This is a genomic window from Allosphingosinicella sp., from assembly GCF_046295735.1.
In the GTDB taxonomy this organism is placed as follows: Bacteria; Pseudomonadota; Alphaproteobacteria; order Sphingomonadales; family Sphingomonadaceae; genus Allosphingosinicella.
The window spans coordinates 63,840-173,882 of the sequence record NZ_JBKBMQ010000005.1; the positions used below are offsets into that span (position 1 = coordinate 63,840).

At 69.9% G+C, this 110,043-nt stretch carries 105 protein-coding genes, 4 tRNA genes and 1 pseudogene (2 of these 110 running past the window's edge); 50 read left to right on the forward strand and 60 right to left on the reverse strand.

Annotation, left to right across the window (positions count from 1 at the left end):
- The 5 genes from pyrH to ACK4K7_RS06110 all read right to left on the reverse strand — a co-directional run.
- Positions 1–649: the 5' portion of a UMP kinase gene (pyrH, locus tag ACK4K7_RS06090; protein ID WP_431864594.1), read on the reverse strand. Its footprint begins 92 nt before the window's first position; the window shows 649 of its 741 coding nt (coding positions 1–649); it begins with the start codon at positions 647–649; its stop codon lies off the left edge, out of view.
- A 167-nt stretch (positions 650–816) separates the two neighbouring features.
- Positions 817–1,761 (reverse strand): translation elongation factor Ts, encoded by a 945-nt coding sequence (gene tsf, locus ACK4K7_RS06095; protein ID WP_431864375.1) that lies wholly within the window; start codon positions 1,759–1,761, stop codon positions 817–819.
- Between the two features lie 119 nt (positions 1,762–1,880).
- Positions 1,881–2,654 (reverse strand): 30S ribosomal protein S2, encoded by a 774-nt coding sequence (gene rpsB, locus ACK4K7_RS06100; protein WP_431864377.1) that lies wholly within the window; start codon positions 2,652–2,654, stop codon positions 1,881–1,883.
- Between the two features lie 439 nt (positions 2,655–3,093).
- Entirely contained in the window at positions 3,094–3,921 is an 828-nt protein-coding gene (locus ACK4K7_RS06105; protein ID WP_431864379.1) for a CDP-alcohol phosphatidyltransferase family protein, read from the reverse strand.
- On the reverse strand, positions 3,918–4,655 hold the full coding sequence (locus ACK4K7_RS06110; protein ID WP_431864381.1) for a phosphatidylserine decarboxylase: 738 nt from the start codon (positions 4,653–4,655) through the stop codon (positions 3,918–3,920). The genes ACK4K7_RS06105 and ACK4K7_RS06110 overlap by 4 nt, the downstream gene beginning before the upstream one ends.
- A 125-nt stretch (positions 4,656–4,780) precedes the next feature.
- Here ACK4K7_RS06110 and ACK4K7_RS06115 point away from each other — a divergent pair, with 125 nt between their 5' ends.
- From ACK4K7_RS06115 to ACK4K7_RS06125, 3 genes are all read left to right on the forward strand, one after another.
- Positions 4,781–6,001 carry an NADP-dependent isocitrate dehydrogenase gene (locus ACK4K7_RS06115; protein ID WP_431864383.1) on the forward strand — a complete coding sequence of 407 codons (1,221 nt, stop codon included), beginning with the start codon at positions 4,781–4,783 and terminating at the stop codon, positions 5,999–6,001.
- The gene (locus ACK4K7_RS06120) at positions 5,998–7,608 is read left to right on the forward strand and encodes a GNAT family N-acetyltransferase (protein ID WP_431864384.1); all 1,611 of its coding nucleotides are present in this window, start codon (positions 5,998–6,000) and stop codon (positions 7,606–7,608) included. The genes ACK4K7_RS06115 and ACK4K7_RS06120 overlap by 4 nt, the downstream gene beginning before the upstream one ends.
- Before the next feature lie 61 nt (positions 7,609–7,669).
- A complete protein-coding gene (locus ACK4K7_RS06125; protein ID WP_431864386.1) occupies positions 7,670–9,457 on the forward strand; it encodes a cation:proton antiporter in 1,788 nt (595 codons plus the stop codon).
- A 164-nt stretch (positions 9,458–9,621) separates the two neighbouring features.
- On the opposite strand, the gene ACK4K7_RS06130 is transcribed toward ACK4K7_RS06125, so the two are convergent.
- The 7 genes and pseudogenes from ACK4K7_RS06130 to ACK4K7_RS06160 form a co-directional block, all read right to left on the reverse strand.
- Positions 9,622–10,587: a CPBP family glutamic-type intramembrane protease gene (locus tag ACK4K7_RS06130; protein ID WP_431864596.1), complete on the reverse strand. Its 966-nt coding sequence runs from the start codon at positions 10,585–10,587 to the stop codon at positions 9,622–9,624.
- Positions 10,588–11,391: pseudogene (locus ACK4K7_RS06135) on the reverse strand (DUF2235 domain-containing protein); the annotation flags it as partial.
- Positions 11,392–11,512: 121 nt separating this feature from the next.
- On the reverse strand, positions 11,513–14,179 hold the full coding sequence (gene alaS, locus ACK4K7_RS06140; protein WP_431864388.1) for an alanine--tRNA ligase: 2,667 nt from the start codon (positions 14,177–14,179) through the stop codon (positions 11,513–11,515).
- Between the two features lie 58 nt (positions 14,180–14,237).
- Positions 14,238–15,197, reverse strand: a complete 960-nt coding sequence (locus ACK4K7_RS06145) for a glycosyltransferase family 2 protein (RefSeq protein WP_431864598.1) — start codon at positions 15,195–15,197, stop codon at positions 14,238–14,240.
- A gap of 60 nt (positions 15,198–15,257) precedes the next feature.
- Entirely contained in the window at positions 15,258–16,811 is a 1,554-nt protein-coding gene (gene tig / locus ACK4K7_RS06150; RefSeq protein ID WP_431864390.1) for a trigger factor, read from the reverse strand.
- A gap of 65 nt (positions 16,812–16,876) precedes the next feature.
- Positions 16,877–16,961: transfer RNA gene (locus tag ACK4K7_RS06155), tRNA-Leu, on the reverse strand.
- Positions 16,962–17,047: 86 nt separating this feature from the next.
- Complete coding sequence (locus ACK4K7_RS06160) at positions 17,048–17,305, reverse strand: hypothetical protein (RefSeq protein WP_431864392.1); 258 nt, start codon at positions 17,303–17,305, stop codon at positions 17,048–17,050.
- 193 nt (positions 17,306–17,498) lie between these two features.
- On the opposite strand from ACK4K7_RS06160, the gene ACK4K7_RS06165 reads away from it, so the two are divergent.
- Positions 17,499–19,145: a M28 family metallopeptidase gene (locus ACK4K7_RS06165; RefSeq protein ID WP_431864394.1), complete on the forward strand. Its 1,647-nt coding sequence runs from the start codon at positions 17,499–17,501 to the stop codon at positions 19,143–19,145.
- Positions 19,146–19,332: 187 nt separating this feature from the next.
- On the opposite strand, the gene ACK4K7_RS06170 is transcribed toward ACK4K7_RS06165, so the two are convergent.
- The 6 genes from ACK4K7_RS06170 to ACK4K7_RS06195 all read right to left on the reverse strand — a co-directional run bounded on the left by ACK4K7_RS06170 (position 19,333) and on the right by ACK4K7_RS06195 (position 24,435).
- A complete protein-coding gene (locus tag ACK4K7_RS06170; RefSeq protein WP_431864396.1) occupies positions 19,333–20,508 on the reverse strand; it encodes a PQQ-dependent sugar dehydrogenase in 1,176 nt (391 codons plus the stop codon).
- A gap of 81 nt (positions 20,509–20,589) precedes the next feature.
- Entirely contained in the window at positions 20,590–21,783 is a 1,194-nt protein-coding gene (locus tag ACK4K7_RS06175; RefSeq protein WP_431864398.1) for a glycosyltransferase family 4 protein, read from the reverse strand.
- Between the two features lie 85 nt (positions 21,784–21,868).
- Positions 21,869–22,879 carry a nucleotidyltransferase domain-containing protein gene (locus tag ACK4K7_RS06180; protein WP_431864399.1) on the reverse strand — a complete coding sequence of 337 codons (1,011 nt, stop codon included), beginning with the start codon at positions 22,877–22,879 and terminating at the stop codon, positions 21,869–21,871.
- On the reverse strand, positions 22,876–23,739 hold the full coding sequence (locus tag ACK4K7_RS06185; RefSeq protein WP_431864401.1) for an HprK-related kinase A: 864 nt from the start codon (positions 23,737–23,739) through the stop codon (positions 22,876–22,878). Before ACK4K7_RS06185 ends, ACK4K7_RS06180 begins: the two co-directional genes overlap by 4 nt.
- Positions 23,736–24,017: an HPr-rel-A system PqqD family peptide chaperone gene (locus ACK4K7_RS06190; RefSeq protein WP_431864403.1), complete on the reverse strand. Its 282-nt coding sequence runs from the start codon at positions 24,015–24,017 to the stop codon at positions 23,736–23,738. The genes ACK4K7_RS06185 and ACK4K7_RS06190 overlap by 4 nt, the downstream gene beginning before the upstream one ends.
- 16 nt (positions 24,018–24,033) lie before the next feature.
- Positions 24,034–24,435, reverse strand: a complete 402-nt coding sequence (locus tag ACK4K7_RS06195) for a hypothetical protein (RefSeq protein WP_431864404.1) — start codon at positions 24,433–24,435, stop codon at positions 24,034–24,036.
- Between the two features lie 96 nt (positions 24,436–24,531).
- Between ACK4K7_RS06195 and ACK4K7_RS06200 the strand changes: the two genes are divergently transcribed.
- The 10 genes from ACK4K7_RS06200 (at position 24,532) to ACK4K7_RS06245 (ending at position 34,642) form a co-directional block, all read left to right on the forward strand.
- Positions 24,532–25,833, forward strand: coding sequence for an ATP-binding protein (locus tag ACK4K7_RS06200; protein WP_431864406.1), 1,302 nt, complete (start codon positions 24,532–24,534; stop codon positions 25,831–25,833).
- A 37-nt stretch (positions 25,834–25,870) separates the two neighbouring features.
- Positions 25,871–26,944 (forward strand): substrate-binding domain-containing protein, encoded by a 1,074-nt coding sequence (locus ACK4K7_RS06205; protein WP_431864408.1) that lies wholly within the window; start codon positions 25,871–25,873, stop codon positions 26,942–26,944.
- Positions 26,945–27,028: 84 nt separating this feature from the next.
- Complete coding sequence (pstC, locus tag ACK4K7_RS06210; protein WP_431864409.1) at positions 27,029–28,417, forward strand: phosphate ABC transporter permease subunit PstC; 1,389 nt, start codon at positions 27,029–27,031, stop codon at positions 28,415–28,417.
- Positions 28,410–29,678, forward strand: a complete 1,269-nt coding sequence (gene pstA, locus ACK4K7_RS06215; RefSeq protein ID WP_431864410.1) for a phosphate ABC transporter permease PstA — start codon at positions 28,410–28,412, stop codon at positions 29,676–29,678. Before pstC ends, pstA begins: the two co-directional genes overlap by 8 nt.
- 6 nt (positions 29,679–29,684) lie before the next feature.
- The gene (gene pstB / locus ACK4K7_RS06220) at positions 29,685–30,491 is read left to right on the forward strand and encodes a phosphate ABC transporter ATP-binding protein PstB (RefSeq protein ID WP_431864411.1); all 807 of its coding nucleotides are present in this window, start codon (positions 29,685–29,687) and stop codon (positions 30,489–30,491) included.
- 11 nt (positions 30,492–30,502) lie between these two features.
- Positions 30,503–31,213 (forward strand): phosphate signaling complex protein PhoU, encoded by a 711-nt coding sequence (phoU, locus tag ACK4K7_RS06225; protein WP_431864413.1) that lies wholly within the window; start codon positions 30,503–30,505, stop codon positions 31,211–31,213.
- Positions 31,206–31,904, forward strand: coding sequence for a phosphate regulon transcriptional regulator PhoB (phoB, locus tag ACK4K7_RS06230; protein WP_431864414.1), 699 nt, complete (start codon positions 31,206–31,208; stop codon positions 31,902–31,904). The genes phoU and phoB overlap by 8 nt, the downstream gene beginning before the upstream one ends.
- A 300-nt stretch (positions 31,905–32,204) precedes the next feature.
- Complete coding sequence (locus ACK4K7_RS06235) at positions 32,205–32,501, forward strand: hypothetical protein (protein WP_431864416.1); 297 nt, start codon at positions 32,205–32,207, stop codon at positions 32,499–32,501.
- Positions 32,502–32,598: 97 nt separating this feature from the next.
- Positions 32,599–33,498 (forward strand): SDR family NAD(P)-dependent oxidoreductase, encoded by a 900-nt coding sequence (locus ACK4K7_RS06240; protein WP_431864418.1) that lies wholly within the window; start codon positions 32,599–32,601, stop codon positions 33,496–33,498.
- A gap of 58 nt (positions 33,499–33,556) precedes the next feature.
- Positions 33,557–34,642, forward strand: a complete 1,086-nt coding sequence (locus ACK4K7_RS06245; protein ID WP_431864420.1) for a hypothetical protein — start codon at positions 33,557–33,559, stop codon at positions 34,640–34,642.
- A gap of 4 nt (positions 34,643–34,646) precedes the next feature.
- Here ACK4K7_RS06245 and ACK4K7_RS06250 read toward each other — a convergent pair whose 3' ends face one another.
- The 4 genes from ACK4K7_RS06250 to ACK4K7_RS06265 all read right to left on the reverse strand — a co-directional run bounded on the left by ACK4K7_RS06250 (position 34,647) and on the right by ACK4K7_RS06265 (position 37,124).
- Positions 34,647–34,988, reverse strand: a complete 342-nt coding sequence (locus ACK4K7_RS06250; protein WP_431864422.1) for a DUF2794 domain-containing protein — start codon at positions 34,986–34,988, stop codon at positions 34,647–34,649.
- Complete coding sequence (gene epsC, locus ACK4K7_RS06255) at positions 34,988–35,683, reverse strand: serine O-acetyltransferase EpsC (RefSeq protein ID WP_431864423.1); 696 nt, start codon at positions 35,681–35,683, stop codon at positions 34,988–34,990. Before epsC ends, ACK4K7_RS06250 begins: the two co-directional genes overlap by 1 nt.
- A 136-nt stretch (positions 35,684–35,819) precedes the next feature.
- Positions 35,820–36,338 carry a carboxymuconolactone decarboxylase family protein gene (locus ACK4K7_RS06260; RefSeq protein WP_431864600.1) on the reverse strand — a complete coding sequence of 173 codons (519 nt, stop codon included), beginning with the start codon at positions 36,336–36,338 and terminating at the stop codon, positions 35,820–35,822.
- A 243-nt stretch (positions 36,339–36,581) separates the two neighbouring features.
- On the reverse strand, positions 36,582–37,124 hold the full coding sequence (locus ACK4K7_RS06265) for a peroxiredoxin (RefSeq protein ID WP_431864425.1): 543 nt from the start codon (positions 37,122–37,124) through the stop codon (positions 36,582–36,584).
- 111 nt (positions 37,125–37,235) lie between these two features.
- Between ACK4K7_RS06265 and ACK4K7_RS06270 the strand changes: the two genes are divergently transcribed.
- Positions 37,236–38,129, forward strand: a complete 894-nt coding sequence (locus ACK4K7_RS06270; protein ID WP_431864427.1) for a hydrogen peroxide-inducible genes activator — start codon at positions 37,236–37,238, stop codon at positions 38,127–38,129.
- Here the strand turns inward: ACK4K7_RS06270 and ACK4K7_RS06275 are convergent.
- The gene (locus tag ACK4K7_RS06275; protein WP_431864428.1) at positions 38,056–39,276 is read right to left on the reverse strand and encodes an acyltransferase family protein; all 1,221 of its coding nucleotides are present in this window, start codon (positions 39,274–39,276) and stop codon (positions 38,056–38,058) included. The two genes, ACK4K7_RS06270 and ACK4K7_RS06275, sit on opposite strands and share 74 nt — an antisense overlap.
- 110 nt (positions 39,277–39,386) lie before the next feature.
- On the opposite strand from ACK4K7_RS06275, the gene ACK4K7_RS06280 reads away from it, so the two are divergent.
- Positions 39,387–40,220: a LytTR family DNA-binding domain-containing protein gene (locus ACK4K7_RS06280; protein ID WP_431864430.1), complete on the forward strand. Its 834-nt coding sequence runs from the start codon at positions 39,387–39,389 to the stop codon at positions 40,218–40,220.
- 8 nt (positions 40,221–40,228) lie between these two features.
- On the opposite strand, the gene ACK4K7_RS06285 is transcribed toward ACK4K7_RS06280, so the two are convergent.
- The 3 genes from ACK4K7_RS06285 to pgsA are packed head-to-tail and all read right to left on the reverse strand — an operon-like array spanning position 40,229 to position 41,439.
- Positions 40,229–40,630: a molybdenum cofactor biosynthesis protein MoaE gene (locus ACK4K7_RS06285; protein ID WP_431864432.1), complete on the reverse strand. Its 402-nt coding sequence runs from the start codon at positions 40,628–40,630 to the stop codon at positions 40,229–40,231.
- Positions 40,627–40,881 (reverse strand): MoaD/ThiS family protein, encoded by a 255-nt coding sequence (locus ACK4K7_RS06290; protein WP_431864434.1) that lies wholly within the window; start codon positions 40,879–40,881, stop codon positions 40,627–40,629. Before ACK4K7_RS06290 ends, ACK4K7_RS06285 begins: the two co-directional genes overlap by 4 nt.
- Positions 40,882–40,887: 6 nt before the next feature.
- Positions 40,888–41,439 carry a CDP-diacylglycerol--glycerol-3-phosphate 3-phosphatidyltransferase gene (pgsA, locus tag ACK4K7_RS06295; RefSeq protein ID WP_431864436.1) on the reverse strand — a complete coding sequence of 184 codons (552 nt, stop codon included), beginning with the start codon at positions 41,437–41,439 and terminating at the stop codon, positions 40,888–40,890.
- Positions 41,440–41,576: 137 nt separating this feature from the next.
- On the opposite strand from pgsA, the gene ACK4K7_RS06300 reads away from it, so the two are divergent.
- Together ACK4K7_RS06300 and ACK4K7_RS06305 are read left to right on the forward strand one after the other, a co-directional pair.
- Positions 41,577–43,136, forward strand: coding sequence for a leucyl aminopeptidase (locus tag ACK4K7_RS06300; protein WP_431864438.1), 1,560 nt, complete (start codon positions 41,577–41,579; stop codon positions 43,134–43,136).
- Positions 43,137–43,163: 27 nt separating this feature from the next.
- On the forward strand, positions 43,164–44,441 hold the full coding sequence (locus ACK4K7_RS06305) for an MFS transporter (RefSeq protein WP_431864440.1): 1,278 nt from the start codon (positions 43,164–43,166) through the stop codon (positions 44,439–44,441).
- Between the two features lies 1 nt (position 44,442).
- Here ACK4K7_RS06305 and ACK4K7_RS06310 read toward each other — a convergent pair whose 3' ends face one another.
- From ACK4K7_RS06310 to ACK4K7_RS06325, 4 genes are read right to left on the reverse strand one after another with little or no spacing between them, the layout of a single operon-like run.
- Complete coding sequence (locus ACK4K7_RS06310) at positions 44,443–45,357, reverse strand: tyrosine-type recombinase/integrase (RefSeq protein ID WP_431864442.1); 915 nt, start codon at positions 45,355–45,357, stop codon at positions 44,443–44,445.
- Positions 45,342–46,004, reverse strand: a complete 663-nt coding sequence (locus tag ACK4K7_RS06315; protein WP_431864602.1) for a DUF484 family protein — start codon at positions 46,002–46,004, stop codon at positions 45,342–45,344. Before ACK4K7_RS06315 ends, ACK4K7_RS06310 begins: the two co-directional genes overlap by 16 nt.
- Positions 45,974–46,627 carry a fructose-6-phosphate aldolase gene (gene fsa, locus ACK4K7_RS06320; RefSeq protein WP_431864444.1) on the reverse strand — a complete coding sequence of 218 codons (654 nt, stop codon included), beginning with the start codon at positions 46,625–46,627 and terminating at the stop codon, positions 45,974–45,976. Before fsa ends, ACK4K7_RS06315 begins: the two co-directional genes overlap by 31 nt.
- A gap of 44 nt (positions 46,628–46,671) precedes the next feature.
- A complete protein-coding gene (locus ACK4K7_RS06325) occupies positions 46,672–47,349 on the reverse strand; it encodes a DUF4197 domain-containing protein (protein WP_431864446.1) in 678 nt (225 codons plus the stop codon).
- A 120-nt stretch (positions 47,350–47,469) separates the two neighbouring features.
- On the opposite strand from ACK4K7_RS06325, the gene ACK4K7_RS06330 reads away from it, so the two are divergent.
- Together ACK4K7_RS06330 and ACK4K7_RS06335 are read left to right on the forward strand one after the other, a co-directional pair.
- A complete protein-coding gene (locus ACK4K7_RS06330; protein ID WP_431864448.1) occupies positions 47,470–49,635 on the forward strand; it encodes a primosomal protein N' in 2,166 nt (721 codons plus the stop codon).
- A gap of 51 nt (positions 49,636–49,686) precedes the next feature.
- Positions 49,687–51,189 (forward strand): S1C family serine protease, encoded by a 1,503-nt coding sequence (locus tag ACK4K7_RS06335; RefSeq protein WP_431864450.1) that lies wholly within the window; start codon positions 49,687–49,689, stop codon positions 51,187–51,189.
- 7 nt (positions 51,190–51,196) lie between these two features.
- Here the strand turns inward: ACK4K7_RS06335 and ACK4K7_RS06340 are convergent, their stop codons facing one another.
- The 8 genes from ACK4K7_RS06340 to ACK4K7_RS06375 all read right to left on the reverse strand — a co-directional run bounded on the left by ACK4K7_RS06340 (position 51,197) and on the right by ACK4K7_RS06375 (position 59,948).
- A complete protein-coding gene (locus ACK4K7_RS06340; protein ID WP_431864452.1) occupies positions 51,197–52,093 on the reverse strand; it encodes a DUF3137 domain-containing protein in 897 nt (298 codons plus the stop codon).
- 58 nt (positions 52,094–52,151) lie between these two features.
- Positions 52,152–53,501: a sensor histidine kinase gene (locus tag ACK4K7_RS06345; RefSeq protein ID WP_431864454.1), complete on the reverse strand. Its 1,350-nt coding sequence runs from the start codon at positions 53,499–53,501 to the stop codon at positions 52,152–52,154.
- Entirely contained in the window at positions 53,498–54,604 is a 1,107-nt protein-coding gene (locus tag ACK4K7_RS06350) for a DUF2336 domain-containing protein (RefSeq protein WP_431864456.1), read from the reverse strand. Before ACK4K7_RS06350 ends, ACK4K7_RS06345 begins: the two co-directional genes overlap by 4 nt.
- A gap of 34 nt (positions 54,605–54,638) precedes the next feature.
- The gene (locus ACK4K7_RS06355; RefSeq protein ID WP_431864458.1) at positions 54,639–55,847 is read right to left on the reverse strand and encodes a hypothetical protein; all 1,209 of its coding nucleotides are present in this window, start codon (positions 55,845–55,847) and stop codon (positions 54,639–54,641) included.
- A 92-nt stretch (positions 55,848–55,939) separates the two neighbouring features.
- Positions 55,940–56,587, reverse strand: a complete 648-nt coding sequence (locus tag ACK4K7_RS06360; protein WP_431864459.1) for a glutathione S-transferase family protein — start codon at positions 56,585–56,587, stop codon at positions 55,940–55,942.
- 94 nt (positions 56,588–56,681) lie between these two features.
- On the reverse strand, positions 56,682–57,869 hold the full coding sequence (locus ACK4K7_RS06365; protein ID WP_431864460.1) for a tetratricopeptide repeat protein: 1,188 nt from the start codon (positions 57,867–57,869) through the stop codon (positions 56,682–56,684).
- Between the two features lie 75 nt (positions 57,870–57,944).
- Complete coding sequence (locus ACK4K7_RS06370) at positions 57,945–59,309, reverse strand: DUF418 domain-containing protein (RefSeq protein ID WP_431864462.1); 1,365 nt, start codon at positions 59,307–59,309, stop codon at positions 57,945–57,947.
- Positions 59,310–59,429: 120 nt separating this feature from the next.
- Positions 59,430–59,948 (reverse strand): DUF6456 domain-containing protein, encoded by a 519-nt coding sequence (locus ACK4K7_RS06375; RefSeq protein WP_431864463.1) that lies wholly within the window; start codon positions 59,946–59,948, stop codon positions 59,430–59,432.
- Between the two features lie 87 nt (positions 59,949–60,035).
- Here ACK4K7_RS06375 and ACK4K7_RS06380 point away from each other — a divergent pair, with 87 nt between their 5' ends.
- The gene (locus ACK4K7_RS06380; protein ID WP_431864465.1) at positions 60,036–60,599 is read left to right on the forward strand and encodes a helix-turn-helix domain-containing protein; all 564 of its coding nucleotides are present in this window, start codon (positions 60,036–60,038) and stop codon (positions 60,597–60,599) included.
- Between the two features lie 271 nt (positions 60,600–60,870).
- A complete protein-coding gene (locus ACK4K7_RS06385) occupies positions 60,871–64,500 on the forward strand; it encodes a calcium-binding protein (protein ID WP_431864467.1) in 3,630 nt (1,209 codons plus the stop codon).
- Positions 64,501–64,771: 271 nt separating this feature from the next.
- Here the strand turns inward: ACK4K7_RS06385 and ACK4K7_RS06390 are convergent, their stop codons facing one another.
- Together ACK4K7_RS06390 and ACK4K7_RS06395 are read right to left on the reverse strand one after the other, a co-directional pair.
- Positions 64,772–65,233, reverse strand: coding sequence for a hypothetical protein (locus tag ACK4K7_RS06390; protein WP_431864468.1), 462 nt, complete (start codon positions 65,231–65,233; stop codon positions 64,772–64,774).
- Positions 65,234–65,469: 236 nt separating this feature from the next.
- Positions 65,470–66,108 (reverse strand): class I SAM-dependent methyltransferase, encoded by a 639-nt coding sequence (locus ACK4K7_RS06395; protein WP_431864470.1) that lies wholly within the window; start codon positions 66,106–66,108, stop codon positions 65,470–65,472.
- Between the two features lie 102 nt (positions 66,109–66,210).
- On the opposite strand from ACK4K7_RS06395, the gene ACK4K7_RS06400 reads away from it, so the two are divergent.
- The 3 genes from ACK4K7_RS06400 (at position 66,211) to ACK4K7_RS06410 (ending at position 66,805) form a co-directional block, all read left to right on the forward strand.
- A complete protein-coding gene (locus ACK4K7_RS06400) occupies positions 66,211–66,426 on the forward strand; it encodes a putative peptidoglycan-binding domain-containing protein (protein WP_431864472.1) in 216 nt (71 codons plus the stop codon).
- Between the two features lie 46 nt (positions 66,427–66,472).
- On the forward strand, positions 66,473–66,688 hold the full coding sequence (locus tag ACK4K7_RS06405; RefSeq protein ID WP_431864473.1) for a hypothetical protein: 216 nt from the start codon (positions 66,473–66,475) through the stop codon (positions 66,686–66,688).
- A gap of 41 nt (positions 66,689–66,729) precedes the next feature.
- A tRNA-Val gene (locus tag ACK4K7_RS06410) sits at positions 66,730–66,805 on the forward strand.
- Between the two features lie 274 nt (positions 66,806–67,079).
- Here ACK4K7_RS06410 and ACK4K7_RS06415 read toward each other — a convergent pair.
- The 9 genes from ACK4K7_RS06415 to ACK4K7_RS06455 all read right to left on the reverse strand — a co-directional run bounded on the left by ACK4K7_RS06415 (position 67,080) and on the right by ACK4K7_RS06455 (position 73,199).
- Entirely contained in the window at positions 67,080–67,985 is a 906-nt protein-coding gene (locus tag ACK4K7_RS06415) for a MarR family transcriptional regulator (RefSeq protein ID WP_431864474.1), read from the reverse strand.
- 248 nt (positions 67,986–68,233) lie between these two features.
- Complete coding sequence (locus tag ACK4K7_RS06420) at positions 68,234–68,926, reverse strand: aspartate/glutamate racemase family protein (protein ID WP_431864475.1); 693 nt, start codon at positions 68,924–68,926, stop codon at positions 68,234–68,236.
- Between the two features lie 154 nt (positions 68,927–69,080).
- A complete protein-coding gene (locus tag ACK4K7_RS06425; RefSeq protein WP_431864477.1) occupies positions 69,081–69,332 on the reverse strand; it encodes a hypothetical protein in 252 nt (83 codons plus the stop codon).
- 6 nt (positions 69,333–69,338) lie between these two features.
- Positions 69,339–70,748, reverse strand: coding sequence for an NAD(P)(+) transhydrogenase (Re/Si-specific) subunit beta (locus ACK4K7_RS06430; RefSeq protein WP_431864478.1), 1,410 nt, complete (start codon positions 70,746–70,748; stop codon positions 69,339–69,341).
- Positions 70,749–70,760: 12 nt separating this feature from the next.
- On the reverse strand, positions 70,761–71,048 hold the full coding sequence (locus ACK4K7_RS06435) for an NAD(P) transhydrogenase subunit alpha (RefSeq protein WP_431864480.1): 288 nt from the start codon (positions 71,046–71,048) through the stop codon (positions 70,761–70,763).
- Positions 71,049–71,050: 2 nt separating this feature from the next.
- Positions 71,051–71,440 carry an endonuclease domain-containing protein gene (locus ACK4K7_RS06440; RefSeq protein ID WP_431864482.1) on the reverse strand — a complete coding sequence of 130 codons (390 nt, stop codon included), beginning with the start codon at positions 71,438–71,440 and terminating at the stop codon, positions 71,051–71,053.
- Between the two features lie 110 nt (positions 71,441–71,550).
- On the reverse strand, positions 71,551–71,919 hold the full coding sequence (locus tag ACK4K7_RS06445; protein WP_431864483.1) for a hypothetical protein: 369 nt from the start codon (positions 71,917–71,919) through the stop codon (positions 71,551–71,553).
- Positions 71,916–73,043 (reverse strand): NAD(P) transhydrogenase subunit alpha, encoded by a 1,128-nt coding sequence (locus tag ACK4K7_RS06450; RefSeq protein WP_431864485.1) that lies wholly within the window; start codon positions 73,041–73,043, stop codon positions 71,916–71,918. The genes ACK4K7_RS06445 and ACK4K7_RS06450 overlap by 4 nt, the downstream gene beginning before the upstream one ends.
- A gap of 18 nt (positions 73,044–73,061) precedes the next feature.
- Entirely contained in the window at positions 73,062–73,199 is a 138-nt protein-coding gene (locus ACK4K7_RS06455; protein WP_431864487.1) for an aa3-type cytochrome c oxidase subunit IV, read from the reverse strand.
- A gap of 140 nt (positions 73,200–73,339) precedes the next feature.
- Between ACK4K7_RS06455 and ACK4K7_RS06460 the strand changes: the two genes are divergently transcribed.
- The 3 genes from ACK4K7_RS06460 to ACK4K7_RS06470 are packed head-to-tail and all read left to right on the forward strand — an operon-like array spanning position 73,340 to position 76,323.
- Positions 73,340–74,797 (forward strand): sigma-54-dependent transcriptional regulator, encoded by a 1,458-nt coding sequence (locus ACK4K7_RS06460; RefSeq protein ID WP_431864488.1) that lies wholly within the window; start codon positions 73,340–73,342, stop codon positions 74,795–74,797.
- Positions 74,798–74,837: 40 nt separating this feature from the next.
- Positions 74,838–75,575 carry an SDR family NAD(P)-dependent oxidoreductase gene (locus ACK4K7_RS06465; RefSeq protein ID WP_431864490.1) on the forward strand — a complete coding sequence of 246 codons (738 nt, stop codon included), beginning with the start codon at positions 74,838–74,840 and terminating at the stop codon, positions 75,573–75,575.
- Complete coding sequence (locus ACK4K7_RS06470) at positions 75,556–76,323, forward strand: phosphodiester glycosidase family protein (protein ID WP_431864491.1); 768 nt, start codon at positions 75,556–75,558, stop codon at positions 76,321–76,323. Before ACK4K7_RS06465 ends, ACK4K7_RS06470 begins: the two co-directional genes overlap by 20 nt.
- Here ACK4K7_RS06470 and ACK4K7_RS06475 read toward each other — a convergent pair.
- Positions 76,320–76,508 carry a Thivi_2564 family membrane protein gene (locus tag ACK4K7_RS06475; RefSeq protein WP_431864493.1) on the reverse strand — a complete coding sequence of 63 codons (189 nt, stop codon included), beginning with the start codon at positions 76,506–76,508 and terminating at the stop codon, positions 76,320–76,322. The genes ACK4K7_RS06470 and ACK4K7_RS06475 overlap by 4 nt on opposite strands.
- 222 nt (positions 76,509–76,730) lie before the next feature.
- On the opposite strand from ACK4K7_RS06475, the gene ACK4K7_RS06480 reads away from it, so the two are divergent.
- Complete coding sequence (locus ACK4K7_RS06480; RefSeq protein WP_431864494.1) at positions 76,731–77,273, forward strand: hypothetical protein; 543 nt, start codon at positions 76,731–76,733, stop codon at positions 77,271–77,273.
- A 65-nt stretch (positions 77,274–77,338) separates the two neighbouring features.
- Complete coding sequence (locus ACK4K7_RS06485) at positions 77,339–78,421, forward strand: sensor histidine kinase (protein ID WP_431864495.1); 1,083 nt, start codon at positions 77,339–77,341, stop codon at positions 78,419–78,421.
- Here ACK4K7_RS06485 and ACK4K7_RS06490 read toward each other — a convergent pair.
- Positions 78,411–79,250: an ABC transporter permease gene (locus ACK4K7_RS06490; protein ID WP_431864496.1), complete on the reverse strand. Its 840-nt coding sequence runs from the start codon at positions 79,248–79,250 to the stop codon at positions 78,411–78,413. The two genes, ACK4K7_RS06485 and ACK4K7_RS06490, sit on opposite strands and share 11 nt — an antisense overlap.
- 64 nt (positions 79,251–79,314) lie before the next feature.
- Between ACK4K7_RS06490 and ACK4K7_RS06495 the strand changes: the two genes are divergently transcribed.
- Positions 79,315–80,034 (forward strand): GcrA family cell cycle regulator, encoded by a 720-nt coding sequence (locus ACK4K7_RS06495; RefSeq protein WP_431864497.1) that lies wholly within the window; start codon positions 79,315–79,317, stop codon positions 80,032–80,034.
- Between the two features lie 52 nt (positions 80,035–80,086).
- On the opposite strand, the gene ACK4K7_RS06500 is transcribed toward ACK4K7_RS06495, so the two are convergent.
- Positions 80,087–81,145 (reverse strand): glycoside hydrolase family 43 protein, encoded by a 1,059-nt coding sequence (locus tag ACK4K7_RS06500; RefSeq protein WP_431864499.1) that lies wholly within the window; start codon positions 81,143–81,145, stop codon positions 80,087–80,089.
- A gap of 476 nt (positions 81,146–81,621) precedes the next feature.
- On the opposite strand from ACK4K7_RS06500, the gene ACK4K7_RS06505 reads away from it, so the two are divergent.
- Entirely contained in the window at positions 81,622–82,008 is a 387-nt protein-coding gene (locus ACK4K7_RS06505; RefSeq protein ID WP_431864500.1) for a hypothetical protein, read from the forward strand.
- 122 nt (positions 82,009–82,130) lie between these two features.
- Here the strand turns inward: ACK4K7_RS06505 and ACK4K7_RS06510 are convergent, their stop codons facing one another.
- Together ACK4K7_RS06510 and ACK4K7_RS06515 are read right to left on the reverse strand one after the other, a co-directional pair.
- On the reverse strand, positions 82,131–82,307 hold the full coding sequence (locus ACK4K7_RS06510; RefSeq protein ID WP_431864502.1) for a hypothetical protein: 177 nt from the start codon (positions 82,305–82,307) through the stop codon (positions 82,131–82,133).
- An 88-nt stretch (positions 82,308–82,395) separates the two neighbouring features.
- Complete coding sequence (locus ACK4K7_RS06515) at positions 82,396–82,788, reverse strand: hypothetical protein (RefSeq protein WP_431864504.1); 393 nt, start codon at positions 82,786–82,788, stop codon at positions 82,396–82,398.
- 696 nt (positions 82,789–83,484) lie between these two features.
- On the opposite strand from ACK4K7_RS06515, the gene ACK4K7_RS06520 reads away from it, so the two are divergent.
- The 4 genes from ACK4K7_RS06520 to ACK4K7_RS06535 all read left to right on the forward strand — a co-directional run bounded on the left by ACK4K7_RS06520 (position 83,485) and on the right by ACK4K7_RS06535 (position 86,839).
- On the forward strand, positions 83,485–84,684 hold the full coding sequence (locus tag ACK4K7_RS06520; protein WP_431864506.1) for an AI-2E family transporter: 1,200 nt from the start codon (positions 83,485–83,487) through the stop codon (positions 84,682–84,684).
- Between the two features lie 67 nt (positions 84,685–84,751).
- Positions 84,752–84,828: transfer RNA gene (locus ACK4K7_RS06525), tRNA-Asp, on the forward strand.
- A gap of 105 nt (positions 84,829–84,933) precedes the next feature.
- Positions 84,934–86,289: an AmpG family muropeptide MFS transporter gene (locus tag ACK4K7_RS06530; protein WP_431864508.1), complete on the forward strand. Its 1,356-nt coding sequence runs from the start codon at positions 84,934–84,936 to the stop codon at positions 86,287–86,289.
- A gap of 190 nt (positions 86,290–86,479) precedes the next feature.
- Positions 86,480–86,839, forward strand: coding sequence for a response regulator (locus ACK4K7_RS06535; protein WP_431864510.1), 360 nt, complete (start codon positions 86,480–86,482; stop codon positions 86,837–86,839).
- A gap of 6 nt (positions 86,840–86,845) precedes the next feature.
- Here ACK4K7_RS06535 and ACK4K7_RS06540 read toward each other — a convergent pair whose 3' ends face one another.
- Positions 86,846–87,775: an L-threonylcarbamoyladenylate synthase gene (locus ACK4K7_RS06540; protein WP_431864511.1), complete on the reverse strand. Its 930-nt coding sequence runs from the start codon at positions 87,773–87,775 to the stop codon at positions 86,846–86,848.
- Positions 87,776–87,819: 44 nt separating this feature from the next.
- Between ACK4K7_RS06540 and ACK4K7_RS06545 the strand changes: the two genes are divergently transcribed.
- Complete coding sequence (locus ACK4K7_RS06545) at positions 87,820–89,523, forward strand: acyl-CoA dehydrogenase (RefSeq protein ID WP_431864512.1); 1,704 nt, start codon at positions 87,820–87,822, stop codon at positions 89,521–89,523.
- 6 nt (positions 89,524–89,529) lie between these two features.
- Here ACK4K7_RS06545 and ACK4K7_RS06550 read toward each other — a convergent pair whose 3' ends face one another.
- The gene (locus tag ACK4K7_RS06550) at positions 89,530–90,726 is read right to left on the reverse strand and encodes a hypothetical protein (protein ID WP_431864513.1); all 1,197 of its coding nucleotides are present in this window, start codon (positions 90,724–90,726) and stop codon (positions 89,530–89,532) included.
- Positions 90,727–90,922: 196 nt separating this feature from the next.
- On the opposite strand from ACK4K7_RS06550, the gene tyrS reads away from it, so the two are divergent.
- Together tyrS and ACK4K7_RS06560 are read left to right on the forward strand one after the other, a co-directional pair.
- Positions 90,923–92,140, forward strand: a complete 1,218-nt coding sequence (gene tyrS / locus ACK4K7_RS06555; protein WP_431864514.1) for a tyrosine--tRNA ligase — start codon at positions 90,923–90,925, stop codon at positions 92,138–92,140.
- 200 nt (positions 92,141–92,340) lie between these two features.
- Positions 92,341–92,628, forward strand: coding sequence for a GIY-YIG nuclease family protein (locus tag ACK4K7_RS06560; protein ID WP_431864516.1), 288 nt, complete (start codon positions 92,341–92,343; stop codon positions 92,626–92,628).
- Between the two features lie 219 nt (positions 92,629–92,847).
- On the opposite strand, the gene recG is transcribed toward ACK4K7_RS06560, so the two are convergent.
- Complete coding sequence (gene recG, locus ACK4K7_RS06565) at positions 92,848–94,926, reverse strand: ATP-dependent DNA helicase RecG (RefSeq protein WP_431864518.1); 2,079 nt, start codon at positions 94,924–94,926, stop codon at positions 92,848–92,850.
- 71 nt (positions 94,927–94,997) lie between these two features.
- Between recG and ACK4K7_RS06570 the strand changes: the two genes are divergently transcribed.
- The 5 genes from ACK4K7_RS06570 (at position 94,998) to ACK4K7_RS06590 (ending at position 100,337) form a co-directional block, all read left to right on the forward strand.
- Positions 94,998–95,264 carry a succinate dehydrogenase assembly factor 2 gene (locus tag ACK4K7_RS06570; RefSeq protein WP_431864520.1) on the forward strand — a complete coding sequence of 89 codons (267 nt, stop codon included), beginning with the start codon at positions 94,998–95,000 and terminating at the stop codon, positions 95,262–95,264.
- Complete coding sequence (mfd, locus tag ACK4K7_RS06575; protein ID WP_431864522.1) at positions 95,261–98,839, forward strand: transcription-repair coupling factor; 3,579 nt, start codon at positions 95,261–95,263, stop codon at positions 98,837–98,839. Before ACK4K7_RS06570 ends, mfd begins: the two co-directional genes overlap by 4 nt.
- A 74-nt stretch (positions 98,840–98,913) precedes the next feature.
- Positions 98,914–99,660, forward strand: coding sequence for a sulfite exporter TauE/SafE family protein (locus tag ACK4K7_RS06580; protein WP_431864524.1), 747 nt, complete (start codon positions 98,914–98,916; stop codon positions 99,658–99,660).
- Positions 99,661–99,708: 48 nt separating this feature from the next.
- A complete protein-coding gene (locus tag ACK4K7_RS06585; RefSeq protein WP_431864525.1) occupies positions 99,709–99,849 on the forward strand; it encodes a hypothetical protein in 141 nt (46 codons plus the stop codon).
- Positions 99,850–99,989: 140 nt separating this feature from the next.
- Positions 99,990–100,337 carry a hypothetical protein gene (locus tag ACK4K7_RS06590; RefSeq protein ID WP_431864527.1) on the forward strand — a complete coding sequence of 116 codons (348 nt, stop codon included), beginning with the start codon at positions 99,990–99,992 and terminating at the stop codon, positions 100,335–100,337.
- An 84-nt stretch (positions 100,338–100,421) separates the two neighbouring features.
- Here ACK4K7_RS06590 and ACK4K7_RS06595 read toward each other — a convergent pair whose 3' ends face one another.
- Positions 100,422–102,455, reverse strand: coding sequence for a putative bifunctional diguanylate cyclase/phosphodiesterase (locus tag ACK4K7_RS06595; protein WP_431864528.1), 2,034 nt, complete (start codon positions 102,453–102,455; stop codon positions 100,422–100,424).
- 151 nt (positions 102,456–102,606) lie between these two features.
- Here ACK4K7_RS06595 and ACK4K7_RS06600 point away from each other — a divergent pair, with 151 nt between their 5' ends.
- From ACK4K7_RS06600 to ACK4K7_RS06620, 5 genes are all read left to right on the forward strand, one after another.
- On the forward strand, positions 102,607–103,389 hold the full coding sequence (locus ACK4K7_RS06600) for an NAD kinase (protein ID WP_431864530.1): 783 nt from the start codon (positions 102,607–102,609) through the stop codon (positions 103,387–103,389).
- Positions 103,390–103,464: 75 nt separating this feature from the next.
- Positions 103,465–103,539: transfer RNA gene (locus tag ACK4K7_RS06605), tRNA-Asn, on the forward strand.
- A gap of 159 nt (positions 103,540–103,698) precedes the next feature.
- Positions 103,699–104,943 carry a tyrosine-type recombinase/integrase gene (locus tag ACK4K7_RS06610; protein WP_431864531.1) on the forward strand — a complete coding sequence of 415 codons (1,245 nt, stop codon included), beginning with the start codon at positions 103,699–103,701 and terminating at the stop codon, positions 104,941–104,943.
- Positions 104,944–104,968: 25 nt separating this feature from the next.
- The gene (locus tag ACK4K7_RS06615; RefSeq protein ID WP_431864533.1) at positions 104,969–105,703 is read left to right on the forward strand and encodes a hypothetical protein; all 735 of its coding nucleotides are present in this window, start codon (positions 104,969–104,971) and stop codon (positions 105,701–105,703) included.
- Between the two features lie 472 nt (positions 105,704–106,175).
- Positions 106,176–106,487 carry a hypothetical protein gene (locus ACK4K7_RS06620; RefSeq protein ID WP_431864535.1) on the forward strand — a complete coding sequence of 104 codons (312 nt, stop codon included), beginning with the start codon at positions 106,176–106,178 and terminating at the stop codon, positions 106,485–106,487.
- A 1-nt stretch (position 106,488) separates the two neighbouring features.
- Here the strand turns inward: ACK4K7_RS06620 and ACK4K7_RS06625 are convergent, their stop codons facing one another.
- The gene (locus ACK4K7_RS06625; RefSeq protein ID WP_431864536.1) at positions 106,489–107,526 is read right to left on the reverse strand and encodes a phage portal protein; all 1,038 of its coding nucleotides are present in this window, start codon (positions 107,524–107,526) and stop codon (positions 106,489–106,491) included.
- Positions 107,526–109,352 (reverse strand): terminase large subunit domain-containing protein, encoded by a 1,827-nt coding sequence (locus ACK4K7_RS06630; protein WP_431864538.1) that lies wholly within the window; start codon positions 109,350–109,352, stop codon positions 107,526–107,528. The genes ACK4K7_RS06625 and ACK4K7_RS06630 overlap by 1 nt, the downstream gene beginning before the upstream one ends.
- A gap of 192 nt (positions 109,353–109,544) precedes the next feature.
- Here ACK4K7_RS06630 and ACK4K7_RS06635 point away from each other — a divergent pair, with 192 nt between their 5' ends.
- Positions 109,545–110,043: the 5' portion of a GPO family capsid scaffolding protein gene (locus ACK4K7_RS06635; protein ID WP_431864539.1), read on the forward strand. 392 nt of this gene lie beyond the right edge of the window; the window shows 499 of its 891 coding nt (coding positions 1–499); its start codon is at positions 109,545–109,547; its stop codon lies beyond the right edge, outside the window.

A 110,043-nucleotide genomic window follows, 5' to 3' on the forward strand; every position in this document is an offset into this window, starting at 1 on the left:
TGTTGAACACGACGATCGGAATGGAATTGTCTCGGCAGAGCGCCACCGCGCTGGCGTCCATGACCTTGAGGTCCTCGGCGAGTACGCGGTTGAAGCTCAAAGTGTCGTAGCGGCGCGCGTGCGCCACCTTCTTCGGATCGGCATCGTAGACGCCGTCGACGCTGGTGCCCTTGAACAGGGCGTCGCAGCCCATCTCGGCCGCGCGCAAAGCGGCGGCGGTGTCGGTGGTGAAGAAGGGATTGCCGGTACCGGCGGCGAAGATCACCACCCTTCCCTTCTCCATGTGCCGGGCCGCGCGGCGGCGGATGAAAGGCTCGGACACGGTCGCCATCGGAATGGCCGACTGGACCCGCGTGTCGACGCCGATCTTTTCAAGCGCGTTCTGCATGGCGAGCGCGTTCATCACCGTGGCGAGCATGCCCATGTAATCGGCGCTCGCCCGGTCGAAGCCCTTGGCGGCGCCGGCCAGGCCGCGGAAGATGTTGCCGCCGCCCACCACCAGGCACAGCTCGTGGCCGGCCTCGCGCGCTTCCTTGATCTCGCCGGCGAGGCGGGCGGTGGTTTCCGGATCGATCCCGAACTGCCCGTCCCCCATCAACGCTTCGCCGGACAGTTTGAGGAGTATCCGGTTGAAACGCGGGCGCGGCATAAGGCGGGTCGATCCGATCTCGGTCTGGGTGGAAAGGTGGCGCACCTTAGTCAGGCGGCGCGCCGGTGCCAAGCCTAAAGCCCCCGCAGTTCAGACCCCTGCGGGACCGGGGCGAGACGGGCCGGGCGGCGGCCGATCGGAGCCGGCCGCCGCCCGAACGCCGTCGATCAGTTCACCTCTTCGGGCTTCTTGACGCCCGAGGCGGCGGCGACTTCGGCGGCGAAGTCGCTTTCCTTCTTCTCGATGCCCTCGCCGAGCTGGAAACGGACATAGGCGTTGAGCGAGATGTCCGCGCCGGCGTCCTTGGCGGCCGCCTTCACCACGTCCTCGATCTTCGTCTTGTTGTCCATGACGAACAGCTGGCTCATCAGCGCGTTTTCCTTGCGGAACTTGGCGATGGCGCCGTCGACCATCTTGGCGACGATGTCGGCCGGCTTGCCGCTCTCGCTCGCCTTCTCGCTCGCGATCGCGCGCTCGCGCTCGATGGTGGCCGGATCCAGTTCATCGCCGGTCAGCGCCTGCGGGTTGGCCGCGGCGATGTGCATGGCGAGCTGCTTGCCGAGCTGCTCGAGCGCGCCCTTGTCGCCGCTGCTCTCCAGCGCGACCAGCACGCCGATCTTGCCGAGCCCGGTGCCGACCGCATTGTGGACGTAGGACACGACGACGCCGTCGTTAACCTGCAGCACGGCCGTGCGCCGGAGCGACTGGTTCTCGCCGATCGTCGCGATGTTGCCGGTCAGCTTCTCCTCGACGGTGCCGCCGGTCGGCCACTCGGCCGCGAGCAGGTTCTCGACGGTGCCGGCGCCGTTCAGCGCGAGCTCGGCCGCGGTGCGGACGAATTCCTGGAACTGCTCGTTCTTGGCGACGAAGTCGGTTTCGGAATTCACCTCGACGACCGCGCCGCGATTGCCCGCGACGGCGACGCCGACCAGACCCTCGGCCGCGGTGCGGCCCGCCTTCTTGGCGGCGGCGGCGAGACCCTTGGTGCGCAGCCAGTCGATGGCGGCTTCCATGTCGCCATTGGTCTCGTTCAGCGCCTTCTTGCAGTCCATCATGCCGGCGCCGGTACGCTCGCGCAGTTCCTTGACGGTCGCGGCGGTGATCTCAGCCATGTGTCTCTTCCTCTTGATAAGGTTCTCCCCTCCCGCGCGCGGGAGGGGCCGGGGGAGGGCGTGTTCGGAACGGCCCCTCCCCTCAATCCCCTCCCGCAGGCGGGAGGGGAGGATTCAGGTCAGGCCTCGGCGAGCGCGGCTTCGGCCGGCGGCTCGGACATCGCGCCGACGTCCTCGCCGCGGCGGGCGGCGCCGCCCTGCTTGCCGGCGAGCGCCGCGTCGGCGACCGCGTCGCAATAGAGGCGGATGGCGCGGCTCGCATCGTCATTGCCCGGAACCGGGAAAGCGATGCCGTTCGGGCTCGAATTGGAGTCGAGGATCGCGATCACCGGGATGCCGAGGACATTGGCTTCCTTGACGGCGAGCTCTTCCTTGTTGGCGTCGACGATGAAGATGATGTCGGGCAGGCCGCCCATGTCGCGGATGCCGCCGAGCGAAAGCTCGAGCTTGTCGCGCTCGCGGGTGAGCTGCAGCACTTCCTTCTTGGTGAGGCCCGCGGTGTCGCCCGCCAGCTGCTCCTCGAGGCTCTTGAAGCGCTTGATCGAGTTGGAGATCGTCTTCCAGTTGGTGAGCATGCCGCCCAGCCAGCGATGGTTGACGAAATGCTGGTTCGAGCGGCGCGCCGCTTCGGCGATCGGGTCCTGCGCCTGGCGCTTGGTGCCGACGAACAGCACCTTGCCGCCGGCCGCCACGGTCTGGCGGACGAAGTCGAGCGCGCGCGCGAACAGCGGCACGGTCTGCGACAGGTCGATGATGTGGACCCCGTTGCGGTCGCCGAAGATGTACGGCTTCATCTTCGGGTTCCAGCGGTGGGTCTGGTGGCCGAAATGCGCGCCGGCCTCGAGCAATTGCTGCAAAGTGACGCCATTCGACGTCGCGGCGTTGGACGCCATGGTCTTTCTCCTTCCGGTTATACCTCTGCGGGGCCGAGAGACTGGCATGTGCCAGCCACCGGTATGATGGCTCCGCATGTGGAATGCGCGCGCACTTAGAGCGCCTCGGCCGGGAAATCAAGCGCGCGCGGCAACTTGGATCGCGCGGCCCGGCCGGAGCGCTCCTCCGGAGGGGCCTGCCGCGGCCTGAGCTCCGCTCGTCCGCTTGACAACAGAACAGAACATGAACATCATCTGTTTTCAAGCCCGTGGGGGAGCAAAATCGCGGCTCGGCCGTTTTGTGGATAAGTCAGGGGAAAAGCTGTGATGCATCTTCTAGCCGGAATCTTCTTCCTCGCCCTCCTGCTGGGGCTCGCGATGCTCCTCCAGCAGCTGTTCAGGGACAATCTCGTCGAGATCCTCGCCGCACTCCGTTGCGAGGAGCCCCCGCGCCGCCGGGTCAAGGCCGCGGTTCGGGTTCGTCCGTCGGTGCCGCGGACACGGCACGCCGCCGCCTGACCCTGGCGTAGCTCGCCACCGAGAAGGGGATCAGCAGAGCATAAGCGATCGCGAACGCGCTGAGAGTCGGCCAGGGAGCCGAGAAGAGCGCCGCCCCGATGAGCGCGATTGCCACCAGCGCGCCCAGCCGGACGCTCCGCCGCAGCCGCAGCGACGTCCAGGAGAAGGTGGCGATGCTGGAGATCATCAGAAAGGCAACCACGCCGAGCCACGGCGCGACCAGCATCGGATGGCGGAAGATCTCCGCGTCGAACGCCAGCCACAAATAAAGCGGAAGCAGGGCGAGCCCCGCTCCGGCCGGCGCCGGAACGCCCGTCAGGAAGCCGGCCGATTTGTGCGGCTGATCCTCGACGTCGATATTGGCGTTGAAACGGGCGAGCCGCAGCGCGGCGCACACCGCCAGCGACAGAGCGAACAGCCAGCCGAACTTCACCCAGCCTTCGTAGAGGTCGGACCCGCGCTCCAGCGGCTGCAGCACCCATTGGTAGAGGATGATCGCCGGCGCGACGCCGAAGGCGGTGACGTCGGACAGCGAATCGAGCTCGGCGCCGAAGCGGCTGGCGCCGTGCAGCATGCGGGCGATCCGGCCGTCCAGACCGTCGAGCACCGCCGCGACGATGATCGCGCCCACCGCCCAACGCCATTCCCCGGCGATGGCGAAGCGGATGCCGAACAGGGCCGAACAGAGCGCGAGCGCGGTGACCGCGTTCGGCACCACCGCCCGCAGCGGTATCCCCCGGCGCACCCGCTCGCCCGGGGCGCGGCTCACTGGGCGACGCCCTCGATCATCTCCGAAGTGCCGGTCCGCGCGACGATCGTCTCGCCCGCCACCGTGCGCTGGCCGAGCAGCACCTGGCTGGACGTGCCGGCCGGGAGATAGACGTCGACCCGGCTGCCGAAGCGGATGAGGCCGACGCGCTGGCCGGTCTCGACCCGGTCGCCGGCCTTGACCCAGGGGACGATCCGCCGCGCGACCAAGCCGGCGATCTGGGTGAAGGCGACCTGCGTGCCGTCGTCGCCGCGCACCAGGATGTGCTGGCGCTCGTTATGCTCGCTCGCCTTGTCGAGATCGGCGTTGAGGAACTTGCCGGCGATGTAGACGACCCGGGTGATGGTGCCCGGGATCGGGGTGCGGTTGATGTGGACGTCGAACACGCTCATGAAGATCGACACCCGCACCACCGGATCGGCGGTGAGCCCGTCCTCGCCGATCAGTTCGGGCGGGGGCGGCACGGTGGTGATCATCGTCACCATGCCGTCGGCGGGGGCGATGATCAGCCCCTCCCCTTTCGGCGTCGTGCGGATCGGGTCGCGGAAGAAAGCGGCCACCCAGGCGGTGACGCCGGCGAGGACCCAGCCCATCCAGTCCCAGTCGATCACCCAGAAGAACAGCAGCATGATCGCCGCCGAGATGACGACGAACTTGCGCCCTTCCGGATGCACCGACGGCATCCGGTAGCGGACGTTGGTGGTGACGAGGTCCGGCTTCTTGAGTGAGGTCATGCGCCCGTCTTTAGGCGGAGCGCCGCGGCCTGACAACCGAAAGGCCCCGCGCCGGTTGATCGGCGCGCCGCCACCCCTTACACGGCCCGCCATACCGACCATCCAGGGCAAGGAAGCAGCGCCTCATGGCCAAAATCAAAGTGAAGAATCCGGTCGTCGAACTCGACGGCGACGAGATGACGCGGATCATCTGGCAGTGGATCCGCGAGCGGTTGATCCTGCCCTATCTCGACGTCGACCTCATCTATTTCGACCTCGGCATCGAGAAGCGGGACGAGACCGAGGACCGGATCACGGTCGAGGCGGCCGAGGCGATCAAGAAGCACGGCGTCGGCGTCAAATGCGCCACCATCACCCCCGACGAGCAGCGCGTCGAGGAGTTCGGCCTCAAGAAGATGTGGCGCTCGCCCAACGGCACCATCCGCAACATCCTGGGCGGCGTCGTCTTCCGCGAGCCGATCGTGATCGACAACGTGCCGCGCCTCATCCCCGGCTGGACCGACCCGATCGTGGTCGGCCGCCACGCCTTCGGCGACCAGTACAAGGCGACCGATTTCAAGGTGCCCGGCCCCGGCAAGCTCACCATCCGCTGGGAAGGCGAGAATGGTGAGACGATCGAGCATGAGGTGTTCGATTTCCCCGACGCCGGCGTCGCCATGGGCATGTACAATCTCGACGCCTCGATCCGCGACTTCGCCCGGGCCTGCCTGAACTACGGCCTGGCCCGCGAATGGCCGGTCTACCTGTCGACCAAGAACACCATCCTCAAGGCCTATGACGGCCGCTTCAAGGACATCTTCCAGGAGGTGTTCGACAGCGAGTTCAAGGAGCGGTTCGATGCGCTCGGCATCGAATATCAGCACCGCCTGATCGACGACATGGTCGCCTCGGCGCTGAAGTGGAGCGGCAAGTTCGTCTGGGCCTGCAAGAATTACGACGGCGACGTTCAGTCGGACCAGGTGGCGCAGGGCTTCGGCAGCCTCGGCCTGATGACCTCGATCCTGATGACGCCCGACGGCAAGACGGTGGAAGCGGAGGCCGCGCACGGCACCGTCACCCGCCACTACCGCATGCACCAGCAGGGCAAGGCGACCTCCACCAACCCGATCGCCTCGATCTTCGCCTGGACCGGCGGCCTCAAATATCGCGGCAAGTTCGACGGCACGCCCGAAGTCACCCGCTTCGCCGAGACGCTGGAACGGGTTTGCATCGAAACCGTAGAACAGGGGCAGATGACCAAGGACCTCGCCATCCTGATCGGACCGGACCAGAGCTGGATGACCACGGAGCAGTTCTTCGAGGCGATCCGCGCCAATCTGGAAAAGGCGATGGCGGCCGACGCGTGACGAAATCCACCAGCAAGGCGAAGCTCGAGGTCCGCACCGCCACCCCGGCGGACGTGCCCGGCATCGTCGCGCTGGTGGACCGCGCTTATGACCGCATCTCCGGCTACAGCCGGGGCATGATCCGCGGGCAGATGAACAATTATCCCGAGGGTCAGTTCGTCGCGCTCTACGAGGGCCGCATCGCGGGCTATTGCGCGACGATGCGGCTCGACGAGCGCCTGGCGCTCGCCCCGCACAGCTGGGAGGAGATCACCAACGACGGCTTCGGGTCGCGCCACGATCCGACCGGCGACTGGCTCTACGGCTTCGAAATGTGCGTCGATCCGGAGCTGCGCGGCGTCCGTCTCGGCCAGCGGCTCTACGATGCCCGCAAGGCGCTGGCCGAGCGGCTGGAGCTGAAGGGCATCGTGATCGGCGGCCGCCTGCCCAATTACAGCCGGGTGCGCCGGCGGGTGGACGGGCCCGAGGACTATGTCGCCAAGGCCGTCGAGGGGAAGATCAAGGACCCGATCATCGGCTTCCAGCTGAAGAACGGGTTCGAGCCGATCGGCGTCCTCAAGGACTATCTGCCCGAGGACAAGGCGTCGGGCGGGCATGCCGCCCACCTCGTGTGGCGCAACCCCTATGTCGATCCCAGCGAGCCGGTGAAGTTCCGCGTCCCGCGCGGGGTGGAGAGCGTCCGCCTCGCCACCTGCCAGCTGCAGATGCGGGCGGTGAAGGATTTCGACGAATTCATCGCCAATATCGAATATTTCGTCGACGTGGCGGCGGACTATCGGTCGGACTTCATCGTCTTCCCTGAACTGCTGACGCTCCAGCTGCTCGCCTTCGAGAAGCGCGACCTGACGCCCGCCGAGGCGATCGACCGGCTGACCGCGCACACGCCCAGCATCACCGCCGAGCTGTCGCGGATGGCGCTGCGCTACAACATCAACATCATCGGCGGATCGCACCCGACCCGGACCGACGATGGCGATATCCAGAACGTCGCTTATGTGTGCCTGCGCGACGGATCGGTCCACGCCCAGGAGAAGATTCACCCGACGCCGAACGAGCGCTACTGGTGGAAAATCAGAGGCGGCGACCGGATCGACGCTATCCAGACCGACTGCGGGCCGATCGGCGTCCTCATCTGCTACGATAGCGAATTCCCCGAGCTCGCCCGCCGGCTGGTCGACGAAGGGGCGCGCATCCTGTTCGTCCCCTTCTGCACCGACAACCGCCAGGGCTATCTGCGGGTGCGCTACTGCGCCCAGGCGCGCGCGATCGAGAATCAATGCTTCGTCGTCCTGTCCGGCAATGTCGGCAATCTGCCGAACGTCGAGAATATGGACATCCAATATGCCCAGTCCTGCATCCTGACGCCCTGCGACTTCCCCTTCGCCCGCGACGGCATCGCCGCCGAGGCGAGCGAGAATGTCGAGACGCTGACGATCAGCGACGTCAACCTCGCCGACCTCACCTGGGCGCGCGCCGAAGGGACGGTCCAGAACCTGAACGACCGCCGCTTCGACCTCTACCGCATCGCCTGGAGCGCCCGCGGCCGACGCGCCCGCCCGCTCCCGCATCCGCCCACCACCGGCACCGACACGCCCGGCGGCGGCTGAGGCAAGGGGCCCCTCCCCGCCCGCCCTGTTCAAGCCGCCGCGATCCGGCATAAAGGCGGTCATGGCTCCCGATTTCCCGACCTCTGGCCTGTCCGACGCGCTGGTGATCCTCGGCGCGGCGGGGATCGTGATTCCGGCCTTCACCCGCTTCAAGGTGAGCCCGGTGATCGGCTTCATCCTGATCGGGCTGCTGGTCGGGCCGCACGGCCTCGGCGCGATGACCGGCCAGGCGCCCTGGCTCAACTACGTCACCATCTCCAACCCCGAATCGATCGAGCCGTTCGCCCAGTTCGGGATCGTCCTCCTGCTCTTCTCGATCGGCCTCGAACTGTCCTTCCGCCGCCTCTGGGGTATGCGCAAGCTGGTGTTCGGGGTCGGCGCCGCGGAGCTGCTGGGATCGGCGGCGATCATCGCGCTCGGCCTCCACCTGATGGGGCAGAGCTGGGGCGGCGCCGTCGGGCTCGGCCTCGCCCTCGCTTTGTCCTCCACCGCGGTGGTGCTGCCGCTGGTCGGGACCACCAGCCCGGTCGGCCGGTCGGCGCTCGCCATGCTGCTGTTCGAGGATCTGGCGCTGGTGCCGATCATCTTCGTGCTGGGCGTGCTCGGGCCGTTCGGCGCGACCGGCGGCTGGGCGGGAGCGGTCGACGTGCTGTGGATGGGCGGCCTCACCATCGCGGCGATGCTGGTCGCGGGCCGGCTGTTCCTGCCGCGGCTGTTCGCCCAGGCCGCCCGCGCCAAGAGCCCGGAAATGTTCCTGTCGGCCGCCTTGCTGGTCGCGATCCTCGCCAGCCTCATCACCACCGCCGTTGGCCTGTCGCCCTTCGCCGGCGCGCTGCTCGCCGGCATCCTCATTGCCGAGACCGAATATCATGGCGAGGTGGAGGTGGTGACCGCCCCCTTCCGCGGCCTCGGCCTCGGCATCTTCCTGCTGACCGTCGGCATGAGCCTCGACATGACGGTGATCCTGCGCAACTGGCCAAGCCTGCTGATCGCCCTGTTCGCGGTGGTGGTGGTGAAGGGGATCGTCACCGGCTTCCTGCTGCGGCTCGCCGGGGCGCGCAAGGCGGTCGCGGCCGAAGCGGGCGTGCTGATGGGATCGCCGGCCGAGACGACGCTGATCGTGCTCGCCGCCGCGTCGGCCGCCGGCCTCATCCAGCCGTCCACCGCCGCCTTCTGGCAGATCGTGACCGCGCTCGGCCTCACCATCACGCCGCTGCTCGCGCGGATCGGGCGGACCGCGGCGCGGCGGATCGACTTCCACGCCGATCCCGACGTGCCGGAAGTGACCCCGGCCGAGGACAATCCGCGCGCGGTGATCATCGGCTTCGGCCGGGTCGGACGGCTGGTGGCGGAGATGCTCTCGACCCACGGCCGGCCCTATGTGGCGGTCGATTCCGACATCGACGCGGTCGCCGCCGCCCGGCAGGAAGGCTATCCGGTGATCTTCGGCGACGTGGCGCGCGCCGAATTCGTCGACCGGCTGAACCTGGGCCATGCCGCCGCCCTGATCCTCACCATGGACGATCCGGTGCTGTCGGTGCGGCTGGTGAAGAAGGTGCGCGCCTGGTGCCCGAAGCTCGCCATCGTGGCCCGGGCCCGCGATTCGGCCCATGCCGCCGAACTCTATCGCGCCGGCGCCACCGACGCGGTGCCGGAGACGCTGGAGGCCTCGCTGCAGCTCTCCGAAGCGGTGCTGGTCGATCTCGGCATGGCGGTGGGGCCGGTGATCGCCTCGGTCCACGAGAAACGGGCGGAACTGCGCCAGCAGATCATGGAAATGGGCCAATTGAACCGTGCCCCGTCGATCGGGCGCCGCCGACGGTCCGAAACCGGCCCGTTCGGGCACTGAGCCGACGCGAAGCGGGCACGGAAAAGCGCGCTTCCCGCACGGAAGTACCCAAAGTTCCCCGGGAATGGCGCGTTGGCCCGGTTCCCTGCGGCGTGGCGGGACGGATGTGGGCGATGACAAAGAGCGTCCCCGCTACGTATCGGAAAGAGGACGTGTAGGACAGTTCAGGCGCCGCCGGGGCCGCCGAACAGCGCCGCCCAGGCGACCACCACCAGCCAGTGAAGCAGGACCGCCGGCCACAGCGAGCGCGAGGCGAGCGTGAGGCGCGCACAGGCGAAACCCACGGCCGCCGCCGCGAGAAGGAAGGTCCAGTGGCCGCCATAGGCCGCCCAATCCGGTTCCGGGAACCCGCCCGCCCGGTACACCCACAATTGCAGCGGGTGCCACAGGGCGAACAGCACGGCGGAGAGGACGGCGGGGCCGAGACCCGTCACGCCCACGGACGGAGGTTTCAGCAGGATACCGCGAAACAGCGTCTCCTCGGCGAGCGCCGGAAGGACGAAGGCGATGAGCGCGATCGTCAGCATCGCGCCGTCGAAGCGCGGGTCCCAGCCGAGGAAGCCGCCCCACCAGCCGAGCAACGCCAGCAGCGGCGCCAACCACAAGAGGCTCTTGCCCACGGCCAGCCACCCCGCGGCCGAAGGCACCGTCACGAACAGACGCTTCAGGCGCGCCCAGAGGCCTTCCGGCCGGTAGGGGGGACGCGGTGCCGACGGGGGCATAGGGCCGGGCGGCTCGAGCACGACCTTCCCAGGGATGTTGACCGGGCGATAATCGGGCCGCGCCGCGACGCGATCGAAGACCGACCGATGCACCGCGAAGGGCTCGTTCGCCGGCTGGCCTCGCCAGGGGCGGTTCGGGATCGGTCGCGGCTCGGCCCAGGGAAGATAGAAGCCGAGCAGCCCCAGCCGCTTCGGCCATTCCCGCTCGGAGGTGCGCTGAGGAAAAGCCTCCAGCAGCCACCAGGCGCCCTTGAGGGAGCGATGAAGAGGCGCCGCGGGATCGGGAGCGACATAGTCATAAGCGTTGTCGCCGTCCGGCGGCCGCTGCCCCTTCGCGAGCCAGTCCACAAGCCGGTCATGAAAACGAAGCCCCGGTGCAGACGGCGTTCCCCGCGCCTCCTCGATCATCCAGAGGAGAGGAAACTTCGACAGGCCGCTCTGCGCTTCCGGATAGCCGCCGCCGACATCCGAATGAACGCCGGCGAACCAGACCTGCTTGATGTCCTGCGGTATCAGTTCTTCCTTCTCCGACGGGTCTGGCCTGAAGTCCTGGGGATCCTTCCAGTGATTGAGCCGGAACATGCGGCGCCGCTCGTCGATCGCGGCGGCGTGGCGGAAGGTCCGGACGCTCGGATTCTCGCGCGTGTAGGGCAGGGTCTGCCGGGAAGGCAGATAGAAGCGGTCCCTGCGCGGCACGATCACGGAGGAGACCGTATCCCACGCGCCGACAAAACGGATGGTGGGGCGCCGCGCCCCGGCGATCCGGCGGAAATTCTTGCCGATCTGCATATCATCGTTATCGGCCGATCTCTTATAGGCGACGAGCGCGTATCCGCAGAGATTGAGCTGATCCGGCCACAGCAGACCGCACATATGGATAAAGCCGGCAAGGACGCGCGCCGTATAGGCGCCGCGGCTGAAGCCGAACAGCCAGATCTCGTCGCCGTCCCGTAGGTGCGGCAAAGCCAGGAATAGGCATCGAGCACATTTTCATCGAGCCCGAGCCCGAGCGCTAGGCCGAGGATGTTCCGAACCTTGAGTCTCAGAGCGCTCCACCATCCCCGGCTTGCCGATCGTGCCGACGCCGGGATCGTAATAGACGAGCTGCTCGTCGTTCTTTTCCAGGCAAACGTAGAGTTTCAGTACGTTCGACAGGTTCGACTTGATCTCGTTGCCGGTTCCATCGAGGCAGATCACGAGCCGTCTTGTCATGCCGCCGCTCCCCTCCGCGCCGATCGGCAGCCATACTCCCACGGCCGAGGCCGCGGGTCCAGCATGATTGACTCCGATCCGGTGCGACGGGCGGAACGGCGTCGCCTCCGGCGGCGATCGCTCAGGCGGGCACGGATTCCAGCGCTTCGCGGACGGCGGCGAGGGCTTCGGGGGCGCGGGCGCCGTCGGGGCCGCCGCCTTGCGCCATGTCGGGGCGGCCGCCGCCGCCCTGGCCGCCCACGCGGGCGACGGCGGCGCGCACGAGGTCGACGGCGCTGAGCTCGCCGGCGAGATCGTCGGTGACGCCGACCGCGACGGTCGCGCGGCCATCATTGACCGCGACCAAGGCGACGACGCCGGAGCCGAGCCGTTGCTTGTTCTCGTCGACGAGGCCGCGCAGGCCCTTGGGATCGAAGCCGTCCAGCACCCGCCCGACGAAGGCGCGGCCGCCGACCTGCTCCGGCCCGGCCGCTTCGACCGGACCGCCGCCGCCGAGCGCCAGCGCCTTCCTGGCCTCGGCCAGCTCGCGCTCGAGCCGGCGGCGCTCTTCGACCAGGCCCTGGACGCGGGCCGGGACCTCTTCAGGCGTCGTCTTGAGAGCGGCGGCTATGTCCTTCAATTTGCTTTCGCGGTCGACGAGCCAGCGCCGCGCCGCCTCGCCGGTCAGCGCCTCGATGCGGCGCACGCCCGCGGCGACGGCCCCTTCGGAGACGATCTTGAACAACTGGATGTCGCCCAGCGCGCCGACATGGGTGCCGCCGCACAATTCGACCGAATAGCTGGCCTCGCGGTCCTCGGCGCCGAGCCGGCCCATCGACAGGACCCGGACCTCGTCGCCATATTTTTCGCCGAACAGCGCCATCGCACCGGCGGCGATCGCATCGTCCGGAGTCATCAGCCGGGTGGTCACCGGATCATTCTGGCGGATGTGGAAATTGACCTCGCCCTCGATCGCCTCGACATCCTCCGCGCTGAGCGGCTTGGGATGGGAAAAGTCGAAGCGCAGCCGGTCCGGCGCGACCAGGCTGCCCTTCTGGGTGACATGGCCGCCGAGCCGGTGGCGCAGCGCCGCGTGGAGAAGATGGGTCGCCGAATGGTTGGCGCGCACCCGCCCGCGCCGCTCGGCGTCGACCGCGAGGTGCAGCGCGTCGCCGACCCGCACCTGGCCGGCCCTGACCAAAGCATGATGGGCGTGAAGCCGGCCGAGCGGCTTCGACGTGTCCGCAACTTCGGCCAGGAAGCCGTTGTCGCCGCTCATCTTTCCGGCGTCGCCCATCTGGCCGCCGCTCTCCGCGTAGAACGGCGTCTGGTTGGTGAGGATGACGACGGAATCGCCCTCCCCGGCCCCGTCGGCGAGCGCGCCGTCGCGCAGGATGGCGATCACCCGGCCTTCCCCTTCATGGCCGGAATAGCCGGTGAACTCGGTCGAGCCGTGCGCTTCGGCGATGTCGAACCAGATGTCGTCCGACGCCTTGGCGCCGGAGCCCTTCCAGGCGGCGCGGGCGGCGGCCTTCTGCTCGGCCATGGCGGCGTCGAAACCGGCGCGGTCGACGGCGAGGCCCTGCGCGCGCAGCGCGTCTTCGGTCAGGTCGTAGGGGAAGCCGTACGTGTCGTAGAGGCGGAAGGCGACCTCACCCGGCAGGGTGGCGCCCGCCGCCATGCCGGCGGTCGCCTCGTCGAGCAGCCGCAGCCCCTTGTCCAGCGTCTGGCGGAAGCGGGTCTCCTCCAGCTTCAGCGTCTCCTCGATCAGCGGCTGGGCGCGGACGAGCTCGGGATAAGCGGCACCCATCTCGGCCACCAGCGAGGGGACCAGCCGGTGCATCAGCGGCTCCGAGGCGCCGAGGATGTGGGCGTGGCGCATCGCGCGGCGCATGATCCGGCGCAGGACATAGCCCCGGCCCTCGTTGGCGGGCAGAACGCCGTCCGCCACCAGGAAGCCGGCGGCGCGCAGATGGTCGGCGATGACGCGGTGGCTCGCCTTGTGGGCGCCACCGGTGTCGGTGCGGGTGAATTCGCCCGACGCGGCGATCAGCGCCCTGAACGTGTCGGTGTCGTAATTGTCGTGGACGCCCTGCAGGACGGCGGCGATCCGTTCCAGGCCCATGCCGGTGTCGATCGACGGGCGTGGCAGATCGCGGACGATCTCATTGTCTTCCTGCTCGAACTGCATGAAGACGAGGTTCCAGATCTCGGTGAAGCGGTCGCCGTCCTCGTCCGGGCTGCCGGGCGGGCCGCCGGGAATATGATCGCCATGATCGTAGAAGATTTCCGAACAGGGGCCGCAGGGACCGCTGTCGCCCATCGCCCAGAAATTGTCCTTGGTGGGGATGCGGACGATCCGGTCGTCGGGAAGGCCGGCGATCTTCTTCCACAGGTCGAACGCCTCGTCGTCGGTATGGTAGACGGTGGCGGTGAGCCGCGCCGGATCGAGGCCCCAGACGCGGGTGACCAGCGTCCAGGCATGGTGGATCGCCTGTTCCTTGAAATAGTCGCCGAACGAGAAATTGCCCAGCATTTCGAAGAAGGTGTGGTGCCGGGCGGTGTAGCCGACATTGTCGAGATCGTTGTGCTTGCCGCCGGCGCGCACGCATTTCTGCGAGGAGGCGGCGCGGCTGTAGGGGCGGGTCTCGAGGCCGGTGAAGACGTTCTTGAACGGCACCATGCCCGCGTTCACGAACATGAGGCTCGGATCGTTGTGCGGCACCAGCGGCGCCGAGGGGACGACCTGGTGCCCATTCGACCCGAAATAGTCGAGGAAGGCGCGGCGGATGTCGTTCGTCGAAGTCATCGCCGCGATGTAAGCGGATTGCTGCGATGCGGCAAGCGGGTGGAGCGCCCGGCCGGCGTCAGGCGCGGTCGGCGGGGACGCCGGCGGCGGCGGCGGCCGGGCCCTCGCCGGGGGCGGGCAAAGCGAGATAGTGGAGGCGGCGGACCTCGCGGCGGCCGCGCACCACGGTGTCGAGGATGAGGCCGGCGAAGAAGCTCAGCGCCGATAGGATCATGAGGCCGGTGACCAGGATCGCGGTCGGGAAGCGCGGGACCAGGCCGGTCTCGGCATAAGTGATGGCGAGCGGAACGGCGAGGACGAGGCCGAGCCCGGCGAGGAAGGCGGCGAGCGCGCCGTAGAACAGCACCGGCCGCTCGGTCCGGAACAGGTGGAAGATCGTCTTCATGATCCGCCAGCCGTCGCGCCAGGTCGAGAGCTTGGAATGCGAACCTTCCGGCCGCGCGCCATAAGCGGTCACCACCTCGCCCACCGGCATCGAGAGTTCGAGGGCGTGGACGGAGATTTCGGTCTCGGTCTCGAAGCCGCCGGACAAAGCCGGGAAGGATTTGACGAAGCGGCGGGAGAAGACCCGGTAGCCGGAGAAGATGTCGCTGAAGGTGCGGCCGAACAGGCTGGCGAGGAGGCCGGTGAACAGCCGGTTGCCGAGCCGGTGGCCGCGGCGATAGGCCTCCTCCACCTCCGACCGGCGGGCGCCGACCACCATGTCGAGCCGCTCGTCGACGAGCCGGGCGACGAGCGCGGGCGCGGCGGCGGCGTCGTAGGTCGCGTCGCCGTCGGCCATCACATAGATGTCGGCCTCCACGTCGGCGAACATGCGGCGCACGACATGGCCCTTGCCCTGCATCCGTTCGGCGCGGACGATCGCGCCGGCGGCGCGCGCCACCTCGGCGGTGCGGTCGCTGCTGTTGTTGTCGTAGACGTAGATCGGCGCGCCCGGAAAGGCGGCGCGGAAGCCGGCCACCGTCTGCGCGATGGCGGCTTCCTCATTGTAGCACGGAAGGAGGACGGCGATCCGCATGCCCGCGGCCGGCGGCCTGTCGTCGGCTCTGTCCACCGCGTCCCCCTGCCCCGTTCGCGCCTACTCGCTCTTCGCCTTCTTGGCGGCGGCCTTCTTCTTCGGCTTTTCGGCCGGCGCCTCGTCGGCGGCCGCGGGCGCTTCGGCCGCGGCTTCGTCCTTCTTGGCCTTTTTCGGCGCGGCCTTCTTCGCGGCCGGCTTCTTCGGCTTCACGTCCTCGCCATGATCGTGGTCGTGGCCGTGGGCGTGGCTGTGGCCATGGTCGCAGTCCGGACCGTGGACATGGCCTTCCTCGGCCTCGATCGCCGACTGCAGCTCGTCGCGGCTCACCGTCCGCTCGGAGATGTCGGCCTTGGAGAAGAGGAAGTCGACGACCTTGTCCTCGAACAGGGGCGCGCGCAGCTGGGCGGCGGCCATCGGCTCCTGCTGGACGTACTGGACGAAGCGCTGCCGGTCCTCGGGGCGATATTGCTGCGCCGCCTGCATGACGAGACGCTGCATTTCCTGCTGGTTGACCTCGACGCCGTTCTTCTGGCCGATCTCCGAGAGGAGCAGGCCGAGCCGCACGCGGCGCTCGGCGATAGCGCGATAATCGTCGCGCTCCTTCTCCATCTCGGCGCGGGCGGCCTCCGGATCGGCCTCGTGGCTCGCTTCATGTTCGAGCTGCTGCCAGATCTGCGAGAATTCGGCCTCGACCATCGACGGCGGGACCGGGAAGTCGTGCGCGGCGGCGAGCTGGTCGAGCAGCTGGCGCTTCATATGGGTGCGGGTGAGGCCGTTCAGCTCCTGCTCGAGCTGGCCCTTGATCAGCTCGCGCAGCTGGTCGATGCCCTCGAGGCCCATCGACTTGGCAAAATCGTCGTCCGCCTTGGCCTCCTTGGCGGTCTGCACCTCGTTGACGGTGATGTCGAAGGTCGCCGGCTTCCCCTTCAGGTAATCGACCTGATAATCTTCGGGAAAGGTGACCTCGATCGTCTTCTGTTCATTGGCTTTCGCGCCGATCAGCTGGTCCTCGAAACCGGGGATCAGCCGGCCCGAGCCGAGCTCGACCGACATGCCTTCGCCCTTGCCGCCCTCGAACTCCTCGCCGTTGACCCGGCCGACGAAGTCCATGATCACGAGGTCGCCCTTGGCCGCCTTGTGCTTGGCGGGGGCGGGCTCGTAGCTCTTCTGGCCGGCGACGATGCGCTCCAGCGCCTCGTCGATCTCGGCGTCGGTCGGGGCGACCGTCAGCCGCTCGAGCTTCAGGCCCTCGATCTCGGCCTCGGGCACGTCGGGGAGCGTTTCGAGCTCGACCTCGACCACCGCGTCCTTGCCGGGCTCATGGCCCTCGTCCAGCTTCACCGACGGCTGCATGGCCGGGCGGAGCTGCTCGTCCTGCATCAGCTTCTGGACGCCCTCCTGGATGGCGCTTTCGAGCGCCTGCTGCTGGAGCGCGGGACCGTGCATCTTGCGGATGAGGTTGGCGGGCACCTTGCCGGGGCGGAAGCCGGGCATGCGGATTTGCGGGGCGACCGACTTGATCTCCTGGTCGACGCGGGCGTCGATGTCCTTGGCCGGAATGGTGATCTTGAAGGCGCGCTTCAGGCCCTCGTTCAACGTCTCGACGGTCTGCATGATGAGGTTTCTGTCTTTCGCTTCTGGAAAATCCAAGAGGCGGCACTTCGCGGCTGGAGCGAATCTGGTGCGGGCGAAGGGACTCGAACCCCCACATCTTTCGATACCGGAACCTAAATCCGGCGCGTCTACCAGTTCCGCCACGCCCGCGGGGCCACGGCAAGGCGGCGTCTATAACAGGGCTGTGCCCAAGGGCAAGGCGCTTTGCCGGGCGGCCGGAGCGGCCGCCCCGCCGCTCAGGCCGCGGCCGACCAGCGCACCGCCTGGCCGCCGCCGCGCCCGAACGTGCCGGCGCCAAGCATGGCCGTGTCGGCGAGCGGCAGCGCCGTCGCGCAGAAGCCGCATTCGGCGGAGAAGCGGCCGATGATCCAGTGCGTCCGGCCGCAGCCGGGGCAATGGTTCACCTCGTCCCGGCGATAGACGATATGGAACCCGCGAAGGCCCGGATCGTGGGGAAAAACTTCGTCTTTCCTGCGGACTATGGAACTCGGCATCGGCTCTAACTCCTCTGCCCACCCTTCTACCACCTCCTTCAACCTGCGACGAGTCGTTCCGTTCCGTCGACGAACCGATTTATATGATGTGTAGCGCGGCAGCCACAGGCGGTGTGGCGGCACGGTCGCTTGCCAGCCGAGGCCGGGCTCGCCTAGCAAGGCCGTCCCCTCTTCGCCCCCCGGAGTGACGTTCATGCGTAAGACCCCCCTCGCCGCGCTCGCCCTGCTCGGCCTCGCCGCCGCGGCCGCCGCCCAGCCGGGCACGCGGACGCCGGGCGACGCCGCGGCCGCCGGCTTCACCGCCGACGCGTTTCGCGCCCATGTCGAGTTCCTGGCGGACGACCGGCTGGAGGGGCGCGAGGCGGGATCGCGCGGCTACGACATCGGCGCGCTCTACGTCGCGACCCGCTTCTCCGCGCTCGGCCTCACCCCGGCGGCGAACGGAAGCTGGTACCAGCAGGTGCCGCTCGTCCAGTTCGGCCTCACCGACGCGCCGGCGCGGCTCACGATCGGCGGGCGAAGCTTCCGCCACGGCGAGGACGTGCTGCTGCGCCAGAGCCCGGAGGCGGGACGGCTGACGCTGGAGGCGCCGGTCGTGTTCGCCGGCTACGGGATCAGCGACCCGGCGCTCGGCATCGACGATTATGCCGGGCTGGACGTGCGGGGGAAGATCGTCGCGGTGCTGAACGGATCGCCGTCCGACCTGCCGAGCGACGTCGGCGCGCATCTCAACGCCGCCAAGCGGGCGATGGCGGACCGGGCCGGCGCGGTCGGCATGGTGATCCTGCGCGGCCGCGAGGAGGGCCGGCGGGTCGCCTGGTCGCGGGTCGTGGGGCACGGCACGCCGCCGGGCCTCACCTGGGCGGCGGAGGACGGCACGCCTTACTCCGACGCGCCCGGCTTGCGTTTCGTCGCGACGCTCGGCAGCGACGCGGCCGAGGCGCTGTTCCGCGGGGCGCCGCGGCCGCTGGCGCGGGTGCTGGCCGAAGGCGCCAGGCCCGGCGCCCGCCCGGCTGGCTTCGCGCTGGCGCAGACCATCCGGGTGGAGCGGGAGAGCGCGAACCGGAGCTTCACCAGCCCCAACGTGGTCGCCGTGCTGCCGGGCTCCGACCCGGCGCTGGCGGGCGAATATGTGCTGATGATGGCGCATCTCGACGGGCTGGGCATGGAGCCGCACGGCGCGGGGAGCGCTGCGATCAACAACGGCGCGATGGACAACGCCACCGGCGTCGCGACCCTGCTGGAAGTGGCGCGGCAGATGGCGGCATCGGGCCAGCGCCCGCGCCGGTCGATCCTGTTCGCCGCCGTCACCGCCGAGGAGAAGGGGCTGCGCGGCGCCCATTATCTCGCCCGCAACCCGGTGGTGGACGGCCGCGTCGTCGGCGTCGTCAATCTCGACATGCCGATCCTCACCTACGACTTCCAGGACGTGATCGCGTTCGGCGCCGAACATTCGACGATGGCGGAGGCGGTCGCGCGGGCGGGCGCGCGGATGGGCGTGCGGCTGTCGCCCGATCCGCTGCCGCACGAAGGGCTGTTCACCCGTTCCGACCATTATATGTTCGTGCAGGAAGGCGTTCCCGCGGTCTTCCTGATGACCGGCTTCGCCGGCGAGGGCGAGCGGCGCTTCACCGAATTCCTCGCCAACCAGTATCACACGCCGGCCGACGACCTGCGGCTGCCGTTCAACTGGAATGCGGGCGCGCGGTTCGCGCAGCTCAACTATCTGATCGCGCGCGAGATCGCCGACGCGTCCGAGGCGCCGCGCTGGTACGAGGACAGCTATTTCGGCCGCACCTTCGGCGGCGACCGCCCGCGCGCGCCGCGCGCCGCGCGGTAGGGGCTGGAGCGACCAATCCTCCCTGTCGCCGCAGGCGATGGGGAGGGGGACCATGCGAAGCATGGTGGAGGGGCTTGCGGCGTTGGCGGAGAGGTTCCCGGCTTCGGCTGCGCCTTCGCTGCCCCTCCACCAGCCTTCGGCTGGTCCCCCTCCCCATGGAGCTTCGCTCCACAGGGAGGATGAGGGCTCAGCGGGCGGTGAGGCGGACCAGTTCGCCGTCTTCATGTTCGGTGACGAGCCAGATCGCGCCGTCGGGCGCGACGGCGAGGTCGCGGATGCGGCGGCCGATCTCGATCCGCTCCACCGACGTCACCCGGTCGCCGGCGAGGCCGAGCCGCATCAGCGATTCGTTGTAGAGCCCGCCGACCAGGAGATTGCCCCGCCAGCGCGGGAACATGGCGCCCGCATAGACGACGGCGCCCGAGGGCGCGACCGTCTCCTCGAAGACGTGGAGCGGCGACGTCATGCCTTCGCGCGCCAGGCCGACGCCCATCGGCGCGCCGGAATAATCGACGCCCGCGGTGATGAACGGCCAGCCGAGATTGGCGCCGGCGCGGACGAGATCCGCACGGTCGCCGCCCTTCGGCCCATGTTCGATCGACCAGAGCCGCGCCTGCGGGTCGAGCGCCAGCGCCTGGCTGTTCCGGCTGCCCTTGGCGAAGATATAGTCGTTCGTGTCCGCGTCGCCGACGAAGGGATTGTCGGACGGCACCTGGCCGTCGAGCGTCATGCGCAGGATCGAACCGGCCTGGTCCTCGCCTTCCTGCGCGCGGGAGATGTTCCGCCGGTCGCCGATGCTGAGATAGATGTGGCCCGCGCGCGGATCGATCGCCATCCGGCCGCCGAAATGAAGGCCGCTGGAATCCTGGTCATCCTCGCGCATCTCGAACACCGTCTCGACATTTTCGAGCGCCGCGTCGCCGAGCCGGCCGCGCACGATGCGCACCGACGCGCCGCGCTCGGTCGGCGCCGAGAGGCTGAGATAGACGAGCCGGTTGGACGCGAATTGCGGATGCAGCTTGACGTCGAACAGGCCGGCTTGGCTGCGGTCGGTCTCGCCTTCGTAGCGGAAGATTTCGGGGACGCCGCCGAGCGGGGCCGACACCCGGCCGTCGCGGCCGACGATGCGCAGCGTGCCGGGATTGCGCTCCGTCACCAGCACCCGCCCGTCGGGCAGCAGCGCGAGACCCCAGGGATGGACGAGCCCGCGTGCCACCACCCGCGCCTGCAGCGTCCCGCCTTGGCTGGTCACCGCTTTCTGCTGGGGAAGCGGCGCGCTTTCGCCGTTCGTGTCCTGGGCCGCGGCCGGCGCGGCGACCGCCAGGGCCAGGGCCGCGGCGCCCGCGCGGAGCAAGTTCGTCATCTTTGCCGTCCTTTCGTTGGTGGGAATCGTCCGGTCAACGTGACGGCATGGCGGATGGTTCTGCTGTCGAACTGAACCCGGTCAGCGCGAGGCGAGGCGGTAGGTCCGGACCACGCTCGCCAGCACGTCCGGCCAATTATATTCGGAGCTCGCCGCCAGCGCGGCGTCGCCGAGCCGCCGGCGCTCGGCCGGATCGTGCATCAGCCGCCCGACCGCGTCGGCATAAGCGGCGACGTCGCGCGGCGGCACGAGGATGCCGGTGCGGCCGCTGTCGATCAGCGCCTGGGCGCTGCCGACGTCGGCGCTGACGACCGCGAGCGCGGCCGCCATCGCCTCCAGATTGACGTTGCCGAAGGCTTCGGTGACGCTCGGATTGACGAGGATGTCGGCGCTGGCGATCGCCCGGCCGAGCTCGGCGCCTTCGAGATGGCCGGTGAAGACCGTGTTGGGCAGGAGCGAGGCGAACCAGTCGCCCGCCGGTCCGTCGCCGACCACCAGCGGCCGCACCGGATCGCCGCGCCGGCGCAGCTCCGTCACCACCGCCTCGAACGTGTCGAGCCCCTTTTCGACCACCAGCCGGCCGAAGAACAGGACGACGGCGTCATGGTCCTCATAGCCCTGGGCGCGGCGCCAGGCCATGTCGCGGCGGGCGGGCGTGAAGATGTCGCGATTGACCCCCCTGCCCCAGATGCGCAGCTTTTCGCCCCAGCCCTTCGCGCGGAATTCCTCGGCGATCGGCCGGTTGGGCACGAGGATATAGTCGCTGGCGCCGTAGAAGCGGTCGAGCCGGCGGCGCATCCAGCCGGACAGGAAGCCGAGCCGGTAATATTCGAGATAGGTCTCGAAGCGGGTGTGGAGGCTGGCGATCACCGGCACGCCGAGCTCGCGCGCGAAATCCTGGGCGGCGGTGCCGAGGAAATCGGGCGCCGACAGGTGGAAATGGGTGGGCGCGAAACGGCGGATGTCGTCGCGGATCTTGCGCGGCAGTCCGGGGGCGATGCGATATTCGGAGCGCGTGGGGATGCCGAAGCTCGGCACCGAGACGAGGTCGCCGGCCGGTTCGAAGGCGGGGCGTGGCGCGGTCGGCGAATAGACGCGCACCGCCGCGCCATGATCGAGCAGGAACTGGACGAGGCGGTTGAGCGCCTTGTTCGCGCCGTCGCGCACGCAATTGTAATTGCCGGAGAAAAGCGCGATCCGCAGGCCTTCGGCGATCGGGCCGAGCGCGTCCGCCGACTGCCCGTCGACCGTCCCGATGCCCGCCTGACCCGCCATTCGCCTCCCGCTCGCGCGACGGCCGACGATGTTCGGCCCGCCCCCGGGCTCTACACGCAAGCCCGTCCGGGGGCAAAGGCCGGGCTCAGCCCGTCGCCTTCACCCAGAGGTGGCGGGCGAGCATCAAAGGCGGCATGCGCAGCCAGTGCGAGCGGACGTAGAAGGCGAAGCGGAGCGCCGGGCGTGCTTCCTGCCCCCAGCCGTTGCGGGCGAGAAGCCGCGCCTCGAACAAACGGTCGGAGAGCCGCGGTCGGCCGGCGAGGGCGGGATCGACCGGCGTGCCGTAGAGCCGGGCGCCGAGGCGCAGCGCGCGGGCGACGGCGGGGCCGAGCTGGTGGCGGCGCATGCGTTCGGCGAGGCGGGCGCGGAAGGCGGCGCCGTCGAACTGGCGGACGAGCCGGTCGATGTCCCACAGATTGCGCAGGCCCCCGGCGAGATCGCCGTCGGCGAACAGATGGGCGGCGGCGTGCACCACCATGTCTTCCGGGCACAGCGTGCGCAGGCCGCCGGGCAGAGCCACGCTGTCCGCCACCAGAGCGGCGGCGTCGGGCCGCGGCCGGGCGGTGAGCGGAAGGATGGTGTGGTGGACGTCGATCATCCGGTCCCGCTCCTTGTGGATCAGCGGGGGAAGCTCGTGCATCCAGCGGCGATAATAGAGATCGTCATAGCTCCCGTCCGCCTTCAGCCGTTCCCAGCCGGCGGCGAGGAGCGCGTCCTGCGCCTCGTCGATCCGGTCGCGGGGGACGAGGATGTCGAGATCGCCGATCGAGCGGCCGATGCCCGCGTCGAGCCCGGCCGCGGCGAAGGCGGTGCCCTTCAGAAGGACGACGGGGATGGCGCGGGGGGCGAGCGCGCGGCGCGCCATCTCCGCCTCCCACAAGGCCTGGGTGCGGGCGCGCGCGGAGTCGCGTCGCTCGTCGGCGAGGATGGCGGCGGCGGCGGGCGGCATCGCGCGGCCCTCCAGCCGGAAGGCGAGGCTGCCGAGCAGGCTTTCCCCGCGGGCGGCGGCGATCAGCGCGGTCCAGCCGGCCGCGTCCAGCCCGTCGGCGGCCGGGGGGTCGGCGAGCGCGCGCACCAGCAGGCGGGCGGCCTTCATGCCGCGAGCTCCCGCCACAACGCGTCCACCTGGGCGATGGCGCCGTCGGTGTCCGGATAGTCGATCGCCGCCGCCGGGCGGCCGGCGACCAGGCCGGTCAGCGCGTCGAAGCCGGTCCGACCGAGCGCCACATAGTTGGTCGATGCCTGGGTCAGGCGGACGAAGGCCTCCGCCTGGCCGACCGGGCGGATCTCGGCCGCGGCGCCGAAGCGGGGGAAGAGGATCAAGGCCGGGCGCGCCGGCTCCGTCATGCGGGCGATCGCCTCGACGCGGGGGCGCAGGTGGCGGATCGTGCCCTTGGGCGTGCCGTCGATGCGCGGGCCGAACCGCCCCGCCGGCGCCTCCGCCTCCATCACCGCGATCGCGCCGTTCTTGAGGCTGACGGCGCGGGGGAAGGGATGAAGGAGGCCGTCGTCGAGGCCGAGCAAGGCGAATTCGTCGCCCATCAGCCGCCAGCCGCGTTCGCCCAGCAGGGCCGCCAGCGTCGACTTGCCCGCGCCCGACTGGCCGGTGAGGATCAGCGCCCGCCCGTCCTTCTCGACGCTGGCGGCGTGGAGCAGCAGATAGCGCTTCTGCCCCAGCGCCATCTGGAGGTTCATCCCCATCTCCGCCGCGAGCAGGCCCTGGGCGAGCGGCAGCGGCGCGGCGTCCGGCAGCACATAGTCGCCGCGGATCGCGACCGACGGCCGCAGCCAGCGCCGCCACGGCCGCTCGGGCTCCAGCCGCACCGTAAAGTCGCAGACGCCGCCCGCGTCCGGATAGTCGCCGTAAAGCCCCCTGAGCGCCCGCAGCGGCGCCGCCCAGGCCGATCCGATCCGGAACCCCACCGGCCCGATCCGCAGGCAGAGACTGTGCCTCATCGGCGGTGGACCAGGCCGACCAGTTCGAGTTCGGCGAGGCGGGAGGCGATGGCTTCGGGGCCGCCTTCGATGTCGTAGCGGGCGCGGAGGCGGGCGAGGAGCGCGGGGGCGTCGGCGGGGCCTTCGCCGAGGGCGGACAGGATCTCGGGCGCGGGGGGCGCGACGATGTGGGTCTGTCCGGACGGCGCGTGGAACAAGGCGACGAGGCCGTCGAGCGGCACCGCCGTCACCGCCCCTTCGGGATCGGCCGCATAGACCGCATAGACCGGGCCGGACATGCCGGCGCGCCCGCCGTCAGCGCGGCATCTGCAGCGAGGCGTAGCAGGTGAAGCCGCTCATCCCCGCCTGCAGACGGCGTATGTAATTGACATAGGCCTGAGCGGATTCGGGATCGATGCCGGCCGGCGCGGGGCCGCCCTGGAGCATGCGCTTCACTTCCTCGCCGGTCAGCGGGCGCGGCGCGGGCGCGACGGCGCCGGGCGTCCCGGGCGCGACCAGCCGGCCGGCCGGATCGATGAAGGAGCCGCCCGCCTCGGGCGCGGGCACCGGTATCTCGCAATTGAGCACCGATCCCGCGGTCTGCGCCATCGCCGGGCGGATGGTCACCACCGTCGAGGCGGCCGCCGCTCCGAGCGCGAGCACCGTCCGCCGCGTGGGCGCGGCCAGGCCCTGTTCCAGATCGCTCTTCTCGCTCATCTTTTTTCCGTTACACGCGCGGCCTTTAATAAGGGTAAAGCCGGATCGGAATCGAGCGGGGGGCAAGGCGCCGTCCCGCGATGGGACGGAGCGGGAATGGCGGAGGCGGGGCCGGTGAGAATGGCGATCGGAGCGGCGCTGGCGCTGGCGGGGCTGGCGAGCGCGCTCGCCGCCGGCGCGCCCTTCTTCGCCGCCGCGATCGCGATCATCGCCGGGATCGCCGCCGCCGCCTTCGCCTTTCCGGCCGAGGGCGAGGCGGCGGCCGCCGCTTCCGAGGAGGCGAAGGCGGAGGAACCGGACGAGGCGGCCGAGGCGCCGCTGCCCGACGCCGCCAGCCTGCTCGCCGCGGTCGACGACCCGCTCCTGATCGTGCGCGGCCGGCGCATCCTCCTCGCCAACGCGGCGGCGCGGGACCTACTGGGCGGCCATATCGAGGGAGTCGACGTGCGCCTCGCCATCCGCCATCCGGCGGCGGCCGAGCGGCTGAACGACCCGCCGCCCGGCGAGGAGCCGGAGCGGGTGACCTGGACCGAGATCGTGGGGCTCGGGGGGCCGGGGCGGCGCTGGGAGATGCGCGCGACCCTGCTCGACGACGGCAGCCGCCTCGTCCGCCTCACCGACCGCAGCGCCGCCCATGCCTCCGAGCAGATGCGGGTCGACTTCGTCGCCAATGCCAGCCACGAGCTGCGCACCCCGCTCGCCACCATCCTGGGCTTCCTCGAGACGCTGGAGGACGACGCCGCCGCGGCCGACCCGAAGCTGCGCCGCCGCTTCCTCACGATCATGAGCGAGGAGGCGAGCCGGATGCGGCACCTGGTCGACGACCTCATGTCGCTGTCGCGGATCGAGGCGGACCGGTTCACCGCGCCGCGCGACCCGGTCGACCTCCTGTCGGCGGTGCGCGACGTGGAGGCGAACGTCGCCCGGCTGCTGGAAGAGAAGGAGGCGCGGCTGGAGATCGAGAACGAGGCCGGAGAGACGCTGGTCGCGGGCGACCGGCCGCAGCTCGTCCAGCTGGTCCAGAACCTGGTGGTGAACGCGCTGAAATACGGCCGCGCCGGCGCGCCGGTGCGGGTCTGCTTCCACGACGCCGGCGCGGAGATGCTGCGCTTCAGCGTCGTCGACGAAGGCGAGGGAATCGCGCCCGAACATCTGCCGCGCCTCACCGAGCGCTTCTACCGGATCGATCCGGGCCGCAGCCGGTCGGTCGGCGGCACCGGGCTGGGCCTCGCCATTGTCAAGCATATCGTGGAGCGCCACCGCGGCCGGCTCGACATCCGCAGCCGCCTCGGCGAGGGCACGTCGGTGCGGGTCTATCTGCCGCGCGCGCAGGGCCCCGCCCCGCCCGGCCTGTCATCAAAGAGTCACACGGGCGTCACAGAAAAAGAGTCGGGTTGACCTAAGAGGCTCCACGAACCCGGTTCGTCGGGCTTCGATGGAGGACATCTTGAAGAAGACATTCATTTCTCTCGCGGCCGCGGCGCTCGCGCTCGCGGGCTGCGGCCAGGGCGTCCCGGGGGGCGGGGCCGGCGGCGACGGCGCGGCGCGCCAGCAGATCCGCATCGTCGGCAGCTCCACCGTCTATCCCTTCACCCAGGCGGTGGCCGAGCGCTTCAACCAGGGCAATCCCAATTTCGGCGCGCCGATCGTCGAATCGACCGGTTCGGGCGCGGGCCTCCAGCTGTTCTGCGCCGGCGTCGGCGCGGGCCATCCCGACATCACCAACAGCTCGCGCCGCATCAAGCCGTCCGAGCTGGAGCTGTGCAACCGCAACGGCGTCCAGCAGGTGATCGAGCTTCCGGTCGGCATCGACGGCCTGGCGCTGGTCGAATCGGCGACCCGTGCGACCGGGTTCCAGCTGACCGCGCGCGACGTCTATGCCGCGCTTGCCGCCAACCCGTTCGGCCGCGCCCAGACGGCGCGCACCTGGCAGGACGTGAACCCGGCGCTGCCGGCGGTCCGCATCCAGGTTTACGGCCCGCCGCCGACGTCGGGCACCCGCGACAGCTTCGCCGAGCTGATCCTTGAAAAGGGCTGCGACAGCGATCCCGAGATGAAGGCGCTGAAGGAGCAGGATTCCAACCGCCACAAGACGGTCTGCACCCAGATCCGCGAGGACGGCGCGTTCATCGAAGCCGGCGAGAACGACAATCTGCTGATGCAGCGCGTGGCGGAGAATCAGGGCGCGATCGGCGTGCTCGGCTTTTCCTTCCTCGAGGAGAATCGCGACCGCGTGCGCGGCATCGCGATCGGCGGGGTGGAGCCGAGCTCCGAGACCATCCAGAACTTCACCTATCCGGGCGCCCGCCAGATGTTCATCTACGTGAAGGGCGAGCATCTGAACGTGATCCCGGGCCTGCGCGAATTCCTGCAGGAATATGCCCGCGGCTGGGAGCCGGGCGGCTATCTCGCGCAGCGCGGTCTCATCCCCTCTCCCGACAACCTTCGGACGCAGGCGGCCCAGCAGGTCCAGAACCCGACCCCGCTCACCGCCGCAAATCTGCAATAAAAGCGTAATGGCGCCGGGCTTGCCAGGCAGGCCCGGCGCTCTCTATTGCCGCCGCCATCCGGCGGACATGTACTGGAACGACCTTTGTCGCTTTTCGCGATCGCATCGCTGATCATCGGGCTGGCGTTCATCGCCTGGCTGTCGGGGCGCGCCAAGGCGTCCTCGTTCAGCCGGGCGGCGCCGGCCGGCCAGCGCCCGCACAGCCTTCCCAACTATCACGGCTGGTACGTCGCCCTGTGGGCGGCCGTGCCGGCGCTGATCTTCGTCGCCATCTGGGGCAACGTCTCCAACACGCTCATCTGGCAGACGGTGCTGGACAGCCCGCAGGCGGCCGACCTGCCGGCGATGGACATGCAGCGCGCCGCCATCCTGAGCGAGGCGCAGGGCCTGGCCACCGGCCGGCTGCAGACCGCCTTCCAGCCGCAGGCCCAGCAGATCGCGCCGGTCTATGCCGAGGCGCGCAACTTCTATTCCTTCATCGGCCTCGCCGTCGCCCTGCTGATCGCGTTCGCGGCCGGCGCCTTCGCCTTCACCCGCGTCTCGCCGCATTTCCGCGCCCGCACCCGGGTCGAGCGGCTGGTGATGGGCGTGCTGCTGGTCGCCAGCCTTATCGCGATCCTGACGACGCTCGGCATCGTCCTGTCGCTGCTGTTCGAATCGCTGCGCTTCTTCTCGATGGTCAATCCGATCGAGTTCCTGTTCGGCACCAACTGGAGCCCGCAGATGGCGATCCGCGCCGACCAGGCGGGATCGACCGGCGCGTTCGGCGCGATCCCGCTCTTCTGGGGCACGGTGTTCATCGGCGCGATCATCGCGATGATCGTCGCCATCCCGCTCGGCCTGATGAGCGCCATCTACCTCACCCAATATGCCAGCAGCCGGGTGCGCAGCTGGATGAAGCCGCTGCTCGAGATCCTGGCCGGCGTGCCGACCGTGGTCTACGGCTATTTCGCGGCCCTGACGGTGGCGCCGGCGGTGCGCGACCTGGGCCTCACGCTCGGCCTTCCGGCCTCGTCCGAATCCGCGCTCGCGGCCGGCCTCGTCATGGGCATCATGATCATCCCGTTCGTCTCGTCCATGGCGGACGATTCGATCGCGGCGGTGCCGCAGGCGATGCGCGACGGCAGCCTCGCGATGGGCGCGACCAAGTCCGAGACGATCAAGAAGGTGCTGGTCCCCGCCGCGCTACCGGGCGTGGTGGGCGGCGTCCTCCTCGCCGTCAGCCGCGCGATCGGCGAGACGATGATCGTGGTGATGGCGGCCGGCCTTGCCGCCAACCTCACCGCCAACCCGTTCGAAAGCGTGACCACGGTCACCACCCAGATCGTCCAGCTGCTGACCGGCGACCAGGAGTTCAACAGCCCGAAGACGCTCGCCGCCTTCGCGCTCGGCCTCGTCCTGTTCATCGTCACCCTCATTCTCAACATCATCGCGCTGCGCGTGGTGAAGAAGTATCGCGAAGCCTATGAGTGACACGTTCGACAGGGTCGATCCGACGCCGACCGACTGGAGCTCGGAGGCGATGCAGCGGCGCATCCGCCGCCGTTATTCGGCCGAGCGGCGGTTCAAGCTGCTCGGGCTGAGCGCGGTGGTCATCTCGGCCGCCTTCCTCGCCTTCCTGCTGGTGACGATGGTCGGCAACGGCGCGCGCGGCTTCGTGCAGGCCGAAGTGCGGCTCGACATCGATTTCCCGCGCACCGACCTGTTCCTCGACCCCTCGGCGGTCGAGAATTTCGGGGAGCAGGCGCTCGCCAACGCCGACATCGACGGCGCGGTGCGCCAAGCGGCGGTCGCCCAATATGGCGAGGCGGGGCCGACCTATTTCTCACAGGCCGCCTGGCTGTCGGTCCGCTCGGCGATCGGCGACGATCCTCAGATGCTGCGCGGCACCCGCACCTTCTGGCTGCCCGCGTCCAACATGCTCGACATGGCCTATAAGGGCCAGGCGCCGCCGGACGCGGAAGCGACCTGGCAGCGCCTGTCGGACGCCGGCGTGACCCGCACCGGCCTCAACGCGACCTTCCTGACCGGCGCCGACGCGACCGACCCGACGGTGGTCGGCATCTGGGGCGCGTTCAAGGGCTCGCTGCTCACCATGGCGGTGACGCTTTTGCTCGCTTTCCCGATCGGCGTCCTCTCGGCCGTCTATCTCGAGGAATATGCGCCGCGGAACCGCTGGACCGACATGATCGAGGTGTCGATCAACAACCTCGCCGCGGTGCCGTCGATCATCTTCGGCCTGCTCGGCCTCGCCGTGTTCCTGAACGTCATGCACCTGCCGCGATCGGCGCCGGTGGTCGGCGGCCTGACGCTGGCGCTGATGACGATGCCGGTGATCGTGATCGCCGGGCGCAACGCGATCAAGGCGGTGCCGCCGTCGATCCGCGACGCCGCGCTCGGCATCGGCGCGAGCCGGGTGCAGGTGGTGTTCCACCACGTCCTGCCGCTCGCGCTTCCCGGCATCCTGACCGGCACAATCATCGGCATGGCGCGCGCCCTGGGCGAGACGGCGCCGCTGCTGATGATCGGCATGCGCGCCTTCATCGCCTCCCCTCCCGGCGGGTTCACCGATCCCGCCACCGTCCTTCCCGTCCAGATCTTCCTCTGGTCGGACGAGGTGAGCCGCGGCTTCGTCGAGAAGACGTCGGCCGCGATCATCGTGCTGCTGGCCTTCCTGCTGGCGATGAACGGCCTCGCCATCTACCTTCGCAACAAGTTCGAACGACGCTGGTGACATGACATGAACGACAGCCCCGCCCTCGCATCGCACCAGCAAGGCCGCGCCGACGCCCGCATCAAGATGTCGGCGCGCGACGTGTCGGTCTATTATGGCGACAAGAAAGCGATCGACAATGTGTCGATCGACATCAGCCAGGAAAACGTGACCGCCTTCATCGGCCCGTCGGGCTGCGGCAAATCGACCTTCCTGCGCACCCTCAACCGGATGAACGACACCATCGCCAACGCGCGGGTGGACGGCCGGATCGAGCTCGACGGCGAGGACATCTACGCGTCCAGGATGGACGTGGTGCAGCTGCGCGCCCGGGTCGGCATGGTGTTCCAGAAGCCCAATCCCTTCCCCAAGTCGATCTACGAGAATGTCGCCTACGGCCCGCGCATCCACGGCCTGGCGCAGGGCAAGGCCGAGCTCGACCAGATCGTCGAGCGTTCGCTGAAGCGGGCGGGCCTGTGGGAAGAGGTGCGCGACCGGCTGAACGAAAGCGGCACCGCTCTGTCCGGCGGTCAACAGCAGCGGCTGTGCATCGCCCGCGCGATCGCCGTCGATCCCGAGGTGATCCTGATGGACGAGCCCTGCTCCGCGCTCGACCCGATCGCCACCGCCAAGATCGAGGAGCTGATCCACGAGCTGCGCGGCCGCTACGCGATCGTGATCGTCACCCACAATATGCAGCAGGCGGCGCGCGTGTCGCAGCGCACCGCCTTCTTCCACCTCGGCAATCTCGTCGAATATGGCGATACGTCCGAAATCTTCACCAATCCGCGGGCGACGCGCACCAAGGATTACATCACCGGCCGCTACGGCTGAGGGGAGTTTCGATGGGTACCAGCCACACCGTCAAAGCGTTCGACGAGGATCTCGACCAGCTGCGCGCCGCCATCTCCGAGATGGGCGGGCTGGCCGAGGCCGCGATCGGCGAGGCGATGCAGGCGCTCGTCCGCCGCGACGTCGACGCCGCCCAGCGGGTCGTCGAGCGCGACGCGCGGATCGACCAGCTCGAAGCCGAGGTGGAGCGCGCCGCGGTCCAGCTGATCGCGCTGCGCGCGCCGATGGCCGACGACCTGCGCGAGGTGGTGGCGGCGCTCAAGATCGCCGGCGTCGTCGAGCGGATCGGCGATTATGCCAAGAACATCGCCAAGCGCGTCCACACGATCGAGGACAGCAAGATCCAGCCGCTGTCGCTTCTCCCGGAAATGGCGCGGATCGCGGGCGAGATGGTGCACAATGTGCTCGACGCCTTCGCCGCCCGCGACCCGGAAAAGGCCGCCGAAGTGTGCGAGCGCGACGAGGCGGTGGACGATTTCTACAATTCGATCTTCCGCGCGCTGCTGACCTACATGATGGAGAATCCGCACAACATCACGGCGGCGACGCACCTGCTGTTCGTCGCCAAGAATCTGGAGCGGATCGGCGACCATGCGACCAACGTCGCCGAGATGGTCTATTTCGCCGCCACCGGCCGCCACCTGGCCGAGCGGCAGCGCGGCGACGAGACCCCCTATATCGCGGCCGGGCGGCTGGATGAGTAAAGGCCGCATCCTCCTGGTCGAGGACGACAAGGCGCTGGCCGAGCTCGTCACCTACCATTTCGAGCGGGAGGAGTTCGAGGTCGCGCGCACCGGAGACGGCGAGGAGGCGCTGCTGCTGGCCGCCGAGCAGGCGCCGGATCTGGTCATCCTCGACTGGATGATCGAAAGCCTGTCGGGCATCGAGGTGTGCCGCCGCCTGCGCCGCAACGCCGAGACCGCGCACGTGCCGATCATCATGCTGACCGCGCGCGGCGAGGAAGCGGACCGCATCCGCGGCTTCGACACCGGCGCCGACGATTATGTGACCAAGCCCTTTTCCCCGCGCGAGCTGATCGCGCGCGTGTCGGCCGTGCTGCGGCGGGTGCGGCCCGCGCTGGCGGGCGAAGTGCTGAGCTATGCCGACATCGAGATGGACACGGTGGCGCACAAGGTGCGGCGCGGCGGCGCGGTGGTGTCGCTGGGACCGACCGAGTTCCGGCTGCTGCGCCATTTCCTGGAACATCCCGGCCGCGTCTTCTCGCGCGAGCGGCTGCTCGACAGCGTGTGGGGGCTGGACAGCGACATCGAGGCGCGCACGGTCGACGTCCACATCCGTCGCCTGCGCAAGGCGCTGAACGACGGCGGCCGCCCCGACATCATCCGCACGGTGCGGTCCGCGGGTTATGCCCTGGACGTCGAAGCGCACGCCTGAGCGGGCGACGCTCCCCACCAAAATTTCAAACCGTTCGCCCGGAGCCCCCACCCCGTTCGGCCTGAGCCTGTCGAAGGCCGCCATTTCCTTCCACTCGGCGGGCGAAGAGAAGGAGCGGCCTTCGACAAGCTCAGGCCGAACGGGGTCTTGGCAGACCGGTTTCAGGGAGCGAGCGGTCGAGCCCTACCCCCGGAAACATTCCGGCTCCGCAGCGTTTTCGGGGCGGTGTCTTCGCTCCATGCGGGGCGGAGGCCTTTGGCAGGCGCCCTTGTACCGCGCCGTCGTGAAGGAGGGATTTCCATGAAGACGTACATCATCGCCGCCGCCGCCCTGCTGGCCAGCGGCGCCGCCGTCGCGCAGACCGGCCAGGCGGTCGAGACCGACGCCCGCGGCATTCCGGTGGTTTCCATGCCCGCGGAGGCGCCGGCCGGCGCGAATCAGACGCCGCCCGCCGGCGCCGCCCAGGTCGTCCCCGCGCCGAACCAGGGGCAGGTGTTCGCGCCGCGCCAGGCGACGGAGGAATTCCCGCCCTGCACCCGCGAGCGGACCGACCGCTGCGTCCAGACCTACGAGCGGGGCCGCAGCCCCCGCCGCTGACGCCCACGAGCCCGGGGAGCGACGCCGCTTCCCGGGCTTTTCCCGGTCCCGCCGATCTGCCATCACGCGCCCCGACATCAGCGCAGCGGGGACCCACATGACCATCAGCTTCGACAATCGAGTCGCCATCGTCACCGGCGCGGGCGGCGGCCTCGGCCGCGCCTATGCGCTCGAGCTCGCCCGCCGCGGCGCCAAGGTGGTGGTGAACGATCTCGGCGGCGCGCGCGACGGATCGGGCAGCTCCGACGCGGCGCTGAAGGTGGTGGAGGAGATCGAGGCGGCCGGCGGCGCCGCGATCGCGAACGGCGCCAGCGTCACCGACGAAGCGCAGGTCGAGGCGATGGTCGCGGACGCCAAATCGCGCTGGGGCCGCGTCGACATCCTGATCAACAATGCCGGTATCCTGCGCGACAAGAGCTTCGCCAAGATGGGCATGGACGATTTCCGCGCGGTGGTGGACGTCCACCTGATCGGATCGGCCGTTTGCACCAAGGCGGTGTGGGAGACGATGCGGGACCAGGCCTATGGCCGCATCCTGATGACGTCGAGCTCGACCGGCCTCTACGGCAATTTCGGCCAGGCCAATTACGGCGCCGCCAAGCTCGGCCTGGCGGGCCTCGCGAAGACGCTGCACCTCGAGGGCGCGAAATACGGCATCAAGGTGAACACCATCGCCCCGACCGCGGCGACGCGGATGACCGAGGACATCTTCCCCCCCGACATGCTGGCGCTGTTCAATCCCGACAACGTCGTGCCCGCCGCCCTCTACCTCGTGTCGGACGAAGCGCCCTCCAACATGATCGTCGGCGCCGGCGCGGGCGTCGTCCAGGCGGCCTATGTCACCCTCACCCCCGGCTACGCCCTGCCCGAGGGCGCGCGCACCGTCGAGGAGGTCGCCGCCAACTGGGACCGCATCGCCAGCCGCGAGGGAGAGATCGTGCCGCAGTCCGGCGCCGAACAGGCGATGACCATCCTGAAGGCCCTCCAGCGCGCCTAGGTGTATTGCTGTATTAGTACGGCTATGCTATAGCGCCTCCCGGACAGGGAGGAAGGCCATGTACAGCGAGAGCGATATCGAAGCCGCGGTCGCCGCGGGCGCGCTGAGCCCGGACTCGGCGCAGCGGCTGCGCGCCTATGTCGCCGCCAGCCGGGCGAGCCCGGCGGTGGACGAGGAGCATTTCCGGCTGCTGACCGGCTTCAACGACATCTTCGTCGCGATCGCGGCGGTGATCCTGCTGATCGCGGTCGGCTGGATCGGCCAGACCATCGCGGTCGGGCCCGAGCCCGGCGCCCCCTCCCCCTTCGCCGGCCTGTTCGTCGCCGCCGCGGCCTGGGGCCTGGCGCTGTTCTTCACCGCCCGGCGGCGGATGGCGCTGCCCAGCATCGTGCTGCTGCTCGCCTTCGTCGGCGGCGCGTTCGGCGCGGCGGCGGGCGTGCTTGCCGCCGTGGTGCCCGAAACGGCGCTGAACAACAACGAGGCACTGGCCGCCTCGCTGCTCGCCGGCTGCGCGGCGGTGGCCGCGGGCGCGGCCTGGCTGCACTGGCGACGGTTCAAGGTGCCGGTGGCGATCGCCGCCGGCGCGCTCGCCGCGGCCGGGCTGGTGCTCGGCCTGATCGCGGCCGGCACCGCGCAGATGACCGCGCAGCGCGAGATCCTGCTCGGATTCGCCTTGCTGCTCGGCATCGGCGTGTTCCTGCTCGCCATGTGGTGGGATTCGTCCGATCCGGCCCGCACCACGCGGCGCGCCGACGTCGCTTTCTGGCTGCACCTGCTGGCGGCGCCGCTGATCGTCCACCCGATCTTCTCGCTGCTCGGCCTCACCGGAGGAACGGCGGGTGTCGCGCAGGCGGCGCTGGTGCTGGCGCTCTATGTCGGGCTCGGCCTCACCGCGCTCGCGATCGACCGCCGGGCGCTGCTCGTCTCGGCGCTCGCCTACGTCCTGTTCGCGCTGTCGAGCCTGTTCGACACCTATGGCGTGGTCGAGCTCAGCTTCGCGCTCACCGCCCTCATCATCGGATCGGCGCTGCTGCTCCTGTCCGCCTTCTGGCACAATATGCGGCGGGAAGTGGTGCGGCGGCTTCCGACGACGCTGCAGGCGCGGCTGCCGGTGCTGAACCACACGGTCCCGGCGACGGCCTGAGGGATCAGCCGCCGACCAGTTTCAGGAGGCGGCGTTCGATCGGGGCCAGGACGGGGCCGAGTTCGTGGCCGCGGCGCAGCACCTGGCCGCTTTCGCCGATCAGCGCCCACATGCCTTGCTTGTGGCGCAGGGCCGGGCGCTTCTCGATCCGGTATTCGGGCCGCTCGGCGCTGCGGCGGAACGCCCAGAAGGCGGCGCAATCGGGCCGGAACTCGATCGCATAATCCTTCCACAGGCCGGCGGCGACGGCGCGGCCGTAGAGATCGACGATGCGGTTCAGCTCCGCCCGCTCGAAGCCGACCTGCGCCGGCGATGTCCTGTCCGGAAAAGGGTAGACGGTGCCCATCAGGCCCGCTTGCCGCCGCGGGCGGAACGGGTGCGGTCGCGCTCCTCGAGCAATTCGGTCAGCCGCTTGCGCAGCTGCTCGACCTCGCAATTGAGCAGCTCCAGCTTCTGCGTGGCGGGATCGTAGAGTTCCGAGCAGGGCGTGCCGTAGGGAAGGAAGCTCGCCGAACTCTGCTCGGCGGCGACCAGGGTGTTGCGGGCGGGGATGCCGACCATGGTCGCGCCTTCGGGCACGTCCTTGGTCACCACCGAATTGGCGCCGATGCGCGCGCGCGGGCCGACCAGGATCGGCCCCAGCACCTGCGCGCCCGAACCGATGATGACCCCGTCGCCGATCACCGGATGGCGGCTGCCGCCTTCGCCGCTGGTCGGATTGGTGCCGCCCAAAGTCACATGCTGGTAGATGGTGACGTCGTCGCCGATCACCGCCGTCTCGCCGATCACGACGAAGCCGTGATCGATGAAGAAATTGCGGCCGATCGTCGCGCCCGGATGGATGTCGATCGCGGTCAGCATGCGCGAGATGTGGTTGACGAGCCGGGCGAGGAAATAGAGCTCGCCCCTGAACAGCCAATGCGCCACCCGGTGGAATCCCAGCGCCCAGACGCCGGGATAGAGAAGGATTTCCCACCGCGAGCGCGGCGCGGGATCGCGAGCCTTGATCGAATCCAGGTACGCGACGAGCCCCGAAGCCATAGGCAGTCACTCTTGTTACGTCGGCTTTACAGATAAGCCGATCGCGCGCGGATTTCCAGACGCGGAACGCCGCCGGCACGACAGGCGCGCCGGCGGCGGAGATCGTGGACCGCGGCCCGCGCCCGTGCGCCCGGCTTCAGAGCGTCGCGTGGACCGTCGCGACCGCCTTCAGCACCGCGGCGACGCGGGCGGCCGTCTGGACGGTTTCCGATTTGACGCCGTGCTGGATGAGCACCCGCTCATGGCTGTCGATGCACATGCCGCAGCCGTTCTGGGCGCTGACCGCGAGGCTGAACAGCTCGAAATCGGCCTTGTCGATGCCGGGATTGCCGATCACGTTCATCCGGAGCTTCGCGGGCATCGTGCCATATTCCGGGTTCGAGCTCAGATGGACGAAGCGGTAATAGACGTTGTTCATCGCCATCACCGCCGCCGCGGCGCGGGCTGCGTTCGCCGCTTCCGGCGTCAGCTTGTCCGCGGCTTCCGCCTCGGCGGCGGCGACCAGCGGGCGGTAGCCGGTGCCGTGGGCGCAGGCGAGCAGCAGGCCGTATTTGCGCTGATCGCCCAGCGTCTGGTCGTTCAGCAGCGAGGTGGTGTTGAGCCGCAGGTCCTTGGCATAGTCCGGCAGCGTTTCGACAAATTCCTTGAGCGACATGGAAATACCTTTCGTCATCCCGGCCAGGGCCGGGATCGCGTGGAGACCCGCCGCGACGTCTCGTCTCGAGGTTCCGGCCTTCGCCGGGACGATGTCGTTGCGAGGGCCCGGCGTTCGCCGGTGCGGCGGGTGCGGTAACAAAACGGGCGCGGGAACCATGGTCCCCGCGCCCGCCGCGAGGTCCTGCGCGCGGCCAGGGGGCATCGGCCGCTGGCGCACAGGCCCCGAGCTTGTAGGCGGCGCTCAGGCGGCCGGCTTCAACACCTCCTGCCCTTCCTGCCAGTTGCAGGGGCAGAGCTCGTCGGTCTGAAGTGCGTCGAGCACGCGCAGCGTCTCCTGCGGGTTGCGGCCGACGTTGAGGCCGTTCACCGTCACATGCTGGATCACATTGTCCGGATCGACGATGAAGGTGGCCCGGAAAGCGACGCCTTCGTCGCGGTCGAGGATGCCGAGCGCGCCGGCCAGTTCCTTCTTGTTGTCCGCGATCCAGGGGAAATCGGCCTGCGCCAGCTGCTCGTCCGACTTGCGCCAGGCGAAGTGGACATGGGCCGTGTCCGTCGAAGCACCGATCAGGATCGCGTCGCGATCCTCGAAGTCCTGACGCAGCTCGCCATAGCCGACGATCTCGGTCGGGCAAACGAAGGTGAAGTCCTTCGGCCAGTAAAAGAGGATTTTCCACTTCCCGTTGGTCTGGGCGAGATCGATGGTCTCGCCGTTCGGCAGCGCGTCGACGCCCTGCTGGACCGGAAGCGTGAATTCGGGAAGCTTGTCACCGACGGTGAGCATGTGTGTAATCACTCCTGTTGTGTGGCACTGAAGCTGGTGTCGAGCGCCTATATGGGGGGTGGCTTCCATCGAACAAATTGATAAGATCGCATCCATTGATCGAGGGAGCCGATGACAATCTACCTGCCGACCCTGAAGCAGCTGCAATATCTCGTCGCCCTGAAGGACCATGGCCATTTCGGCCGGGCGGCGGAGGCCTGCTTCGTCACCCAATCGACGCTGTCGGCCGGGCTGCGCGAGCTGGAATCGCTGATCGGCATCACCCTGGTGGAGCGGACGCGGCGGGTGGTGCGCTTCACCCCGCTCGGCAACCAGATCGCCGAGAAGGCGCAGCGCATCCTGCGCGAGGCCGAGGAACTGGCCGACATGGCGCGCGCCGCCGGCAAGCCGCTGGCGGGCGAGCTGCGGATGGGCGTGATCCCCACGATCGCGCCCTTCCTCCTGCCGGCGCTGCTGCCGAAGCTCCGCAAGCAGTGGCCGGACCTCAAGCTCTATCTGCGCGAGGAGACCAGTCAGGCGGCCTGCGATTCCCTCCATCGCGGCCAGGTCGACTGCGTGCTGCTCGCCCTCCCTTATCATTGCGGCGACATCGAGAGCGCCGATTTGTTCGAGGACCGCCTGTTCGTCGCCTTCCCGCCGAGCGAGGCGCCGGAGGGCGACGTGACGCCGGCCGCGATCGACGAGGAACGGCTGCTGCTGCTCGAGGACGGCCATTGCCTGAAGGACCATGCGCTCGCCGCCTGCAACCGGCCGGAGCTGCGCGCCGAGGCGGCGATGCTCGGCACCTCGCTCCACACGCTCGTCCAGATGGTCGGCAACGGGCTCGGCATCACCATGGTCCCGGAAATGGCGATCGAGGCGGGGATATTGGACGGAACCGGCGTCATCGCCCGTCCGCTCGCGGCGGAGCATCCGTCCCGCCGGATCGCCCTCATCTGGCGCAAGAACTCTCCCCGCGCGCCCGAATTCCAGCTGCTCGCCGAAGCGCTGAAGGACGCCGCCTGAGCGCGGGCGCCGTCGGCTTCAGCCCCAGGATCGGCCGCAGCCAGCGGCTCCGCCGCGCGAGTTCGAAGGTGAGCGCGCAGCCCGCGACCGTCGCCAGGAGGATGAGCGCGAATTCGGCGCCGGCGCCGAGGCCGAGCGGCTTCAGATACCAGCCGGCGAGCACGATGATCGTCTGGTGCGCGATATAATAAGGGAAGATCGCCTCGGTGAGGTAGCGGCGCACCGGCCCGTCCCTGTGGAGGAAGAGCTGGGCGGCGCCGAGCAAGGCGAGGATCGCGCCCCAGGCCTGAACCGAGCGGGCGAAACGGGCGAGCGTCAGGACGGACCCTTCCGGGTCCCCCTCCTGCACCGCGATGCCGGCATAGACCGCCCAGCCGAGCACGGCCGCGCCGGCGGCGGGCTTCCAATATGCGACGATCGTCTCCCACAGGCGCTGGGCGCGGGCGAGGCCGGCGCCGAACAGGAATGCGAAGCCGTAGACGGCATGGTTGTAGAGATCGTCGACCAGCGCATGGGTGCTCGGGAACACGGGGTGGAGCCACATCCGCGCCGCGAACAGGAAAGCGAGCGGAAGCACGAACAGCCGCCAGCCCGCGAACAGCCGCTCGAAGCCGCGCTGGGCGGCGGCGCGCCAGCCGCCGGGCAGCAGACCCAGCAGGGCGAGCAGCGCGGTATAGACCCACAAATAAGCGACGAACCAGAGATGGTTCCAGGTCGGAAGGACGAGCCCGTCGCGCGATCCGAAGATGAAATAATGCTGCGTCCAGAAATGCAGGAAGCCTTGCCCATAGCCGGCTTTCTCCTGCAGCTCGACCCAAGGTTGCGGCGCGACGAACAGGACCATGCCGGCCGCGAGCGGGACGAGCAGGCGTCCCGTCCGCTCGCGCAGGAAGCCGCCGCTGCCCCCCGCCTTGGCGAGCAGCACGCGCGAGGCGACGCCGGAGATGAGAAACAGGAGGCTGAGCCGCCACGGGTTGAGCGCCAGCATCGGCGCCTCCAGCCAGCCGAGCGGACGGGCCGTCTTCACGTGCCAGTCCCATTCCACGAAGAACATGCCGATATGATAGAGGATGAGGAGGGCGAAAGCCCCGATCCTCAGCCAGTCGAGCCCGTAGCGCCGTCCGCCCACATAATCCGCCGCTTGCATCGCCTTGCTCCTTGCGTTCTGGTGCGCGGCGGCTGTGGCGCGGGGCGACGGCGCGGCGCCAGCGGCGGGTGACGCGCGGCGGCGCCCCGGGGACGATCGGGAGGGGCGGTGTGACGAGCGGTTGGGTGCGGCTGACGAACGGGAGATGGCGGGAAAGCGCCTTCGCCCGGGGCGCCGTCGCCTGGCTGGCCTTCGGCGCGTTCGGCGCCGTCAACATGGTCGTCAACGCCGCCAGCGTGATCGACGAGCGGGCGCAGGTCGGCCGACCGGTCGCGGCCTGGGAGCCGTGGACCTGGGAGGCGACGAGCCTCGCCGCCTGGCTGATGCTGGCGCCGCTCGTCTTCCTCGCGGCGCGGCGTCTGCGGCCGCCGTCCCTGTCCTGGCCGGCGGCTCTCGCGGCCCATCTCGCGCTCACTCTGCTCGTCTCGGTCCTGCACGTCGCGGCGATGATGGGGATGCGCGAGGCGGTCTATTGGGCGGCGGGTGCGGACTATGTCGGCTTCGCGCGCTTCGGCGAGGTGATGCTGTACGAGTATCGCAAGGACGCGGTCACCTATGGCGCCGCCGCAATCTTCTACCTGCTGATCGACCGGACGCTCCGGCCGGACCGGCCCGAGACGGGAGCGGGGGAGCCTTATCGAATCGAGGTGCGCGACGGCAGCCGCACGCGCTGGCTGGCGCCGGAGGACGTCGATTGGGCGCAGGCCGCCGGCAATTATGTGGAGCTGCACGGCCGCTTCGGCACGCTCCTCCACCGCCGCACGCTGGCGGCGCTGGAGGCGGAGCTCGAGCCGCGCGGCTTCGTCCGCATCCACCGCTCGCGGCTGGTGCGCCGAAGCGCCGTCGCGGGGATCGAGACCCGGCCGAGCGGAGACTTCGAGGCGGCGCTGACGGGGGGGGAGCGGATCGGCGGGAGCCGCCGCTTCCGCGACAGGCTGAGCTGAGGCGCCGGTCAGCGGGTCCAGCGTCCGCCGCCGCCGGCCGTCAGCTCCTTGCGCCAGAAGGGCGGCCGGGTGGCGAGCGCGTCGGCGAGGAAGGCGAGCGCGTCGAACGCCGCCCGCCGGTCGGCGGCGGCCACGCCGACGAAGGCGAGGCGGTCGCACGGGGCGAGGCGGCCGTGGCGGTGGATGAGGATGATCGCGCCGAGCGGCCAGCGCGCTTCCGCGTCGGCCGCGATCCGGCCGAGCTCGACCTTGGCGAGAGCGGGATAATGGTCGACGAGGATCTCCTCCACGTCGTCCGCCACGTCGAGGAGCGCGGTGAAGCTCGCCACCGCGCCCATCTTGAGATCGCCCAGCCGCGCGATCTGGCGGCCGGGATCGAAATCGGCGGACTGGACGCGGACGTCGATCACAGCGCCCCCACCGGCGGGAACAAGGCGACCTCGCGGGCGCCGAAGAAACTGTCGCCCGGCGCGGCCCAGTCGCGATCCACGGCGGCGCGGACCGGCCCGGCGAGGCCCGTGGCATAAGGATCGCCCTGCCCGGCGAGCCAGCCGAGCAGATCCTCGACGGTGAGCACATGGCTCGGCGGATCGACCCGCTCGGTGTCGCGGCCGATCGCCTCCCGCAGCCGTCCGAAATAAAGAAGGTCGACCTCGGCCATTTCGCGTCAGTCCATATGCTTGATGCCGACGCGCAGATAGTCCCAGCCGGTGATCAACGTCAGCAGCGCCGCCGCCCAGAGGCTGGCGAGGCCGACATCCTGCACCCACGGCCATTGCGGGACCGCGCCGGCGAGGATCAGCCCGCCGAGCGCCACCAGCTGGAAGGTCGTCTTCCACTTGGCGAGCCGGGTGACGGGGACCGAGACCTGGAGGCCGGCGAGGAATTCGCGCAGGCCCGACACGGTGATCTCGCGCAGCAGGATCACGATCGCGGCGACGACATGGACGCCTTCGATCCGGTCGATGAAGATGAGCATCAGGATGACCGCGGCCACCATGATCTTGTCGGCGATCGGATCGAGGAACACGCCGAGCTTCGACACCGCGCCGTTGGCGCGGGCGAGATAGCCGTCGAAATAATCGGTGATGCCCATCAGGCAGTAGAGGCCGAAGGCGAGCGCGAAGTCGAACCAGCCGGGCTGCGGCCATAGCAGCAGCACCAGCAGCGGCACCGCGAAGATGCGCGACAAAGTGAGGAGATTGGGGACCGTCAGCATCGCTGCGCTGGCCTTAGCGCGGTTGCCGGCAAAATGGGAGCGGCATAAGCGCGCCGGCCGGGGCTTGCGGGACGCGCCAAGCTTCGCCAATGAAAGCGCTCCTTTTCGCGAGCCCTTGCACAGGGAGTGCCCGTTCGATGCGTCTCTTCGCGGCCGCCGCCGCCCTCCTCGCCTTTTCGATGCCGCCGGCCGACGCCGCGCGTCCCGTCCAGTTCGCCGCCGAGGCGCTCGCCGGAAGCGCGCTGGTGCTCCCGCTCGGCCGCGCCGACGACCTCGCGTCGCGCGGCACCATGCTGGACGCCGCCAGCCGCGAGGCGGTCGCCCGCGCGCTGGAGGCGGCGCGATTCGAATATCGGCGCAACGCGACGCTGCCGCTGCGCGGCATCGGGCCGTGGCGGCAGATCCTGGTGATCGGCACCGGCACCCAGCCGCTCACCGCGCCGCAGCTGCAGGACATCGGCGGCACCGCCGCCCGCGCCCTCGCGGAGGAGGACGGTCCGGTGGCGGTCGCCGCCGCGGGCCTCGGCGCGGACGCGGCCCACCTCATCGCGCTCGGCGCGCGCCTCGGCGGCTACCGCTTCGAGGGCTATAGGTCAGAGGATCCGGAGCGGCCGCGCCCGGCCGGCCGCGCCGCGCCGCTGACCGTCGTCGCCGCCGACCCGGCCGCCGCGCAGGCGCGCTGGCAGGCCGGCGCGGCGCTGGCCGACGGCGTGTTCTTCGCGCGCGACCTCGTCACCGAGCCGGCCAACATCATCTATCCCGAAAGCTTCGTCGAGCGGACCCGCGAGGCGTTCCGCGGCCTGCCGGGCGTCACCGTCCGCGCGCTCGACGAGCGGCAGATGCGCGACATGGGCATGGGCGCGATCATGAGCGTCGGCCAGGGCTCGGCGCGGCCGCCGCGCATGCTGATCGTCGAATATCGCGGCGCCGGGGCGCAGGGCGCGCCGATCGTGCTCGCCGGCAAGGGCATCACGTTCGACAGCGGCGGCATCTCGATCAAGGGCCGCGACGGCATGTGGCGGATGAAGACCGACATGGCCGGCGCGGCCGCCGTCACCGGCGCCGTGCTGAGCCTCGCGCGCAGCCGGGCCCCGGTCCATGTGATCGCCATCTCCGGCCTCGCCGAGAACATGCCGAGCGGCACGGCGGCGCGTCCGGGCGACGTGGTGCGCGCCTATAACGGCCGCTCGATCGAGCTGCTCAACACCGACGCCGAGGGGCGGATGGTGCTCGCCGACGCGGTCTCCTATGCGGAGCGGCAGTTCCGCCCGGCCGCGATCGTGGACGTGGCGACGCTGACCGGCGCGATCGTGACCGCGCTCGGCCAGGATTATGCGGGGCTGTTCGCGCGTCAGGACGAGCTTGCCGATCAGCTGCTCGCCGCCGGCCGCGCGACCGGCGAGGAATTGTGGCGGATGCCGCTCCACCCGCGCTACGCCGAGGCGATGCGCTCGCCGATCGCGGACATCCGCGACATCGTCGAGGGCGGCGCGCCCGGCGCCGGCTTCGGCGCGCATTTCATCGGCTCATTCGTCACTCCCGCGACGCCCTGGGCGCATATCGACATCGCGGGCACGGCCTGGGGCACGGATTCGCCGACGGCGCCCGCCGGGGCCACGGGCATGACGGTGCGGCTGCTGGACCATTTCGTGCGCAACTTCCGGCCGGTGGCCGCCGCCGCACCGCCCGCGAACTGATCCGCGCGAGCGGCGGCGCTGCCAGACATGACACCGGCCCTTCGGCTGCTCGGCAGGCGCCGCTTCGCGCCTTTGTTCGTCACCCAGTTCCTGGGGGCGTTCAACGACAATCTGTTCAAGACGGCGATGGTGCTGCTGGTCACATATTATGTGTTCAGCGACCCGACCCGCGAGGCGAGCTTCAACGCCATCGCCGGCGGGCTGTTCATCCTGCCCTTCTTCCTGTTTTCGGCGCTGGCCGGACAGCTCGCCGATTCGAGCGACAAGGCCCGCATCATCCGGCTCGTGAAGACGGCGGAAATCCTGATCATGATCGTCGGCGCGGCCGGCCTCCTCCTGCAGAACATCCCGATGATGCTGGGCGCGCTATTCGCGATGGGCGTCCATTCGAGCTTCTTCGGCCCGATCAAATACGCCATCCTCCCGCAGCATCTCGCCAGGGACGAGGTGCTGGGCGGCACCGGCCTGGTCGAGGCCGGCACCTATGCCGCGATCCTCGGCGGGACGATGATCGGCGGCCTGCTCGCCGGCCAGCCGCACGTCGCGGCGGCGGCGGTGCTGGGAGTGGCGATCGTCGGCCGGATCAGCGGCCATTTCGTCCCGCCCGCCCCGCCCGAGCCGGACGCGCCGCCGCTGCGGATCGACTGGCACATCGTGCGCTCCTCGATCACCCTGGTGTCGGCGACGCTGCACATCCCGCGGCTGTTCCTCGCCATCATGTCGATCAGCTTCTTCTGGGCGATTGGCGCGCTGCTCGCCGCGCAGTTCCCGCCGCTGGTCAAGAACGTGTTCGACGCCAATGAGGAAGTAGCGACGCTGTTCCTCGCCATCTTCTCGATCGGCGTGATGGTGGGATCGGTGGCGATCAACCGGCTGCTCGCCGGCAACGTGTCCGCCAAATGGGCGCCGGTGTCGGCGCTGGCGATGGGCGCCTTCGTCCTCCACCTCTACTGGATGGTGAAGAGCTGGCCGGATTCGGTCGGCGCCCTCCACGGCTTTTCGAGCTGGATCGCGCTTCCGGGCGCGGGCTGGGTGATGGTGGACCTGTTCGGGGTCGCCGTGGCGGGCGGCATGTTCGTGGTTCCGCTCTACGCCTTCCTCACCACCACCGTGCAGAAGTCGCAGACCGCCCGGACCGTGGCGGCGAACAACATCGTCAATTCGGGGCTGATGGTGGTCTCGGCCCTGCTCCTCACCGTCCTCATCCAGCTTGGGGTCTCGGTGGCGGAGACGCTGCTGATGGTGGCGATCGGCTGCCTCGGCGCCGCCTGGCTCGGCTGGCGCCTCCACAAGGCCTGCGACTGAATCAGGCGCGCGGGTGGGCCGCGCGGTAGACGTCCATCAGATGCGCGGCATCGACCGCGGTGTAGATCTGGGTCGAGCTGAGGCTGGCATGGCCGAGCAGTTCCTGCAGCGCGCGCAGGTCGGCCCCGCGGCCGAGCAGGTGGGTGGCGAAGCTGTGGCGCAGCGCATGCGGCGTCGCCCGGTCGGACAGGCCGAGCTGCACCCGCGCCCGCCGCACCGCCCGCCGCACGATCTCGCCCCGCAGCGGTCCGCCCCGCGCGCCGCGGAACAGCGGCGCGTCGCGGCCCACCGGCCAGGGGCAGAGCGCGACATAGCGCTCGATCGCCTCCCGCACCGGATCGAGCAGCGGCACGATCCGGGTCTTCGCTCTCTTGCCGGTCACGCTGAGCGCCGGCCCGAGCGGCAGCGCCGCGCCGGTGAGGCCGAGCGCCTCGGCGACGCGCAGGCCCGAGCCGTACAGGAGAAGGAGGACGGCGAGGTCGCGGGCGCCGATCCACGGCTCGGAGCCATTCTCCTCCGCCTCCTCGGCGAGCGCAACCGCCTCGTCGGGCGAGACCGGGCGCGGCACGCTGCGCGGCTTCCTGGGTCCCTTGAGACGCGGCAGCGCCTGCTCGTGCCCGACCTCGGCCGCGGCGAAGGCCAGGAAGCCGCGCACCGCCGAAAGCTCGCGCGCGGCCGAGCTGTTGCCGATCCCGTCGGCGCGGCGGACGGTGAGGAAGGCGCGCAGGTCCGCCGCGGCCAGCGCGCAAAGCGCGGCACCGTCCACTTCCCCGCCCAGATGCCCTTCCAGGAACCGCACCAGCCGGTGCGCGGTCGCCGTATAGGCGCGCACCGTATGTTCGGAGCGCCGCCGGTCGCGGGCGAGATGATCGTGCCAGCGCGCCGCCAGCGCGCGCCCGTTCAGGGGACCAGCCACCGGCCGATCGAGCGGCTGAGGATGCGGCCGAGGAACATCAGCAGCTCCGAGCCGTGGCGCGTCTCGAAGCCTTGCGCGCTGCGCTGGCCGAGCGCGAGCAGGCCGCTGGGCAGCGGCGCTTCGCCCTCGAGCCGCACCAGCGCCTCGGCGCGGATCAGTTCGCAGGCCGGGCCGAACAGCGGATGGCCGCGGTCGGCGCTGCGCAGCACCACGCCTTCGAAGCCGCCGACCGCGCGCTCGATGATGCGCGGATCGACGAACTGTAGGCCGGACGCGTCGGCGCGGACGCCGGTGTCGCCGACGTGCAGCGCCAGCGCGACCGCGTCGAGCCCCAGGATCTGCGGCCATTCCTGCGTGACGATGTGGATGAGGTGGTCGAACCCCTCCGCCTCCACCGCCGCGAGCACGGCCGCATGAATCGAGGCGACCGCCCCGGAATGGCCGCGCGCGAAGGCGATGAGGTCCTGATTGGCCTCCTCCGCCGCCGCGACGCGGGCACGCAGCTGCGCCAGCGCCCGGTCCTCGAAACTGATCACCCGTCCCATGGCGTGGAGGGTAAACCGGATATGGTTAAGAAGCCATGATTTACCGGCAGCGGCAAAGGCGGGGTGCCCCCTTAGCCGATCTTCTGCCCCGTTTTCTCCCAGTCGGCGAGGAAGGCGGTGAGGCCGTTGTCGGTAAGCGGGTGCCGGACGAGCTGGCGGATCACCGACGGCGGCGCGGTCATTACGTCGGCGCCGAGCTTGGCGGCCTCGTGGACGTGGATGGGGTTGCGCACGCTGGCGACCAGGATCTCGGTGTCGAACTGGTAATTGTCGTAAATCTGGCGGATGTCGGCGATCAACTCCATGCCCGGATAGCCGACATCGTCGTGGCGGCCGACGAAGGGCGAGACGAAGGTCGCCCCCGCCTTGGCGGCGAGCAGGGCCTGGTTGGCCGAGAAGCACAGCGTGACGTTCACCATCGTGCCGTCGTCGGTGAGCTTGCGGCACGTCTTGAGCCCGTCGATGGTGAGCGGGACCTTGACCGCGATATTGTCGGCGATCTTCCGGACGATCTCGGCCTCGCGCATCATCTCGTCATGATCGGTCGCGACCACCTCGGCCGAGACCGGGCCGGAAACGATGCCGGCAATCTCCTTCACCACTTCCAGGAAGTCGCGGCCCGCTTTGTGGATCAGCGAGGGGTTGGTGGTGACGCCGTCCACCAGCCCCGCGTCGGCGAGCTCGCGAATGTCGGCGGTGTCGGCGGTGTCGACGAAGAATTTCATGAAAGGCCCTCGATTCGGATGGAGTCGAGGGCCCCTATAGCCGGTCAGCGCAGCACGCCGAACACCCCGGCGATGACCGGGTCTCCCGTGCCGCGCGGATTGGCGCGGATCGCGGCTTCCTCGCGGCCGATCGCGCGGTAGATGCCCTGCGCCGCGCTTTCGGTGACGTGGCGCTGGAGACCCGCGAAATTGATGCCGGTCGCCGCCTGCAGCACCTGGTTGAGGAGGCCGTTGTCGAAGGTCCTGAGCGCCTGGCCGACGCCGGGGAACATCGCGTCGACGATGGCATTGCCCATCGATCGGGCGAGATAGTCGGTCGCGGCGGTCGGCCCGCCCCGCACGATCCCGACCGCATCGGTGATGCTCATGCTGCGCACCGACTGGTAGACGAGCGGCGCCGCCGTCTCGGCCGCGCTCCAGGCGGCGCGGTTCATGAGCTGGAGGAGCTGCTGCTGGACGATCGGAGTCGCGAGCAGCGCGCCCGCCACCGTGCCCGCGCCGGCGATCTGCGGTGGCAGCGGCACCCGGGCGAGCTCGTCCTGGAAGAAGCCGTTGTCCTGCAGCAGCCGGGCGAAGGCGCGCTCCGACGACAGGAACAGGATGCGGCGGATCGCATCCTCGAGGCCGAATCCGCCGAGCCCGGTCATGCAGCCGGGCAGCGTCAAGAGCGGCAGGGCGCAGCCGGCAACAAGCAGGCGGCGGCGGGTAAGCAACTGGTCCATGATCGTCTCCGCTTCTGGTCGCACGCGTAACGGACGGAACGTGCCCGGCGTTGCATGGACCGGCGCTGAGCGGATCGTTCACCTTGTGTTTTGCGTGGCGAGACTCGATCTAGGGCGCCCATGTCCCGCGCCCGCATCATCCTCCTCAACGCCGCCCTGGGGCCGCTCGACTATCGGGTGCCGCACGGCATGGCGGTGGCGCCGGGTTCGATCGTGCTGGCGCCGCTCGGGCCGCGCCAGCTGACCGGCGTCGTGTGGGAGCCGGAGCGGCTGCCGGCCGAGGAAGTCGGCGACAACCGGCTGCGGCCGCTGCTGCAGGTCCACGACGCGCCCCCGCTCGGCGCGGCGCTGCGGCGGCTGATCGAATGGACGGCGGACTATTATCTGGCGCCGCTCGCGTCGGTGCTGCGGATGGCCCTGCCCTCCTCATCCGCGCTCGACGGCGCGCGGACCGTGACCGAATATCGCGCGACCGGCCTGGTGCCCGACCGGCTGACGCCGCAGCGCGCGCAGGCGCTGGAGCGGATCGGCGAGCGGCAGGGGCTGGTGCGCGAGCTCGCGCTCGCCGCCGATGTGTCGGACGGCGTGATCCGCGGCCTCGTCAAGGCGGGCGCGATCGAGGCGGTGGAAGTGTCGGTCGACGACCCCTTCCCCGCGCCCGATCCGGAGCACGATCCGCCCGCGCTCGAACCCGCCCAAGCCGGGGCGGCGGAGCTGTTCGTCGGCGCCGTGCGCGGCGGCGGCTTCGCGCCCTTCCTGCTCGACGGCGTCACCGGATCGGGCAAGACCGAGGTCTATTTCGAGGCGATCGCGGAGGCGCTGCGGCAGGGCCGGCAGACCTTGGTCCTGCTCCCCGAGATCGCGCTCACCGAGCCCTTCCTGAAGCGCTTCGCCGCCCGCTTCGGCTGCGAGCCGGTCGCCTGGCATTCGGGCCTCAGGCAGTCGCAGCGGCGCCGCGCCTGGCGGGCGATCGCGAGCGGCGACGCGCGGGTGGTGGTCGGCGCGCGCTCGGCCTTGTTCCTCCCCTATCGCGCGCTCGGCCTGATCGTCGTCGACGAGGCGCATGAGGTGAGCTTCAAGCAGGAGGACGGCGTCCAGTATCACGCCCGCGACGTCGCCGTGATGCGCGGCAAGTTCGAGGCGGTGCCGGTGATCCTCGCGTCGGCGACGCCGGCGATCGAGAGCCGGCAAATGGCGGAGATCGGCGTCTATCGCGAAGTGAAGCTGCCGGACAGGTTCGGCGGCGCGCGGCTGCCGGACATCGCTGCGATCGACCTCCTCCAGGACCCGCCGCCGCGCGGCCGCTGGCTGGCGCCGACGCTGGTCAAGGAGCTGGAAGACAATCTGGCGCGCGGCGAGCAGTCCTTGCTGTTCCTGAATCGCCGCGGCTATGCGCCGCTCACCTTGTGCCGGCATTGCGGGCACCGCTTCCAATGCCCCAATTGCACCGCCTGGATGGTCGAGCACCGGCTGGTCCATCGCCTCGCCTGCCACCATTGCGGTCATGTCATGCCGCCGCCGCGCGCCTGCCCGGAATGCGGTGAGGAGGACAGCCTCGTCCCCTGCGGCCCGGGCGTCGAGCGGATCGCCGACGAGGTCCGCGCGCTGTTCCCGGAGGCGCGCACCGCCATCGTCACCTCCGACACGATCTGGTCGCCGGCCAAGGCGGCCGAGTTCGTCGGCCGGATGGAGGCGGGCGAGATCGACATCGTGATCGGCACCCAGCTCGTCACCAAGGGCTATCATTTCCCGCACCTCACGCTGGTCGGCGTGGTCGACGCCGATCTCGGCCTGTCGGGCGGCGACCTGCGCGCGGCCGAGCGCAGCTTCCAGCAGATCAGCCAGGTGTCGGGCCGGGCCGGGCGCGGCGGCAAGCCGGGCCGGGTCCTCGTCCAGACCCACGACCCGTCGGCGCGGGTGATCGCGGCCCTGGTGAGCGGCGATGCCGAGGGCTTCTACGAAGCGGAGACCGACGCGCGGCGCGAGGCGGCGATGCCGCCGTTCGGACGGCTGGCGGCGATCATCGTGTCGTCGGAGGATCTGGAGGAAGCGACCGCCGCCGCCCGCGCGATCGGGCGCGCCGCGCCGGAGGTTGAGAATATGGCGGTGTTCGGCCCCGCGCCCGCGCCGCTCGCCATGCTGCGCGGCCGCCATCGCCTGCGCCTGCTCGTCCACGCCGCGCGTAGCCTCGACGTCCAGGACGTGATCCGCGACTGGCTGGGCACGCTCGAATGGCCGCGCTCGGTGCGGGTGGCGGTGGACGTCGATCCCTACAGCTTCCTCTGACCGCCCGCTTGCTCCCTTGCCAGCCGGGGCCAAATTTCCGATGCGGAAGCGATGATCCGCTTCCTCGTCCTCCTCCTCGCGCTGCTCGCGGCTCCCGCCGCCGCCCAGACCGACGACATCGGCGCGGCCAGCCGCAGCGTGGTGCGGGTGGTGGTGATCGCGTCGGAGGACGACCAGATCGTCGGCCTCGGCCACGGCACCGGCTTCGCCATCTCGCGCAACCGGATCGTCACCAACGCCCATGTCGTGACCGGCGCCCGCGAATATTCCGAGAATATCTCGATCGGCATCGTGCCGTCGGAAGGCAGCCAGTCCTTTCCCGCCCGGCTGGTGACGCTCGACCCCGCACGCGACCTGGCGCTGATCGAGCTGGAACAGGGCGCGCTTCCGCCGATCCCGCTCTATATGGGTCCCCTGCCCGACGGCGCGCAGGTGGTGGCGCTCGGCTATCCCGGAAATGTCGACATGGCGACCGCCGGCGGCGCGGAGGATTTCATCAGCCCGATCCCGCCGACCCGGTCGATCGGCAATTTCTCCAACGAGCGCCGCATCCAGGGGACGGCCGTCCTCCTCCACACCGCTTCGATCGCGCGCGGCCATAGCGGCGGGCCGCTGCTCGATCCGTGCGGCCGGGTGCTCGGCGTCAACACCTTCATCACCCGCGCCGAGGAAGGCGATGCGAGCTTCTTCTTCGCGATCACCAATCGCGAACTCGCCATCTTCCTGCGCGACGCCCGCCAGCCCTTCCAGACGGTCGCGAGCGAATGCGTGTCGATGGCCGAGCGGCTGTCGCAGGAGCAGGAGCGCGCACTGGAGGAGGCCCGCGCCCGCGAGGCCGAGCGGATGGCGCGCGAGCAGGCCGAGCGGGAGGCGCTGGACCGCGCCCGCGCCGACATCGACGAGACGCGGGAGAACCGGCTCGCGCTGGCGGTGCTGCTGATCGTGCTGGCGCTGGTGGCGGCGGGCGGCGCGGGCATCCTGCTGCTGCGCAACCGCAACCGGCCGGCGGCCCTGCTCGGCGGCGCCGCGCTGCTGCTTTTGCTGGGATCGGTGGCGGCCTTCCTGTCCCGCCCCGACCGCGACGAGGCGCTGGCGGCGGCGCGGGAGCAGGGCGAGGAAGCGGCCCGTCCCGCGGGCGCGCCGCTCGCCGCCCGCAACCTTTGTCGCATCCTCCCCGACCGCAGCCGCATCACCGTCTCCTCCACCGAGGATGTCGAGCTCGGTTGGACCGAAAACGGCTGCGTCAACGGTCGCACCCAATATGCGCCGGACGGCGGGCGGTGGAGCCGCATCCTCGTTCCCAACGACGAGCAGGCGGTGGCGGTGCTGGAGGTCGATCCGGCGCGGCGGGAATATGTCGTCTCCCGCTATCAGCTCGACGCGCGCGCGATGGCGCGGGCGCGGGAGCTGCGCGGCCGGGTGACGCTCTCCGGCTGCCCGGCCGATCCCGCGCTGCACGAGGAGCTGCGCTGGGCGCAGCGGGAGATCGCCGACGTGCTGCCGCGCCTGCCGAACGAGCGGCTGGTCTATCGCTGCGATCCGATCGCCGAGTGAGCCGGGCTCAGCCGAGCCGGCCGCGCAGCGCCTTCAGCGTGCCGAGCGCGCCGCGCACGTCGTCGAACATCGCGCGCACCCGCTCCTCGCCGCTGCGGCCCTTGAACATCGATCCCGGCTCGAACAGGTCGCCGCCCTGGACGGCGACCAGCACGTCCGTTTCGCTGGCGTAGAGGAAGACGCGGCCGGTCTTGCGCAGCTCCATCAGCAGGCGCCGCAGATCGGCGTCGAACAGGATCTGGCGGGTGGCGAGCGGATCGGTGCCGTAGGCGGCGAACTTCTTCTCGAAGGCGGCGTCGGTGTCGATCTGCACCCGCTCCATCCCCTTGGCGGGCTTGAAGAAGTTGAACAGGCCCCAATCGGGGCGGACGATCGTCGTGCCGCGGCCGCCCGCGCGCCGCTGGAAGGCGAAGACCTGGCCGCGGAAGATGGTGTGGCTGTTCTTGCCCTGCCGCCGCTCGAGCTTCGCTTCGTAGAGCGCGAACCGCCGCGCGTCCCCGTCCTCGCCCCAGAACAGGTCGGTGAATTCGGAACTGCTGAACGATCCGAACAGCGGCTGCACCGCATCGGCCATCACTGGCGGGTCGAAGCCCGTCGGCATGTAGTGGAGCCCGCAATCGGCGGCGAGCGCCTCCAGCACCGGATGCTTCAGTTCCTCCTTGGCGCGGGTGAGCGGCAGGCTGGCGACGACGATGGCGGCCACGAAGCCGATGATCCCCACCACCGCGCCCCATTCCGGACCCAGCGCGTAGAAGGCGCCGACGCTGAGCGCGATTCCGGCGATCAAACGGGTCCAGAAGCTGCGCAGCGCCGCCTTGCGCTTGTCCGTCAGGGCGCCGATTTCCGCCCGCACCGGTTCCTTGCGGCAGAGCGCCTCGAAATGGCCGGCCGTCAGTTCGATCATATCTTCTACCCCCCGGTGGACGGGAGCAGGTTAAGCGGCCGCGCGGGCTTGTCCAGCCTCAGCGCGCGGGGAGCGTGAAGGTGAAGCGCGCGCCCTGCCCCGGCGCGCTGTCGAGGCTGATGTCGCCGCCCATCGCGCGGGCGAGCCGGCGGGCGATGTAGAGGCCGAGGCCGGTGCCGCCGGGCTCGTTCTGATCCACCCGCTCGAACTTGTCGAAGATGCGTTCCTGGTCCTCGGGCGCGATGCCCTTGCCCTGATCGGCCACGATCAGGCAGGCGAGGTCGCCCTCCCGCTCGGTGCGGATCCAGACGGCGCCGCCTTCGGGCGAATAGCGGATCGCGTTGGTGAGGAGGTTCATCAGGATCTGCAGCGCCCGCGTGAAATCGCCGGTCGCCTCCAGCGCCTCGTCCTCGCCGGGGCGGTCGATCCGCACGTTGCGGTTGGCGGCGCGCACCGACAGGAGGCCGGCCGCGCGGCGGGCGATGTCGGCAAGGTCGATCGGCTCGGCCGCGGGCCGGAAGTCCGGCCGCTCCACCGCCTGCAGATCGACCAGGTCGTCAACCAGCGAGAGGAGGTGTCGGCCGGCGGCGGCGATGTCCCGGGCATAATCCGCATAGTCGCGCTGCAGCGGGCCTTCGGGCTCGGCGCCGATCGATTCGGCGCTGGCGATGATCCGATCGAGCGGCATCCGCAGCGCGCGGTCCAGCCGTTCGCCGAACGCGGGGCCTTCGCCGGCGATCTCGGCCTCCACCGGCGCGGCGGTCGCCGAGCCGCGGAAGCCGGCGAAGCGTCCGCCGCCGTCGATCAGCGGCACGCCGCCCAGCAGGTAGCGGGCGCCCGAGCCGCCGAGTTCGGCCGGCTGGCCTTCGAACTTCTTCTGTTCGGCGAGGGCGGCGAGGATCGGCAGCGATCCCTCTTCGTCCTCGCGGAATCGGAACAGGCGGTTGAGCGGTTCTCCGACCAATTGCTCGGCCGAGCGGCCGATCGCGGCGGCGGCGGCGCCCGAAATGGCGGTGATGCGCAGCGTCTCGTCCGTCTCCCACATCCAGTCGGCCGCAGCCCGCAGGAAATCGGCCTCGCGGTCGGCCGGCGGCACGTCCTTCGCCGGGGCGGCGGGCCGTTCGGTCCAGCCGGTGATGGTAAGGTCGACATGGTCCTCGGCCGGCACGGCCCGGACCCACAGGTCGATGTCGCGGGCGCCGTCGGCGGCGATGGCGGGCCGCGACACGGCGATGCCCAGGCGCCGGGCGAGCCGGCTGAGCGCGGCGATCTGCGGCACGGCGAGCGCGCCCCCTTCCCGCCCGCCGGCGCGCAGGTGCAGCGCCGCCAGCGCGGGATCGGCCGCGACGAGCCGGCCCTCGGCATCCACGCGGCCCCGCACCGCCTCCATCTCCGCCGCCTTGCTCATGCGGCCTCCGGCACCGGACGCGCGCGGGTCGACAGGCGCGCCACCGCGCCGCGATAGGCGGGATCGGCCTGCCACAGCCGCAGCACCTCGAGCGCCGCGGCGCGCGCGGTGGCGTCGAACAGGTCGAGCTGGGCGGCGGTGGCGTCGCCTTCGGCCCCGGAAAACAGCCGGCCCTTGCTGTTGAGGACGAGCAGGATGCGGGCGGCGTCGCCGCGTTCGATGCCGGCGGCGCGCAGCAGCAGCGCCGGTCCGCGGCCGCGCGGATCGGACAGGATCTCCCAGGCCGCGCCGTGATCGAGCCCGCAATGAACCGCCGCGCCGGCGACGAACAGCGGCAGATTGCCCTCCTCCAGGACGCGGGCGAGCACCGGCCCTTCCAGCCGGGCGGCGCGGTGAAGCCGGCGCGCGAGCCGCATCGCCCGCGCCTCCAGCCCGTCGCCTTCGTCATAGCCTTGCAGCACGCCGCGCGCGCTTTCCTCGATCGCGAGATCGACGGCGCCGGACGGCAGCCGATGCTGCTGCACCAGATAATGGCGCAAGGCGGCGGCGATCAGCCAGGTGAGACGATGCTGGATGTCGGCGGGAAGCTCGGTGCGACCCAGCACCGGTTCGTGGAAACGGTCGAAGCGGCGGCTGCGCGCGATGAGCAGCTCCATCGCCTCGCCGGCGAGTTGCTGGTCGGGGTCGCGCACCAGCTCGGCCAGCAGATCGTGGCGCTGGCCGGCGTCGGAGGTCTGCGCCTTCCAGAAGCGGTGCTCCTCGACGCGGCGGACGAGCAGGGTGAGAAGGTCGGAATCGCCGAGCGCGCGCGCCCGCTCAAGCACCGGGAGCGCGATCGCGACATGGACGGAGGCGAGCGCCGCCTGCGCCGCTTCATGCCCGCCGAAACGGGGCGCCAGCGCGGCGCGCAGCGGATCCTCGATCGAGCGGACGAGGCTCGCGAGCAAGGCGGCGGCGGTCAGGCGCTGCCATTCGGTGAGGCGCGACTGTTCGGGGAGCAGAAGGTCGGATGCGGCCACGGAAAAACGCTCGCGCGCGGCCGCGAGCAGCAGCCTCGCCGCGTCCCCTTTCGCATCGCGCCTGTTCGCCTCCGGCTCGGACATCGGCTTTCCTTAGCCGGGCAGGGTTAAGCTGACGTTAGTGCAGCCCGGCGGGCGGCCGCGCATGCACCTGGCGCTGCGCCCAGAAGAAGGACCCCGCCGCATAAAGGAGGAGGATGCCGAGACCGGTCACCCAGAAGCCGGCGGCGGCGAAGGGCAGCATCAGCCAGGTCATGCCCTTGCGCTCGGCGAGGAAGATCTGGCCGGGCACGTCCCGCCCCTCGATCTCGAAGCGGAGCGCGAGCAGGAAGGCGATGGTGGCGGCGGCGAGCACGATGCAGCCCCAGCCGAGGCCGTTCCCGCTCAGCGCGTAAGCGAGCGTGAACAAGGCGGCACCGGCGAAGGCGAGCAGCAAATAGGACCACCAGCTGTCCCGCCCATTGTCCTGCATCCGCAGCCGCGCCAGCCGATCGGCGATGCCGTCGAGCGGCGTCGCGAGCAGCAGGAAGAGGAGGCCGAGCCAGAGGAAGTTCCAGGCGAAGGCGATGGCGCCGGCGAAGGTGAGGACGGCGGCGGCGATGCCGAGATCGCGCGGCGCGGCGCGGCTCCCCATCAGCAGCCGCGTCCCGGCCCGCTCGACCGGGGCGAGCAGGTAGCGGGCGATCCAGTCGCCGCGGCCGGTCGGCACCCGCTCCAGGATCAGCGCCTCGGTCCCGGCCAGATCGGCCTGGCGCGTCGCCATCAGCAGCGGGGCGTCGCCCGGACCGCCGTCGATCGGCACGCGGGCGGCGCCCGCCTGGGCGGCGCGGCGCAGCAGCGTGGACTGGAGGTCCCAGTCGCCCAGCATCGCCGCCGTGTCGCGCAGCAGCGCGCCGGTGACGATGGCGAGCCCAGCCCAGCGCCATTCCGCGTCGATCCGTTCGAACCGGTCGTCCACCCCGGCATCGGCCAGGGTCAGGAGCGACATGCCCTCAAGAGCGGCGAGGCGGCGGACCTGGTCCTCGTCGGCGAGGCAGCCGTCGGCGACCAGCAGCAAGCGGGCGTTGGCGTCGACCGCCTCCGCCGCCTCCAGCGCGTCGCGGGCGACGGTGACGGACAGGCCGGCGGCGCGCATCCGGTCGATCGCGGCGAGCAATTCCGCCGGCATCCGTTCGACCGCGACCACGATGCGGCGCGCGCCCGCCGCCGCCGCGACCTGCGCCTGCCGCTCGAGCAGGGTCCGCCCCGCGATCGGCAGCAGCGCCCGCAGCGGCCGCGCCGGCTCCTCGGAATCGTGATAGGCGGCGATCAGGGCGATGACCGGCAAGCTGCATCCTCTGGTTTCGAAGGCTTCACCCTCGATCCTAGAGAAGCGGCGGCGCGAGCGCCAGAAGATGCGTGGCGGCGGCGCCGCGCGGATCAGGCCGCCAGGCGCGCGAAGAAGGCGCTTTCCTTGTCCACCCAGGTCTTGAAGCTCGGCCGGTCCAGCATCTTTTCGACATAAGCGGCGAGGCGCGGATAGGCGTCGGCGTCGACCGGCAGGCCGAGATGGCGCAGGTTCGCGAACGGGCTCGCCACCGCGATGTCGGCGAGCGTCAGCCGGTCCTCCACCAGCCAGCCGGAGTCGGGGATCCGCTCCTCCAGGAAGCGCAGCAGCGGCGGCAGCTCGTTGCACTCGGCGTCGGCGGCGATCTTCTCGTCGCCTTCGCGGCCGAGGAATTTGGGCGCGACGATCCGGTTGAAGAACATCTTGCCCCCGCAGACCGCGAAGATGGTGTCGGCGAACTCGTCCCACCAGATCGTCCGCGCCCGCGCCTTCGCGTCCGACGGGATGAGCGCCGGATCGGCCTTCAGCGCGTCGAGATAGAAGACGATCGCGGTCGAATCGGAAATGGCGAAGTCGCCGTCGCGAAAACCGGGGATCTTGCCGAACGGGCTCGCCTCGCGGAAATCCGGATCGGTGTTGCCAAGGCCGAGCGGCTTCGATTCCACCTCCACCCCCTTCTCGGCGGCGAAAGCGAGCACCTTGCGCACGAACGGCGACATCGACGAACCGTAGACGATCATGGCGGCATATCCCTTTTCAGTTGCGTACTGAAACCTAGCCTGCCGCGGCCGGCCGCTCAAGCGGGAGGAAGCAAGGCGCTGCGTTCGCGCGGGCTCATGCGTTCGTCGCCCCGTCGTCGCGGCACGGCGCATCCACGGGTGCCCTCTCGCCGTCCGCGACGGCCCGGCGAAGCCGTTCGACCGCCGTTCCCGCTTCGGCGACGTGCCGCGCGATCAACCGGTCGTCCTGCCGCTCCTGCATCGACCGCAGCAGCCGCAGCCCCTGCTCATGATCCGCCAGCGCCTCCCGGTGACGGCCGAGCAGGGCGAAGGCGCAGGAGCGCTGGAGAAAGGCGAAGGCATAATCGGGCTGGCTGCGCATGCCTTCGCTGAACGATTCGATCGCCTCCTCGTGACGGCCGAGCAGCCGCAGCGTCCAGCCGCGGTGATAGTGGTAGCGCATCCCCTCCATCGGACCCTGGCTTTCGGCGAGCGCGTCGAGCGCGCGCAGCGCCGCCGCATGGTCGCCGCGCAGGCGGTGGATGGCGCCGATGGAAATGGCCGACAGGAACGCGTCCATCTCCGTCTCGGTCAGGCGCGCGTAGATGGCGAGCGCCTCCTCATAGGCGCCGAGATCGGTGAGCGTACGGGCCAGCCCGCGTTGCGCCTCGGCATTTCCGGGCTGGAGCTTGGCGAGACGCTGGAAGTCCGCATGGGCCTCCAACAGCTTGGCGTCGTGCCCGGGGTCGCTGCGCGGCAGGAGCGCGGCCGTGTAGGACAGGAGCTCGCCGCGCTTCTCCAGCGCGACCGCGCGCGCGGCCGCGGGGAGGTCGGCGGCCCGGCTTGCCGTGGCGAGCAGCGCGGCCGCCTGGTCGGGTCGATCGAGCCGCTGCGCGAGGCCGAGGGCCAAGGCGCGCTCGCCGGCGCGCGCGGCCCCGCGCCGCGGCGGGCAATTGGCCGCGACGGAACCGATGGCGGCGCCATCCACCTCGATCGTGCAAAGCGGAAACTCGATCCTCTCGCCATCGGCGGTCAGGCTCCCGGCGGTACCGTCGAACTGAACGCCGATGGCGACGCCGAGATCGTGGGCGGACCCGATCACGTCCGCATAAGCGGCGAGCCGCTTGTCGTCGAGCCGCGGCAAAGCATAGCGGACCGCCGTATCGTGGAGCTCGAGGACATAGCGCCCCTCCTCTCCGTAGAGCGCGGCCACATAGCCTTCGGCACGGAAGATCCGTTCCTTGCCCGCCTCCGCGGGCTGCGCGGCGGCGGCCGCCAATGCCGCAAAAATGATCGAGATCATGAGAGCCCCCTTTTCGGGCAGGCTAGCGTAACCCCTTCCGGCCTTGCAACGCCGCGGCGCCGGCGGCGCCCGGGCTCACGCCGCCGCGGCCGCTCCCGCGCTGGTCGGGACGGCGGTGTGGCGGATCGGCGGGCGCTTCAGATAGGTGAGGTAGCGCCACAGCCATTCGACCGGGCCGAAGCGGAAATGGCGCAGCCAGATCGGGCTCGCCACCAGCTGCACCGCCCAGATCGCGAACACGACATAATAAAGCTGGTGCCGCTCGAGCTGGCCGTAGAGGCCGAAGCCGACGAAGATGATCGCGCACACCACCGAATGGGTGAGATAGTTAGTGACCGCCATCTGCCCGACCGCCGCCAGCGCCCGGCGGAAGCGGCCCAGCAGCCCCGACCGCACGAACAGCAGCAGCGCGCCCAGATGCCCGATCGTCATCGGCAGACGGCCGAGTTCGTAAGTGACCGCGGTCTGGGCGAAGGCGAGCGCGCTGAAGCCGTTGGCGAGGATCCAGCGCGTCTCGAGGATGTTGACGGCAAGGCCGATCGCATAGCCGCCCAGCGCCATCGCGACGTAGAGCCAGGTCGGCCGCTCCAGCGTCAGCACGCCCCAGCGGTAGAGCGCCATCCCGATCAGCATCATCCCGAACACGTCGAAGAAATAGCGGTAGGTGAACCAGGTCTGCATCTTCACGTTGATCGGCGCGGTGGCGAGGAAGGCGCGGCCATAGCCGTTGGTGCGCGCCTCGATCTCCTCGGCGATCCTGTCGGGCGGGGCGACGAAATAGGCCTCGATCCCCTTCCAGCTTTCGACGGCCTTCTCCTGCTCGGGGCTGAGCTCCGCGCCCCGCGCCTGCGCCGCCTGCGCCTCGGCGAAGGCGCGATGCGCCGCCAGGCCTTTGGAGGCGTCCCAGGCGTTCCAGGCGGAGAGCAGCAGCAAGGTGCCGACCCCGATCGCCAGCAGCCGGCGCGGCGCCATGTTGCGGAACGCGAACACGAACAGCGCCGTCACGCCATAAGCGTAGAGGATGTCGCCGAACCACAGGAACACATAGGCGTTCACCAGCCCGAAGCCGATCAGCCACAGGTTGCGGCGGAAATAGATGTCGGCCGCGTCGGGCCGGCCGCTCGCCTCCAGCCGCGCGGTCAGCAGGATGACGCTCGCTCCGAACAGCAGCGAGAACAGGCCGCGCTGGGTGCCTTCGAAGCCGATCTGGGTGATCATCCACGCCCACAGGTTAACGCCTTCCGCGCCGCCCGAATTCTGCGGATTCTCATAGGCTTCCGGCAGGCCGAAGCCGGTGATGTTCATGAGCAGGATGCCGAACAAGGCCGCGCCGCGGACGAAATCGAGCGCCTCGATCCGGACGCCGCCCGGGCCGGCCTTCACCTCGGCCTTCGCTGCGGGCGCGACCGCCGCTTCCGCCGGAACCGCTGCCGTCGCCATATCCCGACCTCCCCGCCTTGCTGGTGGTGACGCGCACGCTCACGGAACCGGAACGCGGCCGCCCCCCGGCCGCCGCCCGACGCTTGTCGCGCGAAACCGGGCGTCGCGCAAGGCGGCGGTTCAGCCGATCCGGTAGTGCGCCACCAGCCGGTCGAGCGCGAGGGTGAGGACGAGGCGGCCGGCGCGCACGGGCCAGCCGAGCGCCTGCTCCGCCTCGCGCATCCCCTCGCCCGCGCACACCACCCGCCACAGGATGTCCGACAGGCCCGGCCCGGCCGCGGCCACCGCGGCGTCGAATCGGCGGCGCGCCGCGATCTGGCCGAGCGCGGGATCGGAGGGCACCGGCGCCGACCGGCGCCCGCGGCCGGGCGGCGCGGCGTGCCAGTCCATGGTGACGGCGTGCGCCAGCTGCGCCCGCTCCCAATCGGCGCGCAGCCGTTCGCCGGCGGCGAGCTGCGCGTCGCTCAGCAGCCCGCGCGCGTGCAGCCATCCGAGCGGCGATTCGGCGAGGTTGACGGTGACCGAACGGGCGAGGCGCGGGCGCGTTGGCGCTCCCCGCCGCGGACCGGCCGCGTCGCCCGGCAGCGGCCGCTCCGCCAGCAGCCTGTTGCCGCCGCTCACCCGCTTGCCCTCCGCCATCCCGTTCTCCCGAATCCGTCCACGGGCTCTTGCCACCGGGGCGCCGTTGTAGGAAAGGAGTTTAACCGATCCGGTTAGGAGAGCCCGATGATCACCCGCATCCGCGACGTTCGCCGCGCCAAGAAGATGACCCTGCAGGACGTGGCCGACCGCTGCGACCCGCCGACGACCCCGCAGACGATCGGGCGGCTGGAGACGGGCACGCGCACGGTCTCGGTCGGCTGGCTGAACCGGATCGCGAAGGCGCTGGGCGTCGAAGCCGCCGATCTGGTGACCCTGCCCGACCGCGAGGACATCCCCGTCGCCGCGACGCTCGATCAGGACGGCGCCCACGCGCCGCGCCGCGCCGCGGTCGCCATTCCGCCGCGGGCCGAGCCGGACATGGTCGCGCTGACCGTGACCGGGGGGATCGGCGAATATCGCAGCGGCGACGAAATCTGGTGCCGGCGGCTCGCCCCGGAGGATTTCGCCCGGGCGATGAACCGCGACGTCCTCATCCCCCGCCCCGCCGGCCGCTACCTGTTCGCGCGGCTGATCGGGCGGGAGGAAGGCAAGCTCCACCTCCTCCCGCTCGGGTCCGGCCAGCGCCAGACCGTGATCGCCGATCCGCCCTGGCTGGCGGTGGCGGGCCGGCTGGTGCGGACGCTCTGAGCGGCGGAGACATCGCGGCGCTCGCGCGTTCGGGCCGCCATGTTCCTGTTCTTCTCCAACCGCCTCGGCTGCGCCGGCTCGCTGCTCGTGACCGCGCTTGGCACCCTTCTGGTGCTCGTCCTCCTCGGCTGGATCAATTTTTGACGACGGCTTTACAGCTTCTGCAGGCAGGCCGTTGATTCTTCTAGCTGCTGCTGTCACTCTGCTCCTTGGCGAACGCGGCGCTTGAGGAAGTCTCGCCCGGTCCAGTCGCCGCAAGGGGGGGACTTTCATGAACCGGATCATCGGTACGGCCGCGAATGACGTGCTCACGGGCACCATCGGCGACGACAGGATCGAGGGCCTGGACGGCCACGACTTTCTGAGCGGCGGCGCGGGCGACGACATTCTCGAAGGCGGCGCGGGCGACGATTCTCTGAGCGATTCGGACGACGGGGGCGCGGACGCGCTCTACGGCCAGGACGGCAACGATCAACTCTCCGTGAGCCGCTCCGAGGCTTCGGGCCCTGGCGCGATCGTCCTTGACGGCGGCGCGGGCGACGACCGGTTCGCCATTTCCGCGCACCATTTCGGCCCGCTGACCATCGACGGCGGCACCGGATCGGACGTGGTTCTGTTCCACGCATTAAGCGGCACGGCCACGATCACCCTGGGCGCCGGCACCGACGTCGTCCGGCTGAACGCCTTTTCAAGGATCCATCCGGCGGCACAGATCGTCGTCACCGATTTCGAGACCGGGGCCGCGGGGGACTGGATCGACTTCGAAGGCTACCTCATCGCCAATCTCCAGAACTGGGACCGTGACCTCAATCCGTTCGGAACAGGGCATTTGCGCCTGCTGCAAAGCGGGCCCCACACGCTGCTGCAACTGGACCCCGACGGGGGTGCGGATTCGTTCGCGACCTTCATCACGTTCCAGAACGTCGCCGCGACCGCTTTCACCGCGGATAATCTCGGCGGCTATCCGAGCGACGGCACCATTCCCGCCGGCCGGTCGATCGACGGGACGAACGCGGCCGACCAGCTGCGCGGCGCGGCCGGCGACGACGTCATCAACGGCCTCGGCGGAAACGACGTGATCGCGGGCGGAGCCGGCGCCGACCGGCTGTCGGGCGGCGACGGCAACGATTATCTTGAGGGCATGCTGGGGGACGACCATCTCTTCGGCGGCGACGGAGACGACTTCCTCCTCGGCGGCCTCGGCGACGACATCCTCGAAGGCGGTGCGGGCAACGATTTCATTTTCGATTCCGATGAAGAGGGCAACGACGCCTATTTCGGTCAGGACGGGAACGATCACATCGTCGCCCATCGCTTCACGAGCGCGAACAGCGGCTCCCTGACGCTCGACGGCGGCGACGGCGCCGACTTCATTTCAGTCGCGCTCGGCTATGCCGGCGACGTTTCGATCAGCGCCGGCACGGGCGCCGACGTCGTGCATTTCGGCGACTTCAAGGGGCAAGCGACGGTCAGCCTCGGCGAGGGGCGGGATCAGGTGACCTTCTGGTCGGTCGTGGCGACGCTCGGCCAGTCGACGATCGCGATCACCGATTTCGAAACCGGCTTTTCCGGCGACGAGGTCGATCTCTCCTTCATCGCCTCCTCCCTCACCGGTTGGGACCCTGCCCTCAACCCGTTCGGCACCGGCCATCTGCGCCTGCTGCAGAGCGGCGACGACACCCTGCTCCAGATCGACCGGGATGCCGGAGGCGACGGCTACGGCTTCACCACCCTCATCACTTTCCGCGATACCGAAACGTTCAAGTTCACGAGCGTCAATTTTGGCGGCTACTCGCCGGACGGCAAGGCCGCGTCCGGCAAGCTCATCTACGGCACCGATTTCAACGACGATCTGCGCGGCACCGCCGGCGACGACGTCATCGACGGGCTCGGCGGCTGGGACACGATCCGCGGCGGCGGCGGCGATGACCACATCTTCGGCAGAGAGGGCGACGACATTCTCTACGGCGAGCTGGGCGACGACCATCTGTTCGGCGGGACCGGTCACGATCTGCTCTATGGCGGACCCGGCGACGACATCGTCGAGGGCGGCGATGGCGACGACCGGATCTTCGACAACGGAGACGGCGGCTCGGATGCCTTCTACGGACAGGGCGGCGACGACTGGCTGTCGGTCATCCGCTCCAGCGGGGTAGCGGGCGGCACGCTGATCCTTGACGGCGGCGACGGCGACGATCGCCTCTCCGTCAGCGTACAAGATCCGGTCACTTTTACCATGAACGGCGGCGCCGGCGCCGACCGGATCGAAATCTACTCGATGGCCGGCAATGCGACGATCAGCCTCGGCGCGGACAGAGACGTCGTACATCTGTCGAAGGCCTTCTCCTCCTTCGAATCGGCCGTGATCCGGATCACCGATTTCGAAACCGGCGCGGCCGGTGACATGATCGATCTCGACCAGTTCCTGGTCGCGACCCTCCAGGGATGGGATCCCAAGGAAAACCCCTTCTCCACCGGGCACCTCCGGCTGGTGCAAAGCGGCGCCGACACGCTGCTCCAGATCGATCGGCACGGCGGAAACGGGACCTACGGAACGCTGATCACCTTCCTCGGCAGCGCCGCGACCGGCTTCACCGCCGACAATCTGGGCGGCTTCGACCCGACCAGGATCGTCGGCGGCGCGGCCGCGACGACCTTCCACGGCACCGCGACGAACGATCATTATACCGGCGGAGAGGCGAGCGACCTGTTCCTGCTGGGCCAGGGTGGCAACGACACCATCTTCGGCGGTGGCGGCGACGACGGCTTCTATTTCGGTGCCACGCTCACTTCCGCCGACCGGGTTTCCGGCGGCCCGGGCAACGACCAGCTTGGCCTGCAGGGCGATTATTGGGCCGGCCTCGGCTTCGACGCCGCGACCATCGCGGGCGTCGAGATGCTGGTCCTGCTCTCGGGCGCGGACGCGCGTTTCGGCGACACGGCCGGAAATCATTACAGCTACCGCCTGACGATGCACGACGGCAACGTCGCCGCCGGCGAACGGCTGACCGTCAACTTCAACACGCTGCGGGTTGGCGAGAACGTCACCTTCGACGGCTCTGCGGAGACGGACGGGCATTTCCTCACCTATGCCGGCCTCGGCCATGACGACCTGACCGGCGGCCAGGCGGACGACGGCTTCTACTTCGGCCATGCAAGGTTCGGCGCGGGCGACCGGGTCGACGGCCAGGGCGGCGCGGACCAGATCGGCCTCCAGGGAAATTATTCCGGTGCCCATGCGCTCGCGTTCGGTGCCGATCAGATCAGGAATGTCGAGATGCTGGTGCTGATGACGGGCGGCGACACCCGCTTCGGCAGCGGAGGCAGCGGCTACAGCTACGATCTCACCATGCACGACGCGAACGTCGTGGCCGGAACGATGCTGACCGTGAACGCCAATACCCTCCGCTCGGACGAAAGCCTCACCTTCGACGGCTCCGCGGAGACCGACGGCAACTACCGCATCTTCAGCGGTTCCGGCGACGATCATCTGCGGGGCGGCGCGGGCAACGATCAGCTATGGGGCGGCGCGGGCGACGACATCCTGACGGGCGGCCTGGGCGCCGACATGCTGCGCGGCGGGTCCGGCGACGACCGCTTCGTCTATCTGAGCGTCTCCGATTCGACCGCCGCGGCGATGGATCACATCCTGGACTTCTCCGCCGGCGACCGCATCGACCTCCAGGCGATCGACGCGAATATTCACCAGAGCGGAAATCAGGGCTTCGCGTTCATCGGCAGTTCCGCGTTCAGCGGCTCGGCGGGTGAGCTGCGCGCCTACCTGAATGAGGGCCACTGGCGGGTCGAAGGCGACGTGAACGGTGACGGCCTCGCCGATCTGGTCATTGCGGTCACTACGGTGGGCGGCCATGCGCTCGCGGCGGCGGACTTCTGGGGCTGATCCGAAGGCTTTTTTAGCGACTCCGCAGACGGCGCTGGAGTTGCCTCCATTTTGGAGCTATTCTGCTGCTTGCCCCCATCGCAAGATGGGGCGGCCGGGCGCAGAGCCCCCCTCGGCGCCCGGCCACCCACCCTCCTCTCCACGCGCCCCGGCTTGACCCCCGCCGAAAACCCTGAAAAAGCGCGCGTTCCGGCACGCGGGCGGTTAGCTCAGTTGGTAGAGCATCTCGTTTACACGGGAGCGCGGCACCCGCCCGAGAGGCTGGGAAATCCTAGGCTTTTCGGCGGCTCGATTTAAATGCTTCGGGAATAGTCCGGGGCTCCGACGCTTCGAGCGCCTTCCTGACATCGTCGCCGAACGCGTGGGCGTAGCGGATGCGCCCCTCCTGGCGCAGCCGGCGCAGCGTCTTGGTGCTGATGCGAAGACGCTGGGCGGCCTCTTCGGGAGGAGCGCGGTCATGGTCAGCTTCCCACCAGGTTGCGGAAGAGGATGGGTTGGACGGAGCCGTCGTTGTAGAAGCTGTCGAGCCAGACGTCGGCGTTCGGCGCGTCGCCGGTCCACCCGTTCGGCAGGTCTTCAGGGCGATCGGTTCGCGGATGCGGGCCTCTTCCTCGGCGTCGATCAGGACGATGCCGGGGCGGCCGAGCGCATCCGCCAACTCGTTCACCTGACGCTGCATGCCGAGCACACGCTCCAGCCCCATCAGTCGCGCTTCGAAGGTGAGCGGCCCCATTCGCTGTTGATTGGACTGCAGCGTCCCGGCATGCCGGCTTTGGCCGCCCGGCTGCCGCTTGCGGTGGCGGGGCTTGCGCAGTTCACCGTAGAGCAGCTTCAGCTCCTTCAGCGGCGAGAGCTGCGTCCAGTTCGGCAGCTATGGCGGTCGCTCAGCAGCCGAGACGGGACAACTCCGGTTCTGGTCATCCGCAACACCACGGGTGGAACGCGGATCGTCACCTTGTGCGGCTTCGGCTAGGCGCGACCTTCAGCGTAGAGGCTTTCATGCTCCCTCTCCCGGAGATTGAGGTCGCCGGGGTGTGGGATCGTCGTCTCGCCTGCCGGAAGTGCGCGCGGCTCCTGAAACCCCGCCTCGGCAAGGAGGGTGCACAGCGACTTTGCGTCGTACATCCAGTGGTGGTGCCGGAAGCCGGTGAACGCATAGCGCAGGCGTCCAAGCAGACTCTTCGGCTTGGGGGTCGTCATCCGAGTTTTGGCGACGAACCAGTCGGCATCGCCCCTGCGGAGATACTCTTCGGCTTGCAGGCGAATGTCTGGAACGGCGATCCTGAGGATGCCGCCGGGACGAAGCACCCGCAGAGCTTCGGCAAGGAACCGCCGAGCTTCGGCCTGGTCCAAGTGCTCCAGCATGTGGGAGGTGTAGAGCACATCTATCGAGCGAGAGGGCAGTCCGGTAGCCAGTGCATTGCCATAGCGGATGTTGTGCGAACGAACGTGCGCTACGTAAGCGGCCCGACCCGGGAGGAGATGAGCGAGCGGGGTTCTGGCGAGCCGTACCGTCAGTGAATTGTCGAGGTTCAGCCAGCCGGCGGTGGGCGACTGGCCGCAACCTAAATTGACGCGCGAATTGGCGTGTTCTGCCGCGGTAGACATACACCCGACTTATCATCTTCTTCGCGGCACGCAAAACGCGGGCGCTTACTTCCGGCGACAGGCTGGGGCAACCCTGCCCGCCAAGCCGACACCGGGATCAACATGGGGCAGCGGGTCGCTGCGCAATTCCTGCAGCGGGCGCTGAACGCCTTTCTTGGCGAGACGGTGGCGGTCGACGGGCGGATCGGCCCCCGCACCGAAACGGCCGTGGGCGAGTTCAAGCGCCTGCGCGCCCGTGAAGGCGAAGCCGTCCTGGTCGCGGCGCTCGATTGTCTGCAGGGCGCCGCTACATCGAGCTCGTCGAAGGGAGCCCGCTGAACCGTCGCTTCCTCTACGGCTGGTTCGCTCACCGGATTGGCCAGGCATGAGCGGCCGGGTGAGCCGCGCGGTCGGGGCGGCCGGCGCCACGGCGCGGGCGGTGCGCGGGGTGTGCGACCTCTTCTGGATGTTCACCATCGCGGCGCTCGCGCTCGCCATCATCGGCTTCATCCTGGGAGCCGCCGTCGTCAGCGGCCGCATGCCGGAGGGCGCGGGAGAGCCCGCCACCTGTTTCCGCTACGTTCCATCCACGCCCGCTTGACCCTCGCCAAAAACCCTGAAAAAGCGCGCGTTCCGGTACGCGGGCGGTTAGCTCAGTTGGTAGAGCATCTCGTTTACACCGAGAGGGTCGGCGGTTCGAGCCCGTCACCGCCCACCAGCCGGCTCTGGCTCAGGCAATTTCGCACACAAATCCTCCCTGTCGCCGCGGGCGATGGGGAGGGTGTTGGAGCTTTGGATCGCCCCCCGGCGATCCAAGATCGTGTCCGGGGGACACGATCTCGCCTCAAAACATGCGAAGCGTGGTGGAAGGGCAGCCGGCGTCCGTCGGCTCGCTCCGCCGGCAGGCTCGCTCCGCTCGCGCCCCTCCACCGGACTTCGCCCGGTCCCCCTCCCCATGGAGCTTCGCTCCACAGGGAGGATCGAGGAACACCTCAGGCCGGGAAAGGCGAGACCCGTTGCGCCGCTCGGAAATAATCCGCAAGGGCGCGCGCCGCGTCGTCGGCGAGCGCGATATAGACCCGCCGCCCGTCCTGCGGATCGGCGACACGGACCACCACGCCTTCGTCGGTCAGCCGCTTGATCCAGCGCAAGGCTGTGGTGGGCGGGACGGCGGCGGCGATGCACAGGCTGGAGACCGGGACCCGCCGCCCCTCCAGCCGCGCCGCCATCAGATCGAGCATGATGTCCCAGGCCGGATCGGCGAACAGGTCGTTCTTGAAGAAGCTCGCGCGCAGGCGCCGGGTGCGCAGCACGGCGCGAAGGTCGGCGGCGGTGATCCCGCTCTCGTCGCCCGCTTCGGCGGCGCTCTCGAGTCGAGCGGCGGCGCCTTCGTCCTCCGACAGAGCAGCCAGCATATGGGCGATCCGCGCCACCTCCTGGCTCAATTGCTGCAGGATTTCGGGCGCGCGGGTGCGGCTGCCGTCGTGGAGGCGGTCCGGCGCGCGCCGCGCGGCATAAGCGAGGAGGGCCACCGTCTCGGTCTCGCTCGCCTCGCACAGCGGCAGCGCGCTCGGCGCCAGCGCCTGCACGAAATCGACCAGCGCGAGCGGGTGGCGCACGACGGCGCGGAAGCGGCCGGTCGCGGCCTCCGCCTCGATCGCGCAGAGCAAGGCGGCCGTGTCGTCGCTCTCGGCCGACAGGTCGGCGAGCACGACATCGACCGCGATCTGCCGCTCCAATCTCTCCCGCGCCTCGTCCACCGCGAGGTCGCCGAGCGAGCGGCATTCGGCGAGCGCGGCGCTGCGGCACGCCTCGCGGCGCCCGTCCGGGCTGTCGGCGATCGCCAGCAGCGTCGGTTGGTCTTCATAGCGCACCGCCATCAGGCGATCGCTCACCATGTCACGACTCATCATGGCCCCCTGGCCGACGAGCATGCACCCTTATGAGCTCAATTGCACCAACCGGTCCAAAACGGAGGGAATTGCCGCCATTTCGCCGCCGATGTGCAGCGGGACGGCAGGGCGCGAGAGGGGAAGGATGCGCCGGGCCCCGGTGGTTCTCGGGCCGCTGTGAAGCCCGGCGCATGCCCCCTCACCACCACAGTCACCCGCCGCGACAATCCATGTCGCCGGCGCGCGAAAAAAATTCAGGCGGAGAGGATCCAGTCCGCGGCCGCGCGGGCGTGCAGCGCGGTCGTGTCGTAGACCGGAAGGACGTTCGCGCCCGGATCGACCAGCATGACGAGCTCGGTGCAGCCCAGGATCACCGCCTGCTGGCGGGCCTGCGCCATGCCGGTGAGGCAGGTCTTGAGCTTGCGCTGCGAACTGCGTTTCACCTCGCCCCGCGCCAGCTCCTCGAAGATGATGCGGTCGATCTCGGTGCGGGTCCCCTCGTCGGGCAAGGTGATCTCGATCCCGTGCGCCTCGATCCGGTCGCGGTAGAAGCTCTCGTTCATCGTGAAGCGGGTGCCGATCAGGCCGGCGCGGCGTACCCCGTCCGCCTTCAGCTTCTGCGCCGTCACCTCGCCGATATGGAGGACGGGCACGCCCGCGGCCTCCGCCACTTTGTCGTACAGCTTGTGCATCGTGTTGGTGCACAGGATCAGCCCCTCGGCCCCCGCGCCCGCCAGCCGCCGCGCCGAATCGGACAGGATGGCTCCGAGCTCGTCCCAGCCGCCCGCCGCCTGCAGCTCCGAGATGCGGCCGAAATCGTGGCTTTCGATCAGCAGCGGCGCGGAGGCGAGGCCGCCCGCCCGCCGGCTCACTTCCTTGTTGATCGCTTCATAATACATGGCGGTGGAGACCCAGCTCATCCCGCCGATCAGACCCAGTTTACGCACGCCGGCAAAGCCCCTGAAAGATTGACGCCCTCGCCCGCGGACTGCCGGTAATGCCGTTGATTCCACAAGGGGATCGCCGGCGCGGCCGGTCCGGACGGGGGGAGAATGGGCCGAGCCGATAGGCGGTGCGCCGCGCCGCGTCCAGTTCGAAGGCTCAGCGCCCCATGGTCACCGCGATGAGCACCAGCAGCAGCGCGAGCATCGCGACGACGAGCAGCACCAGCATCGTCACCATCAGGCAGGAGCCGGTCCAGTTGTCGTAGCGCCGGACCAGCCACAACAGCCACGCGACCGCGACGGCGAGCCCCGCCGCCGGCGCGGCGAGCTGCCAGACGGCGGCGGAGACGGCGACGCCGAGCGCCGCCAGCGCGGCGCCTTTCGCCAGCTCCCGCCGCGGCGCCGCCACCGCCGCTCAGTCCAGGCTCTTCACGATCTCCTCCACCATCTTCTTGGCGTCGGCGAGCAGCATCATCGTGTTGTCGCGGAAGAACAGCTCGTTCTCCACCCCGGCATAGCCGGCGCCGCCCATCGAGCGCTTGATGAACAGCACGGTCTTGGCCTTTTCCACGTCCAGCACCGGCATGCCGTAGATGGGCGAGGTCTTGTCGGTCTTGGCGGACGGATTGGTGACGTCGTTGGCGCCGATCACGAAGGCGATGTCGGTGCGGGCGAATTCGGAATTGATGTCTTCCAGCTCGAACACCTCGTCATAGGGGACGTTCGCCTCGGCGAGCAGCACGTTCATGTGGCCCGGCATGCGCCCCGCCACCGGATGGATGGCATATTTCACCTTCACGCCGTGCGCCTTCAGCATGTCCCCCATCTCGCGCAGCGCGTGCTGCGCCTGCGCCACCGCCATGCCGTAGCCGGGGACGATGATCACCTGTTCGGCCTGCTGCATCAGGAAGGCCGCGTCCTCGGCCGATCCGCGCTTGTACGGCCGGTCGGCGGCGGAACCGCCGGCCGCGGCGCCCGCGTCCTGGCCGAAGCCGCCGGCGATCACCGAGATGAAGCTGCGGTTCATCGCCCGGCACATGATGTAGCTCAGAATCGCGCCCGACGATCCGACCAGCGCGCCGGTGATGATCATCGCCGTGTTCTGGAGCGTGAAGCCCATCGCCGCCGCCGCCCAGCCGGAATAGCTGTTCAGCATCGATACCACGACCGGCATGTCCGCCCCGCCGATCGGAATGATCAGGAGGAAGCCGACCGCGAAGGCGAGCAGGGTCACCAGCGCGAACACCCAGGGGCTCTGGTCGAAGGCGAAGAAGGCGATGAGGCCGAGGATGAACGCAATGGTGCCCAGATTGAGCGCGTGGCGCATCGGCAGCAGGATCGGCGCGCCCGACATGTTGCCGTTGAGCTTCAGGAAGGCGATCACCGATCCGGAGAAGGTGATCGCGCCGATCGCCGCGCCGAGGCCCATCTCGACCCGCGTCACCGGGAAGATGAAGCCCGCCGCGTCGACGATCCCGTAGGCGTTGGGGTTCAGATAGGCGGCCCAGGCCACCAGCACCGCCGCCATGCCGACCAGCGAATGGAAACCCGCCACCAGCTGCGGCATCGCCGTCATCGCGATGCGCCGGGCGATGAGGAAGCCGATGCCGCCGCCGATCAGGATCGCCACCAGGATCTCGGGAATGCCGGCCAAGTCGTGGGTGACCAGGGTCGTCGCCACCGCGATCAGCATGCCGGCCATGCCGAACCGGTTGCCGCGGCGGCTGCTCTCCGGGCTCGACAGGCCGCGCAGCGCGAGGATGAAGCACACCCCCGCGACCAGATAGGCCAGCATCACCCAGCCGGGCACGGCGGCCTCATGCATCGATCAGCCCCCTCACCGGCTCCGCTCCTTCTTCTTGTACATGGCGAGCATGCGCTCGGTGACGGCGAAGCCGCCGAAGATGTTGACGCTGGCGAGCACCACGCCGGCGAGGCCCAGCCACTTGGCCGCCGGCACCCCCGCCGCCGCGGCCGCGATCAGCGCGCCGACGATGATCACCGACGAAATCGCGTTGGTCACCGCCATCAGCGGCGTGTGCAGCGCCGGCGTCACCGACCAGACGACATAATAGCCGACGAAACAGGCCAGCACGAAGATCGTGACGATGGTTACGAAGTCCATTTTCATTCCTCCCCGGGACGGGGAGGGGGACCAGGCGAAGCCTGGTGGAGGGGGCCCCTCGCCCGCGCCAAGATTGCCGATACCGCGCCGACCACGTCGCGCATCACGTCCGCGGCCGGGATGCGGACGATGGCGAGGCCGAGCGACCGAAGCGCCGCTTCGCGCCTTCGGTCGCGGTCGACGCGTTCGCCGGTCTCGTGCGCCCAGCCGTCGATCTCCACGGCGAGTCTCGCCTCGCTGCAATAGAAGTCCACGACATATGCGCCGATCGGGTGCTGGCGGCGAAACTTGAAGCCGTCCGGCCGAAGTCGCAGGTGACGCCAAAGCAGCCGCTCAGGCGGCGACATGTCGCGGCGGAGCTGTCTGGCGCGGTAGGTGGACGGCCGGCGCAACTGAATCCGTTGAACGGAAGATCCGGATGGTTCGGTGCGGGGCGCCACCCCCCCTCCACCAGGCTTCGCCCGGTCCCCCTCCCCTTGCAGGGGAGGATAGGGGTGCGCCGTCACCATGCGGCGATCTCTTCGCCGAGCGCGTCGAGGGCGGCGCGGAAGGCGGGGAGCGGGGCGGCGCAGTCCGGGGCCCCGGCGCGGGGGCGGACCGCGTGCCAGTCATTCTCGCCCAGCCAGAGCGCGTGGCCGGCGCCCTTGCGGCGGGCGAAGGCCTGCAGCTCCTCGAACCGGTCGAGCTGGAGCCGCGCGTCCGCCCGCGCCTCCGCCACGCCGCAGGCCGCCAGGCGATGGCGGGCGGCGAAGGCGCGATAGGCGGCGCGGCGCAGCGCCTGCCCCTCGTCCGGGGCTTCGGCGGCGGGGCGGTCGCAGGCGGGGGCCATCAACACGGTGAGCATTCCCGCCGTGGCCGCCGCCGCCCTCATCCGAGCAGCCTCTCGTTCACCACCTGCCCGCCGCGCGTGAGGCGGACGCCGCGCGCGATCTCGTCCTCGTCGGGGAGCACCGGCCGCTTCGCCTCCGCGTCCCAGAAGGCGCTGAGAAAATTGTAGAGGTTGCGGGCGTAGAGCGCCGAGGCGTCGGCGGCGAGACGCGACGGCACGTTGCGGTGGCCGACGATCCGCACCCCGTGCCGCTCGACCACCGCTCCCGATACGGCGCCCTCGACATTGCCGCCCTGCTCCACCGCCAGGTCCACGACCACGCTGCCCGGCCGCATCGTCGCGAGCTGCGCGTCGCTGACGAGGCGCGGCGCCGGACGGCCGGGGATCAGCGCGGTGGTGATGACGATGTCCTGCTTGGCGATGTGGCGGGAGACGAGCTCGGCCTGCGCAGCCTTGTATTCGTCGGACATCTCGGTGGCATAGCCGCCGGCGCCCTCCCCTTCGATCCCCTTCACCTCCTCGACGAACACCGCCTTGGCGCCGAGGCTTTCGATCTGTTCGCGGGTGGCGGCGCGCACGTCGGTCGCGGAGACGATGGCGCCCAGCCGCCGCGCGGTGGCGATCGCCTGCAGGCCGGCGACGCCGACGCCCATCACGAACACGCGCGCGGCGGCGATGGTGCCGGCCGCCGTCATCATCATCGGCAGCGCGCGGCCATATTCACCGGCCGCGTCGAGCACCGCCTTGTAGCCGGCGAGATTGGCCTGGGAGGACAATACGTCCATCGATTGCGCGCGGGTGATGCGCGGCATGAATTCCATCGCCAGCGCTTCCAGGCCGGCGGCGGCATAGCCGTCGACGCGGTCGCGGCGCCGGAACGGATCGAGCATGGCGACGACCAGCGCGCCCGGCGCCGCCCCGGCGAGCGTCTCCGCTTCCGGTCCCTGGACGGCGAGCACCGCCTCGGCGCCCGCCAGCGCGTCCGCGCGCGAGCCGAGCCGGGCGCCCGCCGCTTCATAATCGCCGTCGGAGATGGAGGCGGCCTCGCCGGCGCCCCGTTCCACCGCCAGCTCGCCGCCGAGCGCGGTGAACTTGCGCACCGTTTCCGGTGTCGCGGCGACCCTGCGCTCGCCTTCCGCCGTTTCCTTGAGGACCGCTATCTTCACCCCCGCGGCCCCCCTTGGTCAGGCGATGATGACGAAAACGACGATGAAGGCGACGATCGCCGACAGGATCGTGCCCCATTTCATCAGGGCCAGGAACAGGGTGTAGCCCCGCTTGTGATCCTTGAACTGCGTCTGGTTCTGGCCTTCGGCTGCCATTGGTCCCTCTTGTTTCCCTCTTTGCGGGCACCCTTAACAAGGCCGGGGCCGAGCCCCAAGCGAAAATGCCCGCCGTCCGTTAAGCCGAACTTTACCCCGATGACCTAGTTCCGATCGCTCCATTTCGGGAGAGGAGAGACATGCGGCCGGACCCCACACGCTGCCTGCTGCTGATCGACGACGAACCCGCCCAGCGGCGCCTCGTCACCGCGATCGGCGCCCGCGCCGGATGGTGGGTGGCGGGCGCGCCCGACGTGGATGCCGCCGCCAAATTCCTGTCCGATCCCGAGGCGCCGAAGGTCGACGCCATCCTGCTCGACCATTGGCTGCCGGGCGAGGAAGGCTCCGCCCTCATCGCGCAGATCCGCGCGCTCAGGCCCGAGTTGCCGCTGCTCGTCCTCACCGCCCAGACCTCGGTCGCGGTCGCGGTGGAGGCGATGCGCGCCGGCGCCACCGATTTCCTGGTGAAGCCCTTGTCGCCGGACCGGCTCCTCTCCGCGCTCGACGCCGCGGTGGACCGCCGCCGCTCGGGCCGCGAGCTGCGCCCGCTGTCCGAAAAGATCGTGAAGCAGCTCGGCTTCGACGAGATCGTCGGCTCCGCCCCCGAATTCCGCTCCGCGCTGGCGATCGCCGCCAAGGCGGCGCGCGCGCGCGTCTCGGTGCTGATCGAAGGCGAGAGCGGGTCGGGCAAGGAAGTGATCGCGCAGGCGATCCACGCCGCCAGCCCGCGCGCCCGCAAGCCGATGGTGACCGTCAATTGCGGCGCCATCCCCGCCAATCTCGTCGAATCGGTGCTGTTCGGGCACGAAAAGGGCGCCTTCACCGGCGCGTTCGACCGCCATATCGGCAGTTTCGAGGATGCGGACGGATCGACCCTGTTCCTGGACGAAGTGGGCGAGCTTCCGCTCGACACCCAGGTCAAGCTCCTGCGCGCGCTCGAGACGGGCGAGATCCAGCGGGTCGGAAGCCGCATCGTCCAGACGGTCGACGTGCGCATCATCGCCGCCACCAACCGCCGCCTGATCGAGGAAGTCGCCGAAAACCGCTTCCGCGAGGACCTCTATTACCGGCTGAACGTCGTCCATGTCGACGTGCCGCCGCTGCGCAACCGCATCACCGATTTGCCCGCCCTCGCCCGCCACCTCCTGGTCCGCATCGCGGAGCAGCCGGGCATGCGCTACCTGTCGATCACCGACGACGCGCTGGAAGTGCTGATGGGCTATGGCTGGCCGGGCAACATCCGCCAGCTGCAGAACGCCTTGTTCCGCGCCGCCGTGCTGTGCGACGGCGATGCGCTCACCTCCGCCGATTTCCCGCAGATCGCCGCCGAAAGCCGGCTCGGCCGCCGCGCCAGCGACCATCATGCCAAGCGGCTGACCGGCGCGTCGGCCAGCGCCGCGCTCGCCCACGGCCCGGGGATCACGCTCTACGAAGCGGACGGCAATCTGCGCTCGCTCGACGAGATCGAGGCCGACGTCATCCGCCTCGCCATCGGCCATTATCGAGGGCGGATGACGGAGGTCGCGCGGCGGCTCGGCATCGGCCGCTCCACGCTCTACCGCAAGCTCGCCGAGCTCGGCATCGAAAACGCCGCCTGACCCATCGCCATCCTCCGCCGGCGCCGCTACACCGGCGGGCATGAACGACTTCGCCGGCGCCCACATCCTCGTCACCGGCGCGGCCTCCGGCATCGGCGCGGCCGCCGCGCGCCACCTGGCCGGTCGCGGCGCGTCGCTGGTCCTGATGGACCGCCGCCCGGTGGACGGCTTCGACGGCGCGCGCCTGCTGACCGGCGACGTCGCCGATCCGGCCTTCTGGGCGGAGGCGGATCTTGGCGGCCTTACCCATGCGGTGGCGAATGCGGGCGTCGCGTCGGGCGGTCCGATCGCGGACCTCGATTTCGCCGAATGGCGGCGGGTGATGGCAGTCAATCTCGACGGCGCCTTCCTGACGCTGCAGGCGGCGATGCGCGCGATCAGGGCGACCGGCCGCGGCGGCGCGATCGTCCTCACCGCCTCGGCCGCTGGTCTGAAGGCCGAACCCGGGATCGCCGCTTATGCCGCATCCAAGGCGGCGCTGCTGCAGCTGGGGCGGGTGGCGGCGAAGGAAGGCGCGGCCGACCGCATCAGGGTGAACGCGATCGCGCCGGGCGGGGTCGAAACGCCGATCTGGACCGACGCCCCCTTCTTCCAGGACATGGTGCGCGACCTCGGCGGCGCCGACGCCGCCTTCGCCGCCATGGCCGGCATGGCGACGCCTCTCGGCCGCTTCGCCGCGGCCGACGAGATCGCCCGGCAGATCGCCTTCCTCCTGTCGGACGACGCCGCCTTCATGACCGGCGCCACTCTGGTGAGCGATGGCGGCTATTCGATCTAGCCTCGCCGTCCTGGCGCTTGCCGCGTGCGCGGCCTCGTCGGACCCGCAGCGCGAGACGGCGGCGGCGGAGCCGCCAGCGCATTGCGAGGCGCGGGAGTTCGAAGGCAGCGCCTTCACGCTCTGCCGCTACGATCCGGCGCGACACGACCTGCGCTTCCACCTCGACGGCGCGGACGGGCCGCTGCGCAGCTTCGCGCGGCTGGAGGCGCATCTCGGCGACCGCGCTGGGCGACTGCTGTTCGCGATGAACGGCGGCATGTACGACCGCGCCGGCCTGCCGATCGGCCTCTATGTCGAGGACGGCCGCACCCGCCGGCCGCTCAACCTGCGCGACGGCTGGGGCAATTTCCACCTGAAGCCCAACGGCGTGTTCGCGGTGGACGGGGACGGCCGCGCGCATGTGGCGACGAGCGAGGATCTCGCGGCGCGCGTGCCGGCGCCCGCCTTCGCCACCCAGTCCGGCCCGATGCTGGTGATCGGCGGGGAGCTTCACCCGCGCATCCTTCCGGACGGCGACTCGCTCCACGTGCGCAACGGCGTCTGCGCGCCCGGCGACGGCACCGCCTGGTTCGCGATCAGCGACGAGCCGGTGTCGTTCGGCCGCTTCGCCCGCCTGTTCCGCGACGGCCTGTCCTGTGGCGACGCGCTCTATCTCGACGGCAGCGTGTCGAGCCTGTGGGACCGCCCCGCCCACCGGCGGGACGCCTATCCCCGGCTCGGGCCGCTGATCGCCGTCTATGCGCGCTAGCTGACGGTGGTGGTCCGCAGCACGTCGATCAGGCCGAAGGCGTCGAGCAGCCAGACGACCAGCAGGATGATGACGACGGCGTTGAAGATGCTCTTGATCGTGCCCTGCATCGGCACATAGGTGTTGACGAGCCACAGCAGCACGCCGACGACGATGATCACCAGCAGGATGGTGAGGATGGACATGGGCTTCCTCCAATCTTCGGCGGGCGGCGGCGGAGCGCCCCACCCGATCGTTATGCAGCCTTAACGACAGTGTCGAACGCCGGTTCCGCCTCCCCCCAGGTAACCGGTGCCGTCCGCATCGCCCCGGAACGGAACGCCGCGCGGGCCCGCATCCGATGGGTCTCGCGCGAACGGCACTGCCTGCTATAGAAGGGGCCGTTCACGTCCTTGAGAGGACCCTCGATGCTGGGCAGGGAACGCATCGCGGCTGAAACCGCGGCCGAAATCGTGATCTCCGGCTTGCTCGACCCGATGAGCTGCTGGGAGGACGCCTGCGCCCTGCCCGATCATGACGCGCCGCCGGTCGTCGCCTGCCTCGAAGTCGCCTTCGCCCGCGTCGCCGTCGCCCGCCACATGTTCCGCAAGACCCAGCGCGCCGCGGTCGCGGAGGCGTTGTGCGAGGCCGCCGACGCGATCGTCCGCAGGAGCTTCCCCGATCGCGGCGACGCGGCGACCGACGCCTTCTACGCCATGCCGCTGTTCGAGGCCGCGCCGCGCGCCGTCGCCGGCTATGAGGAGCCGGCCGCCCTTCCCCACGCCCTCGCCGAAGCCTTGCTCGCGCGGCTCGGCGTCCATCCCGCCCATGCCTGGCAGGCCGCGCCGCTGTTCGGCCGGTCCGGCAACGAGGCCGGGGAGACGCTGCGGCGCATGCGCGTCGCCGCGCCCGCCGAGCCGGGGCGGCTGCGCCTGCCGCTGCCGCGCCTCGCGCCGCTGTTCGGCGGCTGACCGCACGGTGCGCCGCCGCCGAATCAGGTGGAAAACAAGCCCGCCGCCTGCTTAACTCGGCCGCGATGCTCGTCGAGACGCTCCACCGCCTGCAGCCGCTGCGCAGCCTTCCGGCGGCGGTGCAATATGGCGCCGCCGCGCTCGTCGTGCTCGCCTTCTTCGCGCTGCGCTACATTCTCGCCGGCCTCGATCTCGATCCGGACCAGCTGCCGCTCTTCCTCGTCTTCATGCCGGCGGTGATCCTGTCGGCGCTGCTGTTCGACAAGGGCACCGGCTATTTCGCGGTCGCCGCGAGCGCGGTGCTCGGCCTCTATTTCATCCTCGATCCGCGGCATCCGCCGGTCGGCGCGACCGCGGCCGACGCGATCCGGGTGGCGATCTTCGTCGCCTCCGGCCTGCTCGCCGCCGCGATCGTCGAAAGCCTGCGCCGCACCGTCGACCAGCTGATCGAACGCACGTCCGAACTCGCCGCCGCCCGCGAGAGCCTGGAGCAAGGCTATACCGCGCTGCTCGCCTCCGACGCGCAGAAGGACCTGCTGCTCGGCGACATCAACCACCGCATCAAGAATCATCTGCAGCTCGTGTCCGGCTACCTGCTCCTCGGCCAGCGCGAGGTGGGCGACGCGCGCGCGGCCGAGCTGCTCGCCAACGCCGCCAACCGGCTGCGCGTCCTCGCCCGCGTCTACGACCGGCTGCAGCTGGTCAAGGAAACGACGACGGTGAGCGCGCGCGGCTTCGTCGAGGAATTGTGCAACGATCTCCAGCTCACCCTGATCGGCATCCGCCCGATCGTCCTCACCGTCGAGGCGGAGGAAGCGGAATTGAGCTCGAGCAGCGCGGTCACGATCGGCATGATGGTGAACGAGCTCGTCACCAACGCGGTCCGCTACGCCTTCGAGGATGACGAGCCCGGCAATGTCTTCGTCTATTTCAAACGCTGCGACAGCGGCTTTTGCCTCGAAGTGATCGACGACGGCGACGGCTTCCGATCGGAGGAGCGGGTGGGATCGATCGGCCAGCGGCTGCTGCGCGGCCTGGTCCGCCAGCTCGACGGGTCGATCGAATGGTCCGGGCCGCCCGGCACCCGCGTCAGCGTCACCTTCCCCGAGCGCAGGGCCGCGCCCGCCGAGGCGCCGTCTAGTTCTTGAGCTTCCAGCCGCTCCGCATCAGGCGGATGCACAGAAAGCCGAGCGCGACGTTGATCGCGAGCAGCAATACCGCCCCAAACGCCACCGGCGAATCCGCCGCGCCGAGGAAGCCGTAGCGGAAGCCCGAGATCACATAGAAGAAGGGGTTGGCGTGGCTCACCGCCTGGAAGGTGGGCGAGAGCGCGTCGACCGAATAGAAAGTGCCCGACAGCAGCGACAGCGGCGCGACCACGAAATTGGTGACGGCGGCCGCATGGTCGAACTTCTCCGCCCAGATCGAGGTCAGCAGGCCGAAGAAGCCGAGCATCATGCTGCCCATCAGCCCGAACCAGAAGATGGCGAGCGGATGCGCCGGCGCGACATGGACGCCCGGCCACAACAGCATCGCCAGCCACACCGCCGCCCCGACCAGGAACGCCCGCGTCACCGCCGCGCCGACCAGCCCGGTGATGAGCTCCCCCACCGACAGCGGCGGCATCAGATAATCGACGATCGTCCCCTGGATCTTGCCGACCAGCAGCGAGAAGCTGGAATTGGCGAAGGCGTTCTGGATCATCCCCATCACGATGAGGCCCGGGGCGAGGAAATCGGCGAACGGAACCGCCGCGCCGCCCAGCTCCACCGTCCGCCCCTCGCGGCCGAGCGCGATCGTGAAAATGATCAGGAACAGCAGGGTGGTCAGCGACGGCGCCCAGATAGTCTGAAGCTGGACCTTGAAGAAACGCCTGACCTCCTTCACATAGAGGGTTCTGAGGCCTCCCCAATTGACGTTCCGGATCACGGGAACGCCGGGGTCGGTCCTGACCCAATTCGAAGGCTGGTCGTTCATCGCGCCGTCGCTAGAGGCAGACGCTGTGAGCCGCAAGCTTTGAGAGATCGAGGACGCTGAAATCATGTCGTGGACGGACGAACGGATCGACCGGCTGAAGGAATTGTGGACCAGGGGCATGACGGCGAGCCAGATCGCGGACGAGCTCGGCGGCGTCTCGCGTAACGCCGTGATCGGCAAGGCGCACCGGCTCGGCCTGCAATCCCGTCCCTCGCCGGTGAAGGCGAACGAGGAGCCGGCGAAGGAGAAGGAGGCCGAGGCGGCCGCGCCCGCCCCCTCCCCCGCCGCCGCTCCGGCCTCCCCCGCTCCCGAGCCGAAGCCCGCGCCGGCCGCCGCCGCTCCCGAGCCGAAACCGGCGCCCGCGCCGGCCCCCGCTCCCGCGCCCGTCCAGCCTCAGGCCGCTCAGGCGCCGGCGCAGCCGGCGGCGCGCCAGCCCGCGCCCGACATGCAGCAATATCGCTCCATCGGCCCGGGCGGCTTCCTGCGCCAGGGGCCGGGCGAGCAGCAGTCGCCGATTCCGCCCGCCCCGCCCCGCCGGCTGGTGCCGGCCAAGCCGAGCCCGGAGATCGCCGACAAGACCAGCCTGCTCGATCTCAACGAAAAGATCTGCAAATGGCCGATCGGCCATCCGGGCGAGCCCGACTTCCATTTCTGCGGCGCGCCCGCCAATCCGGGCTTCCCCTATTGCGTGCAGCATTGCGGCGTCGCCTATCAGGCGCAGCTTCCCCGCCGCGACCGCCGCCCCCCGCCCCCGCTCCCCTTCGGAGGCCCCCGCATCCGCTGATCCGCGGGGTCCCCCTCCCTGGAAACAGGGAGGGGAGCGCGCATCCGACCGTCTAACGCACCGCGGGCGCGCCGCGCGGGCCCGTCGAGGGGCCGTTCCCCGCCACTCGCGGCCAGCCGTCGCGCCAGACGATCCGGTCGAGGAGCATCACCCGCCGGCTGTTCACCTCGTCGCTCGCCCTGGAGCGGGGCCGCCGCGCGTCGACCGCGTGATAGAGCAGCCAGTGATCGCCGGCCGCATCCTCGACGACGCTGTTGTGGCCGGGCGCGATCCACCGGCCGCGCCGCTCCAGGATGACGCTGTCGGCGGCGCCGGTCGCCTCCGCCAGCGTCTCGAACGGCCCGGTGGCGCTGCGCGAACGCGCCACCATCACGGCGTAATGGGCGTTGGGGCCGCAGCAATTGTCGCCCGAATAGAAGAGATAATACCAGCCCTCGCGGCGCACGATCCAGGCGCCCTCCACCAGGCGCTGGTAATTGGCCGGGTCCTCGTCCCGGATCACGTGGACGAGGTCGATCGGCCGGCTGCCCGGCAGGAACGAGACGCGGTCCTCCGCCAGCTCCTGCACCTTGATCGGGCCGAACCCCGATCCCCAGTAGAGCAGGCGCTTGCCGGTCGCCGGGTCGTCATAGGCGAAGGGGTCGATATTGACGAAGCCCTCGCCGCACTGGAGCGGCCGCCCGCTGTCGGTGAACGGGCCCTCCGGCCGCTCGGCGGTGGCGACGGCGAGGCACAGGCCCCGGTCCGGATCGGTGAGCGCCGCGTCCGGCTTGGCCGAATAATAAAGGAAATAGCGGCCGTCCCGATGCACCACGTCCGGCGCCCAGAAATCCTGCGTTTCGCGCGCCCAGCCCGGCTTCACCGGCAGCGCGTCCCCCGTCCGTTCCCAATTCACCAGATCGCGCGACCGCGCCGCCTGGATGTTCTGCATGCGCCCGTCGACCTCGCCTTGCGTGGCGTAGGAATAGTAGAAGCCGTCCGGCGCGCGCAGCACGGCCGGATCGGGAAAATTGTCGTCGAGCACGGGATTGGCATAGCGCGCCGGGCCAGACGCCACCGGCCCCACGCAACCGGCAAGCGCCAGCGCGGCGGCGACGAGCAAGCGGATCAAGACGGCCTCTCGCGGTATCCGCGGCAGCCGAGAAGGGCCGGAAGAGAAGGCACCGTCATTCCTTCTTGTGACCCAGGAGACGCGGCCTCTGCAAGCGCACCGTCGCGGAACCAGCCCGAGCCGAATCGTACCGACATCCGGCCGCTGCTCCCGGGGGGCTCGGGCATCTCGCGCCTTTCCCGGCAAGTGGAGACCCGCCGAAGGCTTGTGAAAGGGCGTTGCCGGCCGAAGAAATCCTCAAACGCGGCTCTCCGGTCGACGCCGATCTGCCGTCTGAAATCGGGGGGTTGTTCAAAAGATGCTTTGGAACTGCAACTGATGATCAACGTTATTGCATGCATCACCAACTCTTCCGCTGCGATTTCTGTGAGAACTTTGTCATAAGTTTTTACGTTCTAGCGGTTACCAGTCATGCAGGCCGCGACTGGTCTGATCGGAGACGATCCATGCGGTGCCGGATACCCCTTATTGCTTGGATGCCGATCTTTCTTGTGGCTTGTGCCACAACGCCGTCCACACCGATAACTTCCGATCAGCTTGTCCTGAACCTCGCCGACACCCCGGAGGCGCGACCGGATATTTTCCTCACGGCGCGCCTCTCCGGCCGCTTGGTGTCGAACGGCACCTGCATCGTCGTCCGCACGCGAAGCGCCGAGGTCACACCGCTTTGGCCGGTGGGAACACGGCTCCAGTCGAACGGGACGACTGCGGAGATCATATTGCCCGACGATCGTGGTCGCGTGAAGATCGGGGATCATGTCGTACTTAGCGGCGGCGGAGGTTTTTCGGAATATGCAAGCCGGGTCGGGGGCAATGCCGGCTTGTGTTCCTCCACTCACTTCAGCGTGGCAACAGCGAAATAGGGAATATTCAGGATGCGAACTTTAGGTATCGCGGCAACATTGTTGCTTGCACAGCCGGCTATTCTCCATGCGCAAGATCGCCACCGGCCCCACGCAACCGGCAAGCGCCAGCGCGCCGGCCGTCAGAAGACGCGCCATGCGGCGCCCGCCACCGCCTGCCCCGCCACGTGAGGGTCGGAGCTGCGCCGCGCCTGTTCGTGCGCTTCCGCGCCGCCGTGCCGGCAAAATGCGGCCGCGATCGCGGTGCCGTTCGCGAGCAACAGCACGAGCACCATCAGCGAGGCGACCATCTTGCGCATTGTGATGAGATATCATCAACTGACCGCAGCCCGCAAGCCGTGGCTGCCCCGGCGGGCCGGTGCGCATCGCGCCACTGGCTGCGGTCGCCTAATCCGGAAATCGTTCGACGATGTCCCGCCCCGGCAGAGAACTGAGCACGTCCGAGACCAGCGCGCGCGCCTGTTCGGCCTGTATGCTGTCGCAATCCGCCTCGTTCAAGATGAGGGAAATGCCGATCCGCTCCTCGCGGTCGATGAAGACGACGGAGGGCGTGGCGGGCAAGGTGTCGAGCGGAAAGCTATGGCATCCGCTCGGCAGCGTCGCGTCGTCGATTCCCGTCAAGGCCGCGGGGCGAACGCGCAGCAACGACGCCCTTGTGCGGGCGGCCAGTTCGTCCCGGAGGCGATAGCTGGCGCGCGCGATGACCCGCTCGCCTCCGGCACCGTCCACGACATGGGCGACCACCAGCTCATTGCCGGGAAGAAGGTCCAGGGTGAGCACATGATCGTTGCGCGCACCTCCCCGCCGGTAGAGCTGGATGGTCTCGCTGGATAACTGTTCCGCGGAGGGCAGTTCCGTGGCCCGACCAGGCTTTCGACGCTCGGCGAACCGTCTCGCTCGCAGCCGCCTGTCAGCACGAAAGCTGTCGACCAGATCAGGGCGGCTGCCGTCCTCATGTCGGGAACTGTGCGCTGACGGAAGGCCCGCTGCAACGGTTGCTTTGCCCCTGCAGCCCACCGGCGCGGGAAGCGCAACGCTGAGGCCCTCGAAAGCCCACTCCCCCTCCTAGGAAGGGAGGGGTCAGGGGTGGTTCGGTCTCCACCGGCAGAGCCTCTCCGAAAACGCACCCACCCCCAAGCCCTCCCTGCGTGCGGGGAGGGGAGCCTGTGTCGCCCAGCACAAAAAAGCTTTCCTACAGGCGAACCGATATGGTTCAATTGCCCGAATGAGAAGTACACCTCGCCTTGATTCGCCCTTCCCCAATCGCCGTGCCCCCGCTCGCCCGAACCGGCCCAACGTCACCGCGCCCCCATTGATCGCCCCGGTCGATCGAAATCCCGCCACTGATCGACGGGATTTTTCCCGCACGCCGAACCTCCCTAACCTTTCGCGCCTCCCCCGGCTCTTCTCAGCCGGGATCGAAACGGGCATGGTCGGGCGGCGGCGATCGGTCCGCGGGCGAGAGGGTCTGGGTGGATGAACGACGTGGGCCAGAGCCAGCCGGCGCCGCCGGCGCCGCCGGTGCACGAGCAGGAGAGCGAATCGGCCGCGATCGCCTTCCGGCGCGACCGGCTGCTCGCCGCTCTGACCCTGATCGCCGGCGCCGCCTTCGCGCTGGCGCTGCCCTTCGCGCTGCGGGCGGGCGCCGAATTCTTCCTGCCGGTGACGGCCGCGCTCGTGATCGCCATCGCCATGGTGCCGCTGCTCGAATGGCTGGAGCGGCGCCGGGTGCCCTCGGCGCTCGCCTCGCTGCTGTGCATCCTGCTGTTCATCGCGGTCGCCAACATCGCGGTCGTCTCGATCCTCATCCCGATGACCGAATGGGTGCGGCTGCTGCCCGAACGGATCGGGCGCATCCAGCAGACGCTGGCGCCGCTGTTCGACGTCTATGCGAGCCTCGAGGAGTTCATCGAGGACATCGTCTCCGAATTCGGACGCGCCCCCGCCGGCGCGCCGCAGACGGTGACGGTGGAAACGCCCAACAGCATGCTCTCGATCATCGCCACCTCGGCGCCGTTCGCGGTCATCCAGATGCTGTTCGCGGTGCTGCTCATTTTCTTCTTCCTCGCCGGCTGGACGCGGATGCGCCAGCGCACCATCACCAGCCGCGGCAGCTTCGACGGGGCGATGACCACCGCGCGGGTGATCCAGCAGGTGGTGGACGCGACCTCCACCTATCTCGGCACCATCACGATGGTGAATATCGGCCTCGGCCTCGTCGTCGCCTTGGCCCTCTATCTGATCGGCATGCCCACGCCCCTGATGTGGGGCGGCATCGTCGCGGTGCTGAACTACATCCCCTATCTCGGGCCGCTCGCCGCCACCCTGCTGCTGGCGCTCGGCGGGCTGATGGCCTTTCCCGATCCCTGGCAGGCCTTCCTGCCGGTGCTCATCTATTTCAGCATCAACCTCGTCGAGGCGAACGTCGTGACGCCGACGGTGGTGGGCAAAAGGCTCACCATCAATCCGATGCTGATCCTGCTGGCGCTCAGCTTCTGGGCCTGGGTGTGGGGGACGACCGGCGCGCTGCTCGCCGTTCCCATCCTCATCATCATGCGCACCGTGCTGGAGGCGGCGGGCAAGCCCGACATCGCCGGCTTCCTGTTCGAGGAAGGGACGCTGATCAGCGCCCATCACGAGGAGCCGCACGATGCGCCCGCGCCCGTCCGCGAATGAATTTGCGCCGGGCGCCGACGCTTGCTTGACAGGCTCCGGCGCCTCCACTACCTCGCCGCCATCCCATGCGGGTGTAGCTCAGTTGGTTAGAGCGCCGGCCTGTCACGCCGGAGGTCGCGGGTTCGAGCCCCGTCACTCGCGCCACCTTCTTCAAGGTCGGCGCCCCCCCACCTTCAGCCGAACGGATGATGCGCCAGACCGTGCGCGAACGGGCTGGCGGGCGGCCGGCTTGCCGCTAGAAGGATGACTATGGATCAGCCGAGTTCAACCGCGCCCGCGGGCTGGCGCAGCAAGCTTCCCGAAGGCGTTCGTCCCTATTCCGAACCGGCGCCGCTCGCGGCCCTGTTCCTGGGCATGTCGTCGGGCTTCCCGTTCGCGATGATCGGGGCGACGCTCACCACCCGGCTCGCGCAGGACGGCATCACCAAGAGCACGGTGACCGCCTTCGCGCTGACCTTCCTCGCCTACAATTTCAAATGGCTGTGGGCGCCGATCGTCGACAATGTCCGGCTGCCGCTGATCGGCCGCTACGGGCAGCGCCGGTCCTGGCTGTGGGTGATCGGCCTGTTCGTCATCGCCGCCGTCTGGTTCCTGGGCAGCGTCGATCCCACCCGCTCGATCGCCACCGTGGCGCTGGCCGCCATCCTGGTCGGCATCGCCGGCGCGACGTTCGACATCATCATCGACGCCTACCGCATCGAACTGCTCGAGCCGCGCCAGCTCGGCGTCGGCTCCGGCATGTCGCAATATGGGTGGCGGATCGGCGCCGCCGCCGCGGGCGCGCTCGGCCTCGTTCTGTCAGCCCGCTACGGCTGGACCTTCGCCTATATCGCCTGCTCCGCCTTCGCTCTGCCCGCGATGCTGGTGGGCGTCTTCATGGGCGAGCCGGCGCGGCACCGCGATCCGGCGCCGGTGCGCGGGATCGGCGACGCGGTGATCGCCTATTTCAGCCCGCTGATCGAATTCCTGAAGCGGCAGGGCGCGCTGCTCGTCCTCTTGTTCGTGCTCATCCACAAGATCGGCGACACGCTCGCCAATCTGACGCTGCGGCTGCTGTTCGAGGATCTGGGCTTCACCAACGACGAGATCGCCTTCTACGACGTCGGCGTCGGCTTCGTCGCGCTGCTGATCGGCGTGTTCGTCGGCGGCATCATGTACGCCCGGATGGGGATGAAGCATGCCGTGCTGGTCAGCCTCATCCTGATGGCGGTGTCCAACTTCGGTTTCGCCCTGCTCGCCGCCGCCGGCCACAGCAACGAGATGATGGCCGCGGTCATGTTCTTCGAGAATTTCGCGAGCGGCATCGGCGGCGTGACCGTCGTCGCCTATCTTTCGGCGCTCTGTTCGCTGCGCTTCACCGCCACCCAATATGCGCTGCTGTCGGCGCTCGCCAGCATCGCCGGCCGCTTCCTCACCGGGACGACCGCCGGCGGGCTGATCGAATGGATGGGCTATGTGAACTTCTACCTGCTCACCACCGCCATCGCTTTCCCCGGCATCATCCTGTTCTGGTTCATGATTCGCTCGGGCCTGGTCGATTCCTCGATCGGTTCGGCCGGCAAGGAGGGAGAGGGAGACGCGCGCGCCGACCGTCAGCCCAAGTGACCGGAACAGCGGTTTTTCGCGGCTCGACAGCGGCGGCGGGAGGCGGCATAGGGCGGCTCCGCTGCCGCGCGGGGCAACCTGCCCCGCCAGGGCGGATGCCAATGGAACCGTGCCCGCCGGGTGCGGTTGAGCATCTGCCGACCGGCGGCTGCAAACCGAATGTGGGACGTCGAGTGCTCTTATGATCCTGGTGGTTGATGACGATGAGAGCGTTCGCACGATGATCGGCCGCGCGATCACGGAGCTCGGCTATCCGGTGCACGAGGCGCCGGACGGCGAATCGGCGATCGCGATGGTGCGCGAGGGACAGATCCAGCTCGTGATCCTCGATTATGTCATGCCCGGCATGGACGGCGCCGAGACCGCGCGCCAGATCGCGAACATCGATCCCGATCTCCCGCTCATCTTCTCCACCGGCCATTCGGCGCTGCGCACCCTGCGCAGCGCCGCCGGCGAGGACGTGTCGGTGCTGGAAAAGCCGTTCACCCTCGACGAACTCGGCGACCTCATCCAGGAAAAGCTGGCCGAGCGGAAGCGCAAGCCGCTCTGAAGAAAGTCAGCGCGGCGCCGCCGCCCGGCGCAGCCGGTCGTTGATCGCCGCGCCGAGCCCCTCCTCCGGGATCGGCGCGACGGCGATGGCGTCCTGCCCCGAAGCTTCGGCCCGGTGCAGCGCCTCGAACAGCCGCGCCGCCGCCTCGACGGGCTTGGCGCCGAGATGATCGTCGCCTTCGATGTCGCCATAGCCGATCAGCCATTCGCCGGGACGTGCGGTGCGGGCGTCGAGCCGCAGCGGCTGCCGCGGCGCATAATGGCTCGCCATCTGGCCGGGCGCCTCGATCCGCTCCGCCGGCGCGGGCGCCGCCGCGACGCCGAGCTCCGCCGCCGTCACCGGCCCCGGCCGCAGCAGTCGGACCTCCCCGTCTGCGGGCGCGACGATGGTGGATTCGAGGCCGATCGCCGATGACCCGCCATCGATCACCAGCGCTACCCGCCCGGCGAGGCCGTCGGCGACGTGGCGGGCGCGGGTCGGGCTGATCCGCCCGCTCGCGTTGGCCGACGGCGCGGCGAGCGGCCGGCCGGCGGCGGCGAGCAGGTCCCGCATCGCCGGATGGGCGGGCGCCCGGACCGCCACCGTCGGCAGGCCGGCTGTGACGAGCCCGGCGATCCCCGCCTCCGGACGGAGCGGCAGGACGAGCGTCAGCGGCCCCGGCCAGAAGCGGCGGGCGAGATCGCGCGCCGTGTCGTCGAACAAAGCGATCCGCTCCGCTTCCGCGAGCCCCGGCACATGGACGATCAGCGGATTGAAGCTCGGCCGTCCCTTGGCGGCATAGATGCGCGCCACCGCTTCGCCCGAGGTCGCGTCGGCGGCGAGGCCGTAGACCGTCTCGGTCGGCACCGCCACCGGTATGCCGGCGCGGACCAGCGCCGCCGCCTCGGCGATCGCCTCCGGCCCGTACGGCACAATGCGGGTGTTTTGCGGGTCCACGGCGCCGCGCTATAGCCGGGGCCGAGCACAAGCAAGGGATGCCCATGACCTACACGCCCCCCGTCGCCGAGCAGAAGTTCCTCCTGCGCCACATCGTTCGGCTCGACGAACTGTCCGGCCACAACGCCTTCGCCGACGCGAGCGATGACGTGGCCGACGCGATCGTGGAGGGTGCGGGCGCCTTCGCCGCGGCCGAGTTCGCCCCGCTGAACCGGCCCGGCGACCAGACCGGCGCGCGGTGGAGCCCGGAGGGCGTGAAGATGCCGGAGGGCTTCCACGCCGCCTACCGGGCCTATGTGGAAGCGGGCTGGGGAACGCTGGCCGGCCCGCCCGAACATGGCGGACAGGGCCTGCCGCTCACCCTCGCGACGGTGGTGATGGAGGATCTGGGATCGGCCAACATGGCCTTCTCGCTGATCATGATGCTGACGCCGGGCGCGGTCGAGGCGCTGAAGCACCATGGATCGGAGGACCTGAAGCGGACCTGGCTCCCCAAGCTCGTCACCGGCGAATGGAACGGGACGATGAACCTCACCGAGCCGCAGGCGGGCTCCGACGTCGGCGCGCTCAAGACACGCGCCGAGCCGGCCGGCGACGGCACCTACCGGATCAAGGGCCAGAAGATCTTCATCACCTTCGGCGAGCACGACCTCACCGACAATATCGTCCATCTGGTGCTCGCCCGGCTTCCGGACGCGCCGGCAGGGACGCGCGGCATCTCGCTGTTCCTGGTGCCCAAATACCGGCTGGACGGGACGTTCAACGACGTGCGCTGCGTGTCGATCGAGCACAAGCTCGGCATCCACGCCTCGCCCACCTGCGTCATGTCGTTCGGCGACGAGGACGATTGCCGCGGCTTCCTGATCGGCGAGGAGAATCGCGGCATGGCGGCGATGTTCACGATGATGAACAATGCCCGCCTGAACGTCGGCCTCCAGGGCGTCTCGATCGCCGAGCGCGCCACCCAGCAGGCGGCGGCCTACGCGCTGGAGCGGGTGCAGGGCGCGCGCGAAGGCCGCGGCGCGCGGATCATCGAACATGCCGACGTGCGCCGCATGCTGCTGCGGATGAAGGCGCTGACGCAGGCGGCGCGCGCGCTCACTTACTACACCGCCGGCCAGACCGACCGTGCGAGCCTCGGCGATGCGGCGGCGAAGGCGCGGGCGGACCTGCTGACGCCGCTGGTCAAGGCGTGGGGCACCGATGTCGGCGTCGAGGTCGCGAGCCTCGGCGTGCAGATCCATGGCGGCATGGGCTTCGTCGAGGAAACCGGCGCCGCCCAGCATTATCGCGACGCCCGCATCGCGCCGATCTACGAGGGAACCAACGGCATCCAGGCGGGCGACCTGGTCGGGCGCAAGCTGCCGATGGACGGCGGCGCCGTGTTCCGCAGCCTCCTCGCCGACATCCGCGCCGAGGCGGCGGACCATCCGCCGCTGCTCGCGCTGGTCGACGCCTGCGAGGAGGCCGGAGCGCACCTCCTCGCCGCCGCGCCGGACGACCGGATGGCGGGTTCCTACCCCTTCCTGACGATGCTGTCGGTGGCGACCGCGGGCTGGCTGATGGCGCGCCAGCTGCGGCTGCTGGACGAGGCCGAGGCGGCGCCCGACTTCAAGGCGATGAAAGCCGCCGCCTGCCGCTATGTCCTCGATCAGCTCGTGCCCGAAGCCGCCGGGCTCGCCGCCCAGGCCAAAGCGGGCGCGGACCTGCTCTACGCGCTTGGCGACGAGGCCTTCGCCGCGGCCTGACGCCCGTCAGACCACGCGGGCGAGGGCGTGCTGGCGCCGGCCGACCTGGCGATAGATGCGCGGGCCGAGGTCGAGGCGGAAGGCGCCCATCTTCTCGGCGGGCGGCTGGGCCTCGCGGCCGACCAGCCAGGTGCGGCTGGTCTGGCCGATCCGCCCGTCGGCCCATTCGTAGAAGACGTTGAACGCCACCAGCGGCACGAACAGGCTGCGCTCCTGGACGCGGATCGGGCGCACGGCTTCGAGCGGCATCATCACCCGGCTGTTCGCGCGGGCCTCCATCCCCGGCGGGATGGACAGGCCCTGCCCCGCCTGGCTCGGCCCCATGCGGAAGAAGGCTTCGATCTCGTTCTCGGCGGCGGCGTTGAACATGCGCGCCTCGATGCGGACGTTGCGGGCGTCGACCTTGCCATCGTTGCGCACCACGAGCTCGAACTGGACCTCGGTCTGCTTGTCGGTGGCGGCGGCGCGCTGCGGCGCGAAGTCGAGCTCCAGCCACGGCCGCGGCTCTGGTATGGAGACGGTGGCGACCGGCTCCGGCCGCGGTTCCGGCGCCGGTACAGGCGGGGGCGCGGGCACCGCCTCGGCGAATTCGGTCCGGCGGCGGCGGCGGAAGGCCAGCCAGGCGACGAGCCCGAGCAGCCCCGCGCCGAGCGGGTAGAAGAGCCAGGCGAGACCCGAACCGGATGCGTCCGGAACGGCCGCGGGCGGCGCGGGCTCGGCGGGCAGCGCGGGCGCCGGGTCCACCGGCACCGGAGCGCTGTCGAACAGCGGCGGCGGCGGCGCGTCGGGGAGCGGCGGGGGCGCGACGTCGGGCAGCGGCGGAGGCGCGCCGCGCTCGGCCGGCTCGGCCGCGCGGGGCTGGGGCTGGGGCGCGGCCGCGCGCGGCGGCGCCGTTTCGGCCGGAGCGGGGCGCGGCGGGGGGCTCGCCTGCGGCTCCGCCTGGCGCGGGGCCGGCGCGGGCGCGGGCGCCTGCTGGACCGGTTCGGGGCGGGCCGGCGCGATCACCGGCTCGTCCTGCGGCGGCCGGGGCTGCGGGCGTGTCGCCGGCGCGTCCAGGCGGAAGTCGCGCAGCTGCGGCGGGCCGACCGCGTCGCTGTCCTGCGCCGCGGCTGGGCTCGCCGCCGCCAGCGCCGCGAGCGCGGTCCCGCCCGCCCATGCCGCCTTCAGCGCTGCTCGCGCGCCGCTTGCCCTTCTGCTGCTCATGATCTCGGTTCGTCCCCCGGCCGCGCGTTCGTCGGGCCTAGCCTCACATAGGAGGAAAAGCGCGCTTGTGAACGCCCGTCAATTTCCGCTCGCTGAACGGGGCGCCTGCTGCGGCGGATCGGCGTCCGCGAGGCTTGGGCACATCGGCAGCGCGCCCCTTTCCCCTCAACCGCCGCCCGTGCTAACCGCCCCGGCCATGAGCCCGTACAAATCCCGCCTCCTGCGCCTGCTCGACGAGCGTGGCTATATCCATCAGGTGACCGATGCCGAGGGACTCGACGCGCTCGCCTCGGCGGGGGTGGTGACGGGCTACATAGGCTTCGACCCGACCGCTCCCTCGCTCCATGTCGGCAGCCTCGTTCAGATCATGCTGCTGCGCCGGCTGCAGCAGGCCGGGCACAAGCCGATCGTGCTGCTGGGCGGCGGCACCGGCAAGATCGGCGATCCGAGCTTCAAGGACGAAGCGCGCAAGCTCGCCACCGAAGAGACGATCAAGGCGAACATCGCCTCGATCCGGCGCGTGTTCGCCAATTTCCTGACCTTCGGCGACGGGCCGACCGACGCCGTCATGGTCGACAATTCCGAATGGCTCGACGCGCTCATGTACATCCCGTTCCTGCGCGAGATCGGCCAGCATTTCTCGGTCAACCGCATGCTGAGCTTCGACAGCGTGCGCCTCCGGATGGAGCGCGAACAGTCGCTGTCCTTCCTCGAATTCAATTACATGATCACCCAGGCCTACGACTTCCTGGAGCTCGAGCGCCGCTTCGGCTGCCGGCTGCAGATGGGCGGATCGGACCAGTGGGGCAATATCGTCAACGGCGTCGAGCTCACCCGCCGCGCCGACGGCGAGCAGGTGTTCGGCCTGACGACGCCGCTCATCACCACCGCCGACGGCGGCAAGATGGGCAAGACGATGGCGGGCGCGGTCTGGCTCAACGCCGATCAGCTCAGCCCCTATGATTACTGGCAGTTCTGGCGGAACACGCAGGACGCCGACGTCGGCAAGTTCCTGCGCCTGTTCACCGATCTGCCGCTGGACGAGGTCGCCCGGCTGGAGCGGCTCGAGGGCGCCGAGATCAACGAGGCGAAGAAGGCGCTCGCCGATGCCGCCACCGCGATGGCGCACGGCCCCGCCGCCGCCGCCGAGGCCGGCGAGACGGCCCGGCGCACCTTCGAGGAAGGCACCGCCGGCGAGGCGCTGCCGACGCTCAAGGTCGCGGGCGAAATCTCGCTGGTCGACGCCCTGCTCGGCCTCGGCCTCGCCCCCTCCAAGAACGAAGCCCGCCGCCTGATCGCGCAAGGCGGCGCCAAGGTCGACGGCGAAAAAGCCGGCGAGGACCTGACGATCCGCGTCGAGCGTGAGGTGCGGGTGTCGGCCGGCAAGAAAAAGCACGGCGTCCTCACCCCCTGACCGCCCCCCCGTCGTCCCGGCGAAGGCCGGGACCTCACCCCCGACCTCTGAGCCCCGCACCAAGAGGCCCCGGCCTCCGCCGGGGCGACGACAGGGGACCGCCCCCCACCACCCAACCCCGTCATCCCGGCGAAGGCCGGGATCTCACCCCCACCAAAAAAACCCTGGCCCCCGCGCTCCGACGGCGGCATCCTGCCCGGATGAAAGGCGGCTGGGTCTACATCATGACCAATCGGCCCGGCGGCGTCCTCTATATCGGCGTCTGCGCCGACCTTGCCGCCCGGGTCGCGCAGCATCGCGACGGCAGCGGATCGGCCTTCTGCCGCCGCTACAATCTGAAGCGGCTGGTCTATGCCGAACCTTATCCCACCATCGACGAGGCGATCAGCCGCGAAAAGGCGATGAAGGAATGGCATCGCGCATGGAAGATTCGCCGGATCGAGGAGACCAATCCCGCCTGGGACGACCTGTGGGAGACGATCCTCTAACCCCGTCGTCCACCCACCCTCGTCCCGGCGAAGGCCGGGATCCCGGCCCGGAACCCGGAGCCCTGCACCAAGAGGCCCCGGCCTTCGCCGGGGCGACGGTTGGGGATCGCCACCTCGCCCGCCCAACCCGTCATCCCGGCGAAAGCCGGGATCTCACCTCCGACCTCCGAACCTCGCCGAACCCAGGCCCCGGCCTCCGCCGGGGCGACGGTGCCCCCCTCACCCGCCCCTGAGCAGCCCCACCGCCGCGTCGCGTTCCATCAGGTAGAGCAGCACCCGCGCCGCCCGGCCGCGTTCCCCTTCCAACCCGCCGTCGCGGTCGACCAGCAGGCGGGCGTCGTCGGTCGCGGCCTGGATCAGGTCCTGGATCAGCTCGGGGGTGGCCAGCCGGAAATTCGCCTCGCCCGACTGGCGCGTGCCCAATATCTCGCCCGCGCCGCGCAGCCGCAAATCCTCCTCGGCGATGCGGAAGCCGTCATTGGTCTCGCGCATCAGCGCGAGCCGCGCCCGCGCCGTTTCGCTGAGGCCGTTGCCGCGCAGCAGCAGGCAGACCGACCGCTGCGAGCCGCGCCCCACCCGGCCGCGCAGCTGGTGGAGCTGGGCGAGGCCGAACCGGTCCGCGCCCTCGACGATCATCAGGCTCGCGTTCGGCACGTCGACGCCGACCTCGATCACGGTGGTGGCGACCAGCACCGCGAGTTCGCCCGCCTGGAAGGCGGCCATCACCGCATCCTTCTCCGGCCCCTTCATCCGCCCGTGGACGAGGCCGATCTTGTCGCCGAAGCGCAGCCTCAGCACCTGCGCCCGCTCCTCGGCGGCGGCCTGGTCGCTGGCCTCGCTCTCTTCCACCAGCGGGCAGACCCAATAGGCCTGGCGCCCCGCCTCGATGTGGCGGCCGAGCGCGGCGACCACCTCGGGCAGCCGCTCCACGCTCATCACCCGCGTCTCGATCGGCTGGCGGCCGGGCGGCATCTCGTCGAGCCGGGAGACGTCCATCTCGCCATAATGGGTGAGCGTCAGCGTCCGCGGGATCGGCGTCGCGGTCATGACGAGGAGGTGGGGCGGCCGCTCGGCCTTGGCGGCGAGCATCATCCGCTGGGCGACGCCGAAGCGGTGCTGCTCGTCGACCACGGCGAGGCCGAGGCGCCGATAGGCGACCGACTGCTGGAAGATGGCGTGGGTGCCGACCAGGATGTGGATCGACCCGTCGGCCAGGCCCATCAGGGTCGCCTCGCGCGCCCGCCCTTTCTCGCGGCCGGTCAGGATCGCGACGTTGACGGGTAGCCCCGCCAGCTGGCGCGTCAGCGTGTCGAAATGCTGGCGGGCGAGGATTTCGGTCGGCGCGAGCAAAGCCGCCTGCGCCCCGGCCTCGACCGCCGCCAGCATCGCCATCAGCGCGACCAGGGTCTTGCCCGATCCGACGTCGCCCTGCAGCAGCCGGAGCATCGGCACCTCCTGCTGGAGGTCGCCCTCGATCTCGGCGATCGCCCGGCTCTGCGCCCCGGTCGGCGCATAAGGCAGGCGGAGCGCGCCGCGCAGCCGCCCGTCGCCGCGCAGCGGCACCCCCCGCCGCCGTCGCGACGAGGCGCGCACCAGGGTCAGCGCGAGCTGGTTGGCGAAGATCTCGTCATAAGCCAGCCGCTCCCGCGCCTTCGCCTCCCCTCCCGCAGGCGGGGGGGAAGGCTGCGTCCCATGCGCCGTCGCCAGCGCCTCGGCCCAATCGGGCCAGCCGCGCCGGTCCTTGAGGCTCGGCTCGATCCATTCGCCGAGCGGCGGCGCCCTCCCGAGCGCCTGGCGGGCGAGCTGGCCCATGCGGTGGTTGGTGAGCCCCTCCGACAGCGGATAGACCGGCTCCCGCTCCGGCACCTCCGCCGCCGCCTCCGGCTCCAGCACATGGTCGGGATGGACGATCTGCAGCTCCTGCCCGTACATCTCCATCCGCCCCGACACGAATTTCGGCGCGCCGATCGGCAGCTGCTTCTTCGCCCATCCCGGATTGTTGAAATAAGTGAGCGTCAGGTAATTGCCGGCGCGGTCGGTGGCGAGGACGCGGAACGGGCTGCGCGGCCCGCCCTGGCGATAATCGACCGGCGTCACCGTCACGGCCACCACCCGCCCGGCATCGGCCATGTCGAGCGTCTCGATCCGTTTCCGGTCGATCCAGTGGGTGGGCAGGTGGAACAGGATGTCCACCACCCGCGCCAGCCCCAGCCGTTGCAGCGGCCGGGCGAGCTTGGGCCCGATGCCTTTCAGCACCTCCACCTCGGCGAACAGCGGATTGAGAATGTCGGGGCGCATAACTAGATGGGCCACTCGATATCCAATGCCGGCCGGCCGCGCCAGCGCCGCCGCTTTCCTTATGGGATGAGATGAACCGCGCCGACCGCCTGAAACGACTGCGCTTCCGCGCCTGGCATCGCGGGACGAAGGAGGCCGATCTGCTGATCGGCGGCTTCTTCGACCGCCACCACGCCGGTTGGGACGCGGAGGAAACCGCCTGGTTCGAGACCCTGCTCGAGGAGCAGGACGTCGACATCATGGCCTGGGCGATCGGCACCGCCGCCCCGCCCGAGCGCTTCGACGGGCCGATGATGCGCCGGCTGCGCGCGCTCGACTATATCGAGCATCCCGAGTGAGCGATCTTCAGCGGATCCTGGCCGCGCGCGCGCCGATGACGCTCGCCGGCGCGCCGGCGGGCTTCCTGCCCTGGCTCGCGGCCGACCTCGCCCGCGCCGCCGGGGTCCGCAAGACGGGCGGCCGCGCCGTCTTGATCGCGCCCGACGAGGCGGCGATGCGCGCGGTCGCCGACGCCGCCTCCTACTTCGCGCCGGAACTCGAGGTGCTGAGCTTCCCGGCCTGGGACTGCCTGCCCTACGACCGTTCCTCGCCTTCGCTGCGCTCGACCTCCGAGCGGCTGGCGACGCTGCACGCGCTCCAGCGCCGCGGCACCCGGCCGCAGCTTCTCGTCACCACCGTCAACGCCGCGCTCCAGCGCACGCTCACGCCCTTCCGCATCCGCCAGCTCGTCGCCAGGCTCGCGCCCGGCGAGCGGATCGACCTCGCCCGCCTCACCGCCCTGCTCCAGGCCAACGGCTATTCGCGCACCGACACCGTCGCCGACGCCGGCGAATATGCGGTGCGCGGCGGCCTCGTCGATCTGTTCCCGGCCGGCGAGGCGCAAGGCCTGCGGCTCGATTTCTTCGGCGACGAGATCGAAAGCGTGCGCCTGTTCGATCCCGCCACCCAGCGCAGCACCGGCCGCGTCGACGGCTTCACGCTCCTGCCCGCCTCCGAAACCCTGCTCGACGAAGCGAGCGTGAAGCGCTTCCGCTCGCACTATCGCGAGCTGTTCGGCGCGCCCGCCACCGGCGATCCGCTCTACCAGGCCGTGTCCGACGGCCGCCGCATCGCCGGCATCGACCATTGGCTGCCCTTGTTCGAGGAGCGGCTGGACACGTTGTTCGACCATCTCGGCCCCGACGACATCGTGGTCCGCGACGCCGGCGACGCCGCCGCGGCCGAGGCGCGGTTCGAGGCGATCGACGATTATTACCAGAACCGCACCCGCGCCCAGTCGAACGATCCGGGCAGCTACCGCCCGCTGGAGCCCGCCGCCCTCTATCTCTCCCGCGCCGAGTGGGAGCGGCTGGTGGCGGAGCGCCCGCTCCATCTCGCCACCCCCTTCTCCGAGCCGGACAGCGCCGCCGTGCTCGACTTCGCCGTCGCTTCCGCGCGCGATTTCGCGCCGGAGCGGGCGCAGGGCGTCAACATCTACGAAGCGGTGATCGACCATGTCGCCGATCTGCGGCGGCGCAAGAAGAAGGTCGTGCTCGCCAGCTATTCCGCCGGCGCGCGCGACCGCCTGAAGGGCCTGCTCGCCGATCACGGGCTGACGAACGTCGTGGAGGCGGAGAGCTGGCAGGAAGCGCTGGGCCTTTCAGCTCCTCCCCGGAACGGGGAGGGGGACCAGGCGAAGCCTGGTGGAGGGGGCCCGGCGGCGGCGCACCTCAGAGGTGGGCCCCCTCCACCCCCCTCCCCGTCCCGGGGAGGAGCGGGCGCCGTCGCGCTCGCCGTCATCCAGCTCGATCACGGCTTCACCTCCGCCGAGGTCGCGCTCCTCACCGAACAGGACATGCTCGGCGACCGGCTGGTCCGCCGCCGCAAGCGCAAGAAGAGCCAGGACGCCTTCCTCAGCGAGCTGGCCACCCTCACCCCCGGAGACCTCGTCGTCCATGCCGATCACGGCATCGGCCGCTTCGAGGGGCTGACCCGAATCCCGGTCGGCACCAGCCCGCACGATTGCGTCGCGCTCGAATATGCGGGCGGGGACAAGCTCTACGTGCCGGTCGAGAATATCGACATCCTCTCCCGCTACGGCTCGGAGAGCGAGGGCGTCGCGCTCGACCGGCTCGGCGGCGAAGCCTGGCAGCGCCGCAAGTCGCGGATGAAGGAGCGGATCCGCGAGATCGCGGGCGAGCTCATCAAGACCGCCGCCGAGCGGGCGCTGCGCCCCGGCCAGGTGGCGGAGCCCGACACCGGCTTCGCGGCCTTCGTCGACCGCTTCCCCTATGAGGAGACCGAGGACCAGGACCGGGCGATCGGCGACGTCGTCGCCGATCTCGGCGCCGGCCGGCCGATGGACCGGCTGGTCTGCGGCGACGTCGGCTTCGGCAAGACCGAGGTCGCGCTCCGCGCCGCCTTCATCGCCGCCATGGCCGGCATGCAGGTCGCGGTCGTGGCCCCCACCACTCTCCTCGCCCGCCAGCATTTCACCCATTTCAAGGAGCGCTTCCAGGGCTTCCCGATCGAGATCGGCCGCCTCTCCCGCCTCGTCCCCGCCGCCGAGGCGAAGGCGACCCGCGACGGCCTCGCCTCCGGCCATGTCGACATCGTCGTCGGCACCCACGCCATCCTGTCGAAGGGCGTCGAATTCAAGCGGCTCGGCCTCGTCATCGTCGACGAGGAGCAGCGTTTCGGAGTCACCCACAAGGAGCGGCTGAAGGCCCTGAAGGCCGACGTTCACGTCTTGACGCTGACCGCAACTCCCATCCCGCGCACGCTCCAGATGGCGATGTCGGGTCTTCGCGAGCTTTCGGTGATCCAGACCCCCCCGGTCGACCGGCTGGCGGTGCGCACCTACGTCATGCCCTGGGACCCGGTGGTGGTGCGCGAGGCGCTGCTGCGCGAACATTATCGCGGCGGCCAGAGCTTCTTCGTCGTCCCCCGCATCGCCGACCTGCCCGACATCGAGCAGTTCCTGCGCGAGGAGGTGCCCGAGGTCCGCTATGTCGTCGCTCACGGCCAGATGTCGCCGACCGAGGTCGAGGAGCGGATGTCCGCTTTCTACGACAAGAAATATGAAGTGCTGGTCTCGACCACCATCGTCGAAAGCGGGCTCGACATCCCCTCCGCCAACACGCTCGTCATCCACCGCGCCGACCGCTTCGGCCTCGCCCAGCTCTACCAGCTGCGCGGCCGCGTCGGCCGGGCGAAGACCCGCGCCTACGCCTATTTCACGACGCCCGCCGACCGGCTGATCACCGAGACCGCCGACAAGCGCCTGCAGGTGCTCGCCAATCTCGACAGCCTCGGCGCCGGTTTCCAGCTCGCCACCCACGATCTCGACATTCGCGGCGCCGGCAACCTGCTCGGCGACGAACAATCGGGCCATATCAAGGAGGTCGGGTTCGAACTCTACCAGTCGATGCTGGAAGAGGCGATCCTGGAGGCCAGGTCCGGCGGCCTCGCCGTGCCGCGCGACCAGTTCTCGCCGCAGATCACCGTCGACGCGCCGATCATGATCCCGGACGATTACGTGCCCGATCTCGATCTGCGCATGGGCCTCTACCGCCGCATGAACGCGCTCGAGAATCGCGGCGAGATCGACGCCTTCGCCGCCGAGATGATCGACCGCTTCGGCAAGCTCCCGCCGGAGACCGACAATCTGCTCAAGGTGATCGAGATCAAGCTCAATTGCCGCAAGGCCTGCGTGGTGAAGCTCGACATCGGCCCGAAGGGCGCGCTGGTCCACTTCCACAACGACCAGTTCCCGGATCTCGAAGGCCTGATCGGCTACGTCCAGCGCCTGCAGGGCACCGCCAAGCTCCGCCCCGATTCGAAACTGGTCATCTCCCGCGCCTGGCCCGACGCCCCGGCGCGGGTGAACGGCGCCCTCCAGCTCTCCCGCGGCCTCGCCAAAATCCTCGCCTGACCCTTTCGAAATCCCGCGCGCCTTTTGCGGACGAAGGGAGTAGATTGGCGCCGGACTGACAAGAGGGGGTGGTGATGACCTTCGCCGATCTGGTGCCCTTCATCATGATCGGCTTCGCCGCGCAGCTGATCGACGGCGCGCTCGGCATGGCGTTCGGCGTCATCTCCAACACCCTGCTGATCGGCATGGGCGTCCCGCCCGCCGCCGCCTCGGCGAGCGTGCACACCGCCGAAAGCTTCACCACCGCCGTCTCGGGCGTCAGCCACATCGCCCATCGCAACGTCGATTGGCGGCTGTTCGGCCGGCTGGTCGTCCCCGGAGTGATCGGCGGCGTGCTCGGCGCCTACGTTCTGACCCGGATCCCGGTTTCGGCGGCGCGGCCGATCGTCCTTGCCTATCTCGCCGCGATCGGCCTCTACCTCCTCTGGCGCGCGCTGCGGCGCGAGGCGGCGGAGCGCCGGGCGAAGGTGGTGGCGCCGCTCGGTCTCGCCGGCGGCTTCCTCGACGCGGCCGGCGGCGGCGGCTGGGGGCCGATCGTCACCTCCAACCTGCTCGTCCAGGGGATGAGCCCGCGCAAGGCGATCGGCACGGTCAACACCGCCGAATTCTTCGTCACCGTCACCATCTCGGCCACCTTCATCGCCGCGATCGGCCTCGAAGCCTTCACCGTCGCCACCACCGGCCTGCTGCTCGGCGGGGTGGTCGCCGCCCCGTTCGGCGCCTTCCTCGCCGCCCGCGTCCGCCCCCGCCTCCTCATGCTGATGGTCGGCGCCGTCCTCACCCTCACCAGCCTCTACGGCATCTGGCGCGTGCTCGCCTGACCGGACCTTTCCGCCCGCCGCCTCGTTGCAGCGGGGAGGAGGACCGCAATGCCCGACCGCGAACCCCACGCCCACGACGCCTCCGGCGAACTCAGGCCGTCGCGCAATTCGAAGAAAAGCCTGCTCGGCTGCTTCGCCCTCGTCATCGTCGTCCTGATCGTCCTCGCCATCTTCCTCGGCCCGCGCTGAGGGGCGCGCCTCAACTTCGTGTCGTAACCGGTCGAGAACGAACGAGAGTCCGTTCGGCCTGAGCCTGTCGAAGGCCGACTCTTCCCACGCCGGAAAAAACCATTTTCCTACACCCCCGCCCCGAGCGCATAAGCTGGCGGATGAAGCCCGAGCACCATCCCGCCGCCGGCCGCATCCGCCGGGTCCCGGCCTTTTTCCGCATCCGCTTCCGCCCGGTTCCGGTGAAGGCGCGCCATGACGGCTGGACGCCGGAGCGCCAGCGCGGCTTCATCGACCGGCTGTGCGTCACCGGCTGCGTCGCCCGCTCCGCCCGCGCGGTCGGCAAGGCGCCGCAAAGCGCCTATCGCCTGCGCGGGCATGCCGGCGCCGCCGGCTTCCGCCGCGCCTGGGACGAGGCGCTCGCCGCCGGCCGCTCCTACCAGGTCGACGTCGCGATCGACCGCGCGCTGAACGCCGGGGCGGCGACAATCTCCTCATCGCGGTGCTGAACGGGCTCGGCCGCCGTCCGCCGGGCTCCGATGCCCCGGACGTTGAGAATTAAGGGCTTTTCGACGTGAACCGCCGCGCCTTCGTCACCTTTGCGCCGCCGCCACCAGCTCCGCCAGCGCCGCGCTCGTCACCGGCGGGGCGCACAGGAAGCCCTGGTAGAGGTTGCAGCCTTCCTGGGCGAGCAGGCCCAGTTGCTCCTCGGTCTCCACCCCTTCGGCGATCACGCCCAGGCCCAGCGATCGCGCCATGTCGATCACGCTGCGCACCACGATCCGGTCGCGCACCGATCCGGCGATGTCCTCCGACAGCCTTTTGTCGATCTTCAGATAGTCCAGCGGCAGCGCCTTCAGATAGGCAAGGCTCGAATAGCCGGTGCCGAAATCGTCGATCGCCACCCTCAGCCCCCCCTCGCGGAACTGGGCGAGCAGGGTGGCGGCGGTGGCGAGGTCCTCGATCAGGCTGCCCTCGGTCACCTCCACCGTCAGCCGCGCCGGATCGAAGCCGCTGCCCCGCACCCGCTCCAGGAACTGCGCCGCGAAGCCGGGGCGGACGATGTCGGCGGCGGTGATGTTGACCGACAGGCGCAGCCCCGCCAGCGCCTCCGGCCAGGCAGCGGCGGCGCGGATCGCCTTGGCCTGCACATGATCCGACAGCTGGGCCAGATAGTCGGAGCGCTCGGCGACGCTGAACAGGGTCGCCGCGCCGAGCTCGCCGAGCTCCGGGTGGCGCCAGCGCGCCAGCGCCTCGGCGCCGACGATCCGCCCCGTCGCCACCGCCACCAGCGGCTGGAAGCGGATGTCGATCTGGTCCCGGTCGAGCGCGCGGCGGAGGTCGATCTCCAGCCGGTCGCCGAGCGCGCTCCCGCCCGGCGCCTCGCCCTCGGCGACGTGGATTGGCGCGCTGTCGGCGCTCTTGGCCTCGGCCAGCGCCGCGGTCGCCCGGCGCAGCAGGCCGGCGGCATCGTCGCCCGCCGCCGAGGCGACCACCCCCGCCCGGCTGCCGAGCGTGATGACATGGTCGCCGGACATGAACGGCCGGCCGATCGCCTCGATCGCCTGGCCGGCGAGGAAGCGGCCCTCGGCGAGGCCGGTCGGCGCGGCGAGCAGCACCGCGAACTCGGCCCCGCCCATCCGCGCCACGAAGCGCCGGCGGTTGTCGGCGTCCACCGATCGCTCGATCCGCCGCGCGACGCCCTGCAGGACGGCGTCGCCGGTGGCGCGGCCGAAGGCGCCGTTGATCGCGTCGAACCGGCTGACGGCGAGCAGGATCAGCACCGCTCTGGGCTCGCCCGCCTCGGCGCGCGCCAGCTGCTGGGCGATGCGGCTGCGCGCCGCCCGCGCGTCGCCGACGCCGGTCATCGGGTCGCGCCCGCGCCACTCGCCGTGGCCGGCGCCGTCCAGCGTCTCGGTGCGCCCCACCACCTCGCCGCCGGTCTGGCCGAGCCGGACATGGTGGGCGAGCCGCGCCCCCTCCCCGCCCTGATGGGCGAAAGCGGTCGCCTCGCCGGTCGCGACCAGCCGGTCGATCGCGCCGCGCGCCGCCCTGCGCCCGTCCGTGTCGAGCTTGCGGAACAGCTCCATCAGGCTGATCCGCCGCCCGGCATCCTCGCCCAGCCCCGCCTGCCGGGCGAGCGCGGGGCTGAGCTCCACGGTGCGCGATCCCGGCTGCCAGCGCCAGCTCGCCGCCTGCCCGTCCTCCTCGGCCCGCCGCCGCGCCGGCAGCCCGCCGCCGGCCCGCTCGGCATGGCGCTCGGCGAAGCGCAGCGCCTGCAGCAGATGCGCCTCGCTGAACGGGCTCACCAGGAAATGGGTGGCGCCCAGCCGGTGCATCTCGTCGAGCGCGCCGCCGTCGGTGCGGGACAGGAGGACGAGCAGCGCGGCCGCGTTGATCTCGGCCGCCTGAGCGAGCGCCTTCACGCCTTCCCGCCCTTCCTCCAGCGCGCCGCGCGCGTCGACCAGCGCCACCGCCGCGCCCGACGCGATGAAGCGCGCCTCGGCATTGGCGGCGCGGCGGGCGGCGATCGGCTGCCACCCCGCCGCCTCGGCGAGCCGGCTCAGCTCGTCGCGATGGCGGAAGGAAAGGATGAAGAGCGGCGCCGAAGGTGCGGCAGCATCCATCTCGACCTTCACCTCCACGCGCACCCCCGGCCGAAGCGGCCGCCCGACAATCCATCTACTCCGCTCGTCCGCCCCCGCCAATGGCCGCGCGCCGGCCGCCCCTTTACGGCACAAGCTTGCGGAGCCCCGCGCCGCGCCCTAGCAGGGGCCGATGGGAGGAAACGGGCACGGGCCGATGGCGCTGGTCGCCTCGAACGCCGAATCCGCGCAGGCGGCCGAAGCGATGCTCCGCGCGCGCTACGACTTCGTCGCGCCGGAGGATGCGGAGCTGATCGTGGCGCTGGGCGGCGACGGCTTCCTCCTCCATACCCTCCACCAGATGCTGCGGCAGGGCACGATCGCGCCGGTCTTCGGGATGAACCGCGGCACGGTCGGCTTCCTGATGAACGAATGGCGGATCGACGGCCTGGCGGAGCGGGTCGCGCGCGCCAAGCGCTTCTCGGTCGCCCCGCTCGAAATGCACGCCACCTGCGTCTCGGGCACCACAGTCGTCCATCCCGCCATCAACGAAGTGTCGCTGCTGCGCGAAACGCGCCAGACCGCCTGGATCGAAGTGTCGGTGAACGGCCGCGTCGTCCTTCCCGAACTGATCTGCGACGGGGTGCTGGTGGCGACGCCGGCCGGCTCCACCGCCTACAATCTGTCGGCCAACGGCCCGATCCTTCCACTCGGATCGAAGCTCGTCGCGCTGACGCCGATCAGCCCGTTCCGGCCCCGGCGCTGGCGCGGCGCGCTGGTGCCGGACGATCTCAAGGTCGGTTTCCGGGTCCTCGATCCGCTGAAGCGCCCGGTCTCCGCCGTCGCCGACCAGCACGAAGTGCGCGAGGTCGCGACCGTGGAAGTGTGCGTCGACCGCAGCCGCGCGCTCACCTTGCTGTTCGATCCCGAACATGCCCTGGACGAGCGGATCGCGATGGAACAGTTCGCCGCCTGAAAAAATGCGGCGCGCGGCGCTTGCCAGCCGCGAAAAGGGACTGCTATAGGCGCCCCTGCCTTGGCAAGAGGCTGCTCCCCGGTAGCTCAGCGGTAGAGCAACCGGCTGTTAACCGGTTGGTCGATGGTTCGAATCCGTCCCGGGGAGCCACTCTCCTTTCTCACAAGTTCCCAGACAATCCCACGAAGCCTTGCTTTGTAGCGGTGAACGGCGCATTTCCGTGCCCTGCAGTTCCCGGTAATTCTCACGAGAGCGCGCGCACGAAGGGGGCACTTTGGGGGGCATCATCTATCGGGCTGGGGGCATCGGGTGCTGACCGAGGTCGCCTGCAGGGCCGCGAAGAAGGCGGAGAAAGATTACAAGCTCTTCGACACGGGTGGGCTCTACCTATACGTGACGAAGACCGGCTTTCGAAGCTGGCGGTGGAAATACCGGCTGGCGGGGAAGGAGAAGCGCCTCGTCCTCGGCTCCTATCCGGAGATCAGCCTGAAGCGGGCGCGCGAGCTGCGGGAGGATGCGGCCCGGCGCCTGCGCGCCGGCGAGGATCCGGCGGCGAAGGCGAATGCCCCCTCAAGTGCCCCGACCTTCGAAGCGCTCGCCCGGCGCTGGCACGAGATGCAGACGCCGCTCTGGAAGCCGAAGCATGCGGCGGCGGTGCTGGACAGCCTGGTGACGGACGTCTTCCCCGCGATCGGCACGGTGCCAGTCGACCAGGTGCGACCTTCCCAGGTGCGCGAGCTGCTGACGGCGGTGCAGGCGCGCGGCGCGACCGAGGCGGCGCACCGCATCCGCGGGCGGATCTCGGCCATCTTCGGCCTGGCGATCGCGGAGGAGCTGGCGGAGATCGATCCGGCCGCGGCGATCGGCGCCGTCCTGAAACCGATCCGCAAGGGCCGCATGCCGGCGCTGACGAAGCTCGAGGAGGCCCGCGCCTTCCTGAAGGCCGTGGAGGCGGCGCCGGCGCACCCGGTTACGAAGCTGGCCTCCCGGCTCCTGGCGCTCACTGCGGTGCGGCCGGGAATCATCCGCTTCACGCCGCGCGTCGCCGAGTTCCAGGACCTGGACGGCGAGCAGCCGCTTTGGCTGGTGCCGGCGGAGCGGATGAAGCTCGAGCTGGAGGAGAGCGAGCAGTCCGCCTTCGATCATCTGGTCCCACTGCCGCCGCAGGCAGTCGACGTGATCCAGGTGGCGCAGCGCCTCGCCGGCCGGGGCCCTTGGCTGTTCCCGGGTGTCCGGCACGCTCACCGGCCGATCAGCGAGAATGCGATCGGCTTTCTCTACAAGCGGATGACGGAGTTCCGGGGGCGCCACGTTCCCCACGGCTGGCGGTCGACCTTCTCGTCGATCATGAACGAACGTGCGGCGATGAGCGGACGCGACGGCGACGCCGACGTGATCGAGCTGATGCTGGCGCACAAGGTCGCCGGCGTGCGCGGGATCTACAACAGGGCGGCCTATATGGACCGGCGCCGCGAGCTCACGGTGGAATGGGCGGACATGCTGCTGAAAGGCTTTCCGCCGGCCGAGGCGCTGCTGGACGGGCCGCGGCGGTAGCCGGCCGGCGCACGGATCGCCGGGCATGAGCGCGCGCGCAATCGGCGAGTTGGTCGCCGGCGCCGCGCCGACGAAGGCACGGCGCACGTTCCAGCCGGTGAGGCGCAACAGCTATCACAGGCACGAGCGCGAGCACCGGATCTGGCATCCGATCGGTTCATCGAAAACGGACGCGCGCCGCTTCATGGGCGCACTCATCAAGGCGGCCGAGATCTTCGACGATCAGACGAAGAAGCCCGGCGACCGGATGGGCGCGATCGGCCTCACCGGGCTGAAGGTCCTCAAGACCTTGTGCCGCATTGTCTGCTACAGGACCGGGCGGCTCGAGCCCTCGATCGCGTGGATCCAGGCACAGACGAAGCTCGCCCGCGGTACGGTCGTACGTGCCCTCGCCCGCCTGAAGGAGCACGGCTTCCTGGACTGGCTGCGCCGCACGGAGCCGCTCGATAACGACGGCGCCGGCCCCCAGGTGCGCCAGATCACCAACGCCTACTGGTTCGCGCTGCGAGGCACGGCGCTGGCGATCGTGAAGCGACTGATGGGCAAGAAGCCGCCCCTGCCCGGGTGCGAGGAGCACCGGAGGCATGCGGCCGCGGCGGAGACGGAGGCGATGCTCGACGGGGTGTCGGCCGAGGAGCAGGCCCGGTTCATCGCCGGCGCCGGCACGACGGGAGACGTCCTCGCGGCGCTCGGCCGCGCGCTTGAAAGGAGCGCGAGTTCAAACAAGAGCCAGAATCCGGCCGAAGAGGGAAGGATATGAGGACGCGCTACGCGCGGCGCTGTTTGATCGGCTGGTGACCGTCCCCTCCCCATGATGTCCTTCTCCCAGGGCGGCGCGAACGCGACCGCTGCAGCGCCGGCTTGCGCCGGCGCGGGCTCACCGTGGGGTGAGCGGGGCAAGAAGCGCGCCATCTTTCCGGCCAACCAAGTGGCCTGCAGCGAGGCCGCCAGCTGCATCAAAACGCATCTCGCAAATTCCCCGAAATGGCGGTACTCTCCCCTCGGGGACGCGACGTCTCCTAATCTGCATCAAAACCGACACATAAAGTGCGCGGGCGAGGCGGGGGGAAAAGCGCCCGCGGCGGGGGTGCAGCTCTGCTCGGGCCGGTCCCGGCGGTCGACGGTCTCGCTCGACGCCCGGCCGGGGCGGCGGGGCCGCGCAGGGAAGGCGCGCAGGCGGTCCCGGCCGCGGCGAGGCTGTCAGCCCGCGCGGGCGCTGCTATCTAGCCTGGATGAGCTCGCGAGACGCCGACGATCACCCACGAGGCATCAACGCCCACGTGGCCGAGTCCTGGATCAATCGGTTTCGTTTGGTGGCTGCCTGCAGCGACGATCAGGCCGAGGCGGTCTACATCCTGCTCCTCGACACAGCGGCGAGGGTGGCGATGCCGGAAGGACCGTTCCTCGAAGCCGGCTATCGCGCGCTTACCGAGGGCGCCAGCGTGGAGGAGCTCGGCGATCAGCTCGAGGCTTATCTCGGCTCGCGACTGGCAGGCTCGATCGACTTCGACGAATGGCGCCGCCGCGCCCAGTCGCCTTCCTAGGTCACGCCGCGGCCGCCGCGCGCCGTTCGCGCACGCGGTATCGCACCACGTCCTCGCCGGCCTGTTCGTTGATGTCGCCGGCGATCGCGGCCTGCAGCGGTTCGATCTCGAGCTCGAAGAACATGTCGGTGGCGTCGGCCGGATTGCCGAAGCCGCCCTGGTTCTGCGGCACGATGCCCAGCAGCTGCGGCGGCACCCGGTGCGCGGCCAGAACGTCGTCGCGGGTGGTGTTCTTGATGCCGAGGAACTCGTCCTTCGCCGCCACCTCGCCGATCGGCGTCAGCTTGATCCCGCCTTCCTTGCCGCCCGCGGTCGGCGCGTGGAGGAAGAGGTTCTTGAAATTGCCGACGCCCTTCGAATTCTTCAGCGCCTCGCGCAAATTGTCGATGTCGCCTTCGTCGAAATCACCCATCGCCGACAGGATGAAGCCGGCATGCGTGCCGTTCAGATAATAGCGGCGCCGGAACAGCGTCGCCGATTCGTTCAGCAATGCGGACTGCAGCGCCGAGATATATTCGGGCACGCCGTAGATTTCCTGGTTCACGTCCGGCTGCATCGCCTGGATCACGCTGCCCGGCTCCAGCTCCTCCTCGTTCCGGTGCCCGCGCGGGATCCACCACCAGCGCCCCGCTTCCAGGCCCCGGCGCACATATTTCGCCAGCAGATGGTCGTAGCGCAGCGTGCCGCCGATCATGTTCCGCCGGCGCTGCAGATAGGCCATGCCGAAGACCTGATAGTCCTGGACGAACGCGCCGAACGCCTTCGCGCTCAGCCGCGGGTGGGGCAGGAAGGAAGCGACCAGCAGGTTGCGCTTCAGGATGATCGCCGAGCTGTGGTGCGGCGACACGCGGAACGCCCGCGCGAGCCCGTCCAGCGCGATCGGCGGCTCGTACCAGCGGCCGTTATGGACGCATTCGATGAGGTCGAGCAGCTCGCGCCGGTTCAGCACCTCCTCCGGATCGCCGAAGGTGAAGCATTCGACGCCGGCGGGCTTGCGCCCCTCGTCGGATAGCGCGCCGAAGGCGGGCAACTGGTCCATCACAGGATCTCCATTCGGGCTTTCGGCTTGGCCTTGCCGTCCAGCGGTTCGTTGATGAGGATTTGCATGATCGCCCAGGCGAGGTCGGCGTGGCCGTCCTCGCGCGATCGGCCGGCCTTGAACGTCATCGCGCGGCCGCTCTGGGTCAGCGCCTTCTTGATCGACAGGAAGGCGGAGGCGATGTCGATATTGCCGGCATCCCATGCGATGCGGCCGCGGCGCACCACGTTCTGCGCCTTCATCACCATCTGCGCCTTCGCCTCCAGCGAATATTCGATCTTGGTGACGGTCGGGAAGAATTTGCGGACCAGCTGATAGACGCCGCTGCCCAAGCCCGGCGTCGCGTCCACCGCGAAATAGGTGCAGTTGAACCGCTTCAGGATCGCTTCGATGAACGTGGACTGCTGCTCGAAGTCCAGGCCGCGCAGCAGGTGCCTCTCCAGCACGCGGAACTTGCCGCCGATCTCGGCCGGCGGCGCGGCGATCACCAGGGCGCCGTTGTCGCCGTCCTCGCTGTCCTGCGGGTCATAGGCCGCCCAAACCGCCTTGTTGCCGAACGGCCGCGCCGATTCCGGGTTGAAATCCTCCCATTCGACCAGGCTGTCGCAGCCGCAGGCGATGAGGTCGTTGAACTTGAACGCCGACAGGCTGTCGTCGACGAACTGGCACATCAACAGATTGGCGAATTCGTCCGGCGCATATTCGTCGCGCAGCTCCTCGATGTCGAAGAGATCGCAGCCGCCAGCCTCGGCGTCCTCGATCGTGACGATGTGGCGCCAGGCGCGATCGGGGCCGACCGCCCCGTCCTTCAGCGCCGCGTGGCTGACGTCGAACTCGACCCGGTCCGCCTTCTTCCGGCGCCGGTTGCGGCGCTCGCCGGTCCAGTAGGGATAAGCCTCGTGCGCGACGGTCGACGGCGTGGAGAAATAGGTCTTCCGCCACTTCTTGTGCATCGCCATGCCGCTGGCGACCTTGTTCAGCTGCTCGAAGCCGTAGACCCAGAAGAATTCGTCGAAATAGAAATTGCCGTGATAGCCCTGCGCGGTCCTCGCGTTGGTGCCCAGGAAGTGGAGCTCGGCCGCGGGCTCCCCTTCCGAGATCAGATCGCTGGTGAGGACGATCGGATCGCCGGTCAGGTCGACGCCCACCCGCTTGGCGAACTGGATGATGTAGTTGCGGAAGACGTGCGCCTGCGCCTTCGACGCCGACAGGAAGATCTGGTTGCGGCCGGTCACCACCGCGTCGATCAGCGCCTCGCGCGCGAAATACCACGTCGCACCGATCTGGCGCGACTTCAGGATCCAGCGGGTGCGCAGCGAGGAGCTGTCGAGCCACGTCTCTTGATATTTGAACAGCTCGGATTCGAAGATCCGGCGCAGCTCGGCGACCTGTTCCGCGGTGAAATGGTTCTTGCGGGCCTTCTTCTTCGGGCCGGCGTTGCGGTTCGCCACCTTGTCGTTGAGATCGCCCTCATGGCCGCCCGGTGCCTCGTAGCGGCGGATCTTCGCCAGCGATTCCACCTGCCGGCGCAGCGCGTCCGCCACCTTGAAATCGTGGCCGGTCCAGCTCTCCGCCCGGTCGATCATCGCCATCAGCTTGACTTCGAGGCAGTCCTCGAGCTTGCGGATCGACGGCGCCTCGTCCCACTTGTGGCGCTGCTTCCAGGCTTCGACGGTCGGCCGCTTGAGCCCCAGCTCCTCGGCGATCTGCGTCACGCCCCAACCGCGCCAGTAGAGGCTTCGCGCCTGGCGGTACGGATCGGCCGACTGGGCCGCGTCAAGCGGCCCCGCGGGCTTGGGAAGGCGAGGTTGGGCGAGGATCGACATCGCCGGCGACGCTAACCGCCCGCCCTCCCCTCTTTTCAGAGCCCTGCCCTGTAGAGTGGCACTCTACAGCGGCCGCGCGTTGCGCCGGATCGCTCCGCAATGGCCTTTTGGCGCCGTCGATTTGCGGCGGCGCGCTCGGTTTTCCCCCTGGCCGGGCCGCCGCCAACCCGAACCCAGGAGCCGGCCACCGCCATGCCCAAGACGAAATTCTTCCGCGTCGCCGTCGAAGGCGCCACCGCTACCGATGGCCGCAAGGTCGAGCGCCAGATGATCGAGGACGCGGTCTCGATGTTCAATCGCGACACCTACGGTCCGCGCATCAACATGGAACATATCCGCGGCTTCACCGCGGACGGCCCCTTCAAGGCCTATGGCGACGTGCTGGCCGTCAAGCACGAAGAGGTGGAGCTGCAGATCGACGGCAAGCCGGAAAAGCGGCTCGCCCTCTTCGCCCAGTTCGACGTCACCGACGAGCTGATCGAGATCAACCGCAACCGGCAGAAGATCTACACCAGCTGCGAATTCGCGCCGAACTTCGGCGGCACCACCAAGTTCGGCCTGGCCGGCATCGGCGTCACGGACAGCCCCGCGTCGCTGGGCACCGAAGCGCTGGCTTTCTCGGCGCTGAAGCCGATGTTCGACGGCCGCAAGCTCAATCCGGCGAATTTCTTCACCGCGGCCGAGGAAGGCA

Bases quoted from the DNA above. Each gene is read 5' to 3' on its own strand.
- tsf (WP_431864375.1), bottom strand. From the start codon at position 1,761: ATGGCTGAGATCACCGCCGCGACCGTCAAGGAACTGCGCGAGCGTACC.
- rpsB (WP_431864377.1), bottom strand. From the start codon at position 2,654: ATGGCGTCCAACGCCGCGACGTCGAATGGCGTCACTTTGCAGCAATTG.
- ACK4K7_RS06110 (WP_431864381.1), bottom strand. From the start codon at position 4,655: ATGACCTCACTCAAGAAGCCGGACCTCGTCACCACCAACGTCCGCTAC.
- ACK4K7_RS06115 (WP_431864383.1), top strand. From the start codon at position 4,781: ATGGCCAAAATCAAAGTGAAGAATCCGGTCGTCGAACTCGACGGCGAC.
- ACK4K7_RS06125 (WP_431864386.1), top strand. From the start codon at position 7,670: ATGGCTCCCGATTTCCCGACCTCTGGCCTGTCCGACGCGCTGGTGATC.
- ACK4K7_RS06130 (WP_431864596.1), bottom strand. From the start codon at position 10,587: ATGATCGAGGAGGCGCGGGGAACGCCGTCTGCACCGGGGCTTCGTTTT.
- alaS (WP_431864388.1), bottom strand. From the start codon at position 14,179: ATGACTTCGACGAACGACATCCGCCGCGCCTTCCTCGACTATTTCGGG.
- ACK4K7_RS06145 (WP_431864598.1), bottom strand. From the start codon at position 15,197: ATGCGGATCGCCGTCCTCCTTCCGTGCTACAATGAGGAAGCCGCCATC.
- tig (WP_431864390.1), bottom strand. From the start codon at position 16,811: ATGCAGACCGTCGAGACGTTGAACGAGGGCCTGAAGCGCGCCTTCAAG.
- ACK4K7_RS06160 (WP_431864392.1), bottom strand. From the start codon at position 17,305: ATGCCGAGTTCCATAGTCCGCAGGAAAGACGAAGTTTTTCCCCACGAT.
- ACK4K7_RS06165 (WP_431864394.1), top strand. From the start codon at position 17,499: ATGCGTAAGACCCCCCTCGCCGCGCTCGCCCTGCTCGGCCTCGCCGCC.
- ACK4K7_RS06170 (WP_431864396.1), bottom strand. From the start codon at position 20,508: ATGACGAACTTGCTCCGCGCGGGCGCCGCGGCCCTGGCCCTGGCGGTC.
- ACK4K7_RS06175 (WP_431864398.1), bottom strand. From the start codon at position 21,783: ATGGCGGGTCAGGCGGGCATCGGGACGGTCGACGGGCAGTCGGCGGAC.
- ACK4K7_RS06180 (WP_431864399.1), bottom strand. From the start codon at position 22,879: ATGAAGGCCGCCCGCCTGCTGGTGCGCGCGCTCGCCGACCCCCCGGCC.
- ACK4K7_RS06185 (WP_431864401.1), bottom strand. From the start codon at position 23,739: ATGAGGCACAGTCTCTGCCTGCGGATCGGGCCGGTGGGGTTCCGGATC.
- ACK4K7_RS06190 (WP_431864403.1), bottom strand. From the start codon at position 24,017: ATGTCCGGCCCGGTCTATGCGGTCTATGCGGCCGATCCCGAAGGGGCG.
- ACK4K7_RS06195 (WP_431864404.1), bottom strand. From the start codon at position 24,435: ATGAGCGAGAAGAGCGATCTGGAACAGGGCCTGGCCGCGCCCACGCGG.
- ACK4K7_RS06200 (WP_431864406.1), top strand. From the start codon at position 24,532: ATGGCGGAGGCGGGGCCGGTGAGAATGGCGATCGGAGCGGCGCTGGCG.
- ACK4K7_RS06205 (WP_431864408.1), top strand. From the start codon at position 25,871: ATGGAGGACATCTTGAAGAAGACATTCATTTCTCTCGCGGCCGCGGCG.
- pstA (WP_431864410.1), top strand. From the start codon at position 28,410: ATGAGTGACACGTTCGACAGGGTCGATCCGACGCCGACCGACTGGAGC.
- pstB (WP_431864411.1), top strand. From the start codon at position 29,685: ATGAACGACAGCCCCGCCCTCGCATCGCACCAGCAAGGCCGCGCCGAC.
- phoU (WP_431864413.1), top strand. From the start codon at position 30,503: ATGGGTACCAGCCACACCGTCAAAGCGTTCGACGAGGATCTCGACCAG.
- phoB (WP_431864414.1), top strand. From the start codon at position 31,206: ATGAGTAAAGGCCGCATCCTCCTGGTCGAGGACGACAAGGCGCTGGCC.
- ACK4K7_RS06235 (WP_431864416.1), top strand. From the start codon at position 32,205: ATGAAGACGTACATCATCGCCGCCGCCGCCCTGCTGGCCAGCGGCGCC.
- ACK4K7_RS06240 (WP_431864418.1), top strand. From the start codon at position 32,599: ATGACCATCAGCTTCGACAATCGAGTCGCCATCGTCACCGGCGCGGGC.
- ACK4K7_RS06245 (WP_431864420.1), top strand. From the start codon at position 33,557: ATGTACAGCGAGAGCGATATCGAAGCCGCGGTCGCCGCGGGCGCGCTG.
- ACK4K7_RS06250 (WP_431864422.1), bottom strand. From the start codon at position 34,988: ATGGGCACCGTCTACCCTTTTCCGGACAGGACATCGCCGGCGCAGGTC.
- epsC (WP_431864423.1), bottom strand. From the start codon at position 35,683: ATGGCTTCGGGGCTCGTCGCGTACCTGGATTCGATCAAGGCTCGCGAT.
- ACK4K7_RS06260 (WP_431864600.1), bottom strand. From the start codon at position 36,338: ATGTCGCTCAAGGAATTTGTCGAAACGCTGCCGGACTATGCCAAGGAC.
- ACK4K7_RS06265 (WP_431864425.1), bottom strand. From the start codon at position 37,124: ATGCTCACCGTCGGTGACAAGCTTCCCGAATTCACGCTTCCGGTCCAG.
- ACK4K7_RS06270 (WP_431864427.1), top strand. From the start codon at position 37,236: ATGACAATCTACCTGCCGACCCTGAAGCAGCTGCAATATCTCGTCGCC.
- ACK4K7_RS06275 (WP_431864428.1), bottom strand. From the start codon at position 39,276: ATGCAAGCGGCGGATTATGTGGGCGGACGGCGCTACGGGCTCGACTGG.
- ACK4K7_RS06290 (WP_431864434.1), bottom strand. From the start codon at position 40,881: ATGGCCGAGGTCGACCTTCTTTATTTCGGACGGCTGCGGGAGGCGATC.
- pgsA (WP_431864436.1), bottom strand. From the start codon at position 41,439: ATGCTGACGGTCCCCAATCTCCTCACTTTGTCGCGCATCTTCGCGGTG.
- ACK4K7_RS06300 (WP_431864438.1), top strand. From the start codon at position 41,577: ATGCGTCTCTTCGCGGCCGCCGCCGCCCTCCTCGCCTTTTCGATGCCG.
- ACK4K7_RS06305 (WP_431864440.1), top strand. From the start codon at position 43,164: ATGACACCGGCCCTTCGGCTGCTCGGCAGGCGCCGCTTCGCGCCTTTG.
- fsa (WP_431864444.1), bottom strand. From the start codon at position 46,627: ATGAAATTCTTCGTCGACACCGCCGACACCGCCGACATTCGCGAGCTC.
- ACK4K7_RS06325 (WP_431864446.1), bottom strand. From the start codon at position 47,349: ATGGACCAGTTGCTTACCCGCCGCCGCCTGCTTGTTGCCGGCTGCGCC.
- ACK4K7_RS06330 (WP_431864448.1), top strand. From the start codon at position 47,470: ATGTCCCGCGCCCGCATCATCCTCCTCAACGCCGCCCTGGGGCCGCTC.
- ACK4K7_RS06335 (WP_431864450.1), top strand. From the start codon at position 49,687: ATGATCCGCTTCCTCGTCCTCCTCCTCGCGCTGCTCGCGGCTCCCGCC.
- ACK4K7_RS06340 (WP_431864452.1), bottom strand. From the start codon at position 52,093: ATGATCGAACTGACGGCCGGCCATTTCGAGGCGCTCTGCCGCAAGGAA.
- ACK4K7_RS06345 (WP_431864454.1), bottom strand. From the start codon at position 53,501: ATGAGCAAGGCGGCGGAGATGGAGGCGGTGCGGGGCCGCGTGGATGCC.
- ACK4K7_RS06350 (WP_431864456.1), bottom strand. From the start codon at position 54,604: ATGTCCGAGCCGGAGGCGAACAGGCGCGATGCGAAAGGGGACGCGGCG.
- ACK4K7_RS06360 (WP_431864459.1), bottom strand. From the start codon at position 56,587: ATGATCGTCTACGGTTCGTCGATGTCGCCGTTCGTGCGCAAGGTGCTC.
- ACK4K7_RS06365 (WP_431864460.1), bottom strand. From the start codon at position 57,869: ATGATCTCGATCATTTTTGCGGCATTGGCGGCCGCCGCCGCGCAGCCC.
- ACK4K7_RS06370 (WP_431864462.1), bottom strand. From the start codon at position 59,309: ATGGCGACGGCAGCGGTTCCGGCGGAAGCGGCGGTCGCGCCCGCAGCG.
- ACK4K7_RS06375 (WP_431864463.1), bottom strand. From the start codon at position 59,948: ATGGCGGAGGGCAAGCGGGTGAGCGGCGGCAACAGGCTGCTGGCGGAG.
- ACK4K7_RS06380 (WP_431864465.1), top strand. From the start codon at position 60,036: ATGATCACCCGCATCCGCGACGTTCGCCGCGCCAAGAAGATGACCCTG.
- ACK4K7_RS06385 (WP_431864467.1), top strand. From the start codon at position 60,871: ATGAACCGGATCATCGGTACGGCCGCGAATGACGTGCTCACGGGCACC.
- ACK4K7_RS06390 (WP_431864468.1), bottom strand. From the start codon at position 65,233: ATGGGGCCGCTCACCTTCGAAGCGCGACTGATGGGGCTGGAGCGTGTG.
- ACK4K7_RS06395 (WP_431864470.1), bottom strand. From the start codon at position 66,108: ATGTCTACCGCGGCAGAACACGCCAATTCGCGCGTCAATTTAGGTTGC.
- ACK4K7_RS06400 (WP_431864472.1), top strand. From the start codon at position 66,211: ATGGGGCAGCGGGTCGCTGCGCAATTCCTGCAGCGGGCGCTGAACGCC.
- ACK4K7_RS06405 (WP_431864473.1), top strand. From the start codon at position 66,473: ATGAGCGGCCGGGTGAGCCGCGCGGTCGGGGCGGCCGGCGCCACGGCG.
- ACK4K7_RS06415 (WP_431864474.1), bottom strand. From the start codon at position 67,985: ATGGTGAGCGATCGCCTGATGGCGGTGCGCTATGAAGACCAACCGACG.
- ACK4K7_RS06430 (WP_431864478.1), bottom strand. From the start codon at position 70,748: ATGCATGAGGCCGCCGTGCCCGGCTGGGTGATGCTGGCCTATCTGGTC.
- ACK4K7_RS06435 (WP_431864480.1), bottom strand. From the start codon at position 71,048: ATGGACTTCGTAACCATCGTCACGATCTTCGTGCTGGCCTGTTTCGTC.
- ACK4K7_RS06445 (WP_431864483.1), bottom strand. From the start codon at position 71,919: ATGAGGGCGGCGGCGGCCACGGCGGGAATGCTCACCGTGTTGATGGCC.
- ACK4K7_RS06455 (WP_431864487.1), bottom strand. From the start codon at position 73,199: ATGGCAGCCGAAGGCCAGAACCAGACGCAGTTCAAGGATCACAAGCGG.
- ACK4K7_RS06460 (WP_431864488.1), top strand. From the start codon at position 73,340: ATGCGGCCGGACCCCACACGCTGCCTGCTGCTGATCGACGACGAACCC.
- ACK4K7_RS06465 (WP_431864490.1), top strand. From the start codon at position 74,838: ATGAACGACTTCGCCGGCGCCCACATCCTCGTCACCGGCGCGGCCTCC.
- ACK4K7_RS06470 (WP_431864491.1), top strand. From the start codon at position 75,556: ATGGCGGCTATTCGATCTAGCCTCGCCGTCCTGGCGCTTGCCGCGTGC.
- ACK4K7_RS06475 (WP_431864493.1), bottom strand. From the start codon at position 76,508: ATGTCCATCCTCACCATCCTGCTGGTGATCATCGTCGTCGGCGTGCTG.
- ACK4K7_RS06480 (WP_431864494.1), top strand. From the start codon at position 76,731: ATGCTGGGCAGGGAACGCATCGCGGCTGAAACCGCGGCCGAAATCGTG.
- ACK4K7_RS06485 (WP_431864495.1), top strand. From the start codon at position 77,339: ATGCTCGTCGAGACGCTCCACCGCCTGCAGCCGCTGCGCAGCCTTCCG.
- ACK4K7_RS06490 (WP_431864496.1), bottom strand. From the start codon at position 79,250: ATGAACGACCAGCCTTCGAATTGGGTCAGGACCGACCCCGGCGTTCCC.
- ACK4K7_RS06495 (WP_431864497.1), top strand. From the start codon at position 79,315: ATGTCGTGGACGGACGAACGGATCGACCGGCTGAAGGAATTGTGGACC.
- ACK4K7_RS06505 (WP_431864500.1), top strand. From the start codon at position 81,622: ATGCCGATCTTTCTTGTGGCTTGTGCCACAACGCCGTCCACACCGATA.
- ACK4K7_RS06510 (WP_431864502.1), bottom strand. From the start codon at position 82,307: ATGCGCAAGATGGTCGCCTCGCTGATGGTGCTCGTGCTGTTGCTCGCG.
- ACK4K7_RS06520 (WP_431864506.1), top strand. From the start codon at position 83,485: ATGAACGACGTGGGCCAGAGCCAGCCGGCGCCGCCGGCGCCGCCGGTG.
- ACK4K7_RS06530 (WP_431864508.1), top strand. From the start codon at position 84,934: ATGGATCAGCCGAGTTCAACCGCGCCCGCGGGCTGGCGCAGCAAGCTT.
- ACK4K7_RS06545 (WP_431864512.1), top strand. From the start codon at position 87,820: ATGACCTACACGCCCCCCGTCGCCGAGCAGAAGTTCCTCCTGCGCCAC.
- ACK4K7_RS06550 (WP_431864513.1), bottom strand. From the start codon at position 90,726: ATGAGCAGCAGAAGGGCAAGCGGCGCGCGAGCAGCGCTGAAGGCGGCA.
- tyrS (WP_431864514.1), top strand. From the start codon at position 90,923: ATGAGCCCGTACAAATCCCGCCTCCTGCGCCTGCTCGACGAGCGTGGC.
- ACK4K7_RS06560 (WP_431864516.1), top strand. From the start codon at position 92,341: ATGAAAGGCGGCTGGGTCTACATCATGACCAATCGGCCCGGCGGCGTC.
- recG (WP_431864518.1), bottom strand. From the start codon at position 94,926: ATGCGCCCCGACATTCTCAATCCGCTGTTCGCCGAGGTGGAGGTGCTG.
- ACK4K7_RS06570 (WP_431864520.1), top strand. From the start codon at position 94,998: ATGAACCGCGCCGACCGCCTGAAACGACTGCGCTTCCGCGCCTGGCAT.
- ACK4K7_RS06580 (WP_431864524.1), top strand. From the start codon at position 98,914: ATGACCTTCGCCGATCTGGTGCCCTTCATCATGATCGGCTTCGCCGCG.
- ACK4K7_RS06585 (WP_431864525.1), top strand. From the start codon at position 99,709: ATGCCCGACCGCGAACCCCACGCCCACGACGCCTCCGGCGAACTCAGG.
- ACK4K7_RS06590 (WP_431864527.1), top strand. From the start codon at position 99,990: ATGAAGCCCGAGCACCATCCCGCCGCCGGCCGCATCCGCCGGGTCCCG.
- ACK4K7_RS06595 (WP_431864528.1), bottom strand. From the start codon at position 102,455: ATGGATGCTGCCGCACCTTCGGCGCCGCTCTTCATCCTTTCCTTCCGC.
- ACK4K7_RS06600 (WP_431864530.1), top strand. From the start codon at position 102,607: ATGGGAGGAAACGGGCACGGGCCGATGGCGCTGGTCGCCTCGAACGCC.
- ACK4K7_RS06615 (WP_431864533.1), top strand. From the start codon at position 104,969: ATGAGCGCGCGCGCAATCGGCGAGTTGGTCGCCGGCGCCGCGCCGACG.
- ACK4K7_RS06620 (WP_431864535.1), top strand. From the start codon at position 106,176: ATGAGCTCGCGAGACGCCGACGATCACCCACGAGGCATCAACGCCCAC.
- ACK4K7_RS06625 (WP_431864536.1), bottom strand. From the start codon at position 107,526: ATGGACCAGTTGCCCGCCTTCGGCGCGCTATCCGACGAGGGGCGCAAG.
- ACK4K7_RS06630 (WP_431864538.1), bottom strand. From the start codon at position 109,352: ATGTCGATCCTCGCCCAACCTCGCCTTCCCAAGCCCGCGGGGCCGCTT.